Source organism: Microbacterium atlanticum, from assembly GCF_015277815.1.
Lineage (GTDB): Bacteria > Actinomycetota > Actinomycetes > Actinomycetales > Microbacteriaceae > Microbacterium > Microbacterium atlanticum.
Genome location: NZ_CP063813.1, coordinates 2,583,204 through 2,695,256, shown reverse-complemented (window position 1 = coordinate 2,695,256; position 112,053 = coordinate 2,583,204). Strand labels below are relative to the sequence as shown.

At 71.5% G+C, this 112,053-nt stretch carries 110 protein-coding genes, 1 tRNA gene and 1 pseudogene (1 of these 112 cut by a window edge); 72 read left to right on the top strand and 40 right to left on the bottom strand.

Features of this window, described 5'->3' with window-relative positions:
* The first annotated feature begins 193 nt into the window (after positions 1–193).
* The 5 genes from IR212_RS12380 to IR212_RS12360 all read left to right on the top strand — a co-directional run bounded on the left by IR212_RS12380 (position 194) and on the right by IR212_RS12360 (position 7,859).
* Positions 194–1,582 carry an MFS transporter gene (locus IR212_RS12380; RefSeq protein ID WP_194396201.1) on the top strand — a complete coding sequence of 463 codons (1,389 nt, stop codon included), beginning with the start codon at positions 194–196 and terminating at the stop codon, positions 1,580–1,582.
* Entirely contained in the window at positions 1,572–3,974 is a 2,403-nt protein-coding gene (locus IR212_RS12375; RefSeq protein ID WP_194396200.1) for a glycoside hydrolase family 3 N-terminal domain-containing protein, read from the top strand. Before IR212_RS12380 ends, IR212_RS12375 begins: the two co-directional genes overlap by 11 nt.
* Positions 3,975–4,630: 656 nt before the next feature.
* The gene (locus IR212_RS12370; RefSeq protein ID WP_194396199.1) at positions 4,631–5,440 is read left to right on the top strand and encodes an MBL fold metallo-hydrolase; all 810 of its coding nucleotides are present in this window, start codon (positions 4,631–4,633) and stop codon (positions 5,438–5,440) included.
* A 71-nt stretch (positions 5,441–5,511) separates the two neighbouring features.
* Positions 5,512–6,339, top strand: coding sequence for a zinc-ribbon domain-containing protein (locus IR212_RS12365; RefSeq protein WP_194396198.1), 828 nt, complete (start codon positions 5,512–5,514; stop codon positions 6,337–6,339).
* A gap of 149 nt (positions 6,340–6,488) precedes the next feature.
* Positions 6,489–7,859 carry an MFS transporter gene (locus IR212_RS12360; RefSeq protein ID WP_194396197.1) on the top strand — a complete coding sequence of 457 codons (1,371 nt, stop codon included), beginning with the start codon at positions 6,489–6,491 and terminating at the stop codon, positions 7,857–7,859.
* Positions 7,860–7,926: 67 nt separating this feature from the next.
* Here IR212_RS12360 and IR212_RS12355 read toward each other — a convergent pair whose 3' ends face one another.
* Positions 7,927–8,346 (bottom strand): hypothetical protein, encoded by a 420-nt coding sequence (locus tag IR212_RS12355; protein ID WP_194396196.1) that lies wholly within the window; start codon positions 8,344–8,346, stop codon positions 7,927–7,929.
* A gap of 4 nt (positions 8,347–8,350) precedes the next feature.
* Positions 8,351–9,103 (bottom strand): CDP-alcohol phosphatidyltransferase family protein, encoded by a 753-nt coding sequence (locus IR212_RS12350; protein WP_194396195.1) that lies wholly within the window; start codon positions 9,101–9,103, stop codon positions 8,351–8,353.
* A 128-nt stretch (positions 9,104–9,231) separates the two neighbouring features.
* Between IR212_RS12350 and IR212_RS12345 the strand changes: the two genes are divergently transcribed.
* From IR212_RS12345 to IR212_RS12315, 7 genes are read left to right on the top strand one after another with little or no spacing between them, the layout of a single operon-like run.
* Positions 9,232–10,152: a zinc-dependent alcohol dehydrogenase gene (locus IR212_RS12345; protein WP_228479296.1), complete on the top strand. Its 921-nt coding sequence runs from the start codon at positions 9,232–9,234 to the stop codon at positions 10,150–10,152.
* Entirely contained in the window at positions 10,149–10,544 is a 396-nt protein-coding gene (locus IR212_RS12340; RefSeq protein ID WP_194396193.1) for a 6-pyruvoyl trahydropterin synthase family protein, read from the top strand. The genes IR212_RS12345 and IR212_RS12340 overlap by 4 nt, the downstream gene beginning before the upstream one ends.
* Positions 10,541–11,554 (top strand): glycosyltransferase family 4 protein, encoded by a 1,014-nt coding sequence (locus tag IR212_RS12335; protein WP_194396192.1) that lies wholly within the window; start codon positions 10,541–10,543, stop codon positions 11,552–11,554. The genes IR212_RS12340 and IR212_RS12335 overlap by 4 nt, the downstream gene beginning before the upstream one ends.
* A complete protein-coding gene (locus IR212_RS12330; protein ID WP_194396191.1) occupies positions 11,551–12,372 on the top strand; it encodes an SAM-dependent methyltransferase in 822 nt (273 codons plus the stop codon). Before IR212_RS12335 ends, IR212_RS12330 begins: the two co-directional genes overlap by 4 nt.
* Positions 12,360–13,313: a lysylphosphatidylglycerol synthase domain-containing protein gene (locus tag IR212_RS12325; protein ID WP_194396190.1), complete on the top strand. Its 954-nt coding sequence runs from the start codon at positions 12,360–12,362 to the stop codon at positions 13,311–13,313. The genes IR212_RS12330 and IR212_RS12325 overlap by 13 nt, the downstream gene beginning before the upstream one ends.
* On the top strand, positions 13,310–14,077 hold the full coding sequence (locus IR212_RS12320; RefSeq protein ID WP_194396189.1) for a RibD family protein: 768 nt from the start codon (positions 13,310–13,312) through the stop codon (positions 14,075–14,077). The genes IR212_RS12325 and IR212_RS12320 overlap by 4 nt, the downstream gene beginning before the upstream one ends.
* 2 nt (positions 14,078–14,079) lie before the next feature.
* Positions 14,080–15,714, top strand: a complete 1,635-nt coding sequence (locus IR212_RS12315) for an alkaline phosphatase family protein (protein WP_194396188.1) — start codon at positions 14,080–14,082, stop codon at positions 15,712–15,714.
* Between the two features lie 132 nt (positions 15,715–15,846).
* Here IR212_RS12315 and IR212_RS17105 read toward each other — a convergent pair whose 3' ends face one another.
* Complete coding sequence (locus IR212_RS17105) at positions 15,847–16,002, bottom strand: hypothetical protein (RefSeq protein WP_228479295.1); 156 nt, start codon at positions 16,000–16,002, stop codon at positions 15,847–15,849.
* A 69-nt stretch (positions 16,003–16,071) separates the two neighbouring features.
* On the opposite strand from IR212_RS17105, the gene IR212_RS12310 reads away from it, so the two are divergent.
* The 6 genes from IR212_RS12310 to IR212_RS12285 all read left to right on the top strand — a co-directional run bounded on the left by IR212_RS12310 (position 16,072) and on the right by IR212_RS12285 (position 21,771).
* Positions 16,072–17,973, top strand: a complete 1,902-nt coding sequence (locus tag IR212_RS12310; RefSeq protein WP_228479294.1) for a heavy metal translocating P-type ATPase — start codon at positions 16,072–16,074, stop codon at positions 17,971–17,973.
* A 68-nt stretch (positions 17,974–18,041) separates the two neighbouring features.
* Positions 18,042–18,920, top strand: a complete 879-nt coding sequence (locus tag IR212_RS12305; protein WP_194396186.1) for a DUF2510 domain-containing protein — start codon at positions 18,042–18,044, stop codon at positions 18,918–18,920.
* Positions 18,917–19,744, top strand: a complete 828-nt coding sequence (locus IR212_RS12300) for a sulfite exporter TauE/SafE family protein (protein ID WP_194396185.1) — start codon at positions 18,917–18,919, stop codon at positions 19,742–19,744. Before IR212_RS12305 ends, IR212_RS12300 begins: the two co-directional genes overlap by 4 nt.
* A 9-nt stretch (positions 19,745–19,753) precedes the next feature.
* Complete coding sequence (locus IR212_RS12295) at positions 19,754–20,203, top strand: FAS1-like dehydratase domain-containing protein (RefSeq protein WP_194396184.1); 450 nt, start codon at positions 19,754–19,756, stop codon at positions 20,201–20,203.
* Positions 20,200–20,631: a MaoC/PaaZ C-terminal domain-containing protein gene (locus IR212_RS12290; RefSeq protein ID WP_194396183.1), complete on the top strand. Its 432-nt coding sequence runs from the start codon at positions 20,200–20,202 to the stop codon at positions 20,629–20,631. Before IR212_RS12295 ends, IR212_RS12290 begins: the two co-directional genes overlap by 4 nt.
* Positions 20,632–20,634: 3 nt before the next feature.
* The gene (locus tag IR212_RS12285; RefSeq protein WP_194396182.1) at positions 20,635–21,771 is read left to right on the top strand and encodes a UDP-N-acetylmuramate dehydrogenase; all 1,137 of its coding nucleotides are present in this window, start codon (positions 20,635–20,637) and stop codon (positions 21,769–21,771) included.
* A gap of 524 nt (positions 21,772–22,295) precedes the next feature.
* Here the strand turns inward: IR212_RS12285 and IR212_RS12280 are convergent.
* Complete coding sequence (locus IR212_RS12280) at positions 22,296–23,138, bottom strand: endonuclease domain-containing protein (protein WP_194396181.1); 843 nt, start codon at positions 23,136–23,138, stop codon at positions 22,296–22,298.
* Between the two features lie 818 nt (positions 23,139–23,956).
* The gene (locus IR212_RS12275; protein WP_194396180.1) at positions 23,957–25,159 is read right to left on the bottom strand and encodes a pyridoxal phosphate-dependent aminotransferase; all 1,203 of its coding nucleotides are present in this window, start codon (positions 25,157–25,159) and stop codon (positions 23,957–23,959) included.
* A 169-nt stretch (positions 25,160–25,328) separates the two neighbouring features.
* Here IR212_RS12275 and IR212_RS12270 point away from each other — a divergent pair, with 169 nt between their 5' ends.
* The 5 genes from IR212_RS12270 to IR212_RS12250 all read left to right on the top strand — a co-directional run bounded on the left by IR212_RS12270 (position 25,329) and on the right by IR212_RS12250 (position 29,425).
* A complete protein-coding gene (locus IR212_RS12270) occupies positions 25,329–25,673 on the top strand; it encodes a hypothetical protein (protein WP_194396179.1) in 345 nt (114 codons plus the stop codon).
* A gap of 176 nt (positions 25,674–25,849) precedes the next feature.
* Positions 25,850–26,731: an ABC transporter ATP-binding protein gene (locus IR212_RS12265; protein ID WP_194396178.1), complete on the top strand. Its 882-nt coding sequence runs from the start codon at positions 25,850–25,852 to the stop codon at positions 26,729–26,731.
* Positions 26,728–27,561: an ABC transporter permease gene (locus IR212_RS12260; RefSeq protein ID WP_194396177.1), complete on the top strand. Its 834-nt coding sequence runs from the start codon at positions 26,728–26,730 to the stop codon at positions 27,559–27,561. The genes IR212_RS12265 and IR212_RS12260 overlap by 4 nt, the downstream gene beginning before the upstream one ends.
* A 23-nt stretch (positions 27,562–27,584) precedes the next feature.
* Positions 27,585–28,796: a sensor histidine kinase gene (locus IR212_RS12255; RefSeq protein WP_194396176.1), complete on the top strand. Its 1,212-nt coding sequence runs from the start codon at positions 27,585–27,587 to the stop codon at positions 28,794–28,796.
* Complete coding sequence (locus tag IR212_RS12250; RefSeq protein ID WP_194396175.1) at positions 28,793–29,425, top strand: response regulator; 633 nt, start codon at positions 28,793–28,795, stop codon at positions 29,423–29,425. The genes IR212_RS12255 and IR212_RS12250 overlap by 4 nt, the downstream gene beginning before the upstream one ends.
* Positions 29,426–29,491: 66 nt before the next feature.
* Here IR212_RS12250 and IR212_RS12245 read toward each other — a convergent pair whose 3' ends face one another.
* On the bottom strand, positions 29,492–31,087 hold the full coding sequence (locus IR212_RS12245) for an isocitrate lyase (RefSeq protein WP_194396174.1): 1,596 nt from the start codon (positions 31,085–31,087) through the stop codon (positions 29,492–29,494).
* A 32-nt stretch (positions 31,088–31,119) separates the two neighbouring features.
* Entirely contained in the window at positions 31,120–32,784 is a 1,665-nt protein-coding gene (aceB, locus tag IR212_RS12240; RefSeq protein WP_420488601.1) for a malate synthase A, read from the bottom strand.
* 202 nt (positions 32,785–32,986) lie between these two features.
* On the opposite strand from aceB, the gene IR212_RS12235 reads away from it, so the two are divergent.
* Positions 32,987–34,465 carry a helix-turn-helix transcriptional regulator gene (locus IR212_RS12235; protein ID WP_228479293.1) on the top strand — a complete coding sequence of 493 codons (1,479 nt, stop codon included), beginning with the start codon at positions 32,987–32,989 and terminating at the stop codon, positions 34,463–34,465.
* 189 nt (positions 34,466–34,654) lie between these two features.
* On the opposite strand, the gene IR212_RS12230 is transcribed toward IR212_RS12235, so the two are convergent.
* Complete coding sequence (locus IR212_RS12230; protein WP_194396173.1) at positions 34,655–36,055, bottom strand: NAD(P)/FAD-dependent oxidoreductase; 1,401 nt, start codon at positions 36,053–36,055, stop codon at positions 34,655–34,657.
* A 443-nt stretch (positions 36,056–36,498) separates the two neighbouring features.
* Positions 36,499–38,031: a PucR family transcriptional regulator gene (locus IR212_RS12225; RefSeq protein ID WP_194396172.1), complete on the bottom strand. Its 1,533-nt coding sequence runs from the start codon at positions 38,029–38,031 to the stop codon at positions 36,499–36,501.
* A 91-nt stretch (positions 38,032–38,122) separates the two neighbouring features.
* Here IR212_RS12225 and gabT point away from each other — a divergent pair, with 91 nt between their 5' ends.
* From gabT to IR212_RS12200, 5 genes are all read left to right on the top strand, one after another.
* A complete protein-coding gene (gabT, locus tag IR212_RS12220) occupies positions 38,123–39,484 on the top strand; it encodes a 4-aminobutyrate--2-oxoglutarate transaminase (RefSeq protein ID WP_194396171.1) in 1,362 nt (453 codons plus the stop codon).
* 187 nt (positions 39,485–39,671) lie between these two features.
* Positions 39,672–41,051 (top strand): flavin monoamine oxidase family protein, encoded by a 1,380-nt coding sequence (locus tag IR212_RS12215; RefSeq protein ID WP_194396170.1) that lies wholly within the window; start codon positions 39,672–39,674, stop codon positions 41,049–41,051.
* Positions 41,048–41,962 carry a universal stress protein gene (locus IR212_RS12210; RefSeq protein ID WP_194396169.1) on the top strand — a complete coding sequence of 305 codons (915 nt, stop codon included), beginning with the start codon at positions 41,048–41,050 and terminating at the stop codon, positions 41,960–41,962. Before IR212_RS12215 ends, IR212_RS12210 begins: the two co-directional genes overlap by 4 nt.
* Positions 41,959–43,521, top strand: a complete 1,563-nt coding sequence (locus tag IR212_RS12205) for an APC family permease (RefSeq protein ID WP_194396168.1) — start codon at positions 41,959–41,961, stop codon at positions 43,519–43,521. Before IR212_RS12210 ends, IR212_RS12205 begins: the two co-directional genes overlap by 4 nt.
* Positions 43,522–43,561: 40 nt before the next feature.
* Positions 43,562–44,926 (top strand): NAD-dependent succinate-semialdehyde dehydrogenase, encoded by a 1,365-nt coding sequence (locus tag IR212_RS12200; RefSeq protein WP_194396167.1) that lies wholly within the window; start codon positions 43,562–43,564, stop codon positions 44,924–44,926.
* Positions 44,927–45,046: 120 nt separating this feature from the next.
* Here IR212_RS12200 and IR212_RS12195 read toward each other — a convergent pair whose 3' ends face one another.
* Positions 45,047–45,670 (bottom strand): hypothetical protein, encoded by a 624-nt coding sequence (locus tag IR212_RS12195; protein WP_194396166.1) that lies wholly within the window; start codon positions 45,668–45,670, stop codon positions 45,047–45,049.
* A gap of 64 nt (positions 45,671–45,734) precedes the next feature.
* On the opposite strand from IR212_RS12195, the gene IR212_RS12190 reads away from it, so the two are divergent.
* From IR212_RS12190 to IR212_RS12145, 10 genes are all read left to right on the top strand, one after another.
* Positions 45,735–46,172 carry a pyridoxamine 5'-phosphate oxidase family protein gene (locus tag IR212_RS12190; RefSeq protein WP_194396165.1) on the top strand — a complete coding sequence of 146 codons (438 nt, stop codon included), beginning with the start codon at positions 45,735–45,737 and terminating at the stop codon, positions 46,170–46,172.
* Positions 46,173–46,358: 186 nt separating this feature from the next.
* Positions 46,359–46,431 (top strand) — tRNA-Trp (locus IR212_RS12185).
* A gap of 105 nt (positions 46,432–46,536) precedes the next feature.
* Positions 46,537–46,809 carry a preprotein translocase subunit SecE gene (gene secE, locus IR212_RS12180; RefSeq protein WP_194398665.1) on the top strand — a complete coding sequence of 91 codons (273 nt, stop codon included), beginning with the start codon at positions 46,537–46,539 and terminating at the stop codon, positions 46,807–46,809.
* Positions 46,810–46,887: 78 nt separating this feature from the next.
* On the top strand, positions 46,888–48,009 hold the full coding sequence (nusG, locus tag IR212_RS12175) for a transcription termination/antitermination protein NusG (RefSeq protein WP_194396164.1): 1,122 nt from the start codon (positions 46,888–46,890) through the stop codon (positions 48,007–48,009).
* Between the two features lie 208 nt (positions 48,010–48,217).
* On the top strand, positions 48,218–48,649 hold the full coding sequence (rplK, locus tag IR212_RS12170; RefSeq protein WP_144806088.1) for a 50S ribosomal protein L11: 432 nt from the start codon (positions 48,218–48,220) through the stop codon (positions 48,647–48,649).
* Between the two features lie 14 nt (positions 48,650–48,663).
* Positions 48,664–49,356, top strand: coding sequence for a 50S ribosomal protein L1 (rplA, locus tag IR212_RS12165; RefSeq protein WP_194396163.1), 693 nt, complete (start codon positions 48,664–48,666; stop codon positions 49,354–49,356).
* Positions 49,357–49,500: 144 nt separating this feature from the next.
* On the top strand, positions 49,501–50,568 hold the full coding sequence (locus IR212_RS12160; protein ID WP_194396162.1) for an NAD(P)H-dependent flavin oxidoreductase: 1,068 nt from the start codon (positions 49,501–49,503) through the stop codon (positions 50,566–50,568).
* 108 nt (positions 50,569–50,676) lie between these two features.
* A complete protein-coding gene (locus tag IR212_RS12155; protein WP_194396161.1) occupies positions 50,677–51,480 on the top strand; it encodes an amino acid ABC transporter substrate-binding protein in 804 nt (267 codons plus the stop codon).
* Between the two features lie 69 nt (positions 51,481–51,549).
* Entirely contained in the window at positions 51,550–52,218 is a 669-nt protein-coding gene (locus IR212_RS12150) for an amino acid ABC transporter permease (protein ID WP_194396160.1), read from the top strand.
* On the top strand, positions 52,205–53,026 hold the full coding sequence (locus IR212_RS12145) for an amino acid ABC transporter ATP-binding protein (RefSeq protein ID WP_273542096.1): 822 nt from the start codon (positions 52,205–52,207) through the stop codon (positions 53,024–53,026). The genes IR212_RS12150 and IR212_RS12145 overlap by 14 nt, the downstream gene beginning before the upstream one ends.
* Before the next feature lie 7 nt (positions 53,027–53,033).
* On the opposite strand, the gene IR212_RS12140 is transcribed toward IR212_RS12145, so the two are convergent.
* A complete protein-coding gene (locus IR212_RS12140) occupies positions 53,034–53,309 on the bottom strand; it encodes an acylphosphatase (RefSeq protein WP_194396159.1) in 276 nt (91 codons plus the stop codon).
* A gap of 60 nt (positions 53,310–53,369) precedes the next feature.
* Here IR212_RS12140 and IR212_RS12135 point away from each other — a divergent pair, with 60 nt between their 5' ends.
* The gene (locus tag IR212_RS12135; protein ID WP_194396158.1) at positions 53,370–53,723 is read left to right on the top strand and encodes an iron chaperone; all 354 of its coding nucleotides are present in this window, start codon (positions 53,370–53,372) and stop codon (positions 53,721–53,723) included.
* A 35-nt stretch (positions 53,724–53,758) separates the two neighbouring features.
* On the opposite strand, the gene lysE is transcribed toward IR212_RS12135, so the two are convergent.
* Positions 53,759–54,517 carry an L-lysine exporter gene (gene lysE / locus IR212_RS12130; protein WP_194396157.1) on the bottom strand — a complete coding sequence of 253 codons (759 nt, stop codon included), beginning with the start codon at positions 54,515–54,517 and terminating at the stop codon, positions 53,759–53,761.
* Positions 54,518–54,531: 14 nt separating this feature from the next.
* Between lysE and IR212_RS12125 the strand changes: the two genes are divergently transcribed.
* Positions 54,532–55,425 (top strand): LysR family transcriptional regulator ArgP, encoded by an 894-nt coding sequence (locus IR212_RS12125; RefSeq protein WP_194396156.1) that lies wholly within the window; start codon positions 54,532–54,534, stop codon positions 55,423–55,425.
* A 2-nt stretch (positions 55,426–55,427) separates the two neighbouring features.
* Here IR212_RS12125 and IR212_RS12120 read toward each other — a convergent pair whose 3' ends face one another.
* From IR212_RS12120 to IR212_RS12110, 3 genes are all read right to left on the bottom strand, one after another.
* On the bottom strand, positions 55,428–56,453 hold the full coding sequence (locus IR212_RS12120) for an NADP-dependent oxidoreductase (protein WP_194396155.1): 1,026 nt from the start codon (positions 56,451–56,453) through the stop codon (positions 55,428–55,430).
* Positions 56,454–56,601: 148 nt separating this feature from the next.
* Positions 56,602–57,060 (bottom strand): MarR family winged helix-turn-helix transcriptional regulator, encoded by a 459-nt coding sequence (locus tag IR212_RS12115; RefSeq protein ID WP_194396154.1) that lies wholly within the window; start codon positions 57,058–57,060, stop codon positions 56,602–56,604.
* An 11-nt stretch (positions 57,061–57,071) separates the two neighbouring features.
* Entirely contained in the window at positions 57,072–58,805 is a 1,734-nt protein-coding gene (locus IR212_RS12110; RefSeq protein ID WP_194396153.1) for an MDR family MFS transporter, read from the bottom strand.
* Positions 58,806–59,038: 233 nt separating this feature from the next.
* Here IR212_RS12110 and IR212_RS12105 point away from each other — a divergent pair, with 233 nt between their 5' ends.
* On the top strand, positions 59,039–59,542 hold the full coding sequence (locus IR212_RS12105) for a 2'-5' RNA ligase family protein (protein ID WP_194396152.1): 504 nt from the start codon (positions 59,039–59,041) through the stop codon (positions 59,540–59,542).
* Positions 59,543–59,548: 6 nt separating this feature from the next.
* Here IR212_RS12105 and IR212_RS12100 read toward each other — a convergent pair whose 3' ends face one another.
* Positions 59,549–60,211: a YqaJ viral recombinase family protein gene (locus IR212_RS12100; protein WP_194396151.1), complete on the bottom strand. Its 663-nt coding sequence runs from the start codon at positions 60,209–60,211 to the stop codon at positions 59,549–59,551.
* A 264-nt stretch (positions 60,212–60,475) separates the two neighbouring features.
* Between IR212_RS12100 and IR212_RS12095 the strand changes: the two genes are divergently transcribed.
* The 4 genes from IR212_RS12095 to rplL all read left to right on the top strand — a co-directional run bounded on the left by IR212_RS12095 (position 60,476) and on the right by rplL (position 63,650).
* Complete coding sequence (locus tag IR212_RS12095) at positions 60,476–61,111, top strand: VOC family protein (RefSeq protein ID WP_194396150.1); 636 nt, start codon at positions 60,476–60,478, stop codon at positions 61,109–61,111.
* A 218-nt stretch (positions 61,112–61,329) separates the two neighbouring features.
* Positions 61,330–62,316, top strand: coding sequence for a hypothetical protein (locus IR212_RS12090; RefSeq protein ID WP_194396149.1), 987 nt, complete (start codon positions 61,330–61,332; stop codon positions 62,314–62,316).
* A 386-nt stretch (positions 62,317–62,702) separates the two neighbouring features.
* Positions 62,703–63,218 (top strand): 50S ribosomal protein L10, encoded by a 516-nt coding sequence (gene rplJ / locus IR212_RS12085; protein ID WP_194396148.1) that lies wholly within the window; start codon positions 62,703–62,705, stop codon positions 63,216–63,218.
* A 42-nt stretch (positions 63,219–63,260) separates the two neighbouring features.
* Positions 63,261–63,650, top strand: a complete 390-nt coding sequence (gene rplL, locus IR212_RS12080) for a 50S ribosomal protein L7/L12 (protein WP_141883983.1) — start codon at positions 63,261–63,263, stop codon at positions 63,648–63,650.
* Positions 63,651–63,714: 64 nt separating this feature from the next.
* Here rplL and IR212_RS12075 read toward each other — a convergent pair whose 3' ends face one another.
* Positions 63,715–64,764, bottom strand: a complete 1,050-nt coding sequence (locus tag IR212_RS12075; RefSeq protein ID WP_194396147.1) for a LacI family DNA-binding transcriptional regulator — start codon at positions 64,762–64,764, stop codon at positions 63,715–63,717.
* 240 nt (positions 64,765–65,004) lie between these two features.
* On the opposite strand from IR212_RS12075, the gene IR212_RS12070 reads away from it, so the two are divergent.
* The 3 genes from IR212_RS12070 to IR212_RS12060 all read left to right on the top strand — a co-directional run bounded on the left by IR212_RS12070 (position 65,005) and on the right by IR212_RS12060 (position 68,414).
* The gene (locus IR212_RS12070; protein WP_194396146.1) at positions 65,005–66,363 is read left to right on the top strand and encodes an ABC transporter substrate-binding protein; all 1,359 of its coding nucleotides are present in this window, start codon (positions 65,005–65,007) and stop codon (positions 66,361–66,363) included.
* Positions 66,364–66,465: 102 nt separating this feature from the next.
* Positions 66,466–67,434: a carbohydrate ABC transporter permease gene (locus tag IR212_RS12065; protein WP_194396145.1), complete on the top strand. Its 969-nt coding sequence runs from the start codon at positions 66,466–66,468 to the stop codon at positions 67,432–67,434.
* Positions 67,431–68,414, top strand: a complete 984-nt coding sequence (locus IR212_RS12060; RefSeq protein ID WP_194396144.1) for a carbohydrate ABC transporter permease — start codon at positions 67,431–67,433, stop codon at positions 68,412–68,414. The genes IR212_RS12065 and IR212_RS12060 overlap by 4 nt, the downstream gene beginning before the upstream one ends.
* Before the next feature lie 70 nt (positions 68,415–68,484).
* On the opposite strand, the gene IR212_RS12055 is transcribed toward IR212_RS12060, so the two are convergent.
* Positions 68,485–69,159, bottom strand: coding sequence for a DUF305 domain-containing protein (locus tag IR212_RS12055; RefSeq protein ID WP_194396143.1), 675 nt, complete (start codon positions 69,157–69,159; stop codon positions 68,485–68,487).
* 8 nt (positions 69,160–69,167) lie between these two features.
* A complete protein-coding gene (locus IR212_RS12050) occupies positions 69,168–69,878 on the bottom strand; it encodes a DUF3105 domain-containing protein (RefSeq protein WP_194396142.1) in 711 nt (236 codons plus the stop codon).
* Positions 69,879–70,229: 351 nt separating this feature from the next.
* Between IR212_RS12050 and IR212_RS12045 the strand changes: the two genes are divergently transcribed.
* From IR212_RS12045 to IR212_RS12020, 6 genes are all read left to right on the top strand, one after another.
* The gene (locus IR212_RS12045) at positions 70,230–71,624 is read left to right on the top strand and encodes a multidrug effflux MFS transporter (protein ID WP_194396141.1); all 1,395 of its coding nucleotides are present in this window, start codon (positions 70,230–70,232) and stop codon (positions 71,622–71,624) included.
* 109 nt (positions 71,625–71,733) lie between these two features.
* Entirely contained in the window at positions 71,734–72,402 is a 669-nt protein-coding gene (locus IR212_RS12040; RefSeq protein ID WP_194396140.1) for a phosphatase PAP2 family protein, read from the top strand.
* 4 nt (positions 72,403–72,406) lie between these two features.
* Complete coding sequence (locus tag IR212_RS12035) at positions 72,407–74,416, top strand: helicase HerA-like domain-containing protein (RefSeq protein ID WP_194396139.1); 2,010 nt, start codon at positions 72,407–72,409, stop codon at positions 74,414–74,416.
* 93 nt (positions 74,417–74,509) lie between these two features.
* On the top strand, positions 74,510–76,966 hold the full coding sequence (locus IR212_RS12030; RefSeq protein ID WP_194396138.1) for an FdhF/YdeP family oxidoreductase: 2,457 nt from the start codon (positions 74,510–74,512) through the stop codon (positions 76,964–76,966).
* A 26-nt stretch (positions 76,967–76,992) separates the two neighbouring features.
* On the top strand, positions 76,993–77,472 hold the full coding sequence (locus tag IR212_RS12025) for a MogA/MoaB family molybdenum cofactor biosynthesis protein (RefSeq protein ID WP_194396137.1): 480 nt from the start codon (positions 76,993–76,995) through the stop codon (positions 77,470–77,472).
* A complete protein-coding gene (locus tag IR212_RS12020) occupies positions 77,472–77,912 on the top strand; it encodes a molybdenum cofactor biosynthesis protein MoaE (protein ID WP_194396136.1) in 441 nt (146 codons plus the stop codon). The genes IR212_RS12025 and IR212_RS12020 overlap by 1 nt, the downstream gene beginning before the upstream one ends.
* A gap of 4 nt (positions 77,913–77,916) precedes the next feature.
* On the opposite strand, the gene IR212_RS12015 is transcribed toward IR212_RS12020, so the two are convergent.
* The 9 genes from IR212_RS12015 to IR212_RS11975 all read right to left on the bottom strand — a co-directional run bounded on the left by IR212_RS12015 (position 77,917) and on the right by IR212_RS11975 (position 83,724).
* Entirely contained in the window at positions 77,917–78,150 is a 234-nt protein-coding gene (locus tag IR212_RS12015) for a MoaD/ThiS family protein (RefSeq protein WP_194396135.1), read from the bottom strand.
* A complete protein-coding gene (locus tag IR212_RS12010; protein WP_194396134.1) occupies positions 78,150–78,419 on the bottom strand; it encodes a DUF6457 domain-containing protein in 270 nt (89 codons plus the stop codon). The genes IR212_RS12015 and IR212_RS12010 overlap by 1 nt, the downstream gene beginning before the upstream one ends.
* Positions 78,416–79,051: a molybdenum cofactor guanylyltransferase gene (mobA, locus tag IR212_RS12005; protein WP_194396133.1), complete on the bottom strand. Its 636-nt coding sequence runs from the start codon at positions 79,049–79,051 to the stop codon at positions 78,416–78,418. Before mobA ends, IR212_RS12010 begins: the two co-directional genes overlap by 4 nt.
* A 6-nt stretch (positions 79,052–79,057) precedes the next feature.
* Positions 79,058–79,552 carry a cyclic pyranopterin monophosphate synthase MoaC gene (gene moaC / locus IR212_RS12000; RefSeq protein ID WP_194396132.1) on the bottom strand — a complete coding sequence of 165 codons (495 nt, stop codon included), beginning with the start codon at positions 79,550–79,552 and terminating at the stop codon, positions 79,058–79,060.
* Positions 79,549–80,778: a molybdopterin molybdotransferase MoeA gene (locus tag IR212_RS11995; protein ID WP_194396131.1), complete on the bottom strand. Its 1,230-nt coding sequence runs from the start codon at positions 80,776–80,778 to the stop codon at positions 79,549–79,551. The genes moaC and IR212_RS11995 overlap by 4 nt, the downstream gene beginning before the upstream one ends.
* Entirely contained in the window at positions 80,775–81,959 is a 1,185-nt protein-coding gene (locus IR212_RS11990) for a ThiF family adenylyltransferase (protein WP_194396130.1), read from the bottom strand. Before IR212_RS11990 ends, IR212_RS11995 begins: the two co-directional genes overlap by 4 nt.
* A gap of 47 nt (positions 81,960–82,006) precedes the next feature.
* Entirely contained in the window at positions 82,007–83,206 is a 1,200-nt protein-coding gene (locus IR212_RS11985; RefSeq protein ID WP_194396129.1) for an NAD(P)/FAD-dependent oxidoreductase, read from the bottom strand.
* Between the two features lie 15 nt (positions 83,207–83,221).
* The gene (locus IR212_RS11980; protein ID WP_194396128.1) at positions 83,222–83,470 is read right to left on the bottom strand and encodes a hypothetical protein; all 249 of its coding nucleotides are present in this window, start codon (positions 83,468–83,470) and stop codon (positions 83,222–83,224) included.
* Between the two features lie 92 nt (positions 83,471–83,562).
* The gene (locus tag IR212_RS11975; protein ID WP_194396127.1) at positions 83,563–83,724 is read right to left on the bottom strand and encodes a hypothetical protein; all 162 of its coding nucleotides are present in this window, start codon (positions 83,722–83,724) and stop codon (positions 83,563–83,565) included.
* A gap of 177 nt (positions 83,725–83,901) precedes the next feature.
* Between IR212_RS11975 and IR212_RS11970 the strand changes: the two genes are divergently transcribed.
* The 6 genes from IR212_RS11970 to IR212_RS11945 all read left to right on the top strand — a co-directional run bounded on the left by IR212_RS11970 (position 83,902) and on the right by IR212_RS11945 (position 89,218).
* Positions 83,902–84,294 (top strand): TOBE domain-containing protein, encoded by a 393-nt coding sequence (locus tag IR212_RS11970; protein WP_194396126.1) that lies wholly within the window; start codon positions 83,902–83,904, stop codon positions 84,292–84,294.
* Position 84,295: 1 nt separating this feature from the next.
* Positions 84,296–85,093 (top strand): molybdate ABC transporter substrate-binding protein, encoded by a 798-nt coding sequence (gene modA / locus IR212_RS11965; RefSeq protein ID WP_194396125.1) that lies wholly within the window; start codon positions 84,296–84,298, stop codon positions 85,091–85,093.
* Complete coding sequence (locus IR212_RS11960; RefSeq protein ID WP_420488600.1) at positions 85,090–85,920, top strand: ABC transporter permease; 831 nt, start codon at positions 85,090–85,092, stop codon at positions 85,918–85,920. The genes modA and IR212_RS11960 overlap by 4 nt, the downstream gene beginning before the upstream one ends.
* The gene (locus IR212_RS11955) at positions 85,917–86,996 is read left to right on the top strand and encodes an ABC transporter ATP-binding protein (protein ID WP_228479292.1); all 1,080 of its coding nucleotides are present in this window, start codon (positions 85,917–85,919) and stop codon (positions 86,994–86,996) included. The genes IR212_RS11960 and IR212_RS11955 overlap by 4 nt, the downstream gene beginning before the upstream one ends.
* A gap of 9 nt (positions 86,997–87,005) precedes the next feature.
* Positions 87,006–87,617: a GNAT family N-acetyltransferase gene (locus IR212_RS11950; RefSeq protein WP_194396124.1), complete on the top strand. Its 612-nt coding sequence runs from the start codon at positions 87,006–87,008 to the stop codon at positions 87,615–87,617.
* A 65-nt stretch (positions 87,618–87,682) separates the two neighbouring features.
* Entirely contained in the window at positions 87,683–89,218 is a 1,536-nt protein-coding gene (locus IR212_RS11945; RefSeq protein ID WP_194396123.1) for an SDR family oxidoreductase, read from the top strand.
* On the opposite strand, the gene cydC is transcribed toward IR212_RS11945, so the two are convergent.
* The 4 genes from cydC to IR212_RS11925 form a co-directional block, all read right to left on the bottom strand.
* Positions 89,184–90,974: a thiol reductant ABC exporter subunit CydC gene (gene cydC / locus IR212_RS11940; protein ID WP_194396122.1), complete on the bottom strand. Its 1,791-nt coding sequence runs from the start codon at positions 90,972–90,974 to the stop codon at positions 89,184–89,186. The two genes, IR212_RS11945 and cydC, sit on opposite strands and share 35 nt — an antisense overlap.
* A complete protein-coding gene (gene cydD / locus IR212_RS11935; RefSeq protein ID WP_194396121.1) occupies positions 90,971–92,659 on the bottom strand; it encodes a thiol reductant ABC exporter subunit CydD in 1,689 nt (562 codons plus the stop codon). The genes cydC and cydD overlap by 4 nt, the downstream gene beginning before the upstream one ends.
* 105 nt (positions 92,660–92,764) lie before the next feature.
* Complete coding sequence (gene cydB, locus IR212_RS11930; protein WP_194396120.1) at positions 92,765–93,793, bottom strand: cytochrome d ubiquinol oxidase subunit II; 1,029 nt, start codon at positions 93,791–93,793, stop codon at positions 92,765–92,767.
* A gap of 18 nt (positions 93,794–93,811) precedes the next feature.
* On the bottom strand, positions 93,812–95,257 hold the full coding sequence (locus IR212_RS11925; RefSeq protein WP_194396119.1) for a cytochrome ubiquinol oxidase subunit I: 1,446 nt from the start codon (positions 95,255–95,257) through the stop codon (positions 93,812–93,814).
* 261 nt (positions 95,258–95,518) lie between these two features.
* Here IR212_RS11925 and moaA point away from each other — a divergent pair, with 261 nt between their 5' ends.
* Both moaA and fdhD read left to right on the top strand, forming a co-directional pair.
* On the top strand, positions 95,519–96,580 hold the full coding sequence (moaA, locus tag IR212_RS11920; RefSeq protein WP_194398661.1) for a GTP 3',8-cyclase MoaA: 1,062 nt from the start codon (positions 95,519–95,521) through the stop codon (positions 96,578–96,580).
* Position 96,581: 1 nt separating this feature from the next.
* Positions 96,582–97,511 (top strand): formate dehydrogenase accessory sulfurtransferase FdhD, encoded by a 930-nt coding sequence (gene fdhD, locus IR212_RS11915; RefSeq protein ID WP_194396118.1) that lies wholly within the window; start codon positions 96,582–96,584, stop codon positions 97,509–97,511.
* A gap of 3 nt (positions 97,512–97,514) precedes the next feature.
* Here fdhD and IR212_RS11910 read toward each other — a convergent pair whose 3' ends face one another.
* Both IR212_RS11910 and IR212_RS11905 read right to left on the bottom strand, forming a co-directional pair.
* Positions 97,515–98,123 carry an ArsR family transcriptional regulator gene (locus IR212_RS11910; RefSeq protein WP_194396117.1) on the bottom strand — a complete coding sequence of 203 codons (609 nt, stop codon included), beginning with the start codon at positions 98,121–98,123 and terminating at the stop codon, positions 97,515–97,517.
* A gap of 366 nt (positions 98,124–98,489) precedes the next feature.
* Positions 98,490–99,080, bottom strand: coding sequence for a Dps family protein (locus tag IR212_RS11905; RefSeq protein WP_194396116.1), 591 nt, complete (start codon positions 99,078–99,080; stop codon positions 98,490–98,492).
* A gap of 167 nt (positions 99,081–99,247) precedes the next feature.
* On the opposite strand from IR212_RS11905, the pseudogene IR212_RS17255 reads away from it, so the two are divergent.
* The 3 genes and pseudogenes from IR212_RS17255 to IR212_RS11895 form a co-directional block, all read left to right on the top strand.
* Positions 99,248–100,060, top strand: a pseudogene (locus IR212_RS17255) (amidase); the annotation flags it as partial.
* A 143-nt stretch (positions 100,061–100,203) separates the two neighbouring features.
* Positions 100,204–100,680 carry an amidase family protein gene (locus tag IR212_RS17250; protein WP_273542095.1) on the top strand — a complete coding sequence of 159 codons (477 nt, stop codon included), beginning with the start codon at positions 100,204–100,206 and terminating at the stop codon, positions 100,678–100,680.
* A gap of 19 nt (positions 100,681–100,699) precedes the next feature.
* A complete protein-coding gene (locus IR212_RS11895; RefSeq protein ID WP_194396115.1) occupies positions 100,700–101,629 on the top strand; it encodes an SDR family oxidoreductase in 930 nt (309 codons plus the stop codon).
* A gap of 28 nt (positions 101,630–101,657) precedes the next feature.
* Here IR212_RS11895 and IR212_RS11890 read toward each other — a convergent pair whose 3' ends face one another.
* Positions 101,658–101,858 (bottom strand): hypothetical protein, encoded by a 201-nt coding sequence (locus IR212_RS11890; RefSeq protein ID WP_194396114.1) that lies wholly within the window; start codon positions 101,856–101,858, stop codon positions 101,658–101,660.
* Between the two features lie 159 nt (positions 101,859–102,017).
* Here IR212_RS11890 and IR212_RS11885 point away from each other — a divergent pair, with 159 nt between their 5' ends.
* On the top strand, positions 102,018–102,767 hold the full coding sequence (locus tag IR212_RS11885) for a sulfurtransferase (protein ID WP_194396113.1): 750 nt from the start codon (positions 102,018–102,020) through the stop codon (positions 102,765–102,767).
* A 94-nt stretch (positions 102,768–102,861) separates the two neighbouring features.
* On the opposite strand, the gene IR212_RS11880 is transcribed toward IR212_RS11885, so the two are convergent.
* Genes IR212_RS11880 through IR212_RS11865 form a run of 4 tightly spaced genes read right to left on the bottom strand, consistent with a single transcriptional unit; the run spans position 102,862 to position 106,025 of the window.
* Entirely contained in the window at positions 102,862–103,776 is a 915-nt protein-coding gene (locus IR212_RS11880; RefSeq protein ID WP_194396112.1) for an ABC transporter substrate-binding protein, read from the bottom strand.
* Positions 103,777–103,801: 25 nt separating this feature from the next.
* A complete protein-coding gene (locus IR212_RS11875; protein ID WP_194396111.1) occupies positions 103,802–104,533 on the bottom strand; it encodes an ABC transporter permease in 732 nt (243 codons plus the stop codon).
* Complete coding sequence (locus tag IR212_RS11870) at positions 104,530–105,204, bottom strand: ABC transporter permease (RefSeq protein ID WP_194396110.1); 675 nt, start codon at positions 105,202–105,204, stop codon at positions 104,530–104,532. Before IR212_RS11870 ends, IR212_RS11875 begins: the two co-directional genes overlap by 4 nt.
* A complete protein-coding gene (locus IR212_RS11865) occupies positions 105,201–106,025 on the bottom strand; it encodes an ABC transporter ATP-binding protein (protein ID WP_194396109.1) in 825 nt (274 codons plus the stop codon). The genes IR212_RS11870 and IR212_RS11865 overlap by 4 nt, the downstream gene beginning before the upstream one ends.
* 138 nt (positions 106,026–106,163) lie before the next feature.
* Here IR212_RS11865 and IR212_RS11860 point away from each other — a divergent pair, with 138 nt between their 5' ends.
* Positions 106,164–107,594, top strand: coding sequence for a dihydrolipoyl dehydrogenase family protein (locus tag IR212_RS11860; protein ID WP_194396108.1), 1,431 nt, complete (start codon positions 106,164–106,166; stop codon positions 107,592–107,594).
* A gap of 39 nt (positions 107,595–107,633) precedes the next feature.
* Here the strand turns inward: IR212_RS11860 and IR212_RS11855 are convergent, their stop codons facing one another.
* On the bottom strand, positions 107,634–108,245 hold the full coding sequence (locus IR212_RS11855; RefSeq protein WP_194396107.1) for a flavodoxin family protein: 612 nt from the start codon (positions 108,243–108,245) through the stop codon (positions 107,634–107,636).
* Positions 108,246–108,375: 130 nt separating this feature from the next.
* On the opposite strand from IR212_RS11855, the gene IR212_RS11850 reads away from it, so the two are divergent.
* The 4 genes from IR212_RS11850 to IR212_RS11835 form a co-directional block, all read left to right on the top strand.
* The gene (locus tag IR212_RS11850) at positions 108,376–108,870 is read left to right on the top strand and encodes a DUF427 domain-containing protein (RefSeq protein ID WP_194396106.1); all 495 of its coding nucleotides are present in this window, start codon (positions 108,376–108,378) and stop codon (positions 108,868–108,870) included.
* Positions 108,871–109,006: 136 nt separating this feature from the next.
* Positions 109,007–109,576, top strand: a complete 570-nt coding sequence (locus tag IR212_RS11845; protein ID WP_194396105.1) for a PadR family transcriptional regulator — start codon at positions 109,007–109,009, stop codon at positions 109,574–109,576.
* A gap of 103 nt (positions 109,577–109,679) precedes the next feature.
* The gene (locus IR212_RS11840) at positions 109,680–111,380 is read left to right on the top strand and encodes an ABC1 kinase family protein (protein WP_194396104.1); all 1,701 of its coding nucleotides are present in this window, start codon (positions 109,680–109,682) and stop codon (positions 111,378–111,380) included.
* A 32-nt stretch (positions 111,381–111,412) separates the two neighbouring features.
* Positions 111,413–112,053: the 5' portion of a DUF1345 domain-containing protein gene (locus IR212_RS11835; RefSeq protein WP_194396103.1), read on the top strand. It continues 19 nt past the right edge of the window; 641 of the gene's 660 nt are visible here — the first part of the coding sequence; its start codon is at positions 111,413–111,415; its stop codon lies beyond the right edge, outside the window.

Sequence of the window (112,053 nt, the reverse complement as noted above, 5' to 3'; positions counted from 1 at the left end):
GAAGGGCGCGCGCGTGATCGATCTGGCACGGGCTGCACGACCGATGACCGACGACCGATGACCGATGCCTTGCATCGGGATCGACCCTCACATCGTGACTACCGGGTCCCCGCGGTGCAGACAACCGGGGACCCCTACCGTTGCGCAATAGTCCTCGCCGCTGATGGGAGAGAATGCACCGGCTCGTAGGCTGGTGGTCCCCACCGTTCGCGGCGTTGGTGCGCCTGGGACATCCGGCAGCGCGCAAGGGTCTGAGAAGGCACCACCCATGTCGCACGATAGTCGCGCCACGAAACGTGCAGCGAACCGACGGCTTCGGCACCATCGAGTCCTGCGCAGTAGGCCCAGGCATCCGGCCCCGCCGTTCCCGCGGCGTGGACTCCTGGCGCTCGCGGCGGCCATCTTCGTCTCGATGTCGACCGAGTTCTTGCCCGGTGGCCTGTTGCCGAACATCGCGGCGACGTTCGATCGTCCGGTCACCGACGTTGGGCAGCTGATCACCGTCTTCGCCGGGGCAGTCATCCTCACCGCGGCGCCACTCGCGGTGCTCACGCGGCGAGTACCGCGCAAGCCGCTCGCAATCGTCGCGCTCATCGGAATCGCAGCCGCGACGGGTCTTGCTGCCTTCGCGCCCACGTTCGAGGTGCTTCTCATCGCGCGGGTGTCAGGCGGTGTCGCGCACGGTCTGTTCTGGTCGGTGGCCGCGGCATACGCGGCCGATCTCGTGGCACCCTCGCAGCTCGGGAGAGCGACTGCGATCACCGCGGCAGGCGGTTCGGTCGCAGGCGTGCTCGGAGTCCCGCTCGGCAACGCGCTGGGTCAGGCGTTCGGCTGGCGAGTCGCCTTCGGAACCCTGGCCGCGGTCGCGGTGCTCGTGGTGCTTCTCGTGGTGCTCCTCCTTCCGGCCGTGGCGCCGAGTCGGGCACTCCCGCGCACGTCGTCAACGCGGAACCACTCGACGCCATCGGCGATCGGCGGCATCCTGCTCGTGTGCGCGATCATCCTGCTCGTCGTGATCGGGCAGACCACCTACGGCACCTACTCGGTGGTGTGGCTGAGCGATGTCGCCTCGATTCCTTCGGCGTCGATCCCGGCGTTCCTCTTCGGCACGGGCCTTGCGGCATTTGTCGCCGTATCTGGCATCGGGCGTATTGCAGACCGATCGCCGAATACCGCGCTCCTTCTCGGGATCGCGCTCGCAGCTGTTCTGAGCGCGCTGTTCCCGCTCTCAGCCGCCTGGGGTGTCGGTCCGCTGGTGATCGCGGCGCTCTTGCAAGCGATGGCCTTCGCTGTCGTCCCGATCCTGCTGCAGACCCGGATGATGCGAATCACTCCGCCGCAGCAGCGTTCGACGGCGGCGGCGCTCCAGACCACCGCTTTCAATGTCGCGATCGGTGGCGGCGCTGTGGTCGGCGCTCTCGTCGTCGGCGAGTGGGGACTCGAGGCACTGCCGTGGGTGGCGGCTCTGCTCACCGGCGCCGGATTGATCCTGTTGCTTCTCACGTCCCCATCAAGATCCTCGGATCCCGCATCCGATCCGCACCCTTCCTCGAGCCCCATGGAGGTTCCCGATGTCCCCTGATTCCGCACACCTCGACACCAGCCTCAGCGACACCGAGCGCGCCGACCTCCTCCTCGCCCAGATGACGGTGCGTGAGAAGGCGCACCAGCTTGTCTCGGTACCGCCGTGGTACCTGGTGCTGGCTGACGGCAGCGCCCCGACCGTGCGCGACGAGTGGCTGAACAAGGCACCTGGCCACATCTGCAACTTCGGCGTCGATGACCCCGCGACGATGGCTCGAATCGTCGGCGACCTGCAACATGCCGCGGTCCAGGGCACCCGGCTCGGCGTCCCTCTCCTCGTGCACATCGAAGCCCTGAACGGGCTGCTCGCCGGCGGGCACATGGTCTTCCCGACCTCGATCGGTCTCGCGGCGACCTGGAGCCCCGAGCTCGTGCAGGAGATGGCAGACACCATCCGCAAGCAGTTGCTCCGCGTCGGCGTACGCCAGGCGCTGTCGCCCAACATGGATGTTGCGCTGGACCCGCGCTGGGGTCGTGTGCATGAGACCTACGGTGAGGACCCCTATCTGGTCGCGGCGCTCAGCGTCGCGTACACCCGAGGTCTTCAGGGTGACGACCTACGTACCGGTGCGATCGCCACGGCGAAGCACTTCGTCGGCTACGGCCTGCCGACGGGCGGCATGAACCTCTCTTCCTACGAGGGCGGCCCTCGTCGCACTCGCGACCTCTTCGCCTATCCCTTTGAGGCGGCGATCCAGCTGGCCGGCCTGGCCTCGGTCATGAACTCCTATTCCGACGTCGATGGAGTCCCCGCTGCGGCGAACCCCGACGTGCTCACGACCCTGCTTCGCGACACCCTCGGCTTCGACGGGTTCGTCTCCAGCGACTACATGACCCTCGAGCACATCCACACTCGCCAGCGAGCCGCCGCCTCGCCGGCCGACGCTGGTCGCCTCACGATCGCCGCTGGACTCGACACCGAGTTCCCCTTCCCGTACGGCTACGGCGACGCGCTCGTCGGCGAGGTCGAAGCCGGACGCGTCGATATCGCCCACGTCGACCGCTCGGTCCGACGCATCCTCACCGCCAAGTTCCGTCTCGGGCTGTTCGAGAACCCGTACCCCGCGGAGCGCATCGAGATCGCCGAGGTGGCGTCTGAGGGGCGTGAGCTCTCGCGCGAACTTGCTCGCCGCTCGGTCGTGCTCGTCAAGAACGACGGGCTGCTCCCGCTCGCCGCCGATGCCCAAAGCGTTGCCATCATCGGGCCCCACGCGGATGCGGTGAAGCTGCAGTTCCCCACCTACAGCTACCCAGCGTTCCGCGACATGACTACCTTCATGTCGGGTGGGGGCATGGGCAACATGGTCGGGATCGACCCGGGCATGGCCGCCTGGAACAACAGCCTGTTCCCCTCGACGCCCATCGAAGACTTCGTCCGCGACCGGCTGGGCGCAACCTCGCTCGTCGACGAGATCGGCCGACACGCACCCATCACGCACGTCGCGACGGGCAGCACGCTCACGACCGACCTCGGCGCGGAAGCGATCGCCGAGGCGGTAGCGGCGGCTGAGGCCGCGGACGTCGTCGTGCTGGCGCTCGGCGGGGCGAGTCTGTGGTTCAACGGGGAACGCACGGAGGGTGAAGCGAGCGACTCGGCCGACATCTCGCTGCCCGCCGCGCAGGTGCACCTGGCGGAGGCCGTTGCCGCGACGGGCAAGCCGATCATCGCGGTGCTCGTTCAAGGCCGCGCGTACACACTGCCGCAGGTGGTCCAGGACGCTGCCGCGATCGTCGTGTCGTCGTACGGCGGGCCGTTCGGTCCGGCGGCCGTCGCCGACGTTCTGTTCGGGGAGGTGAATCCGAGCGGAAAACTGCCGTACAGCATCCCGCGTCACACCGGCCAGATCCCGGTCTACCATCACCAGCGGTCCGGTACCGGCTACCGCAACCCGCTGCCGCCCGACGTCGACCGCCACTACCTCGACATGCCGGCGACCCCGCTGTACACCTTCGGGCACGGCCTGAGCTACACAGAGTTCGAGCTGTCAGATCTGGTTGCGGATGCCGAGATGACAACCAGCGGATCAGCGCGGATCGCGGCGACCGTGCGCAACGCGGGCGACCGTGGCGGCGATACCGTCGTGCAGCTCTACGCACGTGTCAACACCGCCGGCGCGACCCGCCCGGCGCAGCAACTTGCGGGGTTCGCCCGGGTCTCGCTCGCGGCGGGGGAGTCTCGCCAAGTGACCTTCACGCTGGATGCTGCGCAACTGGGGTACACGGATATTGGAGGCGAGTTCGTCGTTGAGCCCTCGCCGGTGAACGTGTGGGTGAGCTTTGATGCCGAGTCGCGCCCCCTCGAGACCGTACTCGACGTCATTGGTCCCCGGCGCGCGCTGGCGAGCGCCGGAAGGACATTCTTGTCGGCGATCGCGGTGACCTCGAGCTGACTCGCAGGGGCGGCCCGATGCACCGAGGACTGCCGGCCTCTGGGATTCAGACGCTGGGATGGCCACCTGAACCGGCTGAGCCCGACCGCGAGTCCCGAGGCAACGATGAGTCCACGTCCCAGTCAGAACTGAAGATGGTTCAACGGCCCCGACCGGGATCCGGGTGATCGCGGGAGTTCTCCGCTGAGACAGGTCAGACTGATTGACCCGGATCGCCCTCGGCAGAATTGAAATCCCTCCGTCTCCGCTTCACACCCCGGGTGGTCGGCTACCCGCACGTGCCCACATCCTGCCCACCAACCGTCGGGATCGAGGCTGATTCGCATGGTTCGAGTGACCGCAGATTCCGCGGAATCCTGCGGGTTGCGGGTCCAAGCGGATCGGAAGAAAATCCCTGGTCAGTCCTCATAATCGTGAGGTCGCGGGTTCAAGCCCCGCTCCTGCTACCGATGAGAACCCCCGGATTTCCGGGGGTTCTGCCGTTCCCGCGCCCGGGGATGACGGAGACGGTCAGCTCGTCCTGGGTGCCCTCCACCACGCCGAAGGCGAAGTTCAGGGTGGAAGGAGCTCTCGCCCACGAGGTGGTGAAGGCCTGACCCGCGCGCGGGCGCGCGAGGAGTCGTCCGGTCACCCGCGCTCCGTGGGAGCATTCGAAGATGCTGCAGCCGATTGCCGACGGCGTGTTCGTACACGTCAGCGAGTTCATCCAGAGCAACTGCACCGTGGTGCAGGGGCGAAAGGGCGTGCTGCTGGTCGACCCCGGCATCACCGCCGGCGAGATGGCGTGCCTCGCGGCCGACCTCCGTGCACTCGGGCAGCCGGTCGTCGCGGGCTTCGCCACGCACCCCGACTGGGATCACGTGCTCTGGCACGACGAGTTCCGAGACGCGCCGCGTTACGGCACCGCCCGGTGCGCGGCATCCATCCGCGACCTGCTCGCACAGCCGGATTGGACGGATGCCATCGCGCAAGGCCTTCCGCCGGAGTACGCCGATGAGATCCCGATGACGCTGCTGGGTCTCATCGAAGGACTGCCGGACGGCGCACGGAGAGTCCCGTGGGACGGGCCGGAGGTGCGCGTCTTCGAGCACCGCGCCCACGCGCCCGGCCACGCCGCGCTTCTCATCGAAGGAAGCCGGGTGCTCGTGGCCGGCGACATGCTCAGCGACATCCTGATGCCCTTCCTCGATCTCGAAGCCGCCGATCCCCTCGGGGACTACCTCCACGCGCTCACGCTGTTCGCGGAGATCGCCGGCGACGTGGACGTCGTCGTGCCCGGCCACGGCGCGATCGGGACCGCGGACGATCTGCGGCAGCGCATCGCTGCCGACCGCGCCTATGTGACGGCGCTGCGCGACGGGACCGCGCTCGACGACGTCCGCATCGGCTCGTCCGCGCCGCTCGACTGGCTGCCGGATATCCACGAGTGGCAGGCTCAGCGGATCCGTGACAGGCGCCGGGCCTGACGGGGCGAGCGGCGCTACCCGCCCCGACGAGCCATCCCGCCGGTGTCGGAGGTTGCGGTTAAGGTCCGTGCATGGCGGAGCGCGTGGAGCTGTGGTGGGCGAGGCGCCAGTTCTCGAAGGACCGCGAGGTGCCCTACCCTGTGGGCACCTACCGCGCGGAGTGGGCGGCCTATCCCGCCCTGATCCGGCAGTACCACCCCGAACTCAACGCAGGCATCACCCTGACCCAGGTCCCGCCGGCAGCAGACGTGCTGCTGCTGTGGGAGTGTGAGGCCGGCCACCGGTTCGCGGCCACTCCCGACGAGCAGCGCTCGCGCCCGGGCCGCGAGCGGCGCAGGTCCGCGTGGTGCCCGGACTGCTCGGTCCTCGCCGACCCGCCGCGCATACGCGCGGCGCCTGCTCCCTGGCGCCCGGCGCGCACGAAGTCGAAGCGCTCGCTCTGCCCGAAGACACCCGACCTGCCGGTGGGGGAGCCGTTCTTCAGTCCCTGCGCGCCCAAGCCCGCGTCCGCGGCCGAAGGTCGCGTGCGCGCCGATGTCTTGTCGCGGCTCGCGGTCACGCGGGGCGCGAACGCGATCCGCGCCGCCCGCCCCTTCTTCGATCACCTCGAGGTGTGGCCCGATCTCCTCCTGCCCGAGCTGCGCGTGGCGATCGAGTACGACACGGTCGGCCGGCACGGACTCGAGCACGTGGGCAAGCGCGAGGACGCGGACCGCCGTAAAGACCGGGTGATCCGCGCCTCCGGCTGGGAGGTGGTGCGCATCCGCACGGGCAAGCTGCAGGCGATCGGGCCGCACGACCTCGAGCTGGCGACCTGGTCCGGGCGCAGCATCGACCGGCTCATCGACGCCTTGCGCGGCATCCGCGGTGCTCTCCTCGTCGACGCCTATCTCATCTGAACGGGGCTTCTCGGGCGATTTCGTGAACTTCCACGCATCTTCTCCGCGCGCGCTCGCACCCGCGCTTGAAACATGAATCGCCCGTCAGGTAGTGTCGCCCAGGCGGTCGTCCCCAGACCGCACAGCGCTCTACAAGGAGGTACCGCGCAATGTCCTCACCGAAGGCACCCGAGGCGACCGTGAAACAGTCGAGCCTCAGACGTGTCGTCACCGCATCGATGGCCGGCACCGTCGTGGAGTGGTACGAGTTCTTCCTCTACGCCACCGCCGCGACGCTCGTGTTCAACCTGATCATGTTCCCCCCGTCGGACGACCCCTACGCGCCGATCATCCAGGCGTTCGTCACCTACGCGGTCGGCTTCGTCGCCCGTCCTCTCGGTGGCATCGTGTTCGGCCACTTCGGCGACAAATACGGCCGCAAGAAGCTGCTGCAGGTCGCGATCATCCTCGTGGGAGTCGCGACGTTCCTGATGGGATGCCTCCCCACCTTCGCCCAGATCGGCTACTGGGCGCCCGCGCTGCTGGTGCTGCTGCGCTTCGCGCAGGGCTTCGCGGTGGGCGGCGAGTGGGGCGGCGGTGTGCTGCTCGTCGCGGAGCACTCGCCCAACCGCACGCGCGGCTTCTGGTCGTCATTCCCGCAGGCGGCAGTGCCGATCGGCAACCTCATCGCCACCGTCGTGCTGCTCGTGCTCAGCAGCACCCTCTCGCAGGAGGCGTTCCTCGCCTGGGGCTGGCGTGTCGGCTTCTGGCTGTCGGTGGTCATCGTCGCGATCGGGTACTACGTGCGCACCCGCGTCACCGACGCCCCGATCTTCCTCGAGGCGCAGCGGCAGGCCGAGGAGCAGAAGATCCAGCGCTACGGCGTCCTCGAGGTCATCAAGCGCTACCCGCGCGGTGTGATCACCGCCATGGGCCTGCGCTTCGCCGAGAACATCATGTACTACCTCGTGGTGACCTTCTCGATCGTCTACCTCCGCACCGCCCTCGAGATGGACGTCGCGCTGATCCTCAGCTGGCTGGTGATCGCGCACATCGTGCACATGATCGTGATCCCGGCGATCGGTGCGCTCGCCGACCGCATCGGGCGCAAGCCGGTGTACTTCATCGGCACGGTGCTCGCCGCCGCGTGGGGCTTCGTCGCGTTCCCCATGTTCGACACGCGCTCGCCCGGCGTCATCATCCTGGCGATCTGCCTCGGGCTCATGATCCATGCCTTCATGTACGCACCGCAGCCTGCCATCATGTCCGAGATGTTCCCGACTCGCATGCGGTACTCGGGCGTCTCGCTGGGATATCAGGTGACGTCGATCGTCGCCGGCTCGCTGGCGCCCATCATCGCCACGGCCCTGTTGTCGAGCACGGGCTCGTACGTCCCGGTCGCGCTCTACCTCGCCATCGCGGCGGGCGTCACGCTCATCGCCGTGATCTCGATGCGCGAGACGAAGGGTTCATCCCTGCACGATCTCGACCGCCTCGACGACGAGAGGATGGCCGCGGAGACGGTGCCGGCGCGCGCCTGATCACCCTGCCGCCGCGGGCCGGACCGCCCCGTCGCCGGCGACGGGGCGTTCCGGCGCGTGGGGCGGGCTACGCCGCTCGGCGCCGCGCCGGCTGCGCGATCGGCGCCGGCCGGAATACCAGGACCGTGGTCACGGCGAGGATCAGGATGCCGATCGACTCCACGATCACCGTCTCGGGAACCAGCGTGAAATTCCAGTCCTGCGTGATGCCGAACAGCCCGACGGTCAAGGCCAGGACGAGCGCCAGGAGAGTGGCGATCAGGAAGAGCAGGCTCAGTACGGTGGTGAGCTGAAGGAGCCGGCCGTGGAGGACGAGCATGCCGATCGCGAGCACCAGCCCCGCTACGAAGTTGAGGATGAACATCACGCCGAGGATGCCGCCGACGCCGTTCAGTGCGAGGTAGAGGTGGATCCCGCCGGCGGCGAGGAGCGCGATGGCGCTCAGGATGCGCATCACCCAGAGCATGCGCGAACTGGTCTCGGTCATGTTCCTACCCGCTCTCTTCCGGAGGCGGCGCGGTCGCGGCCTTCTCCAGAGACACGAGCTCACGGCGCGCGGGGTTCATCCGGAACAGCCAGATGACGTCCCGGCCGAACGACTCGAGCACCAGCGCCAGCGCCACCAGGGCGACGACGATGTTCGCCGCAGGCGGCAGCAGCTGCGACGCCACGATCGCCAGCGCGATCCCGCTGGCCGCCGTCACCACCTTGCGCCAGTACCTCGGCGGCAGCGTCGCACGCATCCAGGGAAGCATCCACCCCGCCCCCACGAACGCGTAGCGCAGAAGTCCGATCGTCAGCACCCACCACCCGACCAACGGCGCGTCGTACACGCTGAGCAGGAGGAGCAGAAAGGCGTCGACCTCCATGTCGAACCGCGCGCCCAGCTCGCTCTCGCTGCCGGTGCGGCGGGCGACGTAGCCGTCGACACCGTCGAGCACGAGCGCGAGCGCGACGATCGAGACGAAAAGGACGACGGATGCCTCGCCCCAGAACGACGCCACGACGAGAGCCGTCACGACGCCGACGAGCATCGACCGCGTGGCCGTGACGACGTTGGCCGCCCCGAACCGCTCCGTGCCGCGGCGACCCAGCGCCCGGGCGAGCAGCGACGTCGACACGATCAGGTACGCGCCGCCGGCAGCCCACGCCGCCGGCGGGAGCGGCACGATCAGACCGGCCGGGACGAGCAGCGCGCCGCCGCCGAGTGCCCACCACCAGGGGGTCCACTGAACTTTTCGCATCCGCCCCCCGTGTTCTCGACATGCCGGTCACCGGGAACACGACGACCATACCCGCCGCGGTTCACCGGGAGGAGCCGGACGCGACCGCCTGGTGGGCGATTGCTCCGGGCAGGGGAGAATTCCGGCCGGTGCGGCTGCCACCCCCGTCGGAGGGTGAGGCGTCGGTGCGGACGCTGTGGACCGGCCTCAGCCGCGGCACCGAGTCGCTCGTGGCGCGTGGAGCCGTCCCCGCCAGCGAGCACGACCGGATGCGCGCGCCGTTCCAGGAGGGCGATTTCCCCTTCCCCGTCAAGTACGGCTACCTCAGCGTCGGGCGCGTGGAGGACGGTCCGCCCGACCTCGCGGGGCGGACGGTGTTCGCGCTGTACCCGCATCAGTCGCGCTTCGTCGTCCCCGCTGCGGCGCTGACGGTGGTCCCCGACGGCGTGCCCGCGCGCCGTGCAGTACTCGCCGGCGCGATCGAGACGGCGGTCAACGTGCTGTGGGACGCACGCCCGCTCGTGGGCGACCGCGTCGTGATCGTCGGCGCAGGCATGATCGGGGGCGCGATCGCCCGCCTGGCACGCGGCATCCCGGGCGCCGATGTCACACTCGTCGACGTCGACGAGTCGAAGCGCGCCGTGGCCGACGCGCTGGGGGTCGGGTTCACCGCGGCCGAGCCTGCGGGCGACGGGGCGGACGTCGTGATCGAGGCCAGCGGCAGCGCCGAAGGACTGCAGGTGGCTCTGCGAGCGGCACCCACCGACGGCGAGGTGGTCGTGGCCAGCTGGTTCGGCGACCGGCCGGTGCCGCTGGAGCTCGGAGCCGACTTCCACTCCCGTCGCCTCGCCATCCGCGCCAGCCAGGTCGGCGCCGTCGCATCCAGCCGACGATCGCGGCGCACGACGCAAGACCGCCTAGCGCTCGCCGTGCGCCTGCTGCAAGACCCTGCCTTCGACGCGCTGCTGGGTGCAAGCTCATCGTGGAGGCAGTTGCCGGACGTCACGTCCGCGCTGGCGGACGGCACGGCCGGGCCGCTCTGTCACACCATCGATTGGAGTGCGGCATGAGCTTCAGCGTCACCGTCCGTGATCACCTCATGGTCGCGCACAGCCTGCGCGGGGAGGTGTTCGGTCCCGCGCAGCGCCTGCACGGTGCGACGTTCCTCGTCGACGCGACGTTCCGCGCCGCGGCGCTGGACGCCGACGGCGTCGTGGTCGACATCGGAAAGGCCGCCGACGCCGTGCGGGAGATCGTCGCGTCGCTCACCTACCGCAACCTCGACGACGAGCCCGACCTCGCGGGCGTCAACACCACGACCGAGCGTCTGTGCCAGATCATCGGCGACCGCCTCGCCCAGCTGGTGCGCGATGGCGCCTTCGGTGAGAACGGGCTCACCGGTGTCGCGGTGACGCTCCACGAGTCGCACGTGGCCTGGGCGTCGTACGAGGTGGCGTTGTGACCGCCCGACCCGGCGTCGTGTTCCTCGTCCCGGACGGGATCGACGATGCGGGCCGGGTCAGCGGCGGGAATGTCTACGACCGCCATGTGCGCGACGGCCTGCGCGCGCGGGGGTGGACGGTGACGATGGCGGAGGCATCCGACGGCGCGGGAGTGGCGTCCGCGCTGCGGGGCGTCACGGACGGCGCGCTCGTGCTCGTCGACGGGCTCGCCGCCGGGTGGGCGCCGGAAGAGGTCGACGCGTCGTCGCGGCGGCTGCGGCTCGTGCTGCTCATGCACATGTCGGCAGCGGCCTTCCCGGATGCCGACGACGAGGTCGTGGCCGCCGAGAGCCGCGCCGTCGCCTGTGCGCACCGCGTGATCGCGACCAGCCGCTGGACCGCCGAGCAGCTGGTGCGGCGGGGGCTCTCGACCCAGGACCGCATCACCGTCGCACCGCCCGGAGTCGTGGCGGCGGAGGTGAGCGCTCCCGACGACGACCGCCGCTTCCTGTGCGTCGGCGTCCTCGCGCCGCACAAGGGGCAGGACACACTGCTCGCCGCCCTCACCCGCCTGCGCGAGCCGGCGTGGTCGTGCACCCTGGTGGGTTCGGCCGAGCCGTACCCGGAGTTCGCCGCGCGCCTCGCGGACGAGGCGCGTGCGCTGGGCGGCCGGGTGGCCCTCACCGGCGTCCTCACGGGGGAGCGGCTCGACGAGCTGTACCGGCGCAGCGCCGTCCTCGTGGCCCCCTCCCGCGTCGAGAGCGCCGGGATGGCCGTCGGCGAGGCGCGCGGGCGCGGCCTGCCCGTCGTCGCGGCAGCGGCGGGCGGCATCCCCGAGACCGTTGCCGGCGGTGGCGCGATCCTGGTGCGCCCCGGCGACGCCGAAGAGCTGGCCGGCGCACTGGACTCCTGGATGGCCGACCCTCGGCTGCGCGCACGGTTGCGTCGTGAGGCGCTGGCAGCCCGGGAAAGGCAGCCGCGTTGGGACGACACGGTGACGCGCGTCACCGACGCGCTGGAGGCGGCATGAGCTCCATCTCGACGGCGACGGCGGAGTGGCTGGCGCTCCGCGCCGGAGCGGACGACCGGTCGCGGTCGACCGAGCTCGCGCGGGAACTGGCGCGGCTCGTCGGTCCGGGAGTCGTCGAGGTGCACGACCTCGGCGCAGGGACCGGCGCGATGGCGCGCTGGCTGGCGCCGAGACTCCCCGGCCCGCAGCACTGGACGATGCGCGACGGCGATCCCGGGATCCTGGCGCACGCCGATCTCCGTTCCGTCGGCGATCGCGAGGGCCGGCCCATCGAGACGGAGTGGGTGGTCGAGCATCTCGCCGAGCTGCCGCGCGACGCGTTCCACGGTGCGACGGTGGTCACGGCATCCGCTCTCCTGGACGTGATCACCGAGCAGGAGGCCGCGCACATCGTGGCAGCGTGCGTCGACGCGGGCGTCCCGGCGCTGTTCAGCCTCAGTGTGACCGGACACGCCGAGCTGCGTCCGCGGGCGGACGACGCGCTCGAAGGCGAGATCGGCGCCGCGTTCGCCGACCACCAGCGCCGCGACGCCGACGGCCGGCGCATGCTCGGCCCGGACGCGGTGCGCGTCGTCACCGAGCGGTTCGCTGCCGCCGGATGGCGGACCAGGACCGCGTCGACGCCCTGGCGGCTCGGCGAGGGGGACCGGGCGCTGGCCGCCGCGTGGCTCGACGGCTGGGTGGACGCGGCGGTCGAGCAGCGCCCCGAGCTCGCCGGGGCGGCCGACGACTTGCGCCGTCGGCGTCGTGCGCAGGCGGAGGCCGGCGATCTGCGGGTCGTCGTCGGGCATGAGGACCTGCTCGCATGGCCGGGCTGAGGGCGGTCTCGCCGCGCCTGCGTGCCCTCGCCGGCGCCGGGGCGGCGCTCGCCGTCGTCGCCGGCACCGTCGCCGTGGTCGGGTTCGGTCCCTTCGTGCAGGGCATCGTGGCAGTCACCCCCGCGATCATCGTCGTCGCCGTCGCTCTGGCGGCGGTCGCGACCGCGGCGGCGGCGTGGCGGTGGCGGATCGTTTCCGCGGGATTCGGCCTGTCGCTGGCGTGGGGGGAGGCGGTCGGCGCCTACTACCGATCCCAATTCCTCAACACCGTGCTTCCGGGGGGCGTCGTGGGAGACATCCATCGCGCCATCGCCCACGGCCGCAGCCGCGACAGCGTGGCGCTCGCCGCCCGAGCGGTGGCCGCCGAGCGCGTCGCGGGCCAGCTCGTGCAGTTCGTGCTCACGCTCGGCATCCTGCTGCCGCTCGGGCTCGCTTCCTCGCTGGCGCCGCTCGCGTGGGCAGGTGGTGCGATGCTCGTGCTCATCGCCGCCGCGGCGGCGGTCGTCGCCGCCCTGCCGTCCGGGCGCCGGCTCATCGCGAAGGAGTACCGGATGCTCCGCCCGCTGCTGACGCGTCCCCTCGCGCTCCTGGGCGTGGTGCTGGCATCCGCGGTCGTGGTCGCCGCGCACACGGCGGTGTTCGTGGTCGCGGGGCTGGCCGCCGGAGTCGACGGCGAGATCGCCGACCTGCTTCTGGTGGCCCTCGTGGTGCTCGCGGCGTCGGCGATCCCGGTGAACATCGGCGGCTGGGGACCTCGCGAAGCAGTGGCCGCCTCGGCGTTCGCCGTCATCGGGCTGGGCGCGGGAGCAGGCCTCGCCGTCTCGACCACGTTCGGGGTGCTGGCGATGGCGGCGGTGATCCCGGGAGCCGTCGTGCTGCTGGGCGACCGCTTCCGTTCCCCGGGCGGGAAGGGCATCATCGGGAGCGGGAGATCCGCATGAGCCAGCGACCGTACGTGACACTCAGCTGCGCGATGTCCATCGACGGATACCTCGACAGCGCGGAGCCGCGCCGGCTCGCCATGTCGAACGCATCCGACCTCGACCGGGTGGACGAAGTGCGCGCGCGGAGCGACGCGATCATGGTCGGCGCCTCGACGCTGCGCCGCGACGATCCGCGCCTGCTGGTCCGCGACACGGCGCGCCGCGCGCGCCGGCTGGCGCTCGGACTCCCCGAGTCGCCGATCAAAGTCACCGTCACCGCGAGCGGCGAACTGCCGGCCGATGCGGCGTTCTTCACGACGGGCGACGCGCCGCGCATCGTCTACTGCCCCGAGGAGCGGGCGGCGTCGCTCGGCGCGCGGCTGGGCACGCGGGCCACCGTCGTCGGGACGGGGCAGGACTGCGTCAGCATGACGGCCGTGCTCGACGATCTCGCCGCACGCGGTGTCGGCAGCCTCATGGTCGAGGGCGGGGGCAAGGTGCTCACCCAGTTCCTGACGGCAGACCTCGTCGACGAGTTCCACCTCGTCGTGGCCCCGTTCTTCGTCGGAGAGGACCGCGCGCCGCGCGCGGTCGGCACCGGCACGTTCCCGTGGACGGCATCACGCAGAGCCCGCCTGGCCGATACGTTCCGAATCGGCGACGTGGTGCTGCTGCGCTACGCGCTGTCGGACCGCTTCGGCGCCCTCGACGGCACCGACGCGGTGGACGCGGGCGTATCGCGCGACGCCGCTGTCCAGACGGTGCCCGCCGAGCGGCGCTGACGGTGCGACCGGCCGAGGTCTGGGGCGGTCCTCGCCGCCGTCGCGCGGCGACCGCGGCCGCGGTCGTCCTGCTGATCGCGCTGCCGCTTCTTCCCGGCGCCATCGCCACCGGCTCCATGCGCGGGCTGGTCGCCATCCCGGCGGAATCGCTGGTGATCCTGCTCCTGGTCGCGGTCGTCCCGTCCCGCAGGATCCGCGTCGTCCTGGCCGGCGTGTTCGGGGTCTTCGTCTGCCTCGCGGTCGTGCTGGCCGCCATCGACCGGGGGTACGACGCGGCTCTCGGGACGCGCTTCGTGCCGCTGGACTGGCCGCAGCTCGGCGACGCCTACGGGGTCCTCGCCGCCGCGATCGGCGCGCTGCCGGCGTCGGCCGTGGTGGCCGTCGCGCTTGCGCTGCTCATCGCGACCTCGTGGGCGCTCGCGTGGGCCGTGCTCCGGATCGACGTCGTCGTCCGAACCCGTCCTCAGCGCGGCCGCCGCACGCTCGCGGCGGTCACGGGAGCGTGGATCGTGGTGGCGTGGCCGGCCGTGGCGTTCGGGATGACGCAGCCCGTCGCCGCCGCGGCAGCGACGAGCTCCGTCGGCTCGGCGGTGTCGCGGTCGGTCGCGGCTCTGCAGGCTCGGGAGGCCGTCGCTCGCGAGATCGCCGACGACCCGTACGCCGATGTCGCCCCGACGGATCTGCTGTCCGCGCTGCGAGGCAAGCACGTCGTGGTCGCCTTCATCGAGAGCTACGGGCGGGTCGCGCTCGAGGGCGCCGGGTTCTCCGCGGGGGTGAACGAGACTCTCGACCGCGCCGAAGCCTCGCTGACCGCGCAGGGATACGTGGCGCGGAGCGCGTGGCTCACCTCCCCGACGTTCGGGGGAGTCAGCTGGCTGGCCCATGCGACGCTGCAGAGCGGCGTGTGGATCGATTCGCAGACCGCCTACAGCGAGGTTCTGGGCAGTGAGCGGCTCACGCTCAGCGCGGCGTTCGCCGACGCAGGCTGGCGGACGGTGGGCGTGGTTCCGTCGAACACCCAGCCGTGGCCGGCGGGCCGGGACTTCTATCGGTTCGACCAGATGTGGGATGCCACGAACCTCGGTTATCGAGGACCGTCGTTCGGCTACGCCCGCATCCCGGATCAGTACGTCTGGAAGCACCTTGCAGACCGTGAGCTCGCCGCGTCGCCGGCACCCGTCATGGCCGAGATCGACCTGGTGTCATCGCACACGCCGTGGGCACCGCTTCCGGAGCTCGTGCCGTGGCAGCAGGTCGGCGACGGCTCGATCTACCACGGGCAGCTGTCCGGCAGCGCTTCTGCGAATGAGGTGTGGGAGGACCCGGAGAGGGTGCAGCGGTACTACGGCCGGTCCATCGAGTACGCCCTCGACGCGATGTTCTCCTTCCTCGAGAACGTGGACGGTTCCAACCTCGTCGTCATCGCGCTCGGCGACCACCAGCCGGGACGGATCGTCGCCGGCCACGACGCCGGGCGTGACGTGCCGATCAGCATCATCTCCCAGGATCCCGCGGTGGCGGAGGCGATCGCCCAGTGGGATTGGGAGCCTGGGCTGCGTCCCACGCGGGAGTCGCCGGTGTGGCGGATGGACGCGGTCCGCGACCGCTTCTTCGCCGCCTTCGGCTCCGTGCCCTGAGCGCATCGCGGCCGATTCGGGCCAGGGAATAGCCTTCGAGGTCCTGCGTTGTCCTCAATACCCCATGGGGGTATAACAGATGCGATGGCTCGTGAGGAGAGACCCGTGAACGATCCGCAGCACAGTGCACAGTCAGGCGCTGTCGCCCACCGCCCCGCCGGTGACGGGGGCCGCCGGCTCGATCAGAACGAGCATGGTCATCACGGTGAGCACCACGATCACACCGATCACGCCGGCCAGGAGCACGGCGACGGCCACCGCGGGCACGCCGGGCATGGAGCCGACCACGTCGCCCGCTTCCGCCGGCTGTTCTGGGCGAACCTCATACTCGCGGTCCCGGTGGTCGCCTTCTCGCCCATGTTCGCGATGCTGCTCGGCTACCCCCTCCCGGACGCCGCCGTCGTCCCCTGGATCCCGCCGGTGCTCGGCACGGTGATGTTCTTCTGGGGCGGCGGGCCCTTCCTCACCGGGGCGGTCTCCGAGCTGCGCTCGCGCAGACCTGGGATGATGCTGCTGATCGGCCTCGCGATCACCGTCGCGTTCTTCGCGTCGTGGGGAGCGAGCCTCGGCCTGCTGCACCACGAGCTGGAGTTCTGGTGGGAGCTGGCGCTGCTCATCGTGATCATGCTCCTCGGCCATTGGATCGAGATGCGCTCGCTCGCGCAGACCACATCGGCGCTCGACTCGCTGGCCGCCCTCCTTCCCGACCAGGCCGAACGCGTGGAGGGGGACCGCGTGGTGACCGTCGCCCCCGGCGAGCTGCGCGTCGGCGACGTGGTCGTCGTCCGACCGGGCGGCAGCGTGCCGGCAGACGGGCGCATCGTCGACGGACGCGCCGACATGGACGAGTCGATGGTCACCGGCGAATCCCGGCCGGTCGCCCGCTCTGTCGACGATCACGTGACGGCCGGAACCGTCGCAACCGACTCCGGACTGCGCGTCGAGGTGACCGCGACCGGCGACCAGACCACGCTCGCCGGCATCCGACGGCTCGTCGCCGATGCCCAGAACTCGACGTCGCGCGCTCAGCGTCTCGCCGACCGCGCCGCGGGCTGGCTCTTCTGGTTCGCGCTGGGCGCCGCCGCCGTCACCGCCGTGGTGTGGACCGCGTTCGGGATGCCGGACCAGGCGGTCGTCCGCACGATCACGGTGCTGGTGATCGCCTGCCCTCACGCGCTCGGTCTCGCCATCCCGCTCGTCGTCGCGATCGCGACCGAGCGCGCCGCTCGGGGCGGCGTGCTGGTGAAGGACCGGCTGGCGCTGGAGAGCATGCGCACCATCGACGCCGTGCTCTTCGACAAGACCGGAACTCTGACCAAGGGCGAGCCCACCGTCGTCGATGTCGCACCGGTGACCGGCGTCGACGCCGACCGCGTGCTGGCGCTGGCCGCCTCGGCGGAGTTCGACAGCGAGCACCCGCTGGCGCGCGCCATCGTGCGCGCAGCTCGGGAGCGCCGCCTCACCCTCGCGCCCGCTTCGGCCTTCGAGTCCTCGCCCGCCGTCGGGGTGAGCGCCACCGTGGAAGGCCACCGCGTGCGCGTCGGCGGTCCGCGCCTCCTCGAGGAGATCGGCGGGACCGATGTGCCGGCCGCCGCGGCCTGGCGTGAGCGGGGCTCCATCGTGCTGCACGTGGTGCAGGACAGCGAGGTGGTCGGCGGTCTGGCGCTCGCGGACGAGATCCGTGCCGAGTCGCGCGAAGCCGTCGAGTCCCTCCACGCGCTGGGGGTCGAGGTCGTGATGATCACCGGGGACGCCGAGGCCGTGGCCCGCTCGGTCGCCGAAGACCTCGGCATCCGCCGCCTGTTCGCCGGCGTGCGACCCGAGGACAAGTCCGCCAAGGTCGCCGAGCTGCAGGCGGAGGGCCTCAAGGTCGCGATGGTCGGCGACGGCGTGAACGACGCTCCCGCGCTGGCTCGCGCCGACGTCGGCATCGCCATCGGCGCCGGCACCGACGTCGCGATCGCATCGGCGGGGGTCATCCTGGCCTCGAGCGACCCGCGCTCGGTGCTCTCGGTGATCGAGCTGTCGCGCGCCGGCTACCGCAAGATGACGCAGAACCTCTGGTGGGCGGCCGGTTACAACCTCGTCTCGGTGCCGCTCGCCGCCGGTGTGCTCGCCCCCGTCGGCTTCGTGCTGCCCATGTCGGTCGGGGCGATCCTGATGTCGCTGTCGACGGTGGTGGTCGCCCTCAACGCGCAGCTGCTGCGCCGCCTCGACCTCATCCCCGAGCACAGCGCTCGCGCTGCGCTCGGCCGCTGACGGCCGGCGAGGCGGCGGGGAGGCATCCGTCCCCGCCGCCTCGTCCGCCGCGGGGATAGGGTTTGTGCATGACCACGACTCCTCCCGGTTGGTACGACGACGGCCACGGCGCCCTGCGGTGGTGGGACGGGAGTCACTGGACCGAGCACGTCGCGCAGCCCGATCCGGAGCCGTCGGATGCCCCGACCGAGGCCGAGATCGTGGCCGCACAGCTCGGCTTCACCGACGACCTGGGCCGGTCGGAGAGCGGCCCCGCGGGAACCGAGCCCGCCGCCCTGACCCCGGCTGTCGCCGCCCCCGGCGCCGCCGCGCCCGCGGACGGCTCAGCCGTGGCATCCGTTCCCTCCCCGGCTCACCCGGCTGCGACCGCGGATTCGCCTGTCGCTGTGGAGACCCAGCCCCCGTATGCGGCGCCCTACGCGGGCGCGGCGCCCGCAGGAGGGGCGTTCACGGCCGCGACCGAGCCGCGGAAGTCACGCCTGTGGATCGTCTGGGTCGTGCTCGGCGTGGTGCTGCTCGGCATCGTGATCGCGGTCGCCGTCCTGATCCCGCTGCTGATGCTGTCGGCGTCGACGATGGGCAGTGCCGCGCAGTCCGACGACGAGCGGTCGGCCGTGGCCGCCGTCGAGCTCTTCGACGCCGCCTACCAGCAGGGCGACTGCGATGTGCTCGCGGAGGCGACGACGGAGCAGTTCCGGGCGGCCAACGGCTTCGACGACTGCGCCGCCTTCCAGGACCAGGCCGCCGCATTCAACGCCGCGCTCGACGAGTACAACGTCGAGGTGACGGACGTCGAGACCGTCCAGGACGAGATCCTCGTCACGACGACCGAGACGTTCTCGGAGATCGGCGAGGACGCCGCCGCCACGCCCGGATCGGCGGTGTACGAGTACACCGTCGTCCGATCCGGCGGCGCGTGGCTCGTCGACGACGTCGCCGAGGGATGAGCGCACCCGAGACGATCCGGCCGCCGCGCGACGCCCGCTTCGTCCTCACCTGCGTGGGGATCGGCCTGCTGGCCGGGGTTCTGTCGGGGCTGTTCGGCGTCGGAGGCGGCACCGTCATCGTGCCTTTCCTGGTGATGCTGCTGCGCTTCGACCAGCGCCTGGCAGCGGGCACGTCGCTGGCGGCGATCGTGCCGACGGCGACGGTGGGCGTCATCTCGTACGCGGTGCACGGCTCGGTGGCGTGGATCGCCGCGCTGCTCCTCGCCGCCGGGGCGGTCGTGGGCGCCCAGGTAGGCACGTGGCTGCTGCCCCGGCTGTCGCTCACCGTGCTGCGCTCGGCCTTCGTCGGGTTCCTGGTCGCGGTGATCGTGAGCCTCTTCGTGGTGATCCCCTCGCGCGACGCGGAGCTGGTCCTGACCTGGCTGACCGGTGCCGCGCTGGTCGTGCTGGGAGTTGTCACCGGCATCCTCTCGGGCCTCATCGGCGTCGGCGGCGGCATCATCGTCGTCCCCGCGCTGATGGTGCTGTTCGGCACGAGCGACCTCGTCGCCAAGGGCACGTCGCTGCTGATGATGATCCCGACCGCCGTGTCGGGCACCATCGGCAACGTCCGCCGCGTCAATGTCGACCTGGTGGCCGCGGCGATCATCGGAATCGCGGCGTGCACGACGACGGCCCTCGGGGCGTGGGCGGCGGTGCTGGTGGACCCCTTCGTGGCCAACGCGCTCTTCGCGGCCTACCTGGTGGTCATCGCCGTGCAGATGGGGATCCGGGCCTGGCGCGGGCGGACCCGCCCGGCCGGGGGGCGCAAGACCGCTCGGTAGGATGGCCTGGTGCCAGTGAACCCCGAGCTCGTCGCGCGTGACTTCCCGCCGACGACCCCCTACCTCGTGGGCCGCGAGAAGGTGCGCGAGTTCGCCCGCGCCGTGTTCGCCGACGACCCGCAGCACATCGACCTCTCCGCCGCGCAGGCCCTCGGTTACGCGGACGTGGTCGCCCCTCCCACCTTTGCGATCGTGGTCACCGACGCCACGCTCCAGCAGCTGCTGGGCGAGCCCGACTCCGGCATCGTGCTGCAGAACGTGCTGCACGCCGAGCAGAAGTTCCGTTACACCCGGCCGATCGTCGCCGGCGATGAGCTGACCGCGAAGCTCTCGGTCACCGGCATCCGTGCGATGGGCGCCGCGTCCATGGTCACGAGCGAGTCCGAGATCACGGATGCCGGCGGAGCCCACGTCGTGACGGCGACCTCCGTCCTGCTCGTGGGGGAGGGCGACCAGTGAGCGCCGCGTCCACCGGCTCCGGGCTCGGCGCGCTCGCCGTGGGCGACGTCGTCGCCGAGCGCACGGTGCATCTCACCCGTGAATCGCTCGTGCGCTATGCCGGGGCATCCGGAGATTTCAACCCCATCCACTACCGCGACGACGTCGCTGCCGCCGTCGGGCTGCCCGGAGTGCTCGCCCACGGCATGCTCACGATGGGACTCGCCGTCGGCACCGTCGAGTCCTGGCTCGGCGACACCGGTCGCATCCTCGAATACGGCGTGCGGTTCACCAAACCCGTCGTGGTCGACCCCGAGGCCGGCGCCGACGTCACCGTGGTCGCGAAGGTCGGGGCGGTGGACGAGGACTCCGCCCGCATCGACCTCACCGTGTCAGCCGCCGGCACCACGGTGCTGGTCAAGGCGCAGGTGCGCGTGCGGACCGCCTGACGCATGCCCGAAGTCACCCCAGTCCCGCTCTCGCGGCTCACGACGCTGCGCACCGGCGGCCTCCCCGCACGCATGATCGAGGCTCACACCGCCGCAGAGCTGGTCGACGCCCTGCGCGACGTCTGGTCGACCGGCGACGACTGGCTCGTGCTCGGGGGCGGATCCAACCTCTTCGTCGGCGACGGGCCGTTCGACGGCACCGTCGTGCGCGTGCTCACGAAGGGCATCGAACGGATGCCGTCGCCGCTGGCGGGCCGCGCTCGCCTCAAGGTGCAGGCGGGCCACGACTGGGACGACCTGGTCGCGTACGCGGTCGCGGCGGGCCTCGGCGGGATGGAGGCGATGTCGGGCATTCCCGGCACCGTCGGCGCCGCGCCGGTACAGAACATCGGTGCGTACGGCCAGGAGATCGTCCAGACGCTCAGCGAGGTCGAGCTCCTGGACGAGTCCAGCGGCGACGTCTCGACCGTGCCCGCATCGGAACTCGGCCTCGGCTTCCGGACGTCGGTGCTGAAGCACCACTACGGCTCGGTGCCCGCCCGCCGCGCCGTCATCCTGTCGGTCACGCTGGACCTGCCCGAGGTGGGCCACGGGGCACGGCGCATCGCCGGCGACCAGCTGCGGTCCGCGCTGCGCCTCGGGCCCGACGACGAGGTGACGCTCGCCTGGGTCCGCGACCGAATCCTCGAGACCCGCCGCAGCAAGGGCATGGTCCTCGACCCCGCGGACCCCGACACGTACAGCGCCGGGTCGTTCTTCCAGAACGCCGTGGTGTCGGCATCCTTCGCCCGCACGCTTCCCGAGGAGTGCCCGCGCTGGCCCGTGCACCCCGACCTCGACCCGGTGCTGGTCATCCCGCTCGAAGACTTCGACGGGCTCGTCCCCGCGCCTGCCGCCGTCGAGTCCGACGTGAAGGTGAGCGCGGGGTGGCTCATCGAGCACGCGGGCGTGCGCAAGGGGTTCAAGCTGCCCCGGTCTCGCGCCGGTCTGTCGACCAAGCACGCCCTGGCGCTCACCAACCGCGGCCAGGCGACCGCGGCGGAGCTGGCCGAGCTCGCCCGGTTCATCCAGGGTCGCGTCCAGTCCGAGTTCGGGCTGATCCTGCAGCCCGAGCCCGTGCTGCTCGGAGTGGAGCTGTAGGTCCACCGCGCCGCGGCTCTCGGGCGCGTTGCTCCCCGAGTCGCGGACCGCGCCGGGGCTCTCGGGCGCGTTGCTCCCTGAGTCGCCACCGCGCCGGGGCTCTCCGGCGCGTTGCTCCCCGAGTCGCCAACCGCGCCGGGGCTCTCCGGCGCGTTGCTCCCCGAGTCGCCAAAACACGCCGGGTGGCGGCATCCGGTGCGGCGTGTCTTGGCGACTCGGGGCCGGTAGCTGTGCCGTTCGGCTGGCCGTGGGGCAGCGAACTCAACCCTGAGTCGCCAAGACACGCCGGGTGGCGGCATCCCGTGCGGCGTGTCTTGGCGAGTCGGGGCGCGTAGGCGAGCCGTTCGGGGCCCTGGCCAGCCGACTCAACTCTGGGTCGCCAGGACACGCCGGGTGGCGGCATCCGGTGCGGCGTGTTTTGGCGACTCGCGGCGCCCGCGCGAGTCAGGGGTGAGGGGATGTCGCGCCCGCGCCGTCGAGCGCGGGTATCGCCCGGGGCCTCGGGGCGACGGCAGGGATGATCCTCAGGCGGCCGACAGGTACCGGCGAATGCGCGAGATCATCGCCGTGGGGTCGTCGAAGTCACGGGCTGTCACCACAGCGACGCGGTACCCCAGCGACTCGAGTTCGGCGCGTCTCCGCTGGTCGCGGCTCCACTGCGCGGGGGTGACGTGGTGCTCTCCGTCGTACTCGACCACGACGCCGGCAGCGCGGTACAGCATGTCGACGCGCGCGACGAACCGTTCGTGGTCGTAGATCTCCACATTCGTCTCGGGCATCGGCAGCCCCGCCAGCCGCAGGATGGCGCGGAGCTCCGATTCTCGCGGCGACTCGGATCCTGCTGAGCACAGTATCAGCGCGTCGGCACGCGCACGCGCACCGCGACCCGCTCCCGCTTCAGCGTGCACCTGGTGTAGTCCCGCGAGCGAGATGAAGGGCCGCCGTCGGGCGATGAGGTGGTCGGTGACGGCTACGAGCCGGGGAAGGGACATGAGCGCCGCGAGGTCCACCCAGGTTCGTGCGGGAGTCGTGACGCGGATGCCCCTCGCAACGCCGACATCGCCTGGCCGGAGCCGAAGAGCGCGACCGACGACGCCCGCGCGGCGGATCCTGTTCGCGGGCAGTGCGACGCCGATGACCGGCCGCTGAAGCGCCTGCCATTCCAGCGCGAGCGGAAGAGGCATCCCATGCAGCACCGCGGCGGTGGGACCGCACGCGAACGTGTGCGGCGGAAGAACTTCGAACAGTGCTGTCACTCGCTCGAGATCCGTGATCAGCCGCTGAGCCCGAACGCCGTGGAACGGTGCCGTCAGGCGCTTGGCCTGCAGCCGCCCCGAGGAGACGCCGAGGTTTCGTGCCTGCCGCACTGCGAACGCGCTTCCCAACTCGGCTGGCAACGGATGATGCACGACGCCATGGTGTCTCCCGTCCGCTCTCCTCGAGATCCACTCACGCAAGCTCGTGGAGTATCGCTCGCGTCGCGGCGCTGGGGAGGAGCCCAGCGGGCGCTCGCCCCGCCTTAACTCGCCCCTGCCTCCACTCGCCAAGACACTCCGGTTGGCGGCGAGCGAAGCGGCGTGTCCCGGCGACTGGAGTTGGCCAGGGCTTCCGCGCGCGCCTGCGCCCCGCGCCCGTGCGCACGCCCTGCGCCGCCGCGTGCCTCCGCGCTCCTCCCGGCCGCGAGTCGCCAAGACACTCCGGCGGCGGAAGCGAGCTCCGGCGTGTCTTGGCGAGTGGCGGGGGACGGACTTGCATGTTGGATGCCTCGGGGCCGAGGCATCCGCGCACCCGCGCATCCAACGCCCCCGCGCCCGCCCCGCGCTCGTCCCGGCCGCGAGTCGCCAAGACACGCCGGCGGCGGAATCGCGGCGCGGCGTGTCTTGGCGAGTGGCCGGTGGCGAGTGCCGAGTGCCGAGTGGCGAGTGGCGGGGGACGGACTTGCAGGGCGGATGCCTCGGGGCCGAGGCATCCGCGCACCCGCGCATCCAACGCGCCCGCGCCCGCCCCGCGCTCCTCCCGGCCGCGAGTCGCCAAGACACTCCGGCGGCGGAAGTGCGGCGGGGTCGCCAAGACACTCCGGCGGCGGAAGCGCGGCGCGGCGTGTCTTGGCGAGTCGCGAGTCGCGAGTCGCGAGTGGCCGGTGGCGAGTGCCGAGTGGCGAGTGGCGAGTGGCGGAGGACGCGAACTACGAGGCGAACAGGCGCTGCAGGCGCTGGACTCCTTCGAGCAGTGCCTCGTCGCCGAGGGCGTACGACAGGCGCAGGTAGCCGGAGGGGCCGAAGGCCTCGCCGGGCACGACGGCGACCTCCGCCTTCTCGAGGATGAGGTCGGCGAGCTCGAGCGAGGTCGTAGGGGTGACCCCGGCCCACTCGCGACCGAGGAGCCCGCGCACGTCGGGATACGCGTAGAACGCGCCCAGCGGGTTGGGCACGGTGACGCCGTCGATCTTCGACAGCTCCGACACGATGGCGCGGCGGCGGCGGTCGAAGGCGAGGCGCATCTGCTCGACCTCGCCCTGCGGGCCGGTGAGCGCGGCCAGCGCTGCGCGCTGCGCGACGTTGTTGACGTTCGAGCACAGGTGCGACTGCAGATTGCCGGCGATCTTGATGGCGTCCTTCGGGCCGACCATCCAGCCGACGCGCCAGCCGGTCATCGCGTACGTCTTCGCGACGCCGTTCACGAGGATCGTCTGGGCCGCGGCATCCGGAACCGCCTCCACGATCGAGATCGCCCGCGTGCCCTCGTACACGAGGTTCTGGTAGATCTCGTCGGAGACGATCCAGATGCCGTGCTCGACAGCCCACTCGCCGATCGCGGTGGTCTCCTCGGCGGTGTACACCGAGCCGGTGGGGTTCGACGGCGAGACGAAGACGAGAGCGGTCGTGCGGTCGGTGCGGGCCGCCTCCAGCTGCTCGACGGTGACCTTGTACTCCTGCTCGGCTCCGGCGAAGACCTCGACGGGAACGCCGTCGGCCAGTGCGATCGCCTCGGGGTAGGTCGTCCAGTACGGCGCGGGGAGGAGGACCTCGTCGCCGGGGTTGAGGACGGTCTGGAAGGCCTGGTAGACGGCCTGCTTGCCGCCGTTGGTGACGATGATCTGCGTCGGGTCGACGTCGAGGCCCGAGTCGTGCAGCGTCTTGGCGGCGATCGCCTCCCGCAGCACCGGCAGACCGGCGGCCGGGGTGTAGCGGAAGTTGGCGGGGTCGCGCAGCGATTCGGCCGCGGCATCCACGATGTACGACGGGGTCGAGAAGTCGGGTTCGCCCGCCGCATACGAGATGACGGGGCGTCCGGCGGCCTGCAGCGCCTTGGCCTTGGCGTCCACCTTCAGCGTGGCGGACTCGGCGATGGCGGAGAGCTTGCGGGAGAGCGGTGCGCGTTCGGTCACGCTTCGAGCGTAGTCCGCGCGGCGCGCCACTTCAGCCGGGCAGTGCGCACCGGGCGAGGGCGGGTGTGCGGGGGTGGTCTCGCCCCGCGACAGTGCGTCCGGAACGCCTCGGCGCCGGCATGCGGCGAGCCCTTTCCGCCTTCCGCGCGGCCGGGGTAGCCTGTGCCTCGTGGACGCCTGGATCTGGAGTGCGGTCGTGCTCGCCATCGTGCTGGTCGTCGCCGGCGGGATCGCGTGGTGGCTCGCGCACGGCTGCGTCCTGACCAGGATCGGCGCGGGCGGGGCCATCCTCGGCGGGGTGGTGTCTCTCATCGCGCTGGCCGTCCTCCTCGACATCGACACCGGGCTGCGCGTCGCCATGATCGTGACGGTGGCCTCGGGCGTCTGGCTGCTCGCGTGGGCGCTGGCCGGCGGCATCCGCGGGCAGCGGCTGCTCCACGCGGAAGAGCGGGCGGATGCCTCGGCCGACGGCATCCGCGCATCCTCAGTGTCGGGGCGCGCGCGCAGCGTCTGAACCCGCCGTCCGTCTGCACGCGGCGCCGGGAGTGGCGGCCGGGGGAGCGCCCGCGGCAGCCCGGTCGATCGAGCGCAGATGCGCGCCCGGTGGACGCGCGCCTCCACCGGATGGGGGATGCCTCCTCCTGCGGATGAGGGCTGGGAGCGCCCGGGCCCTGCGGCGAGGCTGAAGGCATGAGAACTCCAGCGGTGCAGGTGCGGAACCTGCAGAAGAGCTACGACGGCCGAGCCGTCGTCGACGACGTGAGCTTCGACATCGCGCGCGGTGAGACCTTCGCGCTGCTCGGCCCCAACGGCGCCGGCAAGTCGACGACCGTCGAGATCCTCGAGGGCTATCGGCGCCGCAGCGGCGGCGCGGTGAGCGTCCTGGGGATGGACCCCGAGCAGGGCGGGCTCGAGTGGAAGGCGCGCCTGGGCATCGTGCTCCAGACGTGCGGCCAGAGCGGCCTGCTCACGGTGCGCGAGCAGCTGCGGCAGTTCGCGGGCTTCTACCCGAACGCGCGAGACGTCGACGAGGTGATCTCCGCCGTCGGCCTCCAGGCGCAGGCGAAGATGCGCACGTCGAAGCTCTCGGGCGGACAGCAGCGCCGCGTCGACGTCGCGATGGGCATCATCGGGCGCCCCGAGCTGCTCTTCCTCGACGAGCCGACCACCGGCTTCGATCCCGAGGCCCGGCGCGAGTTCTGGGAGCTGATCCGAGGGCTCAAGGCCGACGGCACGACGATCCTGCTGACCACCCACTACCTCGACGAGGCAGCCCAGCTCGCCGACCGGGTGGCCGTGATCGCCGACGGCCGGCTGCGGGCGGTGGGCCCCGTCGAGACCTTCGGCGGACCGGAGGCCCGCGTGCCGCTCGTCCGGTGGCAGGAGCAGGGCGTCCTGCGGGAGGCGCGCGCGGCCGCGCCGCTCGCGTTCGTCGCCGAGCTCACCGAGCGACTGGGGTACGAGCCTGAGCAGCTCGAGATCGTCCGCCCCAGCCTGGAGGACATCTATCTGGAACTCGTTGCGAGCGCTGCCGGTGTCCCGGCGGCGGAGATGAAGGAGACGGTGCGATGAGCACGACGGCGATTCGGGTGCCGGGGATCGTTCCGACCGGCCTGTGGCGGGCGCAGTTCGAGCTGAAGCAGTACTTCCGCTCGGGCGACACGCTGTTCTTCACCTTCCTGTTCCCCGTGTTCATGCTGGGCCTGTTCAGCGTGGCGTTCGGCGGCGACGGCGACGTGCAGATGGCACCGGGGGTGCCGGCGGTGCCGATGGCGCAGCTCTACCTTCCGGGCATGATGGCCGCGGGGCTGCTGCTCTCGGGATTCCAGAACCTCGCGATCGACATCGCGCTGGAGCGGGCGGACGGCACGCTGAAGCGACTGGGAGGATCGCCCCTCTCCCCGGTGAGCTACTTCCTCGGCAAGATCGCGCAGGTGCTGGTCACCGGAGTCCTGCAGGCGGCGCTGCTGCTGGCGGTCGCCGGCCTCGCCCTCGGCGTGCCGCTGCCCACCGAGCCCACGCAGTGGCTCACCTTCGCGTGGGTGTTCGTGCTCGGCATCGCCACGTCGGCCCTCCTCGGCATCGCCCTGTCGACCGTGCCGCGCACCGCGAAGAGCGCGACCGCGGTCGTGATCCCCGTGGGGCTGGTCCTGCAGTTCATCTCGGGCGTGTACCTGATGTTCTGGCAGCTGCCGGAGTGGCTCCAGAACGTCGCGTCGCTCTTCCCCCTCAAGTGGATGGCACAGGGCATGCGCGCGGTGTTCCTGCCGGACGCGTACGCCACTCTGGAGCAGGGCGGCGAGTGGAACCTGGCGGGCGTCGCCGCGGCCCTGGGCATCTGGCTCGTGGTGGGGCTCATCATCTCCCTCGCCACCTTCCGGTGGATCCGTCGCAACGCGTAGCCTCGCACAGGGACAGGAGGACCATGCTCCGCAAGCGCTGGTGGGATGCCGCGGTCGTCGCCGGTTCGGCGGCGACCGCGGTCGCGCTCGCGTTCGGCCTCGTGCCGGTGGACGCGGTCGAGGCGACGGTCGCCTACGCGGCGATCGTCGCCTTCGTCCTGATGTACCTGATCATCGCGCGCCCCGTCATCGGCGAACCCCACTCGCCGCCCCGGTTCGTGTGGCTGCTCGTGGCGCTGGCGGTCATCCTCGTCGTCGGCACCGCGGCGACCGGATTCCTCGCGATCCTGCAGGCGCTCGCCTATCCCTTGGTGTGGGTGATCGGCGACACGCGCCGCAACGGCGTGATCGGGTCCGCCGTGATCGCCGTGGCGGTCCTGGCCGGCTACGTGATCGGCGGCGGGTCCACCACCGGCGCGGTGCTGGCGGGGCTCGCGTCGACGGGCTTCTCCTTCGCCTTCGCGACGGCGCTCGGGCTGTGGATCTCGGGGATCGCGGAGTACGGCGACGAGCGTGCCCGCCTGGTCGAGGAGCTCACCGCCGCCCAGGCCGAAGTTCGGGCCCTCAGCCACGAGCGCGGTGCCGCCGAGGAGCGGGAGCGACTGGCCCGCGACATCCACGACACACTCGCGCAGAGCCTTGCCGGTCTGGTGATCCTCGCCGAGCGGGCGGGCCGGCAGTCGCGGGAAGGAGCAGCGGATGCCGCCGCCTCGACCATGTCGACCGTCGAGCAGGTGGCCCGCGACGCGCTCGCCGAGGCGCGTGCCCTGGTTGCTCGCACGGCTGCCGTTCCCGACGAGCCGGCCCTCGGCGCGGCGATCGAGCGGCTGGCGGATCGCTTCCGGGCGCAGGCGGGAGCCGCGATCGACGTCGCCGTCGATGCCGCCGCCGAGGCGCTGGACCGGGATCGGCAGGTGGTGCTGCTGCGCTGCGTGCAGGAGGGTCTGTCCAACGTCGCCCGCCACGCGCAGGCGACGATCGTCTCGGTCACCGTGACCGGCGGCGACGGCGTGGCCACCCTGGAGATCGTCGACGACGGCCGCGGGTTCGACCCCTCCGAGTCCCGGGCGGGTTTCGGCATCGACGGCATGGGAGACCGCGTCGCGCTCGCCGGCGGCACGCTCGAGGTCGACTCCGCGCCGGGCGCGGGCACGACGGTGCGGGTCCGCCTCCCCCTGGGCGCGGACGGCACGCCGCGGCCGGGCGCGCACTCACCCGCGGAGGTCGCGCCGTGATCCGCCTGCTCATCGCCGATGACCACCCGGTGGTTCGCGCCGGCCTGGCCGGCCTGCTGTCGGACGAGCCCGGCTTCGACGTCGTGGCGGAGGCATCCGACGGCGATGAGGCGGTCCGCCTCGCGGCCGCCACGCACCCCGACGTCGTCCTGATGGACCTGCGGATGCCGCGCGTCGACGGCGTCGCGGCGACCGCGCGCATCGTCGGGGGAGAGGCGGGGAGCCCTCCGCCGCGCGTGCTGATCCTGACGACCTACGAATCCGACGACCAGATCCTCGCCGCGATCGAGGCGGGCGCCTCGGGCTACCTCCTCAAGGCGGCGCCGCAGGCCGAGATCGTCGCGGGCATCCGCTCGGTCGCCGCCGGGCAGTCTGCGCTGTCGCCGCAGGTCGCGGTGCGTCTCGTGGAGCGCATGCGCCGCCCCGAGCCCGACACCGTGCTCACCAGCCGGGAGCTCGACGTGCTGCGGCTCGTCGCGACCGGCCACAGCAACAAGCAGGTGGCTGTCGCGCTCGGAATCGGGGAGTCGACGGTGAAGACGCACCTGATCAAGGTCTTCGACAAGCTGGGGGTCGCCGATCGCACGCGTGCGGTGACACTGGCGATGGAGCGCGGCTTGCTGTCCTGACGCAGGATGTGAACACGACGGATGCCGCCGACCCATGTGGTCGGCAGCATCCGTCGTCTGCACTGCTCAGGAGAACTGGTTCATCGTGTTGTCCTTGCCGCCGGCCTTGAGGGCCGCGTCGCCGGCGAAGTACTCCTTGTGGTTGTCGCCGATGTCGCTCCCCGCCATGTTCTGGTGCTTCACCGTCGCGATGCCCTCGCGGATCTCGCGGCGCTGGACGCCCGCGACGTAGGCGAGCATGCCCTCGTCGCCGAAGTAGCCCTTCGCCAGGCTGTCGGTGGACAGCGCGGCCGTGTGATACGTCGGCAGGGTGATCAGGTGGTGGAAGATCCCGGCGCGCGCCGAGCCGTCGCGCTGGAAGGTGCGGATCTTCTCATCGGCCAGCCGCGCCAGCTCGGTGTCGTCGTACTCGACGCTCATCAGGTCGCCACGGTCGTAGGCCGACACATCCGTGCCCTCCGCAGCGAGCTGGTCGTACGCCTGCTGACGGAAGTTGAGCGTCCAGTTGAACGACGGGCTGTTGTTGTAGACGAGCTTCGCATCGGGGACGACCTCGCGGATGCGGTCCACCATGCCGGCGATCTGCTCGACGTGCGGCTTCTCGGTCTCGATCCACAGCAGGTCGGCGCCGTTCTGCAGCGACGTGATGCAGTCGAGCACGACGCGGTCCTCGCCGGTGCCCGGCCGGAACTGGTACAGGTTGCTGGCCAGCCGCTTCGGGCGCAGCAGCCTGCCGTCGCGCCGGATGACCACGTCGCCGTCGCTGAGCTCCGCCTCCGAGATCTCTTCGACGTCGAGGAACGCGTTGTACTGGTCGCCGAGGTCGCCCGGCCGGCTCGACACCGCGAGCTTCTGGGTGAGGCCCGCGCCGAGCGAGTCCGTGCGGGCGACGATGATGCCGTTGTCGATGCCGAGCTCGAGGAACGCGTACCGCACGGCGTTGATCTTGGCCAGGAAGTCCTCGTGGGGGACCGTGACCTTGCCGTCCTGGTGCCCGCACTGCTTCTCGTCCGACACCTGGTTCTCGATCTGGATGGCGCAGGCGCCGGCCTCGATCATCTTCTTGGCGAGGAGGTACGTCGCTTCGGGGTTTCCGAAGCCGGCGTCGATGTCGGCGATGATCGGTACCACGTGGGTCTCGTGGTTGTCGATCTGCGACTGGATGAATTCGACCGCCGTCTCGTCGCCGGCGCGACGCGCCTCGTCGAGCTGGGTGAACAGCAGGTCCAGCTCGCGGGCGTCGGCCTGTCGGAGGAACGTGTACAGCTCCTCGATGAGCGCCGGCACCGCGGTCTTCTCGTGCATGGACTGGTCCGGGAGCGGGCCGAACTCCGACCGCAGCGCCGCGACCATCCACCCCGACAGGTAGAGGTAGCGCTTGTTCGTCGACTTCAGGTGCTTCTTGATCGAGATGAGCTTCTGCTGGCCGATGAAGCCGTGCCAGACGCCGAGCGACTGCGTGTACGCCGATGAGTCGGCGTCGTACTCCGCCATGTCGCGGCGCATGATGTCGGCGGTGTACTGGGCGATGTCGAGCCCCGTGCGGAACCGGTTCTGGGCGCGCATGCGGGCGACATACTCGGGGTTGACGGACTCCCAGCCGGGGCCGTGCTGCTCCTTCAGGGCCTGGATCGCGTCGATGTCGTCTTGGTAGGTGGTCATGTCGTGTCCTTCTGTCGGGGCGGCTGGCCTGGTCACTGGGTCTCGACGAGGAAGCGCGAGTACGCGGGCAGGGTCAGGAACGCGGGGAAGTCCTGGCCGAGCGCGACGTCGCGGAAGATCTCCGCCGCGTCGTCGAAGCGGTCGCCGTCTCGGCGGTCCACCTCTCCGAGCACCTGGGCGATCAGTCCCTCGACGTGCTCACGCGTGATCGGAGTGCCGTCCTCGGTCGTGCGGTCCTGGTGGATCCACTGCCAGACCTGGGAGCGGGAGATCTCCGCGGTCGCGGCATCCTCCATGAGGTTGTCGATCGCGACGGCGCCGAGACCCCGCAGCCAGGCCTCGATGTAGCGGATCGCCACCGACACGTTGCCATGCACGCCCGCCGCCGTGATCGGACGGCCGATGTGGACGTCGATCAGATCGGATGCCGCCACCTGGACCTCGGGGCGCTGGCGGTCGAGCTGGTTCGGGCGCTCGCCCAGCACGGCGTCGAACTCGGCGCGGGCTACCGGGATGAGGTCGGGGTGCGCCACCCAGGTGCCGTCGAACCCGTCGCCGGCCTCGCGCTTCTTGTCAGCGGCCACCTTCTCGAACGCGCGCTCGGTGACCTCGGGGTCGCGGCGGTTGGGGATGAAGGCGCTCATGCCGCCGATCGCGAAGGCGCCGCGCTTGTGGCACGTCTGGACCAGCAGCTCGGTGTACGCCCGCATGAACGGGACCGTCATCGTGACCTCGCTGCGGTCGGGAAGCACGAAGCGCGCGCCGCGCCCGCGGTAGTTCTTGATGATCGAGAAGATGTAGTCCCAGCGGCCCGCGTTCAGGCCCGCGCAGTGGTCGCGCAGCTCGAACAGGATCTCCTCCATCTCGAAGGCGGCCGGCAGCGTCTCGATGAGCACGGTCGCGCGGATGGTCCCGTGCGGGATTCCGACGTAGCGCTCACTGAACGCGAAGACGTCGTCCCACAACTTGGCCTCTTCGCTCGACTCGAGCTTGGCGATGTAGAAGTAGGGGCCGCGGCCGTTCGCGATCAGCGCCTGGGCGTTGTGGAAGAAGTACAGCCCGAAGTCCACGAGCGACCCCGACGCGGCCATCGTGCGGCCGGTGCGGTCGGTGAAGCGAAGGTGCTGCTCGGGAAGGTGCCACCCGCGCGGTCGCATCACGATGGTCGGCGTCTCGGTCGCGGTCACCTCGTAGCGCTTGCCCTCCGGGCTGGTGAACGACAGCTCGCCGCGGATGGCGTCGCGCAGGCTCAGCTGGCCCTCGATGACGTTCCGCCAGGTCGGGCTGGTGGCGTCCTCCTGGTCGGCCAGCCACACCTTCGCACCGGAGTTCAGCGCGTTGATGGTCATCTTGGGGTCGGTCGGGCCGGTGATCTCGACGCGTCGGTCCTCGAGGCCGGGGCCGGCGCCGGCGACGCGCCAGTCGGGATCGTTGCGGATGTGAGCGGTGTCGTCGCGGAACTGCGGGTCGTGGCCGTTGCCGATCTCGAACCGGCGACGCATGCGGTCGGCCAGCCGGTCGTGCCGGCGGGCGCCGAAGCGGTGGTGCAGCTCGGTGAGGAACGCCAGCGCCTCGGCGGTGAGGATCTCGTCGTAGCGGGGCGCGAGCCGGCCGGCGATCTCGATCGAGGGCTGGTGGGTCTGGGTCGGGATGGGGCCGGTGCGCGTGCGCATCGGGGTGGCGGTCGCAGGAGTCATGTGCCTGCCTTCCTGTGTGAACGAGTGTGTGAGGGCGGAGCCTCGACCGGCGTGTGCGCCGGTGCGAGGCATCCGCTTGTCCGCGTCGTGCGTGGCTCGGCGGTGAGGCGTGAGACCACTATCCGGTGAAGTTCGGCGCCGCAACCGACCAATTCGGGTGTGAACTTTGCGCATTTTTCTGGTTTCGTGACAGACTCGCGGCATGACGACGACGCTGACCCCCGATCTGCGCGCAGAAGGCCCCGACGATGAGGAGGTGGACCCGCTCACCATCGGCCGTCGCATCCGGCAGCTGCGCACCGATCGCCGCATGACGCTCGAAGAGCTCGCCGCGGCGGTGGATCGCGCGCCGAGTCAGCTGTCGATGATCGAGAACGGCCGCCGCGAGCCGAAGCTCACGCTGCTGCAGGCGATCGCCCGGGCGCTGGGTTCATCCATCGAGGCGATCCTGGAGTCCGAGCCGCTCGATGAGCGCGCGACGCTCGAAATCTCGCTCGAGCGGGCGATGCGCGGCCAGACCTTCCAGGCGCTCGGCATCCCGCCCTTCCGCATCGGGAAGACCGTGCCCACCGAGGCGCTCAAGGCGATGCTCGCCCTGCAGGGCGAGATCGAGCGGCTGCGCGACGAGCGCGCAGCGACGCCGGAGGAGGCGCGGCGCGCGAACGTCGCGCTGCGGCGCCTCATGCGCACGCAGAACAACTACTTCCCCGAGCTGGAGGAGCAGGCCCGGGGCATCCTGGCGGCGGTCGACCATCCGGGCGGCCCCCTCACGCAGCGCACGGCGTCCGACATCGCCGCCCACCTGGGGTTCACGCTGCACTACGTGCCCGACCTGCCGCAGACGACGCGGTCCGTCGCCGACATCAAGAACGGCCGGCTGTACCTCTCCAGCAGGGTGACCGCGAAAGGCGACCCGCGCACCGCGCTGCTGCAGGCGCTGTCGAGCCGCATCCTCGGACACCGGGAGCCCACGTCGTACGCCGAGTTCCTCCGCCAGCGCGTCGAGACGAACTACCTCACCGGCGCGCTGCTCATCCCGGAGGCGCACGCCGTGCCGTTCCTCCAAGAGGCGAAGAAGGACCGCGCGATCTCGATCGAGGACCTGCGTGACGCCTACTCAGTGTCGTACGAGACCGCGGCGCACCGCTTCACGAACCTGGCGACCGTGCACCTGGGGATCCCGGTGCACTTCCTGAAGGTGCACGAGTCGGGCACCATCACGAAGGCCTATGAGAACGACGACGTGAACTTCCCGACCGACCGCCTCGGCGCGATCGAGGGGCAGATGTGCTGCCGCAGGTGGACGTCGCGGGTCGTCTTCGACGAGGACGACCACTTCAACCCGTACTACCAGTACACCGACACCGGCAACGGCACGTACTGGTGCACCGCCCGCGTCGAGCTCTCGAGCGAGGGTGCGCATTCGGTGTCGGTGGGGGTGCGGTTCGACGACACGAGGTGGTTCCTGGGCCGCGACACCCCCAACCGCGGAGTGTCGAAGCACTCCGTCGAGGTGTGCTGCCGCCGCGCCCCCGCCGAGCTCGAGGCGGCGTGGCGGGAGCAGTCGTGGCCGAACGTCCGCACCCCGCGCACGCTGCTGGCGACCCTGCCCACGGGGGCGTTCCCCGGAGTCGACACGACCGACGTCTACGAGTTCCTGCAGGCCCACGCGCCGCGCTGAGGTGCCGCGGCGGGTCGCGCGGTCGTGCGGCGGCGGGCCGCGCGTCGTGCGGCGCCGGGTCGCGCGGTCGGCCGCCGGCGAATACACGGGCTCGCGTCGAGCGTCCGGCTTGGTGGCGCTGGGAGGTCGTGCGCTCGCTGCCAGGCCGTGCGCTCGGCGAAGGCCGGCGCGCGCGGCCTCCCGCGGGTGTCAGCGGCCGGCGACGAGATCGGCGACGTGCGCCGGCCAGGCGGTGCGGGCAGAGGATCCGGATGCCTCGAACCGGTCGGCCGCGTGGTAGGCGGCGTAGATGGCGTGCACCGCCGTCCAGCGCAGCGGCTCCATCTCCCAGCGCCGCGCTCGGTGTCCTACCCACGGCAGGCGGGCGAGGTCGGTGTCGCGGCCGAGGACGAGATCGGCGAGGGTCCGCCCCGCGAGGTTCGTCGCCGTCACGCCGGTGCCGACGTAGCCGCCCGCCCATCCGAGGCCGGTGGCCCGGTCGTGCCCGACGGTCGACGCCCAGTCGCGCGGCACGCCGAGCACGCCGGCCCAGGCGTGCGCGATCGGCGTGGCCGAGGCATCCGGGAAGAAGTCCCGCAGCAGCCGCGTCAGTGACGCGATCGTACGCGCCTGCGTCGTGCCGTCGGTGTCGACCCGGGAGCCGTAGCGGTACGGCACACCTCGGCCTCCGAACGCGATGCGGTCGTCGGCGGTGCGCTGGGCGTACATGTAGACGTGGGCGAAGTCGCCGAGCGTTTCGCGGCCGGTCCATCCGACGTTGTCCCAGAACGACGACGGAAGCGGCTCCGTCACGATCATCGACGAGTTCATCGGCAGCCAGGTGCGGTGCTCGCCGCGCAGGTCGGCCGTGAACCCCTCGGTGGCCCGCAGCACGTGGTCGGCACGGACGACGCCTCGCTCGGTGACGGCCCGGCCGGGTGCGATCTCGCGCACGCGGGTCTGCTCGTGGATGGTCACGCCCATCCGCTCGACCGCCTCGGCGAGTCCGCGCACCAGCTTCGCCGGGTGGATCCGCGCGCAATGCGGGTGCCAGACGCCACCCACGGCGCTCGCGATGCGGATCTTCGACGCCGTCGCGGCGGCATCCAGCACCTCCACGTCCGTGTGCGGCCACGACTGCTCGTCGCGGACGGCCGCCTGCAGGCGCGCCAGCTGGGCAGGGGAGCGGGCGACGCCGAGCTCGCCGCCCTTGACCACGTCGGCTTCGATGTCCTCGCGAGCGGCGACGGCGACCACCTCATCGACGGTGTCGTTGAGCGCCCGCTGCTGCGCGATGGCCGCATCCCGGCCGTGGGTGCGGGCATAGCGGTCGCGCCCGCCCGTGACCGTGTTGGTGAGCCAGCCGCCGTTGCGACCGGAGGCTCCGAAGCCGGCGAAGCGCTGCTCGAGCACGACCACCCGCAGGTCGGGCTGCGCGCGCTTGAGGTAGTAGGCGGTCCACAGGCCGGTGTAGCCCGCGCCGACGATCGCGACGTCGGCCTCGAGATCGCCGGGAAGCGGCGCGCGCGCCGGCGGCGTCCCACCGAGGTCGCGCCACCACCACGACACCTCGCCGTTGCGGACCGGGTTCTCGGGCGTCGGCGCGCTCATGCCCTTCATCCTGCCCTGCAGACGCGACCTCGCCTTCGGCCGATCTGTCGGGAAGCACCTGCGCGCTCGGCCGAAGTCTCCCGCGGCCCACCCCCCGGCCCGCCCGGGCCACCCCCGCTCGCCCCCGCCCGCCCCCGTCGACTCGCCAGAACACGCCGGAGGCGCCCACGCCCGCCCGGCGTGTCTTGGCGAGTCGCGGGCCGGGCCCGCCCGCCCCCGTCCCCCCGCCCCGTCGACTCGCCAGAACACGCCGGAGGCGCCCGCGCCTGCCCGGCGTGTCTTGGCGAGTCGCGGGCCGGACCCGCTCGGCCCACCCTCGCCCGCCCGCCCCCGTCCCCCCGTCGACTCGCCAGAACACGCCGGAGCCGCCTACGCCTGCCCGGCGTGTCTTGGCGAGTCGCGGGGACGGGCAGACGAGGAGGGCCAGGAAAGAGGGGAAGCGCTCAGTCCTCCAGGGCGCGCAGCGCGGCCCACAGCTCGGCGCGCGTCGCGAATGACGACAGATCCCGCCCGAGCACCCGCTCGGCCAAGGCGAGCCGCGTCCGCACCGTGTGGCGGTGCACGCCGAGGGATCGAGCGGATGCCTCGTGCGAGCAGTCCTCGTCGAGCCACACCTGCAGCGTCTCGACGAGCCGCGTGCCCTGGGCGCCGTCGTGGTCGACGAGCGGTGCGAGCTCGGCGCGCGCGAGGGCCCGCGCCTCGTCGCCCAGCGCCGACAGCACGCCTGCGCGCGAGACGTCGGCGAACGCGGTGACCCCTGCCGTGCCGCGGTCACGGGCGACGCGGGCCTGACCGAGCGCCGCGGCGAAGCCGTCGTAGCCTGCCGGGTCCGACAGGCCCACGCGCACGTCGAAGCGGTCGACCAGCTCCGCCAGGCTCGAGCGGTCCTCCGCCGGCACGACGAGAACGAGCCCGTCGTCGCTGCGGCCGAAGAACAGCGCGCCGCGCTTCTCCTCCGCCCACAGCTCGAGCAGCTCAGCGATGCCGTCGACGCGCGCGGCCGCGGCATCCGTCACGCCCACCCGCACCGGCGCCGGCGGCAGCGGCCCCCACAGCTCTCGCGAAGTGCGCCGTGCGAGGCCCGGGTCGCCGGTCATCAGCGACTGCACCAGCCCGGCCCGCAGGGCCGAGCGTGCTCGGCCGAGGCCCTGCTGCTGCTCGAGCGCGAGCCCCGCCATCGCGATGACGGCGGTGACGACCACCCGGCCCTCCTGGTCGAGGTCGCCGGCGGCGATGGCGATGACGCCGCGGAGGTGCCCGCCGCGGCCCAGGGTCTGCAGCGTGAACGGAGTCTCGCCGATGCGCAGCGACGAGCCCGCGCGCGCCCCGCGATGAAGCACGCCGGTCACCTCCCGCTGCAGCGCGGCCGCGGTCTCGGCCCCGAGAGCGCCGGCCGGGTGCTCGCGCGACAGCTCGCCTGCCGCGTCGAACATCCCCACCCAGGTGTCCAGCTGCTTCGCCAGCTCCGCGACGGTCGCTCCCAGTCCGTCCGGCCGGAGCGCCGCGAGCGCGATCGCCCGCTGCGCGGCTAGCGCCCAGCTTCGCCGGGCATACGCCTCGGCCGCGATCGCCTCGGCGTTGGCCCGTGCCACGGCGATGAAGGGCGTGCGGTATGGGACCTCGAACAGCGGCATCCGCTCGTCCTGACATGCCTCCACGAGCGCCGCGGGGATGCCGGCGCGCGCGACCTCGGTGCCGAAGCCGAGGCCGACCACGCCGCGAGCGGCGAGCCGGCGCACGTACGCGCGATAGACGTCGGCGTTCTGGCCGTCATCGCCTTCGAGGGGGAACTGCGTCCCGGTGGTCAGCAGCACGAGTCCCTCGGAGAGGAACGGCGTGGGGTCGAGGAGGTCCGTGCTGTGCACCCACCGGATCGCACGGTCGAGCGCCGCCGGGTCGACCTCGTCGACGGCGAGCGAGAGCCGGAGGTCTCTACGGGCGAGCAGCGCGCGCAGCGTCGGAGCGTCGGCGTCCATGACGTCGAGTGTACGGCTCGTACAGCACAACGCCGAGAATGTACAGCCGGGAGGGTGCGACGGCGAAAGCGGCCGACATACGCTCCCCTCCATGAGCAGCGCAGCCGACACCCTCACCGAAACGCCCCTCGGCGGTCCCACCCTGCCGCAGGAGCGTCGCCTGGTGACGAGCATCCCCGGGCCCCGGTCGCAGGAGCTGCTGGACCGCAAGGCGGGCGCCGTCGCCGCGGGCGTGGGTCACACGGCCCCTGTGCACGCGGTCGCGGCCGGCGGCGGCGTCATCGTCGACGCTGACGGCAACTCGCTCATCGACCTGGGGTCGGGCATCGCAGTCACCACGATCGGCAACGCGCACCCGAAGGTGGTCGCGGCGGTGCAGGAGCAGGTCGCCCAGTTCACGCACACATGCTTCATGATCGCGCCGTACGACTCGTACGTATCGGTCGCCGAGGCGCTCAACCGCATCACGCCCGGCGACCACGCCAAGAAGAGCGCGCTGTTCAACTCGGGCGCCGAGGCGGTGGAGAACGCCGTCAAGATCGCCCGCAAGTACACCGGCAAGCCGGCCGTCGTCGCCTTCGACCACGGCTACCACGGCCGCACCAACCTCACGATGGCCCTCACGGCGAAGTCGATGCCCTACAAGCACGGCTTCGGCCCGTTCGCGTCGGAGATCTACCGCGCCCCGCTGTCCTACCCGTTCCGCGACGGCCTCAGCGGCCCGGAGGCGGCGAGGAAGGCCATCTCGCTCATCGAGAAGCAGGTGGGCGCCGACAACCTCGCCGCGGTGATCATCGAGCCGATCCAGGGCGAGGGCGGCTTCATCGTCCCGGCGGACGGGTTCCTCCCGGCCATCGTCGACTGGTGCCGCGCGAACGGCGTCGTCTTCATCGCCGACGAGATCCAGACCGGCTTCGCCCGCACCGGCCGCATGTTCGCCAGCGAGGTCTTCGGCATCGTCCCCGACCTGATCACGACCGCCAAGGGCATCGCCGGTGGCCTGCCGCTCGCCGCCGTCACCGGCCGCGCCGAGATCATGGACGCCTCGCACGCGGGCGGCCTCGGCGGCACCTACGGGGGGAACCCGATCGCCTGCGCGGCCGCGCTGGCGGCCATCGACGTCTTCGAGAACGACGGGATGCTCGAGCGCGCCGCCGAGATCCAGGAGATCCTCACGGGCCGCCTCACGCAGCTGCAGGCGACCGACCCGCGCGTCGGCGACGTGCGCGGGCACGGCGCGATGATCGCCGCCGAGTTCGTCGATCCCGCGACGGGCGAGCCGGATGCCGCGCTCACCGCCGCGGTCGCCAAGGCGTGCATCGCCCAAGGCGTCATCGTGCTCACCTGCGGCACCTACGGGAACGTGATCCGCTTCCTGCCGCCCCTGTCGATCACCGACGATCTGCTCCACGAGGGCCTCGACGTGGTCGCCGCGGCGCTCGCCGCTTCATGATCGCGGATGCCGCGGCCCGTGCGAACCCGCCGGGCCGAGGCATCCACCCCCGCCCTCCGTCTCCATCGCCCGAACCACCCCTTCTCGGCGAGACCACCCGTGATGGTCGCGCAGAACCGGGTGGATTCGGCGAGAAGAGGTGGTTTGGGCGACCAAGACGAATGACCCGACTGACGAAGGAGTCCGAATGACCGAGCTGAGCCGAGACGTCGTGATCGTCGGCGCCGGCGCCGCCGGCCTGACCGCCGCCAACGAGTTGAGGAAGGCGGGCCTGTCTGTCATCGTCCTCGAGGCGCGCGACCGCGTCGGAGGGCGGCTGTGGACCGACGTCGTCGACGGGGCGATGCTGGAGGTCGGCGGCCAGTGGGTCTCGCCCGATCAGGACGCCCTCAAGGAGACCCTGGCGGAGCTGGGGCTCGAGACGTACAGCCGCTATCGCGAGGGCGACTCGGTCTACATCGGCCGCGACGGCGAGCTCAAGCGCTTCACCGGCGAGATCTTCCCGGTCGGGCCCGAGACCGAGAGCGAGATCGTTCGCCTCATCGAGGTGCTCGACGGCATGGTCGCCGAGATCGACCCCGACAGGCCGTGGGAGCACCCCGATGCCGAGGAGCTCGACCGCGTCTCGTTCGAGGCGTGGCTGGAAGCCCAGACCGACGACCAGGAGGCGCGCGACAACATCGCGCTGTTCATCGCCGGCGCGATGCTGACCAAGCCCGCCTACGCGTTCTCGACGCTGCAGGCGCTGCTCATGGCCGCCAGCGCGGGCAGCTTCTCGCACCTGGTGGACGCCGACTTCATCCTCGACGAGCGCGTCGTCGGCGGACTGCAGCAGGTCCCGCTCCTGCTCGCCGAGCGTCTGGGCGACGACGTCCTGCTCGGCCAGCCGGTGAACGAGGTGCACTGGTCCGATCCGTCCACGGGCTCCGGGACCGGGGTGCGGGTCGTCACCGACCAGGGCCTCCACGTGCGCGCCCGCTTCGTCGTGCTCGCGCACGCTCCGATCCTGTACCCGTGGATCGAGTTCCAGCCGGCGCTTCCCCGCCTCAAGCAGCAGATGCACCAGCACATCTCGATGGGCTTCGTCATCAAGGTGCACGCCGTGTACGACCGCCCGTTCTGGCGGGAGCAGGGGCTGTCCGGCACCGCCTTCAGCCCGTACGAGATCTCGCACGAGGCGTACGACAACACCAACCACGGCGACGAGCGCGGCACGCTCGTCGGATTCGTCTCCGATCGCAACGCCGACGACCTGTTCCGGGTGTCGGCAGAGGAGCGCAGGAAGCGCATCCTCGAGTCGCTCTCGCACTATTACGGCCCGGAGGCGAAGGAACCGCTGGTCTACTTCGAGAGCGACTGGGGCGCCGAGGAGTGGACCCGCGGAGCGTACGCCGCGAGCTTCGACCTGGGCGGACTCGCGCGCTACGGCGCCGACCTGCGCACCCCGGTCGGCCCCATCCACTTCGCCTGCAGCGACATGGCCGGCGCCGGCTACCAGCACGTCGACGGCGCGATCCGCATGGGTCGCCTCGTCGCCGGCAACATCGTCGAGGCGGCCCGCCGATGAGCGCTCGGATCGTCGTCGGATACACCGCGACGGATGCGGGAGCCGACGCGCTCTCGCTCGGGGTGCGCCTGGCCAGGGCGACGGATGCCGCGCTCGACCTCGTCGTCGTGCTCCCCAGCGAGGAGCGCAGCGTCATCACGCCTCCCAACGCCTCGTACGACCGATACCTCGAGGAGCAGGCCGAGGCGTGGCTCGCCCAGGCCTCGGAGCGGGTCGTCGACGGCGTCGCGCACGAGACGCACGTGAGGCGGGCCGAGTCCTTCGCCGAAGGACTGCTCGACAGCGCGCACGAGTACGGCGCCTCGCTGATCGTGGTCGGCGCGGCCAACGGCGGGCTGCGCGGCCGCCACCGCCTGGGGACCGTGGCCAGCGAGCTCCTCCACTCCGCCGACGTCCCGGTGGCGCTCGCGCCGGAGGGCACCCGCCGCATCGATCCGACGTCCGGCGTCAGCCGCATCACCGCCGCGATCGGGCTGCGCCCGGGCGCCGACGTGCTGCTGGACGAGAGCATCGCTCTTGCCAAGGCGACCGGCGCCGAGCTGCGTCTGGTGTCGCTGGTCGCCCTCGACCTGCCCGCCGGCCTCGCCGGCAACGAATCGGCCGCACAGCACGCCGACGAGGTCTACGTGCACGTGCGCGCCGCGCTGCCGAAGGGCATCAAGGCCGATTCGGTGGTCGCGCTCGGCGACAGCATCGAAGACGCGGTGTCCCACCTGTCGTGGGAGCCCAGCGAGCTCGCCGTGGTCGGCTCCAGCCGCCTCGCGCAGCCGCGCCGGCTCTTCCTCGGCTCGACCGCGGCGAAGATGCTGCACGAGCTTCCCGTACCGATGATCGTGGTGCCCCGAACCCACGGCAGCCACAGCGCCGGCGCACCGTCGCGCCGCGGCGCCGAAGAAGGAGAACGCGCATGAGCGCAACCCAGCAGAGCGGGGCGTCGGCGCCGCTCGCCGCCGGCACCGACGCCGGCGGACTGTCCAAGAAGGGCCTCAGCGCCGGCGCGGTCGGCGTGATCGGCGCCGTGGTGATCGGCATCTCGACGATCGCGCCCGCCTACACGCTCACCGCGTCGCTCGGCCCGACCGTGGCCGAAGTGGGCACTCAGGTTCCCGCCATCATCCTCGTCGGCTTCATCCCCATGCTGCTCACGGCGTTCGGCTACCGCGAGCTCAACCGTGCGATGCCCGACTCGGGCACGTCGTTCACGTGGGGCGTCCGGGCGTTCGGCCCGTGGATCGGGTGGATGACCGGATGGGGCCTGGTCGCAGCCACCGTCATCGTGCTGTCGAACCTCGCCGGCATCGCGGTCGAATTCCTCTTCCTGCTGATCTCGCAGATCACGGGCAACCCCGACATCGCCGAGCTCGCGTTCAACCCCTTCATCAACGTCGCGGTCTGCCTGCTGTTCATGCTCGGGGCGACGCTGGTGTCGTACCGCGACATGCAGACGACGCAGAAGTTCCAGTACGTGCTCGTCGGCTTCCAGGTCGTCGTCCTGCTCCTGTTCGCCGTCGTCGCGATCGTCAAGGCGGTCGACGGTGAGGCCCCCGATCCCACGGCCTTCTCGTGGTCGTGGTTCAACCCCCTCGAGGTGCCGACGTTCAGCGCCTTCGCCGCGGGGCTGTCCCTCTCGATCTTCATCTTCTGGGGCTGGGACGTCGTCCTCACCATGAACGAGGAGACGAAGGACCCGGAGAAGACGCCCGGCCGCGCCGCGATGCTCACGGTGGTGATCGTCGTGACGCTCTACCTCCTGCTGTCGATCGGCCTCATCATGTTCGCCGGCGTCGGTGACGGCCCGCTGGGCCTCAGCAACGAGGACATCAGCGCGAACGTGTTCTTCGCGCTGTCCGATCCGGTGCTCGGTCCGCTCGCGTTCCTGGTGTCGCTGGCGGTGCTCTCCAGCTCGGCCGCCTCCCTGCAGTCCACCGCGGTCGGGCCGGCCAGGACCCTGCTGGCGATGGGCCACTACGGCGCGCTGCCGAGCGCCTTCGCCCGCGTCAGCCCGCGGTTCTTCACGCCGGGCTTCGCGACCATCGTCTCTGCGGTGGTGGCGTCGGTCTTCTACGCCGTGATGCGCGTGGTCAGCGAGAACGTGCTCACCGACACCATCCTCTCGCTCGGCATGATGATCTGCTTCTATTACGGGCTCACCGCGTTCGCGTGCGTCTGGTACTTCCGCAAGCAGTGGTTCGACTCCGTCCGCAGCTTCTTCTTCACCTTCCTGTTCCCGCTCGTGGGCGGCGGCATCCTCGCGGTGCTGTTCGTCACCACGCTCGTGGACTCCATGGACCCGGCCTACGGCAGCGGATCGAGCATCGGAGGCGTCGGGCTGGTGTTCATCCTGGGCGTGACGATCATCCTGGCGGGCGTGGTGATCATGATCTGGCAGGCGATCAAGCGTCCGGCGTTCTTCCGCGGTGAGACACTCGGTATCCACGCACCCGAAAGCCTTCGACGCGCCCGCCGCTGACGGGCAGACTGTCCCCAATCCATCCGATCGGAGAGGAAGCATGACCGACTACGCCGTCGTCAACCCGGCCACGGGGGAGACCCTGGCCACCTATCCCACCATCACCGACGAGGCCCTCGAGGCCGCGATCGCGCAAGCGGATGCCGCGTACCGCGCGTGGCGGGACCAGCCGGTCGCCGAGCGCGCGGCGCGCATCCGCCGCGTCGCCGAGCTCCACCGCGAACGCCGCGACGAGCTCGCCGCGATCATCGTGCGCGAGATGGGCAAGCCGCTGTCGGCCGCCGTGGCCGAGGTGGACTTCGCGGCCGACATCACGGAGTACTACGCCGACAACGCCGAGAAGATCACGGCCGACCAGCCCATCGACATCCTCGGCGAGGGCACCGCGGTGATCCGTCGCAGCCCGCTGGGCGTGCTCCTGGGCATCATGCCGTGGAACTTCCCGTACTACCAGGTCGCCCGCTTCGCGGCGCCCAACGTGGTGGTGGGCAACACGATCCTGCTCAAGCACGCGCCGCAGTGCCCCGAGTCCGCCGCCGCCATCGAGAAGATGTACGCGGATGCCGGACTCGGCGACGGCGTCTACACCAACGTGTACGCCACCAACGACCAGGCCGCGACGATCATCGCCGACCGCCGCGTCCAGGGCGTGTCGGTGACGGGCTCGGAGCGCGCCGGCTCGGCGGTCGCCGCGCTGGCCGGCCAGAACCTCAAGAAGGTGGCGCTCGAGCTCGGCGGATCCGACCCGTTCATCGTGCTGTCGACCGACGACCTCGACGCCACGGTCGCCGCGGCGGTGGAGGCACGCATGGACAACAACGGCCAGTCGTGCAACGCCCCCAAGCGCTTCATCGTGCAGGAGGGGCTGTACGACGCGTTCCTGGAGAAGTTCACCGAGGCGATGACGGCGTCGAAGATGGGCGATCCGTTCGCCGACGACACCGTCCTCGGTCCGCTGTCGTCCCTCGCGGCCGCCGAGCGCCTGCAGGAGCAGGTGGACCGCGCGGTGGCGCAGGGCGCGAAGCTCGTCGCCGGCGGCACGCGCGACGGCGCCTTCTACGAGCCGACGGTCCTCACCGGTGTCACGCCCGACATGGACGTGTACCGCGAAGAGCTGTTCGGACCGGCGGGGGTGGTCTACAAGGCCGCCGATGAGGACGAGGCGGTCAAGATCGCCAACGACACCAGCTTCGGCCTCGGCTCCTACGTCTACACGACCGATCCCGAGCAGGCCCAGCGCGTCGCCGACAAGATCGACGCCGGCATGGTCTACGTCAACATCGTGCTCGCCGACTCGCCGGAGCTGCCCTTCGGCGGCGTCAAGCGCTCCGGCACCGCGCGCGAGATGGGACTCCTGGCCGCCGACGAGTTCGTCAACAAGAAGCTCATCCGCGTCGCCGGCTGACGCGGCTTCATCGAGACAGGGGATCCGCGCCGAGACCTGGGACGCTGCCCGGTGCTTCGGCGCGGATCCCCTGTCTCGCGCCCGTGCGGGGCTCAGGGACTCGCGACAGCCCGAGGCGGCTCAGCCGCCCGCGAGCGCGGCTCGGGCCTCGGCGAGCGCCTCGTCGGCCCAGGCGACCTGCTGCGGCGTGCCCCAGCGGATCGCGGCATCCCGAGCCCGCTCGAACGCGGTCTCCGCCTCGCGGAACCGGCCGGCGTCGAACAGCCGCCACCCGGTGTTGTCGTGCAGCGACACGCGCCGGCGGAGGGTGCGGGGGTCGTCGACTCCGTCCAGCACCGTCAAGGCAGCGGCGGTCCACGCATCCGCCTGCTCGGGCTCGGCGATGGCGAGCATGTGCAGGGCGTCGACGTGGAGGAACGCCAGATCAGCACCGGATGCCGCGTCCGCCGCCGCGAGGAGGTACGCGGTCGCCCCCCCGGCGTCGCCTGCCGAGTTCCTCACCCGCCCGCGCTCCAGTGACGCCCGCGCCGCCACGGCGGCGCCCTCGATGTCGACGGCGTCGAGCACGGCGTCGGCCTCGTCGAACCGCCCCTGGAGACCCAGCGCCCGGGCCACCTGCGTCTCGAGCTCGGCGCGGGTCGCGGCATCCGGCTCGCTGTCGACGGCGGCGCGGAGCCGCGCCTCGGAGGCCGCCGGGTCCGAGAAGTCCCACAGCTCGTCGATCCGCGTCTGCGCGAGAAGCATGGCGGAAACGGTAGACCGACACGCGGGGGTGTCGCCCCGACGACGGAAGCGAAAGGATGGGGTCATGGCAGACACCAACGACCCCGTCGTCGCCCTCAGCGACGAGCAGTGCTGGGAGCGCCTGCGCAGCCAGGAGCTCGGCCGTCTCGTCACGCGCGTGGGCGATGTGCTGGACATCTTCCCGGTGAACTACGTCGTCGATGGCGAGAGCGTGCTGTTCCGCACCGCCCAGGGCAGCAAGCTGTTCGAGCTCACCGTCAACGACGAGGTGCTGTTCGAGGTCGACGATCACACCGATGCCGAGGCATGGAGCGTCATCGTGCGCGGACGGGCCCATCCACTCGACCGGTCGGCCGACGTCGAGCGCGCTGACGGGCTGGGCCTGAAGCCCTGGATCCCGACGCTGAAGTACACCTACGTCCGCGTCGAGGCGACGTCGATCTCAGGCCGCGCGTTCGAGCGCGGGCCCGAGCCCGACCGCTACGGCGTGCAGCAGTACTGAGGCCGTCGCGCCATGCCACCGACACGTCCACCCGGGGGCCGCGGTTCGCGGGGTCTGCGGGCATGCCGTACACTGGATGGTGCAGTTGAAGTCTGCATTCTTTCGCCGTGCCCGCCGGTCGGGCGCGGATCCTCAAGCCGTGGTGAGAGGGGAAGAGTGCGGGTTTCGCGGGACCTCCGGGTCTCTAGGGCGGTAGCTCAATTGGCAGAGCAGCGGTCTCCAAAACCGCAGGTTGCAGGTTCGATTCCTGTCCGCCCTGCGCGTCAGCGCAACACCGGTCCCCGGTCGTGGGCAACGCCCCGCGTTGATAAGAAAATGTGCGGCCGACCCGCGTCGGCCCACGGAAGGTAATCAGGTGGCATCGATGGTTCAGGACGAGCCGAAGGGCGAAGTCGTCCCCGCCGAGGGAACGACTGCGCCCCGCGAGAAGAAGCCCAACGTCTTCGCTCGTATCGCCCTGTTCGTGCGCCAGGTCTTCGCCGAGCTCCGCAAGGTCGTCACACCGACGCGCCAGGAGCTGCTGAAGTACACGGCGGTGGTGCTGGGCTTCGTCGTCGTGATGATGGCGATCGTCTACGGCCTGGACGTGCTGTTCGTGTGGATCACGTCCTACGTCTTCGGAGTGCCCGGCGCCTGACCTCGAGCGCCCCGGCTCGCCGGTGGATGACACGGGCGGCCGCAGGTCCGGCAGCGGACGGAACGGAAGTGAATTCACGTGACTGAAAGATATGTCGACGACGCCGATTGGGCGACCGCCGCAGAGCAGTCGTCGGAGGACGACGAAGCCCAGGAGGGCAACGTCCTGGCGGCAGAGGAGCGCTCGGTCGAACCCGCTGAGCGTCTCGCGATCCACATCGTCGACGACTCCGCAGAGGACGACGGCGACCTGGACGACATCGACATCGACGACCCGGAGGCTGATGCCATCGTGAACGACGCCCTCAACCTCGACGAGACGGCCGAGACCGAAGCCGCCGCCGAAGTGATCAACGACTCCATCGCGGAGGAGGTCGCCGAGCGCGAGGCCGAGGCGGCCGACGAGGTCACGCCCTACGACGGCCCCGACGTGAACGGCGACGAGGACGAGCCGGCGCTCGACGAGGACTTCGTGTCGGAGGTCGAGGCTGCCGAGTCGGTCGTCGACGAGGTCGAGGCATCCGTCTCCCCGGCCGATGCCGCCGAAGCCCCGGAGGTCGACGAGTCCGACGAGGACGAGGATCCGTACGAGGCGTTCCGCACCGAACTGCGCAGCCTCCCCGGCAAGTGGTACGTCATCCACTCCTACGCCGGCTTCGAGCGCAAGGTCAAGGCCAACATCGAGCAGCGCAAGTCGACGCTCGAGGTCGAGGAGGACATCTACCAGATCGAGGTCCCGATGGAGGACGTCGTCGAGATCAAGAACGGGCAGCGCAAGATGGTCACGCGCGTCCGGATCCCCGGCTACGTGCTCGTCCGCATGGAGCTCAACGAGGACACCTGGTCGGTCGTGCGCCACACGCCCGGCGTGACCGGCTTCGTCGGCAACGCCCACAACCCCACCCCGCTGCGCTTCGAGGAGGCCTTCAACATGCTGAAGAGCCTCGTCGAGGTCAAGGAGGTCGCCGGTGCGAAGGGCGGTGCGGCCAAGAAGGGCGGCGCCGCCGCGGCCCGCGCCATCCCCGCCGAGGTCGACTTCGAGGTGGGCGAGACCATCACCATCAAGGAGGGCTCGTTCGCGGGCCTGCCCGGCACGATCAGCGAGATCAAGCCCGAGAGCGGCAAGCTCACGGTCCTCGTCTCGCTCTTCGAGCGCGAGACCCCGGTCGAGCTGAGCTTCGACCAGGTCACGAAGCTGTAGCGAGTCGGATCAATGCGGCGAAGCCGCGTTGATGCGGGTCGGTGCAAGGTCGAGCAGCGAGGCACGAGCGCATCGAGACCGCGCACGTCTGCTAGACTCTGCAGGTTTGCGCGTGCGCTGAGCACGCGCGACAGACACCGCAGTCCGGAACGGCCGGATTCGCGGGAGAACAGGATGCCCCGGCATCCGTTCGACGAAAGGAAGAGGAATGGCACCGAAGAAGAAGGTGACCGGCCTGATCAAGCTTCAGATCAACGCCGGTGCCGCCAACCCGGCGCCGCCGATCGGCCCCGCGCTCGGTCAGCATGGCGTCAACATCATGGAGTTCTGCAAGGCGTACAACGCGGCGACCGAGTCGCAGCGCGGCAACGTCATCCCCGTGGAGATCACCGTCTACGAGGACCGCAGCTTCACGTTCATCCTGAAGACCCCGCCGGCCGCCGAGCTCATCAAGAAGGCCGCCGGTCTGCAGAAGGGCTCGGCCACGCCGCACACCACCAAGGTGGGCAAGCTCACCAAAGACCAGGTGCGACAGATCGCCGAGACCAAGCAGCCCGACCTGAACGCGAACGACCTCGAGGCCGCCTCGAAGATCATCGCCGGCACCGCCCGTTCGATGGGCATCACGGTCGAGGACTGAGGGGGAGAGTAACCATGGCAACCAAGTCCAAGGCCTTCCAGGCCGCTGCCGCCAAGATCGAGGCGGACAAGTTCTACACCCCGACCGAAGCCGTCGCCCTGGCGAAGGAGACCGGTTCGGCGAAGTTCGACTCGACCGTCGAGGTCGCACTCAAGCTCTCCGTCGACCCCCGCAAGGCGGACCAGATGGTGCGCGGCACCGTCATCCTCCCGCACGGCACCGGCAAGACCGCTCGCGTCATCGTGTTCGCCACCGGTCCGGCCGCTGAGGCCGCGATCGCCGCCGGCGCCGACGAGGTCGGCGGCGCCGAGCTCATCGAGAAGGTCGCCGGCGGATGGACCGCGTTCGACGCGGCCGTCGCCACGCCTGAGCTCATGGGCCAGGTCGGTCGCCTGGGCAAGGTGCTGGGCCCCCGCGGCCTCATGCCGAACCCCAAGACCGGCACGGTGACCCCGAACCCGGCCAAGGCCGTCGAGGAGATCAAGGGCGGAAAGATCGAGTTCCGCGTCGACAAGCACGCCAACGTGCACTTCGTCGTCGGCAAGGCGTCGTTCTCGGCCGACCAGCTCGACGAGAACCTCAAGGCCGCGCTCGAGGAGATCGTGCGCCTGAAGCCGTCGAGCTCGAAGGGCCGCTACATCCAGAAGGGCGCCGTGTCGACCACGTTCGGCCCCGGCATCCCGCTGGACGTCAACGCGCTCGTCTGACGCTGCGACAGTCGAAGGCCGCACCCCCTCCCGGGGTGCGGCCTTCGTCGTCGGTGGGGCCGGTCTCCCATCGCAGTTCGCACCCGACGGCAACCCCCGAAGCGCAGAGTGCGCGACTCGAACGGCCGGGAGTAGCGTCGAGTCATGGCCGCCACGCTCCAGGACCTGTTCGGCATCGACGCGCCCATCGTGCTCGGGCCGTTCGGCGGGCTCTCGTCCATCGAGCTCACCGCCGCGGTGAGTGACGCCGGCGGCCTGGGCTCGTACGGGCTGTACGGCTACTCCGCCGACCGGATCAGCGACACCATCGCCGCCCTCCGCTCCGCGACGCCCCGACCCTTCGCGGTCAACCTGTGGCTGCCGACGGGTGACGAGGTCACCCCGGGTGAGGTCGACCTCGGGCCGGCGATCGAGGGTGCGGCGCCGCTCTTCGACGAGCTGGGCCTGGCCCATCCCGCGCCGCCGGTCGAGTTCCTGCCCGACGTCGATGCGCAGCTGACGGCGGTGCTGGATGCCGCGCCCGCCGTGCTCAGCGTCGTCTTCGGCGTGCCCTCCGACCGGCTGGTGGCGGCCGCGCACAGCCGTGGCATCCGCCTCATCGGCACCGCCACCAGCGTCGCCGAAGCCGTCGCGCTGGAGGCGGCAGGAGTGGACGCGGTCGTCGCCACCGGCGCGGAGGCCGGAGGTCACCGGGTGTCGTTCCTGCGTCCGGCCGAGCAGTCGCTCGTGGGCACCTTCGCGCTCGTGCCGCAGGTGGTGGACGCGGTGGGGGTGCCGGTGATCGCTGCCGGCGGCATCGCCGACCGCCGCGGCGTGGCAGCGGCGTTCGCGCTGGGCGCCTCCGGGGCGCAGGTGGGCTCCGCCTTCCTGCGGACGCGCCAGTCCGCCGCGACCGCGGCCCACCGCAACGCGCTCGCGGCCGCGACCGACACCGGAACCGTGCTCACCCGGGCGATGAGCGGGCGCCTCGCACGCGGCATCCCGAACCGCGCCATGCGCGTCCTCGAGACCGCCGGCGTCATCGCTCCCTTCCCGGCGCAGAACTGGCTCACGGGGCAGTTCCGCGCGGAGGCGGGCCGACGGGGCGAGGGCGAGCTGGTGTCGCTCTGGGCCGGGCAGGCCGCCGCGCTCGCGCCGAGCGACGACGCGGACGAGGTGTTCGCCGAGCTCGTCGCCGGCGTTCCCGGGCACACCCGCGGCAATCCGGCGTAACGCGAGGAAATTCCCCGCCGTCGTGCGTGTTGTACTGGAAGACCCCAGGAGACGCGCACACACCCCGCGCGCTCCTTCGCACCGACACCCCACCAGGAACAGCACCCCATGTCACGCCGCCGTATCACCGCGCTCGCACTCACCGCCGCCGCCGCCCTCGCACTCACCGCCTGCAGCAGCGGCTCCGCAGCTCCCGCCGCCTCGGGCGAGGGCGACGACCTCGGTCTCGTGTCCGCGGGCACGCTCACCGTCGCCACCGAGGGCACCTACCGGCCCTTCAGCTACCACGACGAGTCGGGCGACCTCGTCGGCTTCGACGTCGAGATCGCCGAGGCCGTCGCCGACAAGCTCGGCCTCGAGATCCAGTTCGAGGAGACGCAGTGGGACGCGATCTTCGCCGGCCTCGACGCCGGGCGCTTCGACGTCATCGCCAATCAGGTGTCGATCAACCCGGAGCGCGAGGAGAAGTACCTCTTCAGCGCGCCGTACACCGTGTCGCCCGGCGTGATCGTCGTCCCGGAGGACGACGACTCCATCTCGAGCTTCGACGACCTCGCGGGCAAGACCACCGCGCAGTCGCTCACGAGCAACTGGTACGAGCTCGCCCAGTCCAGCGGCGCCACCGTCCAGGCCGTCGAGGGATGGGCGCAGGCCGTCGCGCTGCTGGAGCAGGGCCGCGTGGACGCCACCATCAACGACAGCCTCACCTTCCTCGACTACGAGAACACCGAAGGACCCACGGGGCTGAAGATCGCCGCCGAGACCGACGAACCGGGCCTCAGCGCCTTCGCGCTCACGCAGGACAAGGAGGCGCTCGTCGAGGCCATCGACGGCGCGCTCGCGGAGCTGCGCGAGGAGGGCGTGCTCGCCGACATCAGCGAGAAGTACTTCGGCGCCGACGTCACCGAGTAGTAGCCGCCGAGCCGCCGCTCGCCCTACCGTGGGCGGGCGGCGGCTCTCTGCCGCGCAGGAGGAGAGCCCATGGACGAAAGCATCTGGTCACTGCTCGTCGATTCGTTCTGGCCGCTGCTGCTGGCCGCGATCACCGGCACGATCCCGCTCGCCCTCGCCTCGTTCGCGCTCGGCATGGTGATCGCCGTGGCGGTCGCGCTGCTGCGGCTGTCGCGTAACCGCGTGCTGTCGAACATCGGGCGCTTCTACGTCTCGGTGATCCGCGGCACGCCGCTGCTCGTGCAGCTCTTCGTCATCTTCTACGGGATGCCGTCGGTCGGGGTCGTCATCGACCCGTGGCCGGCGGCGATCATCGCCTTCTCGCTCAACGTCGGCGGGTACGCCGCTGAGATCGTCCGAGCGGCGATCCTCTCCGTCCCGAAGGGGCAGTGGGAGGCCGCGCACACCGTCGGCTACTCGCAGACCCGCACCCTCACCAGGATCGTGCTGCCGCAGGCGGCCCGCGTCTCGGTGCCGCCCCTGTCGAACACCTTCATCTCGCTGGTCAAGGACACCTCGCTGGCGTCCACGATCCTGGTCACCGAGATGTTCCGCCAGGCGCAGCAGATCGCCGCGTTCTCGTTCGAGGTGCTCCCGATCTACCTCGAGGCGGCCCTCATCTACTGGCTGATCTGCCTGGTGCTCTCCACCGGACAGAGCGCGCTCGAACGGAGGCTCGACCGCTATGTCGCCCATTGACCCCTCGCACGACGACGCCCTCGCTCCACCTTCGCCGGCCGACGACCGGCCGCTGTTGACGGTCACCGGGCTGACGAAGAGCTTCGGCGACAATCGCGTCCTCGACGGCGTGGATCTCGAGGTGCGCCGCGGTGAGGTCGTCGTGCTCATCGGTCCGAGCGGCTCGGGCAAGACGACCGTGCTCCGGTCGCTCAACGGCCTCGAGACCCCAGAGGCCGGCACCGTGTCGTTCGCCGAAGGACCGAGGGTGGACTTCGCCCAGCCGGTGTCGAAAGCGGACCGCATCGCGCTGCGCGACCGTTCGGCCATGGTCTTCCAGCACCACAACCTCTTCCCCCATCGGACGGTGCTGCAGAACGTGATCGAGGGGCCGGTGTACGCGCACGGCGTGCCGAAGGCCGAGGCGGTCGCCCGCGCGGAGGCCCTGCTCGAGCGGGTGGGGCTGAGCGAGAAGCGCGACGCCTACCCGTTCGAGCTGTCCGGCGGTCAGCAGCAGCGCGTCGGGATCGTCCGCGCGCTCGCGCTGCAGCCCTCGCTGCTCCTCTTCGACGAGCCCACGAGCGCGCTGGACTCCGAGCTGGTCGGCGAGGTGCTGCTCGTGCTCAAGGAGCTCGCGGAAGAGGGATGGACGATGCTCATCGTCACCCACGAGCTGGCGTTCGCCCGTCAGGTCGCCGATGAGGTGCTGTTCTTCGACGGGGGCGTCGTCGTGGAACGCGGCGCGCCCAAGGAGCTGTTCACGGACCCCCGGCACGAGCGCACGCGGCGATTCGTCCATCGCCTGCTGCGCCCGTTCGAAGAGGAGTGACCGGCCGTCAGCCGGTCGGTCGCACCTCGAAGCCGCGCTCACCGGTGGGGGCGGCATCCGTCACCGTCGCCGACTCCACGAGCGAACCCGGGGGTCCCTCGGCCATCCACGCGAGCACCTCGTCGACCTGACCGGGAGTGCCCTCGACCTCGGCCTCGACGGAGCCGTCGTGCCGGTTGCGCACCCAGCCGGCGACACCCGCTTCGCGCGCGACCATGCGCAGGGTGTACCGGTAGCCCACGCCCTGCACCTCGCCGCGGACCGTCACGTGCACGCGTCTCATGCGTCCATCGTGCCCTGCCCGGGGGTGGAGCGGGGGAGGGGGCGATGCAAGGATGCCTGCATGGGAACGGTGGACGATCTGCTGGAGGAGCTCGACCGCGCCGACCGACCCTCGATCGAGCGGATCTACGCGATCGCCCGGGAGGAGGTGCCCGAGTCGGAGCAGGGCTCCGGCTACGGGATGCCGGCGCTGGTGTACCGCGGCAAGCCGCTGGTCTCGGTCATGCGCGCGAAGAAGCACATCGGTGTGTACCCCTTCAGTCCGGCCGCCGTCACCGCCGTCGCCGGCGCCCTCGCGGATCACCCGGGCATCGGCCTGGAGAAGGGCACGATCCGGTTCCAGCCGGAGCATCCGCTTCCGGATGAGGTGGTGCGGGCGATGGTCGTCGCCCGGAAGGAAGAGATCGACGGCTGACGCGGGCGTGACGACGCATCTTCGACGCGGACCGCTCAGTGCGGCAGCACGAGGCCCACGCCCAGTGCGATCATGACGACCGCGATCACGGCGTCCAGGATGCGCCACGCGCGCGGTGTCGAGAGCCAGCGGCCGAGCAGCCGCGCGCCGACGGCGAGACCGAAGAACCAGATCACGCTGGCGGCCATGGCGCCGGCGGCGAACAGCCAGCGCTGATCGCCGTGCGTGTTCGCGACTCCGCCGAGCAGGAACACCGTGTCGAGGTAGACGTGGGGGTTGAGCCACGTCAACGCGAGGCAGGTGAGAAGCACGACTCTCAGCCGCGTGCGGGGGGCGGCGGTCGTCGTGCGGGCGGAGACGGATGCCGGCGACTCGGCGCCTGATCCGGCGTCAGGGTCGCTCCCGGCCGACGGAGGGGTCGGGGTCGGGTCGGCGCCGCCCAGCGCACGGCCGGACGGACGCCATGCGCGCCGCGCCGCGAGCACGCCGTAGGTGACCAGGAACGTCGCGCCCGCCCACCGGACGACGTCGACCAGCCACGGCACAGCCTGAAGCACGAGACCGATTCCTGATACACCCAGCGCGATGAGGAGCGCGTCGGAGACGGCGCACACGGTCGCCACCGCCAGCACGTGCTCGCGGCGCATGCCTTGGCGGAGCACGAAGAGGTTCTGCGCGCCGATGGCGATGATGAGCGAGAAGCCGAGACCGAGGCCGGCGACGAGCGGGGAGAGCACGCTTCGACGGTACGAACCCGCCGACGTGTAGTCCAGCTCACGGTTCTTCAGTAGCATCAGCAGCACTTACGATGCGCATCCCGTTCGAACTGGCACAGACCCTGGCCGTCGTCGTCGACGAGGGCACGCTCGACGCCGCGGCCCGGCGCCTCCATCTGACGCCTTCCGCCGTCAGCCAGCGGGTGAAGGCGCTCGAGGAGCAGCTCGGCCGACTGCTGCTGGTGCGGTCGAAGCCCGCGCGGCCCACCGAGGCCGGACGGACGGTGATCCGCCTGGCTCGACAGACGACGCTGCTCGAGCACGATGCACTCGCCGAGCTCGGCGGGGATCCGGGTGACACGGCGCTCGCGAGCGTGCCCCTGGCGGTCAATGCCGACTCCCTGGCGACGTGGTTCCTCGAGCCGCTCGCCCGCCTCTCGCAGCGGCATCCGGTCGTCTTCGACCTGCACCGCGACGACCAGGACTTCACGGCCGGCCTGCTGGAGTCGGGGACGGTGATGGGCGCGGTGACCTCGCGAGCCGCGCCAGTGCCGGGCTGCCGCGCATCCGTGCTGGGCGCCATGCGGTACGAGGCCGTCGCCACGCCGACCTTCGCGGAACGCTGGCTGACCGGCGACCGCTCCGCTGCCCTCGCCGCAGCACCCGTGGTCGACTTCGACCGCCGCGACGACCTCCAGAACGAGTGGCTGACGGCACAAGGCGTCGACCCCGCACGCCCGCCGCGTCACTACGTTCCGGCGTCGAACGATTTCGCCACGGCGGTGCGACTCGGCCTCGGCTGGGCGATGCTGCCGCGCTTCCAGTCGCACGCCGCGCTCGACCGCGGCGAGCTCGTGCTGCTCGGCGGGCCGGGGGTGGACGTCGTCCTGCACTGGCAGCAGTGGAATCTCCGATCCCCGCTGCTGGACGCCATCGCCGAGGCGATCGTCGCCGAGGGTCGCCGGGTGCTCGCCCCCGTGCCGTGAGCTCAGCCGTCGCTCATGCGGAGGACGAGCTTGCCGCGGGTGTGCCCGGCCTCGATCGCGCGGTGCGCCGCGGCGGCCTCCGGCAGCTCGTACACCCGCTCGATGTAGACCTGCACCGCCCCGGAGTCCAGCAGGCGGGCGATCGTGGCTAGCGATCCGCCGTCGGGGATCACCTTATACGACGTCGCGCGGACGCCGACCGCAGCGGCCGCCGCGGCGTAGCCGGGCCACGAACCGGTCGGGACCAGGACGTAGAGGCCGCCCGGGCGCAGCGCCGCGAGCGAGCGCGTGCCGGTGTCGCCCGAGACGTTCCCGACCAGGTCGATCACGACGTCGACCTCGGCCACCACCTCCTCGAAGCGCGTGGTCGTGTAGTCGATGACGACGGCCGCCCCGAGCTCGCGGAGCCAGGAGGCGTTGCGGGCCGAGGTCGTCACCGTCACGTGCGCCCCGAAGTAGGCGGCGAACTGCACCGCGAAGTGCCCCACCCCGCCGCTGCCGGCGTGGATCAGCACCCGCTGCCCCTCGTGCGCATGGGCAGTCTCGACCACGAGCCCCCAGGCCGTCAGCGCCGCCAGCGGGACCCCCGCCGCCTCGACATGCGACAGTGAGGACGGCTTGCGCGCGACCGACAGCGTCGGGGCGACGACGTACTCGGCGTAGGCGCCGGGGGTGCGGGGGAAGGCCGCCATGCCGAACACCTCGGTGCCCGGCGGGAAGGGATGCGACTCGTACGGGCTCTTCACGACGATGCCGCTGAAGTCGTAGCCCAGCGTGGCGGGGAACGAGCCGATCGCGGCCGACACGCCGGCGCCCGAGCGCGTCTTGGCGTCGATGGGGTTCACGCCGGCTGCGACCACGCGCACGAGCAGTTCGCTGAGCACGGGGGAGGGGACGGGTACGGATGCCTCACGCAGCGCGTCGGGCGCGCCCGGCGCGTCCACGACCATCGCCCGCATGGCGTCCGGGGGTGCGGTCACCTCGGTGAGCGGGGCTTCGGGCGTCGATCGCAGCGGCCGGATCCTCATCGTCACTCCTTCCGCGGGCGTGCCGTCGTCGGCACGAGATTCCATCCCGGTGACACCAGTCAACCTCGCCCACGTCTCGCCCGTGTTACGCCGGTGCTAAGCCCAGCGGCAGGCCCGCCGGACGGGTGGGCGTCCGAATGCCCGCACGCTAGGGTGTCTCGCCCGCGGTGAGGGCGTGCAGCAGCCGCGTGAGGTTGCGGATGTCCTCCAGAGGCCATTCCTCGAGTGCGTCGACCAGGGCGCTCTCGTGCGGAGCGCGCGCCTCGGCGAGGCGCTCCAGCCCGAAGGCGGTCGGCGAGAGCTGGTGGGACCTGCCGTCATCGGGGTCGGGCGTGCGCTGTATGAGGCCCAGCTGCTCGAGCTCGCGCACGGTGCGGCTGATCTGTCCCTTGTCGGCCAGGAGGGTCTCGGCGAGTGCGGACGTCGTGATCCCCGGCCGTCGGACGATCGTGGTGAACACCTTGTACGCAGCGGGCAGCATGCCCGGGCTCAGCCGGTTCGCGTTCTCGCTGATGACACGGCGGAAGCGGCTGATCAGCTCTCCGAACTCCGCCTCGAGGGCGCGCACCGCCTCGGTGCGCGCCGCTCGGGTGTCTGGGGTGCTCATCGTGATCGACATTAGCGGCGGACGGATGCCTCGTCCGCCTGCGGGAGCGACCCCTCGGCGTCCCCGGCGGCGCCGGTGGCGGCATCCCCGTCCGCGCTCGCCGTGGCGGTGAGGGCGTTCATGCCGCCGGCTGTCGACACCGTGGCGAGGTCGGCCTCGCTCGCCTGCGCGCGTTCGCTCGTCGTCATGCGGGTGAGCGGCACGTTCGGCAGGAAGGCGATCGCGACGAGGCTCACCACGGCCAGTGGCACCGCGATGAGGAACGAGTGGGCGATCGCCTGGGCGTAGATGTCCTCGACGATCACGCGAACGGCCTCGGGGAGGGCTGACACCTGCGGGATGGTGCCCGACCGGAGCTGCTCTCCGACGGCGGCGCCCCTCGCCCCGAGCGGCGCGAGCGCAGCGAGGATGTCGTCCTTGCGCTGGATGAACAGGTCGGTCGCCGAGGCCGCGAGCACGGCACCCATCACCGACACGCCGATCGTGCCGCCGAGGCTGCGGAAGAAGGTCACGCCCGAGCTCGCGACGCCGATCTGGGTCGGCTTCGCGGTGTTCTGCACGATCAGCACGAGATTCTGCATCGTCATGCCGACGCCCGCGCCGAGCAGGAACATGTACAGCGAGACGAGTGCGAAGTTCGTGTCGTAGTGGATCGTCGACAGGAGGAACGATCCCGCGATCAGCAGCACGCCGCCCAGGATGAGGTACGGCTTCCAGAGCCCGTAACGGGTCACCAGTCCGCCGATCGCGATCGACGCGATCAGCAGCCCTCCGATCATCGGGATGGTCATCAGTCCCGCCTCGGTCGGGGTCGCGCCGCGGGCCAGCTGCATGTACTGGCTGAGGAACACCGACGTGCCGAACATGGCAATGCCGATGGAGATCGAGGCCACGACGGCCAGTGTGAAGGTGCGATCGCGGAACAGCGTCAGCGGCACCAGCGGCTCCGCCGAGCGCAGCTCGACGACGACGAAGAGCGCACCGGCCAGGAGGGCGCCGCCCACCATGAGAATCGTCTCGGTGCTCCACCAGTCGTCGTCCTTGCCGGCGCCCGTGATCCAGATCAGCAGCAGCGACACGGCCGCCGACAGGAGCACGATGCCGAGGTAGTCAATCCTCGCCTTCTGCTTCGGGCGGGCCGGCGGGTGCAGGGTGCGCTGCATGATGACGAGAGCGGCGACCGCGAACGGCAGGGCGATGAAGAAGTTCCAGCGCCAGGTGATCGTGTCGGTGATGAAGCCGCCCAGGAGTGGGCCGCCGACGGTGGCGACGGCCATGACCGCCCCGAACAGGCCCATGTAGCGGCCCCGCTCGCGAGGGCTGATGATGTCGGCCATGATGACCTGGCTGAGCGCGGCGAGGCCGCCCGCGCCGATGCCCTGCACCGCGCGGAAGGCGATGAGCGTCGCCGTGTCCTGCGCGAACCCGGCGGCCGCGGTGGCGAGCACGAACAGCACGATGGCGAGCTGGATGAGCAGCTTGCGGTTGAAGAGGTCGGCGAGCTTCCCCCAGACCGGGGTCGAGATCGCGGTGGTGAGCAGCGTCGCGGTGACGACCCACGTGAAGGCCGCCTGGTCGCCGCCGAGATCGTGGACGATGACCGGGAGCGAGGTCGACACCACGGTCGAGGCGAGCATCGACACGAACATGCCGAGGAGAAGGCCGGTGAGCGCCTGCAGCACCTGACGGTGGCGGCGCTTGTCTCCGGCGGCGACGGTACCCGTCGCGGGGTTGGTCGAAGTCATGGAGATCCTTGCGTGCAACGTGGCGGCGCATCGCGGCCGCGCGTGGCCGTCACTCTGCGTACACGTGAATAGTTGATGTGAATCAACTATAGCAATGTCGTTGATCTCGATCAACTAAACGCCGGACACGGCTGGATCCGACTGCGCTCGTCGGCAGCGGCATCCGTCCCCGCGCTTGCGGTGGTACCGGCGGGCACGGAGCCCGCGCGTGGCATAGGCACGAGGATGAGAACGTGTTCAGCGTCGAATTGCTGCCGGACGAGCAGGTGGACCGCACGGTGCGCGAGGACTGGGATCGGCTCCTCGCGGCCGATCTGCCGAGCTCGGGGCGCAACCCCGCGCCGAGCAACCGGCCGCACATCACGCTGGCCGTGCGGGATGCGCTCGAGCCGTCCGCGTTCGCCGCCGTCGCCGACATGCTCCCGGTCGCGGTGGAGCTCGGCGGCGTCGTGCTGCTCGGACACAAGAACCGGTACGTGCTGGCGCGCCACGTCGTGGTCAGCGCGCCGCTGCTGGCGATCCACCGGGCGGTCGCGGAGCTCGCGGGAAGACCCGAGCCGCACTACTCGAACACCGGCATCGACCGGTGGACTCCCCACATGACCCTGGCCCGAGGGCTCACCGCCGAGCGGCTCGCGACCGCGATGCGCCACATCACGGCTCCGCACATCGTGGGCCAGGCGGTGGGATTGCGGGTGTGGGATGCCTCCACCCGCCTCATCACGACCCTTCGCTGAGGCGACTCAGTCGGCGAGGGCGAGCGCGCGGAACGGCTCGCGGGGCGAAGCCGCGCGGTGCGGCATCCGCTCATCGCTGCGCCGCGAGCGCATCGTGCGCAGGTAGAGCTCGTCGATGAGCGCGGTCGCCAGGCGCACGAGCTTGGCGATCTCGGTTTCGTCCCGGTCGACCCAGGCACAGCGCGGCTCGTCGTCGACCGGCACGAAGCCGTCGTGCTGCTCCCACGCGACGAGCGTGCGCTCGGCGCCGAGCACGTGCTGCTGCCACCACACTTGGCGCAGGTACGAGCGGGGGATGCTGCGCCACGCCTTGTTCGTCGTCTTGATCTCGGCGAGCATGATGCGCCCCGCCCCGTCGACGGCGATGCCGTCGGGGGTGGCCAGGTGGCGCTTCTCGACCACGGCGTGGAAGAGGGCCGACGACGGACGGATGCCGTGCGTGGCAGCCACCCACGCGGCGATCTCCGGCTCGCGGGCGCGCCCGTGCGCGGTGTAGGCGTTGCCCGAGAACCCCGAGCCCATGAGCTTCGCGTCGGCCGCGCGGCCGATGGCCTTCTCGGAGGTCAGCGTCGCGACATCGGTCGCGGTGATCCCGCGGGACCGCGCGCGCACCCAGGCGACCCGGTCGCGGGAGTCCGCGACGATGCGGGCGGCGAGCTCGGGTGTCACGGATCAACCGTACGCCGCCGCTTCGACATCCGCCGCCGCGACACCCTGCCCCGAGTGCCACCGCATGTGCCCCGGCGCCCCCGGGATGCGCCCCGAGTGCACGGCCTGCAGCCGAGCGCACGGCCTGCCGGCGGCGATGAGCCGTGCTCTCGTTGCGGAGCCGTGCACTCGGTGCGCCGGCCCAGGGGTCGGGAGGAGGGGGCGCCGGATCGGGCGGGCGCCGAAGGGGTTGCGCGAGAGTCCTGGAGTGGCATCGTCGGGGGCATGGACACCATCACCAGCGCCGAGTTCCGAGCCTTCCCCGGAGTCGAGGACTGGCATCCGCGGGTGACCGGCGCGTTCGCCTTGTTCCGCACCGGCAGCTTCGAGGTGGGCGCGCAGCTGTTCGCCGCGATCGCCGAACTGGCCGAGGCATCCGACCACCATCCCGACGTCGATGTGCGCTACTCCGCGGTGCGCGTGCGCCTGTTCACGCACTCGGCGGGCGGGCTGACCGCCAAGGATGCCGAATTGGCCGCCCGCATCTCGGAGGCGGCGCGGGAGCTCGACCTCGCCGCCGAGACCGACCGGATGCAGGATCTGATGCTGGCCGTCGCCACGCCGGACCCGTCGGCGGTCCTGCCGTTCTGGAAGGCGGTGACAGGGTTTCGCGAGGTGCGCGACGGCGTCTTGTTCGATCGCGACGGGCGCGGGCCGCTGATCTGGTTCCAGCCCGTCACGCGTCCGATCCGCGGGCGATCGCACCTCGACGTCAACGCGCCCCGCGACGTCATCGAGAAGCGCCTCGCGGCGGCGCTCGCGGCCGGCGGCACGATCGCCGACGACTCCCACGCGCCGGAGTGGTGGACCCTGGCAGACGCGGACGGCCACAAGGTCGACCTCTGCCCCTGGCGGTTTTGACTCCTCCGCGCGAGCGCGCGAGCGCACGACCTGCCGACGAGAGCACGACGTACCGATGGCGGCAGCCCGTGCGCTCGGGCGCACGTCGTGCACTCACGCGCGGAAAGCCGGCGGGCCCGTGGGTGGCGCGCCTCCTCCACAGGAGAAGGTGCCGGCGAGTCCTCCGCAGATGCGAGGCATCCGCGCACGGAAGCCGGCGGCGGAACACACAATCGCACATGCCCCGTCGTCTTGCCTCCCTCGCCGAACTGGGCCCGGCCGTCCGGTCGCGTCGCGCGCTGGTCGACGAGGGATGGACGGACCGCGGCATCCGCGACGCTGTCGGCGCGAGGCGGCTTCGCCTCGTCCGCCGGGGGTGGTTCATCGAGTCCGACGAGTACGACGCGCTCTGGCCGGAGGCGCAGCATCTCGCGCACGTGCTGGCGGTCATGCGGGACAGCAGCGGGTCGGGGGTCGTCTCGCACGAGTCGGCCGCCGTGGTGTGGGGCCTTCCGCTGTACCGGCTCCGGCCCGCCCGCGTGCACCTGACGACGACGCCCGGCGCGCGGATCTCGAGCGGTGCGGACGTCTTCCGCCATGTCGCGCCGCTGCCCGCGGAAGACGTCGTCCTCCGCGAGGGACTCCGCGTGACCTCGCTGGCGCGCACGGTCTTCGACGTCGCGCGGACGCTCCCGGTCGAGCCGGCGCTCGTGATCGCAGACGCGGCGGAGAGGGCGATGGCGGCGCGCGGACGGGAGTGGGATCTGGATGCGGTCGAGTCGTGGCGGCGGGCATGGGAGACGCGAACGGATGCCGCGACCGGCGCCCGCGGCATCCGGCACGCTCGTCGCATCGGCGACTTCGCCGACGGTCGCTCGGAGTCGCCGGGTGAGAGCGTGAGCAGGCTGCAGATCGCGCGGCTCGGCTTCCGTCGCCCGGCGCTGCAGGTGCCGGTGCCTGGACCCGACGGGCGGGACTTCTTCCTGGACTTCCGGTTCACCGAGTGCGGTGCGTTCGGTGAGTTCGACGGCAAAGGGAAGTACGTCGACGAGGCGCTGCGACGCGGGCTCTCCATGGAGGCGATCCTGCTGCGCGAGAAGATGCGCGAGGACTGGGTACGGGGAACAACCCAGAGCGGCTTCGCGCGCTGGGGCGACGAGCACATCGGAACCGCCCGGGCGCTCGGCATGCGGCTCGATGCCTTCGGCATCCGGCCGCTCGGCTGACCGTGGCCTGCGAGTGCACGACCTCGCGTCGAACGCACGCCTGACGGCGGCCGCCAAGCCGTTCCCTCGACAACAAGCCGTGCGCTCGGGAGATGAGCGTCCCGGCGCGACAGAGACGGACGCGATCGGCCCGATTTGGCGGAGGGCGGGGCATCGCTTACCCTTGAGTGAGCCGAAGACCGCCGGTCATCGACGTGCGCGAAAGCGTGCGAGATCGAAGCACTGCAGATGCAGGGGCCCGCGCAGGTGTCACGAACGATTCTCCGGGATCATGCTCCGTGCGCTTGCGCCGGAGCTTTTTTCATTGCGTGACGAGATCAGGTGAGCGGATGCCTCCGGCCGGCGCCCCGCCACCGCGGAGCGTCTCGTACACACAAGGAGTGGCCATGGCGCAGAAGGAAGCATCGGTCGCCGAGCTCACGAAGCACTTCGAGGACTCGACCGCCGTTCTGCTGACCGAGTACCGCGGTCTGACGGTTGCGCAGCTCAAGGAGCTGCGCAACAGCATCCGTCAGGACGCGGAGTACGCCGTGGTGAAGAACACGCTGACCAAGATCGCCGCGAACAACGCGGGGATCACGTCGCTGGACGACGACCTCAAGGGTCCGTCTGCCGTGGCGTTCGTGCACGGTGACCCGGTCGCCGTCGCGAAGGGTCTGCGCGCCTTCGCCAAGGCACACCCTCTTCTCGTGATCAAGGGCGGCTTCTTCGACGGAAACCCCCTGAGCGCGGACGAGGTCAACAAGCTCGCCGACCTCGAGAGCCGTGAAGTCCTGCTGGCGAAGCTCGCCGGCGCGATGAAGGCCTCGATGACCAAGGCGGCCTACGTCTTCAACGCACTGCCGTCGAAGGCCGTTCGCACGGTCGACGCACTGCGCGAGAAGCAGGAGTCCGCGGCCTGAACCGGCCCCGGCTAAGCAAAACCCCAATCAAGGAGAATCATCATGGCAAAGCTCAGCACTGAGGAGCTGCTCGACGCGTTCAAGGAGCTCACGCTCATCGAGCTCAGCGAGTTCGTCAAGGCGTTCGAGGAGACCTTCGACGTCACCGCCGCCGCCCCCGTGGCCGTGGCCGCTGCCGGCGCTCCCGCCGGTGGTGCCCCCGCCGAGGAGGCCGAGGAGAAGGACTCGTTCGACGTCATCCTCGAGGCCGCCGGCGACAAGAAGATCCAGGTCATCAAGGTCGTCCGCGAGCTCACCTCGCTCGGCCTCGGTGAGGCGAAGGCCGTCGTCGACGGTGCTCCGAAGGCCGTCCTCGAGGGCGCCAACAAGGAGACCGCCGAGAAGGCTCAGGCCGCCCTTCAGGAGGCCGGCGCGACGGTTACCCTCAAGTAATCTCGCCTTTCGCGAAGCGAAGGCCCCGGATGCTCGGCATTCGGGGCCTTCGTCGTCCGCGGGGTCAGGTGCTCCCGAGCGGATGCACGCCGATGACCGCCGATGCCTCGTCGTCGACGGGGGCGGTGGAGTTGCGCACGACGAGCGGTGCGGACTCGCGCAGCCGGTGGGTGGGCGCGCCGGGGTCGTCGAGCTGCCACATCAGCAGCTGCACGGCCGCGCGCCCCTGCTGGTGCGGCCGCTGCTGCAGCGTCGTGAGCGAGAACATCTCGGCGTAGGCGTGGTCGTCGATGCCCACGACGCTGAGCCGCTCCGGGACGCGGATGCCGAGCCGGCGGGCGGCGATGATCGCGCCGACAGCGACCTCGTCGCAGACCCCGACGACCGCGGTCGGGCGGGTGCGCCGGTCGCCGAGCAGCTCGACCGCGGCGCTGTAGCCGCCGGGCAGCGTGACTTCGGAGTGGATGTGTCGCGCATGGGCGTCGAGGCCCGCGTCGCGCATCGCCGCCCGGTAGCCCTTCAGTCGCCGGCCGTCGCCGAAGCTCGTCCGTCGCCCGTCGGGGTCGCCGCCGAGGAAGGCGATCTCGCGGTGTCCGAGTCCGATGAGGTGATCGGTGGCGATGCGGCCCGCCGCCCGGTCGTCGATCGTCACGGCGTTCGTGCCGATGTCGTACCCGCCCACGGCGACGACGGGCTTGCCGAAGGCCACCAGGCGCTCGAGCTCGTGAGCGCTCGGCTCGAGCCCCACCGCGATCAGGCCGTCGAACCGCTTGCGCGCCAGGAAGTGCTCGAACATGTCGCGACGCGCCGACGACTCGGGCGGCGCTCCGTACAGCGCGAGGTCGTACCGCCGTTCGAGGAGGGCATCCTGGATGCCCTCGAGGACCTGAGCGAAGAACCAGCGGTCCAGCGAGGGCATGACCACGCCCACGGTCTGCGTGCGACCGGTCACGAGACTCACCGCGCTGGTGGTCGGCACGTACCCGAGCGCGGTGGCGGCATCCCGCACCCGCGCACGCGTGGCCTCCGAGACGTAGCCCGATCCGGTCAGTGCCCGTGAGGCCGTCGACTTCGAGACGCCCGCCACCCGGGCGACGTCCGCAATGCCCGCCATCGGGTCCTCCTCGTACTCCGGCGACGCCGCCGACAGTGCAAAATCTGGAACCGGTTCCAGGGGTCATTGTGCCGTGGGCCGAGCACCGCCACCAGCCCGGCCGCTGGACTTTACCGAGTTGTGACCCGGATCGATTGTGCGTGCCGTGCGCGATCCCCTAGCGTGAGCATGGAATCGGTTCCCGAACACCACGACGCGGAGTCCGAGGCTGGACGCTCCGCGGCTCGACGAGGAGGACGAATGAGGATTCGCAGACGCGGTCGCGCGATCGCGATGGCAGCAGGCGTCGGCATTGCCGCGCTGGCGCTGGCAGGCTGCACCGGAGACATAGAGGAGGGCGGCGGCGGCGACGCCGACTGCTCGGACTATGAGCAGTACGGCACGTTCGAGGACGCCAATGTCACGATCGGCGGCACGATCCTCGATCTCGAGGCCGATCGGCTCGTGGAGTCGTGGAGCGACTTCGCCAGCTGCACCGGCATCAACATCGACTACCAGGGCTCGAGCGAGTTCGAGGCGCAGATCGCCGTGCTCGCCGAGGGCGGCAACGCGCCGGATATCGGCATCGTGCCCCAGCCCGGCCTACTGCAGCGGCTGGCCGCCGGCGGCTGGCTGGTGCCGGCGTCGCAGCCGGTGATCGACAACATCGACGAGTTCTGGGACCCGATCTGGAAGGAGTACGCGACCGTCGACGGCACCGTCTGGGCCGCGCCCCTCATGGCCAGCATCAAGGGGTACGTCTGGTACTCGCCGTCGGAGTTCGAGGAGAACGGCTGGGAGATCCCGACGACGCTCGACGAGCTGACCGAGCTCTCCGAGACGATCGCCGCCGAGTCCGGGCACAAGCCGTGGTGCGTGGGCCTGGAGTCCGGCGAGGCGACGGGCTGGCCGGGCACGGACTGGATCGAGGACTTCGTCCTGCGCCAGGCCGGTCCCGAGTTCTACGACCAGTGGGTCACCCACGAGGTCCCGTTCAACTCTCCCGAGGTGATCGAGGCGTTCGACTCAGTCGGTGAGTACCTCAAGAACGAGGACATGGTCAACGGCGGCATCGGAGACGTCTCGACCCAGATCAGCGAGGCGTTCCAGACCGCCGGTCTGCCGATCCTCGACGGCGAGTGCTCGCTGCACCACCAGGCGTCGTTCTACGAGACATTCTGGAACCCCGAGGGCGGCGACGAGAACACCGTGGCCCCCGACGGCACGGTGTACGCGTTCCTGCTCCCGCCGGTCAGCGCCGACGACCCGCAGGCCGTCACCGGCGGCGGCGAGTTCCCGGTGGCGTTCCGCGACGCCGAAGAGGTGGAGGCCGTGCGCGCCTACCTCTCCAGCGACCTGTGGGCCAACAACCGCGTGAGCCTCGGCGGCGTCATCAGCGCCAACAAGGGGCTCGACCCGAGCGTGGCTTCCAGCCCGCTGCTCGAGCAGTCCATCGAGATCCTGCAGAGCGAGGACACCGAGTTCCGCTTCGACGGCTCGGACCTCATGCCGGGAGCGGTCGGTGCGGCCTCCTTCTGGCAGGGCATCGTGGAATGGGTGGGCGGAGCGAGCACCCAGACCGTGGTCGACGAGATCGAGGCCAGCTGGCCCGCCAGCTGACCCACGTGCGACCGGGGCGGGCGCTGCCCGCCCCGGTCGCACCGGTTCTCACCCCCGCGCTCCTCGGCGCGCTTTTCGCAACGAAGCAAGAGAGGCGTATCGATGACAACTGGCGATCTGATCGGCAAGATCCTCCAGGTGGTCATGGGTCTGGTGGTCTTCGCCGCCATCATCGGGATCCTGATCTTCCTGATGGGGCGCGGACCCAAGAAGGGCCGTGACTACTGGCAGCTCACGTGGTTCCTGCTGCCGGCCGTCGTCCTCCTGGCCATCGGGCTGGTGTGGCCCGCCATCCGCACCACCGGCCTGGCGTTCCTCGACAGCTCGGGCAACTTCACGTGGGCCAACTTCGTGTGGATGTTCACGCAGCCCGCCGCCATCCGCACCCTCATCAACACCGTCGTGTGGGTGCTTCTGGTGCCCACCTTCTCCACGATGCTCGGGCTCGCGTACGCCGTGTGGATCGACAAGTCCCGCGGGGAGAAGTACTACAAGGCGCTGGTGTTCATGCCGATGGCGATCTCGTTCGTCGGCGCCGGCATCATCTGGCGGTTCGTCTACGAGTACCGCGCCGAGGGCCGAGAGCAGATCGGCCTGCTCAACGCACTCGTCGTCGCCTTCGGGGGCGATCCGGTGCAGTGGATGCAGACCGACCCGATCAACACCGTTCTCCTCATCGTGGTCATGATCTGGATCCAGACCGGCTTCGCGATGGTGGTGCTGAGTGCCGCCATCAAGGGCATCCCGACGGAGCAGATCGAGGCCGCGCAGCTGGACGGCACGAACCCGTGGCAGCGGTTCACGAACGTCACGGTGCCGGGAATCCGCGGTTCGCTGGTCGTCGTCCTGACGACGATCTCGATCGCGACCTTGAAGGTGTTCGACATCGTCCGCACCATGACCGGCGGTAACTTCAACACCAGCGTCGTGGCCAACGAGATGTACGTGCAGGCGTTCCGGGCGAGCGAGGTCGGCAGGGGGTCGGCACTGGCCGTCATCCTGTTCGTGCTCGTGCTGCCGATCGTCATCTACAACGTCAACGTGCTCCGCAAGCAGAGGGAGATCCGATGAGCAGCGTCGCCCCCGTCGACCTTCCGATCGAAGGCGGCCCGGACGCCTACCGCGAAGCCGCCGCAGACACCCGTCCGGCCGCTCGCGCGAAGAAGCGCCTCACCTCTCCGGTAGCGACGGTCGCCGCGCTGATCATCGCGGTGCTGTGGACGATCCCGACGTTCGGGCTCTTCATCTCGTCGTTCCGGCCGGCCGAGCTGATCCAGACGACCGGCTGGTGGACGATCTTCCAGAACCCGGGCTTCACGCTGGACAACTACCGCGATGTGCTCTTCTCGCCCTCGCAGTCGTCGCCGCAGCTGGGGGCCTACTTCGTCAACTCGCTGGCGATCGCGATCCCTGCGACGATCTTCCCGATCGTGTTCGCGTCGATGGCGGCGTACGCGTTCGCGTGGATGAAGTTCCGGTTCTCGAACTGGCTCTTCATCTTCATCTTCGCGCTGCAGATCGTGCCCATCCAGATGGCGCTGGTGCCGCTGCTGCAGACCTTCGCGATCTGGCTCCGTCCCGGCCAGGAGTGGCTGCACGACGTGATACCGATCATCCCGGTGCAGAACTACCTGCCCCTGTGGATCGCGCACACGATCTTCGCGCTGCCGCTGACGATCTTCCTGCTGCACAACTTCATCTCGGAGATCCCGGGGGAGGTCATCGAGGCGGCTCGTGTCGACGGCGCCAGCCACAGCCAGACCTTCTTCCGGGTGGTGCTGCCGCTGGCGACGCCGGCGATCGCGTCGGTGGCGATCTTCCAGTTCCTCTGGGTGTGGAACGACCTGCTCGTCGCCCTCATCTTCTCGGGAGGGACGCAGGACGTGGCGCCGCTCACGCAGCGCTTGGCCGAGATGGTCGGCTCCCGCGGTCAGGACTGGCAGCGCCTCACGGCCGGCGCGTTCGTGTCGCTGGTCGTGCCACTGGTGGTGTTCTTCTCGCTTCAGCGGTTCTTCGTCAGGGGCCTGCTGGCAGGAAGCACGAAGGGCTGAGCCGGATCACGGATGCCGCGGGCCGGCGCAGAGCGCATGCCCGCGGCATCCGGCTGTCCGCTGTCGTGGGTCAGGCGCTGCAGCCGAGGCGCTGCTGGATCGACCGCATGGCGTCGATCTCGGACGTCTGGCCGGACTGGATCGCCTCGGCGACCTGCAGCGCGCGCGGATCGCTGCCGAGCTCCAGCAGCGCCTCGGCCATGGGGATCGCGCCTTCGTGATGGCGGATCATCAGCTCGAGGAAGAGGCAGTCGGCTTCCTGACCGCTCGCCGCCTCGAGCGCGGCGAGCTCCTCGGCGGAGGCCATCCCCATCGCCGCGTGCGCCTCGTCCTCGCTCATCGCCTCGCCCGCCGTCGAGCCGTGGGCGTGGTCGACCGATGAGGCCTCCATCCACTGCATCGTGGGTCCGCCGGTCTGCGGGAGACCCCACTGCACCAGCCAGTCGTACATCTCGCCGCGCTGGCCGGCCTGACCGGTCGCGATGTCGTACGAGAGCACGCGCAGCTCGTCGTCCTCCGTCTTGCGATAGATCTCCATCGCCATCTGGATCGCCTGCGCGTGGTGGACCTGCATGTCCCGCGAGAAGCCGGCCTCGGGGGAGGCGGTGCCGGGGGCGGCGGCGCTCTGGGCGACGCCGAACGTCGAGAACCGCCCGACGGCGAATCCGAGCGCGCCGATCAGGACGAGCGCGACGACGATGACGAACCAGCGGCGGGACGGCCCGGCCGGGACGTCGTCCGACACGTCGAGGCCTACTTCTTGCCGGGCGCGTCGTACGCGCCGGTGCACGCGGCGTTCGGCTCGGGAGCGTTGGTGCTGCGCCAGTAGGCCCGGATGAACTGCTCGATGCGCTCGTCGTCGGCCTCGTCGACCTTGAGCTGCGCGTTCCACGCGCTCACCGCGATCGGGGAGTCCATGCCCTCATAGGGAGACAGCACGGTGTACGTGGAGGGCAGCTGCGCCTCGAGCGCCGCGATGTCGTCGTCCGAGACCTGAGCCGGGTCGTAGGTGACCCAGACCGCGCCGTGTTCGAGGGAGTGGACGGCGTTCTCGTTCGGCACCGGCTGCGTGTACACGCCGCAGTTCAGCCAGATCGCGTTGTGATCGCCGCCGGCCGGAGGCGTCTGCTCGTAGTCGACCGCCGTGTCGACATGGCTCGCCGTGTTCTCGAACGTCTCGAGGCCCTCGATGCCGCTGCCGTCGCTGTCGCCCCTGTCGTACGACGGCGCGGGGGCGGGCGCGAAGACGATCGACGCCACGATGGCCGCCACCACCAGCACGGCGGCCGTAGCGCCGACGATCCACCACACGAGCTTGCTGCGGCGACGCTTCGCGAGCTGGCGCTGGTACTCCGCGAGCTTCTCCTGCCGCTTCTGCTCGCGCTGCTGCTTGACGGTGAGGTCGATCTGCGCCTGCGTCGCGGGATTGCCGCTCTTGCGCCTGTCGGCGGGGGACGGGGTCATTGCTCTGATCTCTGCCAATCGATGAACAGGGGTCGGGGGCGCCCGGCTCACGCCGCTGAGCGAGAAGACGACGGGTCGTGCTCATCCTATGCGAGCGCATGTGTCACGCCCTGGGAAGGCGCCGACAGCGCCGGCCATGCCCGCGCAGCGGGAGAGCGCTTGCGGGTGCCCCGGCGTCGTCCGGTAGCATGGGATCTCGAATCGATTCGACCTCGATGGTCCGCGGGTGCAGCAGATCGGCATCCGCGTAAGCGATTCGACCCCTTCTCCTCCCCTTCGCCGCACGCTCTTGCGGGCGGCGACTCTGCCGTCCGCCCGACCACGGACGATCCGCCACGAAACGAAACGCTGTTGCTCGACACCGCCACCATCCCCGTCCACAACCCCGAAGACCGCACCGTCGCCGACCACCGCCTCGACGACGGCCGCAGCCAGGCCGCCACGCCGCCGAAGCCGCATGCGACATCGACGGGCGCCATCCGCACACTCGGCAGCAACCCGGCGACCGCGCCGATCGTCCTGCACCCCGGCGACTCCATCCCGCACCGGCGCCGAGTGCTCTACATCGTCCTGCTGGGCGCGCTGACGGCGCTCGGCCCGTTCACGATCGACCTGTATCTGCCGGCCTTCCCCGTGCTCGAGGCGGACTTCGACACCACAGCGGCGGCCATCCAGCTCACCCTGACGGGGACGATGGTCGGATTCGCGCTCGGCCAGCTCATCGTGGGCCCGCTCAGCGACAAGGTGGGCCGGCGGGTGCCGCTGCTCTCGGTGACCGCCGTCCACGTCCTCGCCAGCACCGCCGCCGCGCTCGCGCCGACACTCGAGCTGCTCTCGGTCGCGCGGGTGCTCCAGGGTGCGGGCGCCGCCGCGGGCGGCGTGGTCGCGGCGGCCATCGTGCGCGACCTGTTCGGCGGCAGGCGGCTGGTCGTGATGCTCTCACGGTTGGCGCTGGTCACCGGGGTGGCGCCGGTGCTCGCGCCGCTGGTCGGATCGGCCCTGCTCGCCGTCATGCCGTGGCGCGGCATCTTCGTCGTGCTCGCCGTCTACGGCGCGGTGATGCTCGTCTCGGCGGTGGTCTACCTGCCCGAGACGCTCCCGCCCGCGCGCCGGCACGAGAAGGGCGCGACGACGGTGTGGCAGCGCTACCGCAGCGTGTTCCGAGACCGTGTCTTCATCGGCGTGCTGATCATCGGCGGCATGACGTTCTCGGGACTGTTCTCGTATCTGTCGAGCTCGTCGTTCCTGTTCCAGCAGGAGTACGGCTTCAACGCCCAGCAGTACGGTCTGCTGTTCGCGGCCAACTCGCTCGGCGTGGTCGTGGGCGTGCAGACGGCGTCGCGCCTGGCCGCCCGCTTCGGTCCGCAGTGGGTCATGGCCTGGTCGACCGCCGTGCTCGTCGTCGCGGCATCCGCCATCGTCGTCACCGACCAGCTCGGCCTCGGCCTCTGGGGCACCATCGTGCCGCTCTTCGCGTTCATGACCGCGTGCGGGTTCACATTCCCGTGCGTGCAGGTGCTCGCGCTGGATCGGCACGGCAGGGCGGCGGGCACGGCGCAGTCGATCATCGGCGCCACCAACTTCGGCGTCGCCGGGGTCATCTCGCCGCTCGTCGGCTGGCTGGCCCGCGACGCCGGCATCACGGCGACCACGATGGCATCGGTCATGGTCGGATGCGCCGTGATCGGCGTGCTCGCCCTGTGGCTGATCGTGCGCCCGCGGACGGTGGAGCGGCTCGCCCCGTGACCCCGCACGGGCGCCGATAGCTGCGGCCCGGGGCACGGCACCATAGCATTCCGGGCTCGAACAGGGCGAGAGGGTGACTGCGGCCGCGCCGCCCCGGCAGAATGGGGCGATGACGACGTCGGCGCAGCGGCGGGTCGCGGTACCGGTGGTCGCCTACCTCGTGGTGGGCGGCAGTCTCGTGGTGCTGTCGTGCCTGCTCGGATGGTGGGTCTTCAGCACGGGCGACGAGCCGTTCGCGATCGACCTCTGGTGGAACGCGCTCGTGGCCGACGCGTTCAACCCGGTCGTCAGTGCGTTCGCGCACTTCATGGACTGGGTCGGCGGCGGGTGGGTCGCAGTGCTGGTGGTGCCGCTGGGCGGCGCTCTCGTGCTCGTGCTGCTGCGGCGACCGTGGGCGGCGGCGTTCTTCCTCGCCGCCGAGGCGGTGTCGGCGGGCGGTGTGCAGGTGCTCAAGCACCTGTTCGGCAGGGTCCGTCCGGAGGACATCGTCGTCGTCGCCGACTACGGGTCGTACCCGTCAGGGCACGTGGCCAACGCGGCGACCATCGCCGTCGCGGCGTGGGTGGTCTTCCCCCGCGTCTGGGTTTCCCTGGTCGGTGCCGGGTGGGTCGTCCTGATGGCGTTCAGCCGCACGTACCTCCACGCCCATTGGCTGAGCGACACCGTCGGCGGCGCGATGATCGGAGCCGGGACGGCGCTGATGGTGGCCGCCGCGTTCGCCGTCCCGATGGCGAAGGAATGGTCGGATGCCGGGGCGAAACGCGCGTCGCTAGGCTGAGCGCATGACCGCCGCCGACGCGCCCGAATCGCCCGCGACCGCATCGTCCGCGACCGACCCGGCCGTCGTCGCCGCCGAGGCGGAGCTCGCCCGCCTGCGGGCGGAGGCCGAGGCGGCCGAGGCGCAGTTGCAGGCGGCGCAGGCCAGAGCTGCGCTCGCCGCCGCGGAGGCAGCTGCCGCGAAGGCGCGCGTCGCCGGCGGCGCTGCGCAGGCGCCCGCCCCGGCAGTGCCACCTGATCCGGCCGAGGAGCCGTCCGAACCTCTGGCGCCCGCGGAGGCGCCCGTCAAGACCGAGGTGCCGGAGGCGCAGGCGGATTCGCCCACGGCGGCCGCGGAAGAGTCGGCTCCCGTGCCGTCGGGGTCGCCCGGGCCGGACGCGCGGCCCTCCGGCCCGCTCGAGGCCGAGGACGTCGCGAAGGTCACCGCCGGCTACCGGTTCGAGGGTGCCACCCTCGACCTCGGGGCGCTGGTCAACGGCGACCCGATGCCCGACGCGCAGATCCGGATCCCGCTCGCGATGATGAACCGGCACGGGCTCGTCGCCGGCGCGACCGGTACCGGCAAGACCCGCACTCTGCAGGGTCTCGCCGAGCAGCTCGCCGCCAAGGGCGTGCCGGTGTTCGCCGCCGACATCAAGGGCGACCTGTCGGGCGTGGCGACGCCCGGCGAGCCCAGCGAGAAGCTCACCGCGCGCACCCGCGGGATCGGGCAGGACTGGAAGCCCGAGGCATCCGTCACCGAGTACTTCGCGCTGGGAGGCATCGGCAAGGGGGTCCCTGTACGCGCGACGGTGTCGGGGTTCGGGCCGCTGCTGCTGAGCAAGGTGCTGGGGCTCAACCCGACGCAGGAGTCGAGTCTGGGGCTGGTGTTCCACTATGCCGACGCGAACGGCCTGGCGCTGGTGGACCTGTCCGACCTGCGAGCCGTGCTCACGCACCTCACGAGCGACGAGGGCAAGGGGGAGCTGAAGGAGCTCGGCGGGCTGTCGGCGGCGACAGCCGGGGTCATCCTGCGCGAGCTGATCACGTTCGCGGATGCCGGAGCCGACGTGTTCTTCGGCGAGCCCGAGTTCGAGGTGGCCGATTTCCTCCGCACGGCACCCGACGGACGGGGGATCATCAGCCTGCTCGAGGTTCCCGGCGTCATCGACAAGCCCGAGCTCTTCTCGACCTTCCTGATGTACCTGCTGGCCGAGCTGTTCGAGATGCTCCCCGAGGTGGGGGATGCCGACAAGCCGAAGCTGGTCTTCTTCTTCGACGAGGCGCACCTGCTGTTCCGTGATGCGTCGAAGGACTTCCTGGCGGCGATCGTGCAGACGGTGCGGCTCATCCGCTCGAAGGGCGTCGGCGTGTTCTTCGTGACGCAGACGCCCAAGGACGTTCCCTCCGATGTGCTGGCCCAGCTCGGGTCACGCGTGCAGCACGCGCTTCGTGCGTTCACGCCCGACGACGCCAAGGCGCTCCGTGCGACCGTGGGCACGTATCCGACCTCGGGCTACGACCTCGAGCGGGTGCTGCAGGAACTCGGCACGGGTGAGGCGATCGTCACCGTGATGAGCGAGAAGGGCGCGCCGACGCCGGTGGCGTGGACGCGGCTGCGGGCGCCACAGGGCCTCATGTCGCCCACACCGGACCCGGCCATCGAAGCCGCGGTGAAGGCATCGCCGCTTCTGGCGAAGTACGGCACCGCGATCGACCGGGAGTCCGCGCGCGAGATCCTCACCGCCAAGATGCGCGCCGCCGAGGAGGCCGCAGCGGCCGAGGAGGCCGCGCTGGCCAAGGCGAAGGCCGATGCCGAGTACGCCAAGCAGAAGGCGGCGATGGACAAGCAGCAGGCCGCGGCCGAGAAGAAGGCGCAGCGGGAGTACGAGCGGCTGCTCAAGAAGACCGCCGGCACCACGCGCACCTCGCGGTCGTCGTCGAAGTCCCCGCTCGAGCAGATCCTGAACTCCAAGTCCACCGAGGCGATCCTCGGCGGCGTGATTCGCGGGATGTTCGGCACCGGGCGGCGCTGACGCCGCGCGCGCACGCCGAGGGTCGCCCAACCGCGGGAGTGGCGGGAGTGCGCGGATGCCGCCACCCGAGCCGGGGAGGCATAGCCTGGAGGTATGGCGACGAAGCCCCCGACCGCTGACATCGACGAGTCCCGCGTGCACGTGACGCGACCGAAGAAGGTCGCTGTGGGCGTGCCGGCGGTGCTGCACGCCCTCGAGATGGCCAACGAGCAGATGGGCGTGACCCGCTCGGTGCAGACCCTGCTGCAGGTGAACCAGAAGGACGGCTTCGACTGCCCCGGCTGCGCCTGGCCGGAGGAGGACCGGCGTCACGTCGCGGAGTTCTGCGAGAACGGCGCCAAGGCGGTCGCCGAGGAGGCGACGCTGCGACGCGTCGAGCCGGAGTTCTTCGCCTCTCACTCGCTCGACGAGCTGCGCGCGCACGACGACTGGTGGCTCGGGCAGCAGGGGCGCTTGACGCATCCGATGATGCTCGACGAGGGAGCCTCCCACTATCGGCCGATCTCGTGGGACGACGCGCTGCGCCTCATCGCCGACGAGCTCCGGTCCCTCGACGACCCGGACGAGGCCGTGTTCTACACGTCAGGCCGCACCTCCAACGAGGCGGCGTTCCTGTACCAGCTGCTCGTGCGCGGGATCGGGACCAACAATCTCCCCGACTGCTCGAACATGTGCCATGAGTCCAGCGGGTCGGCCCTCACCGAGACCATCGGCATCGGCAAGGGCACGGTGTCGATCGAGGACATCCACGAGGCCGACCTGCTCATCGTCGCCGGCCAGAACCCCGGCACGAACCACCCGCGCATGCTGTCGGCGCTCGAGAAGGCCAAGCAGCGCGGGGCCACCATCATCGCGGTGAATCCGCTGCCCGAGGCAGGCCTCATGCGCTTCGAGAACCCGCAGACCGTGCGCGGGGTCGCCTTCGGCGGCACGAAGCTCGCCGACGAGTTCGTGCAGATCCGCCTCGGCGGCGACCAGGCGCTCTTCCAGGCGATCGGCAAGCACCTCCTGGAGGCCGAGGCTGCGGAGGGCGGGGTTCTGGACGCGGAGTTCATCGCGACGCACACGAGCGGCTTCGAGGCCTACCGTCAGGCGATGACGGATGCCCCGTGGCGCGAGTTCGTCGCCGCCACCGGGCTTCCCGAGAAGGCGTTGCGACGCGTGGGCGAGGCGGTGCGGGCTTCGAAGGCCACCATCGTCTGCTGGGCGATGGGGCTGACGCAGCACAAGCACTCGGTGCCGATGCTGCGCGACGTGGTGAACATGCTGCTGCTGCAGGGGAACATCGGCCGCGCGGGAGCCGGCGTCTGCCCCGTGCGCGGTCACTCCAACGTGCAGGGCGACCGCACCGTCGGCATCTACGAGAAGCCGTCCGCCGCCTTCCTCGACGCCCTCGACCGCGAGTTCGGCTTCGCGGCTCCTCGCGAGCACGGCTACGACACCGTCGAGGCGATCCGGGCGATGCGCGACGGCCGCGTGCGGTTCTTCATGGGCATGGGCGGCAATTTCGTCTCGGCCACTCCCGACACCGCCGTCGTCGAGGCGGGCATGGCGCGCGTCGGCCTCACGGTGCAGGTGTCGACCAAGCTCAACCGCTCTCACGTCGTGACCGGGCGGCGGGCGCTCATCCTGCCGACGCTCGGCCGCACCGACCGCGACCGCCGCGGCGGCCGCGAGCAGCGGGTCACCGTCGAGGACTCCATGGGCGCGGTGCACGCCTCGCGCGGGCGGCTGGCGCCGCCGTCCGAGGAGCTGCTCAGCGAGGTCGCCATCGTGTCCCGCCTGAGCGCGCTCGTCTTCGGGACCTCCGCCGGAGCATCCGGCGCACGCCCCGACGCCCCCGCGGCGCCGCCGGCGGGCGGCGGCGCCACGCGGCACGACCGCGGCTACCCCGAACGCTCGCCGCGCGAAGAGGCCCGCACCGATGGACCGGACCCGGCCGGTGTGGGGCATCCGTCCAACGTCCCGCTCGCGGACTGGGCCGCCCTCGAAGCCGACTACGCGCTGATCCGCTCGCACATCGCGCGGGTCATCCCCGGCTTCGAGGACTACGAGGAGCGCATCGACAAGGGTCGCACCCTGCACCTGCCCAACGGTCCGCGCGACGCCCGCCGGTTCGCGACCGCCGACGGCAAAGCCCGCTTCACGGTCAACCCGCTCGTGTACCCGGTGATCCCGCGCGGACGACTGCTGCTGCAGACGCTGCGCTCGCACGATCAGTACAACACGACGATCTACGGCAAGGACGACCGGTATCGCGGAATCCGCGGCGGGCGCCGAGTGGTGCTGGTCAACGAGAAGGACATCGTGGCGCTCGGGTTCGCCGAGGACGACATCGTCGACCTGGTCTCGGAGTGGACGCGGCCGGACGGCACGGTCGAGGAGCGCAGGGCGGAGGAGTTCCGCATCGTCGCCTACCGCACGCCGCGGGGCAACGCCGCCGCCTACTACCCCGAGACGAACGTCCTCGTGCCGCTCGACTCGGTCGCCGACGTCTCGGGGACCCCGACGTCCAAGTCCGTCGTCGTGCGCCTCGAGGCCCGCCCCTGACCGGGGCGCGACCCTAGGCTGGAGCCATGACCCGCGCCGCCGTCCTCACGTTCTCCGACCGATCGGCCGTCGGCGCGCGTGCTGACGAGAGCGGGCCCGTCGCGGTCGCGGCGCTGCGGGAGGCCGGATTCACGTGCGACGACGCCGTCGTCGTGCCCGACGGCGCCGACAACGTCGAACGCGCGCTCAACGCGGAGATCGTCGCCGGCGTGAAGCTGGTGGTCACGACCGGCGGCACGGGCGTCTCGCCGCGCGATCAGACGCCCGAGGGCACGGCCCGCGTGGTGACGCGGGAGATCCCCGGAATCGCCGAGGAGCTGCGCCGCCGCGGCGCGGCCGAGAAGCCCGCCGGCATGCTGTCACGCGGCATCGCCGGAGCCGTCGACCCGCACGGGGCACTCGTGGTGAACCTTCCCGGGTCACCGGCGGCCGTGGCATCCGGCATGCCCGTCGTGCTGTCCGTGGCCCGTCACGTGCTGGACCAGCTCACCGGTGGCGATCACTGATGCCCGTCTCGACGCACGCCGTGCGGGTGGCGGCGATCAGCGCCCGGCCCCTCGACCTCGACGCGCACCTGCGGGCGATCGACGACCCGCGCATGGGAGCGGTGACGACGTTCGTCGGCCGGGTCCGCGATCATGATCCGGATGCCGCCACCGCCGTCGTCGCCCTCGAGTACTCCGCGCACCCCGACGCCGAGTCCGCGCTCCACGACCTCGCCGCTGCGGCGGTCGGACCGACGGAGGCGCTGGTCGCGGTGTCGCACCGTGTCGGGACGCTCGGGATCGGGGACGCCGCGGTGGTGATCGCGGTCGCCTCGGCGCACCGGGCCACTGCCTTCGAGGTGTGCCGCACGCTCATCGAGACCATCAAGACCGACCTTCCGGTGTGGAAGAAGCAGGTCGAGTCCGACGGCACCGCCACCTGGCTCGGCCTCGGCGGCTGACCGGTCAGCCGCCGGCGAACGGCGGCAGCACGTCGACGAGGTCGTCGGCGCCGAGGGACGTCGCGTCGTCGACGCGGGAGCCTCCCACGAGCACCGCGCAGCGGGGGAGGATCCCGCCGAGCCCGGGGAACTGCTCCGACACCGCTCGACGCAGCTCGCCGAGCGTCGCCTCCGAGCGCCGCTCGCTGTCGAGGCCCGTCGCCTCCCGCGCTGCGGCGAAGTACCGGACGACGGCCACTACTGCTCCCAGCTGTTCGCCAGCGCGGTGACGGCGGCCAGCGCCGCACGCACCTCGTCGGGGTCGGAGCCTGCCCGCCCCGCCGCGAGGCCCGCGACGAACGCGCCGAGCGGAGCGGCCGGGCGCGCGACGCCGTTCGCGACGTCGCGCGCGAGGTCGAGCACCGCGCCGACCGGGACGTCGGCCTGGCTCAGGCCGAACCGCTCGCGCAGCGCCGCCGCCCAGTCGTCGAGGGCTTCGGGCGGGAGAGTGCGGGACTGCTCGCTCATGACGGCTCCATCCGGTCGTGCGCCGCGCGGTCGGCTCGCGCGCGTGCCTCCTCCAGATCCTGCCACGTGTCGACGTCGCGGGTGAGGTCGTCCGGTGCCGCGACGACCGCGATCGCCAGCTCCGCGACCAGCGACCGCAGCGGCTGGTCGCGTCCGCGGTCGGGCAGAGCGGATGCCGCGTGCCGCAGCGCCCCCGTGCGGTAGACGCCGGTCAGCCACTGGGGCCTGCTGGACCCGTCGCCGAGGCAGAGGCCGTCGGTGTCGGTGGGGAGGAGCATCATGTCGCCCATGAGCCGGCGCACCGCGGGCCGGGCGGACGGGAGGTCGCATGCGAGCAGGAGCGTCCATTCCGGGCCGGTCTCCGCCGGCCACGAGTCGAGGGCTGCGACCACCGCGGCGGCCGGACCCCCGAACGGCGGGTCCTCTCGCACCCAGGTCACCGGCAGGGCCTCGTCGAGGACCGGCGCCACGACCGTGATCGGCCGGGCCGAGGCATCCGTCGCCGCCGTCACCGCGCTCACGAGCAGCGTGCGACCGCCGACCTCGAACAGCGGCTTCTGCGCACCGTCGAGGCGGGTCGCACGACCGCCCGCGAGCAGGATCGCGCCGAGACGAGGCGATGTGGGGGGCATCGCCGATCAGCGCTCGTCCGGCCGATGCCAGTCGCCGCTCTTGCCGCCCGTCTTCGCGACGATGCGCACGTCCTGGATCGACGTCGCCTTGTCGAGGCCCTTCACCATGTCGACGATCGCGAGCGCGGCGACCGTGACAGCGGTGAGCGCCTCCATCTCGACGCCGGTGCGGTCGGCGGTGCGGACCGTCGCCTCGATCGCGACGCCGTCGTCGTGGATCGCGAGGTCCACAGCCGCGCCGTGGACGCCGATGACGTGGGCGAGGGGGAGCAGCTCGGGGGTGCGCTTGGCGGCCTGGATGCCGGAGATGCGGGCGACCGCGAGCACGTCGCCCTTGGGCACCGAACCGTCTCGCAGAGCGGCGACCACCGGGGGTGCGCAGCGCACGAACCCCCGGGCCGTCGCCGACCGGACCGTCGGGTGCTTCAGCGTCACGTCGACCATGCGGGCATGACCCGCGGCGTCGAGGTGCGTGAACGCCGGCTGCTCGTGCGTGCTCATGAGATCAGCATGACATCGACGTGATCGCCGGCGGCGACGGCCTCCGTCTCGGCCGGGACGATCGCGTAGGCCTCGGCGCGGCCGAGCCCTCCGGCCAGGTGGGACCCGCCGGTCGTGGCGGGCACCGCGCGCCACGCCTCCGGGTGTGATCGGTCGATCCTCACGGGAAGGTACTGGCGCCGCGCCGGCGGGGTGCGCCACCCCGTCGCCGCCCGAAGCCGGATCACCGGACGGCCGAGCCCGGTGCGACCCTGCAGGCGCAGCAGCGCCGGGCGTACGAAGACCTCGAACGACACGGCGGCGCTGACAGGGTTGCCCGGCAGCCCGAACAGCAGCGTGCCCGAGTCCAGGCGGCCGAAGCCCTGCGGCTTGCCCGGCTGCATCGCGACCTTCGAGAAGGCCATCCGCTCGCCCAGCGTGGTCTTCACCACCTCGTACGCGCCGGCGCTCACGCCGCCGGAGAAGATGACGACGTCCGCGCGGCTGCCGGTCACCTCGCCGAGCACCGCCTCCAGCCCGCCGCCCTCGTCCGGCACCGAGGCACGTCGCACCACCTCGGCCCCGGCCTCGGCCGCGAGGGCCGCGAGGAGGAAGCTGTTGGACTCCGGGATCTGTCCGCGGCGCAGCGGGGATCCGGGTTCGACGAGCTCGCTGCCGGTCGAGATCACGGCGACGCGGGGGCGCCGCGAGACGGCGACCTCGGCGACGCCGGCCGCGGCAGCCGCTGCGACCTGAAGCGGACCCAGCCGGATGCCGGCGGGGAGCACCTCGTCGCCGACCCGCGCGTCCTCGCCGGCGCGGCGGATGTGGACGCCGGGCGACCGGGGACCGCGGACGACGGTGACCTCGCCCAGCGAATCGGCCAGCCCGCCCACCGTGTCCTCGAACGGCACGATCGCGTCGGCATCGGCCGGGACCGGCGATCCCGTCATGATGCGCGCCGCCTCGCCGGGCCCGAGCGGGGGATCGGCGTCGGTGCCGGCGGGCAGGTCGGCGACGACCCGGAGCGTCACCGGCGCGGCGGCGGTGTCGCGCACCTCCGCGAAGCGCACGGCGAAGCCGTCCATGGCCGAGTTGTCGAAGACGGGGATGTCGATGGTCGCTCGCACCGGCTCGCGAAGCGTGCGACCGTCGGCTGCGGCGAGCGGCACGCGCTCGGTCTCGAGCGGGTCGGCGGCCGCCAGCACGTCGGAGAGGTGCTCCTCGACGGTGCGCAGGCCGCTCACGCGCGCACCGCCGGGACGGCAGTCCCGCGCGCCCACGCCTCGATGCCGCCGGCGAGGACGGATGCCTCGACCCCGGCGCCGCGCAGGGCCGCCGCCGCGCGATGCGCGCGCGCCCCCACCTGGCACACGACGACCACGCGCTGCGCGCCGATCCCGGCGGGCTCGGCCAGCAGGTCGGCGAGCGGACGCAGCACGGACCCGGGGATCACGCCGTGAGCCGTCTCGAACGGCTCCCGCACGTCGACGAGGACGGCACCCTCCCGCTGCGCCGCGAGGGTCTGCGCCGGCGTGAGCTGCGGGATCGCGCCGGCGGGTGCCGGCGTGGCGGGGACGGGCGACGCGGTGGGGCCGCGGTCGCGCGCCGGGGAGCCGGGCGCGACGACCACCGGAGAATCCGCGGCGGGCGCGGCGGACGCCACCGCCCGCAGCGGCACCTCGTCGGTCCGCGCGCGCAGGGCGTCGATCACGAGCACGCGGCCGAGCAGCGGCTCTCCGACGCCGGTGATGAGCTTGATGGCCTCGGTTGCCAGGATCGACCCGACCTGCAGGCACAGAGCCCCCAGCACGCCGACCTGAGCGCAGGTCGGCGCCTCGCGCGCGGCGTCCGGCGGGTACAGGTCGATGAGCCGCACCGGGTCCGCGCCGGCCGGTGGCGCCGACCAGAACACCGTCGCCTGGGCGTGGAACTCCTGGACCACTCCCCACACCAGCGGCACGCCGAGCTCCTCGCACGCGGCGGCGACGGTCTCGCGCGTCTGGAACGTGTCGGTGCCGTCGATCACGACGTGCGCGCCGGCGAGCAGGTCGCGCGCGTTGTCGGGCGTGAGCCGCGCCGGAAGCGGGTGGACGACCGTCGTGGGGGAGAGGTCGCCGGCGATCCGCACCGCGGAATCCACCTTCGCCGCCCCGACGTCGCGCACGCGGTGCATCAGCTGCCGCTGCAGGTTGGATGCCTCGACCACGTCGTCGTCGATGACGGTGAGGGTGCCGACCCCGGCGGCGGCGAGTGCCAGCACCACGGGCGAGCCGAGGCCGCCCGCGCCCACCACGGCGACGTGGGCGGCGGCGAGACGGCGCTGCGCGACATCGCCGAAACCGGAGAGCACGCGGTGACGTGCGGTGCGCGTGCGCTCCGCGTCCGAGAGCTCGGCGACCGGCTCGACCAGCGGGGGAAAGGCCATGTCGACAGGCTACGCCGGGTGGCGCGTCGGGGAGCGCGGCCCGGGCGTCAGACCCGTCCGGTGAGGATGAGGTTCCAGTACACCCACGGCAGCACGTGCCGGTCGAAGACCCACGACAGCCTGCTCTCGCGGTACATCCGCTTGGCGAAGGGGATGGTCGGCTTCTGCTTGCCCTCATCGTCGAACTCGGCCCACACCACGGTGGATCGGGAGACGGTGAACGGGCACACCGCATAGCCGTCGTACCGTGACGTGGGCTCCTTGTCCCGCAGCACCCTCGACAGATTCTTCGCGAGCACCCAGGTCTGCTTGCGCAGAGCGCCGCCGCACTTCGAGTTCGTGGTGGCGGCGGCATCCCCCAGCGCCCAAACGTTCGGGAAGCGGGGATGACGCAGCGTCTGCGGGTCTACCTCGACGAAACCGCCGGACGATCCCGCCGCCGAGAGCTCCGAGGCTTTGAGCCAGTCCGGTGCGGACTGTGGCGGCTCCACGTTCAGCACGTCGTACCGGAGGTGCTCCGGTCCGTCCGGCCCGCCGAGCACCACCTGCTGCGTGTCCGGCTCGACCCGCAGCAGCACGCTGCGCGTGCGCAGCTCGATGCCGTACTCGTCGATCTTGCGCTGGAGCTCCTCGTCGAACGGAGGAAGGTACGCGGTCTCGGTCGGCACGACCATCACCACGCGGATGGCATCCAGCACGCCGGTCGCCCGCCAGTAGTCGCAGGCCTGGTACATCGGCTTCTGCGCCGCGCCCGCGCACGAGGCGGGGCCGTCCGGCTGCGTGAAGACGACCGTCCCCCCGGTGACGTCCCGGAGCAGCCGCGACGCCTTCTGCGCGAGCTCGAACTCGTAGTGGGATGCCGCCGCCGGCGTCTGCATCGCCTCCGCGAGCCCGGGGATCCGGTTCCAGTCCAGCTGGATGCCGGGGCAGACGATGAGGTGGTCGTAGGTGAGGCGCTCGCCGCTCTCGAGGATGACGGCGTCGGACGTCGGCTGCACGGTGGCGACGGCATCCTGGATCCACCGCACCCCGTTCGGGATCACATCCCGCTGCGGGCGCACGGTGATGCTCGCGGGTGCGGTGCCTCCGGCCACGTGCGAGAACAGCGGCTTGTACAGGTGCTGCTCGCGCGGCTCGATGACCGCGACATCCTTGACGCCCTGCCGCCGCAGCCGCGCGGCGACCGAGATGCCGCCGTTGCCGCCGCCGATCACGAGCACCTGGTGGTGCGTCTGCTGGTCCGACATGCTGGGCTCCTCGTGTCAGCCGGGTTCGCCGGTGCGGAACTCGCCGTTCGCGATCGCGTCGGCGTAGGTGCGCAGGTCGGGCCCCGGTTCGTAGTCGATGAAGCGGTCCTTGAGCAGGGCGTTCACGCGCGCGAACGCCGCATCGGACGAGACGTCGCCGTCGCTGCGGGCGACCTCGAGCACCGCTTCGCGCAGCACCCGGTCGGCGTCCTGGAGGATCTTCGCCCTCGCGGGCTCGTTCCATGCCACCTCTGTGATGTCCATGGCGTCGAGGCTAGGCCCGGCGCCGGATCGCGAGAGGGGGCTTGTGCTGGCGGTGCTCGGCCCTCATGATGCCGGGCGTGCGCCGAGCCGCGTCACGCCTGCTCGTCCTCTTCCGGCTCGAACGTCGACGGCTCGCCGGTGTGGCCGGCGGCGACGCCGTCGGGTTCAGCGGGGATCGTCCCGTCCTGTCCGAGTCCGCCGGGCTTCGGGGTGCCTTCGTCGTCTGCCTTCGCCGCGTGAGTGTCCGGGTCCATCGCCCGCTCCTTCCGTCGTGGCAGCACGGTACGCCTGCGGGCGAGCGGGGGGACCCCGGTTGACAACCGTCGGCCGCCTCCTCCCTCGGTGACGGTGCACCGTGCTTCCCGGGTTTCTCCCGCATCTGCGGAGATCGATGGCCGGAATATTCCGCGCGTGCGGTGTACCGTGAATGGGTGAGCGCGTTCAGGATCGCCGAAGCCGCGCGTCTGCTCGGCGTGAGCGACGACACCGTCCGGCGATGGGTGGATGCCGGAGTCCTGCCGACGACCGGCGCATCTCCCCTCGCCATCCCCGGCGACGCCCTCGCGGCGCATGCCGTCGCACTCGCCGAATCCCCGCACGATCCCGCCGACGTGCTCTCCAGCGCCCGCAACCGCTTCACCGGGCTCGTCACGCGCGTCCAGATCGACGGGGTCATGGCCCAGGTCGACATCCAGTCCGGTCCGCACCGCGTCGTCTCCCTCATGTCGTCCGAAGCGGTCCGCGAGCTCGGCCTCGAGCCGGGATCCCTTGCGGTCGCGGTCGTGAAGGCGACCACGGTGATCGTCGAGACGCCGAAAGCCTGACGTGCGCCGTCCGATCCTCCTCGGCGTGACCGCCGGCGTCGCAGCCCTCGCGCTCGGCCTCGCCGGCTGCGCGCCCGCGGTAGCGGGCGACCCGCGTGGCGGCGGCGCCGATCCCGGGTCGAGGCTGTCCGGAAGCCTCACCGTCTTCGCCGCGGCCTCGCTCAGCGCGGCGTTCGACGAGCTGGCGACGGTCTTCGAGGAGCGGCATCCGTCCGTCGACGTCCGCCCGATCACCTACGACGGCTCCTCCACGCTGGCGACCCAGATCATCGAGGGCGCGCCCGTCGACGTCTTCGCCGCGGCCGATGAGGGCACCATGCGCAGGGTCGTCGACGAGGGTCTCGCCGACGCCCCCGTGGTCTTCGCGACGAACACCCTGGTCCTGGTGGTCCCGGCGCGAGGCGGTGCGGGCGTGGAGAGCCTCGACGATCTCGCCGAACCCGACGTGACCGTGGTGCTCTGCGCACCCGAGGTGCCGTGCGGCGCGGCGTCTGCCACCCTGCTCGCCGGCGCGGGAGTCACGGCGAGCGTCGACAGCTACGAGCAGAACGTCGCCGCCGTGCTCGCGAAGGTGGGGGCCGGTGAGGCGGACGCCGGCCTCGTGTACGTGACGGATGCCGCCACGACGGCGGCCGTCGAGGCGATACCGGTGACCGGAGCCGACCGGGTGGTGAACCGCTACCCGATCGCGGCGCTCGCCGAGTCCGGCAACATGCCGGCGGCGGAGGCCTTCGTCGGCCTCGTGCGCGGCCCGGAGGGACGGTCGGTGCTCGTCGCGCTCGGCTTCGGGGCGCCGTGACCGTCGAACGGCCCGCGGGCCGCGTGGACACCCAGCGCGTCGGCTTCGTCCCCCGCGTGCTCGCGGTGCCGGCGGCCGTGGGGCTCGCGCTGCTGGTGCTGCCGCTCGGCGCCCTCGTGCTCCGGGTGGAATGGTCGACGCTGTGGAGCGACGTCACGTCGCCCCAGGCGCTCTCGGCGCTGGGCCTGTCGCTGGGGACCGGAGCCGTCGCGACCGCCGCGTGCGTGGTGCTCGGCGTGCCGCTCGCACTGCTCATCGCCCGCAGCACGGTGCGCACCGCGGCGGTGCTCCGGGCCCTCGTGACCATTCCCCTGGTGCTGCCTCCGATGGTCGGGGGCGTGGCGATGCTGTTCCTCTTCGGGCGGACCAGCTGGCTGGGCGGGCTGCTGGCGGAGTGGGGCATCGGGATCCCGTTCACCACGACCGCCGTCGTGCTCGCGCAGACCTTCGTCGCCCTGCCTTTCCTGGTGCTCGCGCTGGAGGGGTCGCTGCGGGCGACGGGGACAGGTTTCGAGGAGGCTGCCGCTGGGCTCGGGGCCGGACGCTGGACCATCCTCGCGCGCATCACGCTTCCCCTCGCGGCCCCCGGTCTCGTCGCAGGCATCGTGCTGTGCTTCGCCCGCGCGATCGGGGAGTTCGGCGCGACGGCGCTGTTCGCGGGCAATGCCCCGGGGGTCACGCAGACGATGCCGCTGGCGATCTACACGGCGTTCAACGGCGCCGGCGTCTCCCAAGGCACGGCGGTGGCCCTCTCGCTCCTGCTGCTGGTGACCGCGATCGGCGTGCTGCTGCTCGTGCGGGCGTGGCGGGCGGAGGCGCCGCGGTGAGCAGGTCCTCGGACGCAGCGGCCGGCCTGTCGGCGCGTGTGGCGGTGCGGCGCGGTGCTTTCGTCCTGGACGCGGCGCTGCAGGTCCCGGCGGGAGGCGTGGTGGCGCTCATGGGCCCCAGCGGCGCCGGCAAGTCCACGCTCCTGCGTGTCGTGGCAGGGCTGGCCCCCTTCGACGAAGGACACGTGTCGCTCGGGCCACGCACGCTGGACGACGGGCCCGGTCGCCGCACGCCGCCGGCCGGGCGGGGCGTGGTGCTGCTCGGCCAGGACCCGCGCCTGTTCCCTCACCTGAGCGCGCGCGACAACATCGCGTTCGGGCTCCGCGTCCACGGCGCGGGCAAGGACGCCGCGTCGCGCACCGCGGCGGACTGGCTGCGGCGCGTCGGGCTGGACGGCGTCGGCGACCGGCGTCCCGCACAGCTCTCCGGAGGTCAGCAGCAGCGGGTGGCGCTGGCCCGCGCCCTCGCCACTGCGCCGGCGGCGCTCCTGCTCGACGAGCCGCTGACCTCGCTCGACACCGAGACCGCCGGCGATGTGCGGGCGCTCCTGCATCACGAGCTCGCCCGCACGCGCACCACCGCCGTGGTCGCGACGCACGACGCGGTGGACGCCGTCGCGCTCGCCGGGGGCTTGGTCGTGCTCGAAGGAGGGCGCGTGACGCAGGCCGGGCCGGTGCGCGAGGTGCTTGCGGATCCGGCGACCCGGTTCGTGGCGGCGGTGGGCGGCTGGAACCGCGTGGTGGGGACGACGGATGCCGCCACCTGGCGCGCCGCCGGCCTCACGCTGCCGCGGCCCGGCGCGTCTGGCGCATCGACGGCGACGGCGGCGGTGTTCCGGCCGGGCGGCGTGCGCATCGTGGCGGGGCCGCCCGCGAGACCGGGGGAGTGGGCGGCGCGCGTCGTCCGGCTCGAGCAGACGCCCGCCGGTGTGCGGGTGCGCACCGCCGAGCCCGATGTCGCGGTGGACGTCGTCGCCGAGCACGCCACGGGGCTCGGCGTCGGCGACACGGTGACGCTGCGCGTGCACCCCGACGACGTCCGCTTCGTCGACCTTGTGGCCGGCCGGGTCTCCTAGACTCGGCCGATGAGCCGCATCCGTCCCTTCCGCGCCGGCGACGAACCCGCGCTGGCCGAGGTGTGTCTGAAGACGGCGGATGCCGGCGGCGACGCGACCGGTCTCCTCGAGGACGACGATCTGTGGGCCGAGATCTTCGTGCTGCCGTACGTCGCCCGTCATCCGGAGTTCGCGTTCGTGGTCGAGGCGGACGACGGCCGCGTCGTCGGCTACGTCGTGGGGGCGCCGGATTCCGCCGCGTTCGAGCAGTGGTTCGCCACGGACTGGTGGCCCCGGCACGCTGCGCGCTGGCCGCGACCGGAGGGGGATCCGCAACCGGTCAGCGTCTCACGCCAGGACGGGATCGTGCGCTACGCGTACGCCCGCCGCGGCGGGAGCCAGCCGTTCGGCGACGAGCACCCCGCGCACCTGCACATCGACCTGCTCCCCGAAGCCCAGGGTCAGGGGCTCGGCCGACAGCTCATCGAGACCCTCGAGCGGGCGCTGCGCGAGGCAGGCGTCCCGGGGCTGCACCTCGTCGCGTCCGCCGACAACGTCGGCGCGGTCGCGTTCTACCCGCGTGTCGGGTTCGACGCGCTCCCGTCCCCTGAGGGCGTCCGCGTCTTCGCCAAGCGGCTCTGACTACGCCGCCGAGGGCCCGCCGTCAAGACGCGCGAGCGGCCGGCAGGGGAGCGTAGCCTGCCGGTGTGGAGGATGTCTCGGCGCCCACCGGCCGTGAGCCGGCGCTCGCGGCCGCCGCGCGCGCCGACGGCTCGCCGCCCCGCGCCCTCGTGCTGGGCGCGACAGGCTACATCGGCGGCCGCCTCGTGCCGCGACTGCTCGCCGCGGGCTACGACGTACGCGTGCTGGTGCGCGACCCGGTGCGGGCTGCCGCCTTCCCGTGGGGCGATCGCGTCGAGGTGGTCCGCGGCGACGCCACGGACGAGGCATCCGTCGCCGACGCCGTGCGAGACGTCGACGTGCTCTACTACCTCGTCCACTCGATGTCGGGCGGAAAGGACTTCCGCGACGCCGACCGCCGCGCCGCGGAGACGGTCGCGCGGGCGGCGGCGAAGGCGCACGTCGGACGGATCGTGTACCTCGGGGGACTGCATCCCGAGGGCGTCCCCCTCTCGCCGCACCTGCGATCGCGTGTCGAGGTCGGCCGGATGTTCCTCGACAGCGGTGTGCCCACGCTGGTGCTGCAGGCGGGCGTCGTCATCGGGTCGGGCTCGGCCTCGTTCGAGATGGTGCGCCACCTCACCGAGGTGCTGCCGTACATGCCCGCGCCGAAGTGGGTGCGCAACCGCATCCAGCCGATCGCCGTGCGGGACGTGCTGCACTATCTTCTCGGGGCGGCGCGCGTGCCCGCGGACGTGAACCGGGCCGTCGACATCGGCGGCCCCGACGTGCTGCGCTACGGCCAGATGATGAACGGCTACGCCGTCGAGGCGGGCCTGCGGCAGCGCCCGATCGCCGCCCTCCCGGTGCTGACCCCGCGCCTCGCGTCGCACTGGGTCAACCTCGTCACCCCGATCCCGCGCTCCATCGCGCGGCCGCTCGTGGAGTCTCTGCAGAACGAGTGCATCATGAAGGACCACGACGTCGATGCGCTCATCCCGCCGCCGGCAGACGGACTCATGCCGTACCGCACCGCGGTGCGGCTGGCGCTGCGCCGCGTGGAGGCCGACGCCATCGAGACGAGCTGGCAGGACTCCGAGGTGATGGGCGCGCCGAGCGACCCGCTGCCCAACGACCCGGACTGGGCGGGCCGCGTCGTCTTCACCGACGTGCGCTCCACGCACACCTCGGCGTCGCCAGACGCGCTGTGGCGCGTGATCGTCGGGATCGGCGGCGAGAACGGCTGGTACTCCTCACCGGTGCTGTGGGCGATCCGCGGCTGGATGGATCGCCTCGTCGGCGGGATCGGGCTGGCCCGGGGTCGTCGCAGCCGGGACCGCCTGGCCGTGGGCGATGCGCTGGACTTCTGGCGTGTCGAGGCGCTGGAGCCGGGACGGATGCTGCGCCTCCGGGCCGAGATGAAGGTCCCGGGCCTGGCCTGGCTCGAGCTGCGCGCGTCGGCCGACGAGGGTGGGTCGCGGTACGACCAGCGCGCGGTGTTCTTCCCGCGCGGGCTCGCGGGACGCCTCTACTGGCTGGCGGTCCTGCCGTTCCACGGCTTCATCTTCGCCGGGATGGCGCGGCGCATCACGGCGACGGCCGAGTCCCTCCCGAGCGCGTGACCGGGGGCCCCGTCGCGTCGTTTCGACCGAGGCGGGGTGTTCCGCGCGTGCGGGACGCGTCGATTGGGTCGAAAGGCATCGACTCGATGTGAGACGGCTCGCCGAGACGCCCTTCGTCGATGCGGATCACCCGGTCCACGAGCCCCTCGGGGACGGCGACGTGCGAGATGAGCACGAGGGACTGATCCTCGCCCACCGCCGTCAGCAGGTCCACGAGCAGCCGATCGGAGGCCTCGGGGTCGACGCCCGCCGTCGGCTCGTCGAGCACCAGCACCGGGAAACCGCGCAGCAGGGCGCGGGCCAGCGCGATGCGCTGCGCCTGGCCGCCCGACACCAGCGCGCCGCGCTCGCCGACGCGCGCGCCGAGCCCGCCCCGCTCGCGCAGCCATGGTCCGAGTCCCACGCGCTCGAGCACCGCCTCGAGCTCCGCGTCGGTCGCGGTGTCGCGGGCGAAGAGCAGATTCTGGCGGATGTCCTCGTCGAAGAGCATCGGATGCTGCTCGCACAGGCCGACGGTGAGCCGAACGTCGTCCGGCGACAGGTCGTGCACCGATTCCCCGCCGATCTCGTAGCCGCCGTCGGTCTCGAGGAACCGCACCAGGGCGTGCGCGAGCGTGCTCTTGCCCGCGCCGCTCGACCCGAGCACGAGGATCCGTTCTCCCGGCCGGATGTCCAGCTCCACGTCCTCGAGGGCGGCCCGCGTCGCGCCGGGCCAGCGGACGCTCGCGCCGCGCAGGCGCAGGCCTCCTCGCAGCTCCGGTGCGCGACCGGTGGGGGCGACCGACTCCGGGGCGAGCTCGGGCGGCGCGGTCGGGAGCGCGTCCGCGATGCGGCCCGCGGCCGCCCGCACCTGGCGCCACGCCGCCGATGCCAGCGCGACGGCGCCGAACACCTCGAAGACCGCCAGGGGGACGAGGACGGCCACCGCGAGCGACGGGCCGTCGAGTGCTCCGGATGCCGCCGCCGGCGCCGTCACGAGCACGGCGGCGATCGACGCGGCGCCGGCCAGCAGCGACACGAGCGCTCCCGTGCCGGCCTGGGCGCCGGCGCGCCGCACGACCGCGCGGCGCAGCGCGGCGTCGGCGCGCGCGATGCGGGCACGGCTGCGCTGCTCCGCTCCGTACGCCGCGAGCACGTCCAGGCTCGACAGGTGGTCGAGTATGGCGTCGGCGAGGTCTGCCCGCAGCGGGGCGATCGTGCGCTCGGCGCGGGCACCGGCCGCCCAGCCCCACAGCGTGGCGACGGCGCCGGCCGACGCGAGGCAGGCCAGCAGGGTCAGCGCGGCCGGCCACCACACGAGGGCGACGAGCACGACCGCGCCCAGCGCGACGAGCATCGACGACACCAGTGGCTGCACCACCCGCAGCGGCAGATCCTGGAGCTCGTCCACGTCGTCGACGAGCGCGCCGAGGACGGAGCCGCGCCGCGTCCGGGTGAGCCCGTCGGGGGCCAGGGGCACGAGGCGCCGCACCAGGTCCGCGCGCGTCGACGACAGCTGACCCAGCGCCGCGTCATGCCCGGTGAGTCGCTCCAGATAGCGGAACACGGCACGGGAGATGGCGAAGAATCGCACACCCACGACGGCGAACGACAGGTACAGCACGGGCGGCTGCTCACTCGCCCGCACGATGAGCCACGCGCTGACGGCGAGCAGCGCGACGGCGGATGCCTCCGACGCGAAGCCCGCCGCGAGGGTCCACCAGAACCGCCGCGCCGGCGGCATCGCGCCCCGCAGCACCGCGCCGGCGGTGGTCATGCGGGCACCTCGCTCGGCTCGAGCCGCACCACGGCGTCCGCGATCCCTCGAGCCGACGTGCGGTGGGACACCAGCAGCACCGTCGCCCCGTCGTCGGCGAGTCGGCGCAGGCCGCGCCACAGCCGCTCCTCGGTGTCGGGATCCAGCGCCGCGCTCGGCTCGTCGAGCGCGATCACCGGTGCGGCGCCGCGCAGGTGGCGGTAGAACGCCCGGGCGACGGCCACCCGCTGCGCCTGGCCTCCCGAGAGTCCTGCGCCCTGCACGCCCAGCTCGGACGCCGGATCCAGCGCGCCGGCGCAGGCGAGGTCGAGGGCGCGGCGGACGACGGCCGCGTCGGGGGTGTCGTCGCCGAGCGCCACGTTGTCGCCGATCGTCCCGGCCAGAAGGCCGGGACGCTGCCCTGCCCACGCCAGCCACTCCGACGATGCGAGCGTCCGGAGGTCCGTGCCCCGCCACGTCGCCTCGCCGTCGAACGCGGCGACGCCGCGGAGGGCGGCGAGCAGGCTCGACTTGCCGGCGCCGCTCGGGCCCTCGATCAGGGTGACGGATCCCGCAGCGGCGACGAGATCGACGGGCGGCAGCATCCGCTCTCCGCGCCGCACGCGCACGCCCGCGAGGCGGAGGACGGGGGAAGCGTCGGTCGCGGGTGGGACTGCGGCCGGGGTGGATGAGACCGGTTCACGCACCGCCCGCGTGGTGCGCGCTGCGTCGAGCACGTCGAAGACGTCGTCGGTGGCGGCGACGCCCTCGGCGGCGGCGTGGAACTGGACACCCACCTGGCGCAGCGGCAGGTAGGCCTCCGGCGCCAGCAGCAGCACGAAGAGGCCCAGGGCGAGGGTGAGGGCGCCGTCGATGAGGCGGAAGCCGATCGAGACCGCGACGATGGCCACCGAAATCGAGGCCAGGAACTCCAGCGCGAAGCCCGACAGGAACGACACCCGCAGCACCCGCATGGTCTCGCGGCGGTAGTCGTCGGTGACGCGCTGGACGGATGCCGCGGCGCGGTGCTGCCGCCCGAACACCTTGAGGGTCGCGAGACCTTGCACGGTGTCCGCGAAGCGCACCGCGAGGCGCTGGAGGGTGCGCCACTGCCGCTGCTGCACGCTGCGCGTCGCGAGGCCGATGAGAACCATGAAGACCGGGATGAGGGGGAGGGTCAGGAGCACCGTGAGCCCCGAGATCCAGTCCGCCCACCACATCGCCGCGATGATCAAGGGCGTCGCGACGACGGTCTGCACGAGTTGCGGCAGATAGCGGCCGAAGTAGGCCTCGAGCGCGTCCAGCCCGCGTCCGGCGATCACCGCGAGGGCCGCCGAGTTGCGCGTCGCCAGCCATTCCGCTCCGAGCACCCCGACCGCCTCGACCACGGCCGTCCGCAGCTGCGTCTGCACGCGCGCCGCCGCCCGCGCGGCGACGGACTCGCGTGCCCACAGCAGCAGCGCGCGCGCCACGACGACGGCCGCGAGCGCGCTGAGGGTGGGGGCGAGGGCGGCCGGAGGCATCCCGTCGATCGCCGCCGTCACCGCGCGGGTGAGAAGCCAGGCGAACGCGACGATCACGGCTGTCTGGCAGAGGGCGATCGCGGCGACGGCGGCGAAGAACCACCGTGAGGCGCGCGCGTACCTCAGCAGCCGCGGGTCGACGGGCTTGCCGCCGGCGCGACGCGGGGCATCCGTCTCACTCATTGCGCTTCGACCCTACCGATCCCGCTCCACCGTGCTTCGAGGGGCGCACGTCCCCGCCGCGACCTGACGGCAGCTGCGACTCGCGCGATTCGAACGCGGGATCGGTCAGTGTGCCACCGCCGCCGCCTCGATGCGAGAGCGGGTGATGCGCTTGCGGAAGATCCAGTACGTCCATCCCTGATATGCCAGCACGAGCGGCAGGAAGATGAGCGCGGCCCACGACATGATCGTCAGGGTGTAGTCGGTGCTCGAGGCGTTCTCGATGGTGAGCGAGCCGGCGGCATCCGTCGTCGAGGGCATCGCGTACGGGAACAGCGCGAACCACACCGCCAGCACCGCCCCCACGATCGTGAACGCGCCGAAGCCGAACGCCCACCCCTCGCGCCCGCGCGCGTTGGAGAGCCACGAGGCGATCAGCAGCACGGCGGCGACCGTCGCCAGGGCGGTCGTGACGACCGCGAAGTCGCGGTCCTCGCCGAAGGCCAGCAGGACCGTCCACGCCAGGAAGACCGCCGCGACGACGATCGTGAGGAGGCCCGCGCGGCCCGCCAGCCGCCGCGCGTCCGCGGCGACCTGGCCGTCGGTCTTGAGGGCGACGAAGTACACGCCGTGCGTGAAGAAGAGCAGCAGCGTCGTCAGGCCGCCGAGGAGCCCGTACGGGTTGAGGAGCGTCAGCAGCGATCCGGTGAACTCGTGGGCAGCGTCCAGCGGCACGCCCTGCACGATGTTCGCCACGGCCACACCCCAGAGGAACGCCGGCACCGCCGAGCCGATGACGATCATCCGGTCGAAGCCGGCCTTCCATCGCAGCGAGTCGCGCTGGTGGCGGTACTCGAACGAGACCCCGCGGAGGATCAGCGCGAGCAGGATCAGCAGGAGGGCGAGGTAGAAGCCGCTGAACAGCGTCGCGTACCACTCCGGGAACGCCGCAAACAGGCACGCCCCGGCGACGATGACCCAGGTCTCGTTGAGGTCCCACACCGGGCCGATGGTGTTGATGACCTGACGGCGGCTGACATCGTCCTTGCCGAGGAACGGCAGCGACATGCCCACGCCGAAGTCGAAGCCGTCGAGCACGAAGTAGCCGACGAAGAGGAATCCGACGATCCAGAACCAGAGGTAGGCGAGATCCATGACGTTGCTCCGGGGCTCCTAGTAGACCGTCGTCGGGGTGTCTTCGACCGCCAGGGTGCGCGGGTCGGGTGCATCCGGACCGGGGAGGGGCTCGGGGCCCTTCTTCGCGGTCTTCATGATGAGCCCGACCTCCACGATCGCCAGCGCGGCGTAGATGAGGGTGAACGCGGTGAGCGAGATGAGCACCGTCCAGCCGGGCACCGAGGGCGAGACGCCGTCCTCGGTGAGCATGAGGCCGAACACGATCCAGGGCTGCCGGCCCATCTCGGTGAAGACCCAGCCGACGAGGATCGCGAACAGCGACGCGGGCCACGCCCAGATGGCGAGCTTCCACGCCCATGCCGGCACCTCGCGCCTGGCCTTCTTGCGCGTCAGCCACAGCCCGACGACCGCGGTCAGCGCCGCGATGCCGCCGAGGCCGATCATCCAGCGGAACGACCAGTAGGTGACCCAGAGGATGGGCGCGAAGCTGCCGTCGACCCGGTCGGCGAACTCGGGGAAGAGCTCCGTCGTGTACTGCATGTTCAAGTCGTTGATGCCCTCGACGCAGCCGTCCAGGGAGTGCGTCGACAGCAGCGCGAGGAGGTACGGCACGCGGATGGAGAACAGTTCGGTCGACCCGTCCGGAGTCCCGAGTGTGAACACCGAGAACGAGGCATCCGCCCCGCACGCAGCGTCGAACATGGCCTCGGCGGCCGCCATCTTCATCGGCTGCGTGGCGACCATCACCAAACTCAGCTGGTCGCCCGAGATCGCGACGCCGCCGAAGGCCACGATCATGCCCCATAGCCCGTACTTGAGCGCCGACCGCATCATCTCGACGTTCTGCTTGCGCAGGAGGTGCCAGGCCGAGATCGAGATGATCACGCCCGCGGTCATCATGAAGGCCGCGAACAGCGTGTGCGGGAGCGCCGCGAGCGCCACCGGATTGGAGAGGACCGCGAAGAAGTCGATCATCTCGGCGCGTGAACCGTCATCGGCCATGCGGAAGCCGACGGGATTCTGCATGAAGGCGTTGGCGGCGAGGATGAAGTAGGCCGAGAACCAGGCGCCGATCGTCGCGATCCAGATGCTCGCCAGGTGCAGGGCCCGAGGCAGCTTGTCCCAGCCGAAGATCCACAGGCCGATGAAGGTCGCCTCGAAGAAGAACGCCATGAGGCCCTCGAAGGCCAGCGGAGCGCCGAAGACGTCGCCGACGAACCGCGAGTACGCCGACCAGTTCATGCCGAACTGGAACTCCTGCACGATGCCCGTGACGACGCCCATCGCGAAGTTGATGAGGAAGATCTTCCCGAAGAAGCGCGTGAGGTGGAGCCACTTCACATCTCCGGTGCGGAACCATGCGGTCTGGAAGATCGCGACGGTCAGCGCCATGCCGAGCGTCAGGGGCACGAAGAGGAAGTGGTACAGCGTCGTGAGGCCGAACTGCCAGCGCGCCAGCAGGAGAGGGTCCAGCAGATCCACGATGCGTTCTCCGATCGCTCAGAACGTGGTCTGACCACAGTAGCATGTGGTCAGACCACACGGGCGTCACTCCCCGCAGAGTGCCCGTCACGACTCAGCGTCGCAGAGACGCGAGCACCGGCACGGCTCGCGCGCCGTGAATAATGCGCGTACCGCGGGCGCCGGGGTCGCACAACGCGGCTACCCTCGAACCATGGCGAGTCGGGCGAGGCGAACGGAGTCGTGCGCGTGAGCGCGATCCCCGTCACGATCGGACGACGGATGCCGCTGCCCTCGGCATCCGCGCTCGCCGCTGCCGAGCCGGTCGGGCTGGGCGCACCGCTGGTCGACACCCACGGGCGCGTGCACCGGGACCTGCGGATCTCGCTCACGGACCGGTGCTCGCTGCGCTGCACCTACTGCATGCCCGAGCAGGGCAACGAGTGGCTCGCGAAGACGAGCATCCTCACGCTCGACGAGATAGAGCGCATCGCGCGGGTGGCCGCCGCCGACGGCATCACGACGTTCCGCCTCACCGGCGGCGAGCCGCTGCTGCGGACCGACATCGTCGAGGTGGTCCGGCGCCTCGCCGCGATCACCGGCCCTTCCGGCGACCGTGTCGAGATCGCGATGACGACGAACGGCATCCGCCTCCCTGACCTGCTTCCGGCGCTGGTGGATGCAGGCCTGCAGCGTCTGAACGTCTCGGTCGACACCCTCCGCCGCGACCGCTTCCGCGCACTCACCCGGCGTGACCGCCTCGACGACGTGCTGGCGGGAATCGCCGCCGCCGAGGCATCCGGCCTTCGTCCCCTCAAGCTCAACGCCGTGGCGATGCGCGACGTCAACGACGACGAGCTGGTGGACCTCGTGGAGTTCGCGATGCGCCACGACGCGCAGATGCGCTTCATCGAGCAGATGCCGCTGGACGCCGGCCACACCTGGGACCGCTCGCGCATGGTCACTCAGGACGAGATCCTCGACGCCCTCTCGGCGCGGTGGGCGCTCACCCCCGTGCCCGGACGCGGCGGCGCCCCTGCCGCGCGCTGGCTGATCGACGGCGGGCCGCACTCGGTGGGCGTCATCGCCTCGGTCACCGCCCCCTTCTGCGGCGACTGCGACCGGCTGCGCCTGACCGCCGACGGCCAGCTGCGCAACTGCCTGTTCTCCACGACCGAGTACGACCTGCTGCCGGTCCTGCGCGCCTCCTCGGCCGATGACGCCGTCGATGCCCGGATCGACGGGATGCTGCGCTCCTGCGTGCGCGGGAAGATGCCGGGGCACGCCATCAACGACCCGTCGTTCCTGCAGCCCGCGCGCGGCATGAACGCGATCGGCGGCTGACGTGGGGCGCTTGAGCACCCGGACCCCGGTGACCCGGATCGCGCTGGGCGCCGGCGGCGCCGCGGTCCGGCGCCGGGCGGACACCGTGGTCGTCGAGGAGCCCCTCGAGATCCGCATCGGCGGCGAGCCGCTGACCGTCACGATGCGCACGCCCGGGCATGATCTCGAGCTCGCCGCCGGCTTCCTCGTCTCGGAGGGCGTCATCGGGCAGGGGCGCGACATCCGGTCTGCGATCCACTGCGGCGGTCCGGGCACCGGAACCGTGCCCCCGCCCGCCGCCGTAGCGCCGCCCCTTAACATCGGGCCGGCCGTCGCCGGCACGGCCGCGGCGAGCGAGAACACCTACAACGTCCTCGACATCGCGCTCGCGCCTGGCGTGGCGCCGCCCGTCACCGACATCGCGCGGAACTTCTACACCACCAGTTCGTGCGGCGTGTGCGGTACGGCCTCGATCGAGGCGATCGAGAAGTCGTCCCGGTACGACGTGGCGACGGATGCCGCCTCCGTGCACGCCGCGACCGTGGCAGCGCTCCCGGACGCGCTGCGGGCGGGGCAGGCGGTGTTCGAGAAGACCGGAGGCCTGCACGCCGCCGCCCTCTTCGACGCGACGACGGGTGAGCTCCTGGTGCTGCGCGAGGACGTGGGGCGCCACAACGCCGTCGACAAGGTCGTCGGGTGGGCGCTCCTGGAGGACCGCCTTCCGCTCGAGGGCTCGGTGCTGCAGGTGTCGGGACGGGCCAGCTTCGAGCTGGTTCAGAAGGCGGTGATGGCAGGCATCCCGATCCTGTCCGCCGTGTCGGCTCCGTCGTCGCTCGCCGTCGAGCTGGCCGCCGCCTCCGGGCTCACACTCGTGGGGTTCGTCCGCGGCTCGTCCATGAACGTGTACTCCCGACCGGACCGGATGGTCGTTCCGGACGCGGCGCCGGCCTGACCCTCAGGCGCCGGACGCGGCGAGCTGCACGACGCACCGCGTCGGGTCGCATGAGGGCGCGATCCCCCCGACGCGCAGCGGTCCGCCGGCCTGGGCGAGCACGCTGTCCATGAGGCCGACGTGCACGCCGCACAGCACGCCGCGGTGCGCGGCGGAGGCCGCGTGCGGGCAGGGCGTGAGGTCGACCGTCAGCGCGCGCTCGTCGACGAGGGGGTCGAAGCCCGCGTCGCCCAGGTCCTCCACGAGTGCGTCCAGCTGGTGCAGGGCTTCGGTGCCGAGGTCGGCACCGGAGTCCTCCCCGTACACGCGGCGGAGGAGGTCACCGCGGCGCGCGGCCTCCTCGGCCCGGCGGATCGCCACCGGACTCGACGCCTGCTCCGCGCCCGTCGCCGCCGAGTACAGCACGCGCGGGCGACCGCGCGTGGTGCGCCGTTCGGTCTCGGCGATCACGTAGCCGGCGTCCATCAGCCGCTGCACGTGCTCGCGGACGGTGTTGGCGTGCAGCCCGGTCGCCTCGACCAGCTCGGCGACGGCGCGCCGGGGGCGCTCCTGCAGCAGCCGCATGATCTCGACGCGCGAATAGCTCGAGATCGCGCTGTATCCGCCGGCCATGCCCCCATCTTCCCAGGCTTCCGCCGGCGCCCCCTCCGCGCGCGGCGGACGCCCGGACGCCCGTCAGCCGAGGCGGCCGAAGGTCAGCTCCATCTCCGCCATCTCCATCTCCGCCGTCGCCGCAATGAGGGCGCGCAGCTCCGCGTCGGCTCCCGGGGAGAACTCCTCCGGGCGCTCGGGCGCGATCTCGATGGGCGCGCCTTCGGGTGCCTGCTCGGTCGCGTCGACCTGTTCCGCCCGATCACTGACCCCGTAGCCCGAGGCGGCCGCCGGCAGTGCACTGCGTCGCCACCGCCGCCGGATGAGCCCGGAAACGGCGCTGCCCGCCGGTCTGGGGACGGGCGGGCAGCGTCAGGGCGCCTGGGATCACCGCTGCGGGGTGCGGTTCTCCGCGCTCACCATCCACGAGAGCTGCTCCACCCGCTCGAGGATGGCGTGCAGGATGTCGGCACTCGTGGGGTCTTCGTCGTCGACGTCGTCGTGGACATCGCGGCACGTCGAGGCCACGGCATCCAACCGCTCCGTCATCAGGTCGACGACCTCGGTCGTCGCGATCTCGCCCTGTGGGAACTCCGGCAGGGTGGTGGTCTGCGCGACCTCGTCGCTGCGCCCGTCGGGAAGGGCGTGCAGTGAGCGCATGCGCTCCGCGACGGTGTCGGCGAAATCACGGGCCGCCTCGATGATCTCGTCGAGCTGCAGGTGGGTGTCGCGGAAGTTGCGGCCCACGACGTTCCAGTGCGCCTGCTTGCCCTGCAGGGAGAGCTCGATGAGGTCCACGAGCACCTTCTGCAGGTTCTCGCTGAGCGACTCGGAGGCGGTGAAGCCGCGCTCGGCGTTCTGCTCGGGCGTGAGCTCGGCGCCGGCTCCGCCACGCGCCGTCCGGCGCTTGCTGCGGGCGGCCCCGGAGGAGGTCGTGCTGGTCTTGTCCGTGCTCTTCTTCGCGGTCGTGGTCGCCACTGTCGCTCCGTTTCGTGATCGCCTCTCGCGGGGGACCGGCCGAGTGGGATCCCCGCCGCGCTGGATGCTTCCTCGACGGTAGCCACCGGTCGCCACGCACACCCGGGGATTGCTCTTCGCGTGGCGGCGTGCTAGCAGTGGCGCGTCACCGCCGGTGGCGTGGTGGGATGGAGCCGATGACTTCGCCTGTCCTGCCTTCCGCCGCCGACATCGCTGGTGCCGTGCGCCGCGGCGAGACCACCGCGGTGGCCGTCATCGAGCGGCATCTGCGAGTCATCGCGCGCCGCAACCCCGACCTCAACGCTCTCACTGTCGTCTTCACCGAGCAGGCCAGGGCGACAGCCGCGGAGGTTGATGCCGCGGTCTCGGGACGCCGTGATCCCGGCCCGCTCGCGGGAGTGCCCTTCTCGGTGAAGGAGAACATCGACCTGACCTGGTCGGCGACCACGAACGGCTGGCGCGGCCACGCCGCCGCCGTGCCGCCGCGCGACGCTGCGGTCGTCCGGCGGCTGCGTGCCGCCGGAGCCGTTCCCGTCGGGCGCGGCAACATGCCGGACTTCGGCATGCGGTGGGACACCGACAACGACCTGTTCGGTCGCACGGTCAACCCGTGGAACCCCGGGCGCAGCGTCGGCGGCTCCAGCGGCGGCGACGCCGTCGCCGTGGCGACCGGCATGAGCGCGATCGCGCTCGGAAACGACTTCGGCGGCTCGCTGCGCATCCCTGCGTATGCGACGGGGGCCGTCGGGATGCGCCCGTCGCGCGGGCGCGTTCCACGGGCCGCCGTCCAGGGCCGCCCGGTCGCGCTGACGCTGCAGGAGTTCTCGGTCAACGGTCCGCTGGCCCGCCGGGTCGACGACGTCGCGCTTGCGCTCGGTGTCATGAGCGGGTGGGATGCCGACGACCCGGTGTCGGTCGACGCTCCGCTCGTGCGCGCCGACGCCGTTCCGCGCCGCGTCGGGGTGGTTCGCCGGCCCGGGGGCATCCCGGTCGACCCCGACGTCGCGGTCGGCATCGAACGCGCCGCTGAGGCACTCGCGCCTCCGGGTGGGAGACGGTCGAGCTCGACCCGCCCCTGCTCGAGGAGGCCGCCGTCGTCTGGCGTCGGCTGTCGTGCACCGACATGCTCATCTCGCTCGACCCGGCCGAGCTCGGCCTCCCCCTCGGACGCTCGGCGACACGCTTCCTCCGCGACAGCACCGCGGCGGCGGTGCCCTACGAGACGGCGCGGGAGTACGCCGACGCCTGGGCTCGGCGCGCCGTGATCGCGGCGGAATGGCGGCGCCTGCAGGTCGACGTGCCCCTCATCCTCGGGCCGGTCTCGACCACGCGGATGCGCGAGCCGGACTACGACCTCGGCGGCCCGGCCGCCGCCGACGACGCCTGGCGGGCCCTGTGGCTCACGGTGGCGGCCAACTTCCTGGGGCTGCCGGCGATCGCGCTCCCCACCGGAATGGGCGGCGACGGCATGCCGGCCGGCGTGCAGCTCATCGGCCCGCCGCACGGCGAGGAGGTGGTCCTCGCCGCGGCGCGGGCGGTGGAGGCCGGCGTGAGTCCGGTGGGCGTCGTATCAGCGGCATCCGTCGTCTCTCCCGACTGATGAGCCGAGTGGAGAACCCATGACACCCGCCCCTCCCGCGCCCGTCGCGCTGCCCGATCTGCGCGGGCGCACGGCGCTGATCACCGGGGCGAGTGACGGCGTCGGGGTCGAGATCGCCCGCGGTCTCGCCGCGGCAGGTGCCGACCTCGTGCTCCCGGTGCGCAGCCGCCCGAAGGGTGAGCGCGCGGTGGCGCAGCTGCGCGCCTCGGCGCCGGGCGGACGTATCGAGCTGCGTGATCTGGACCTCGCCCGGCTGGACTCCGTGGCAGCGCTCGCCGCCGACCTCGCCTCCGAGCGCGCGCCGCTGGACATCGTCGTGCTCAACGCCGGCATCGTGCTTCTCGGTGACCGTCGCCGTCGCGAGAGCGCCGACGGGTTCGAGCTGCACTTCCAGACGAACTTCCTCGGGCACTTCGCGCTCACCACCGCGCTTCTGCCGTTGCTGCGTGCACGCGCGGCGCGGGTCGTGGTGCAGCTCAGCCTGGCCGCGGGTGCGGCCCGGGTCGCGTGGGGCGACCTCCAGAGCGAGCGCCGGTACGCACCGCTGCGCGCCTATGCGGCCTCCAAGGTCGCGCTTGGGCTCTTCGGCTACGAGCTGGCACGCCGCACCTCCGGGGACCACGGGCCGCTCACCGTGCACCTCAGTCACCCGGGGATCGTCCCCGGCACCGGGATCGCCCCTGCGCTGCGCGAGCGTGCCCGAGACGGCCGTGCGGCGGCCCTGGCAGAGCGCTGGGGCAACACGCCGGCCGCGGCCGCGCAGCCGGCTCTGCTGGCGGCGGTGACGGATGCTGCGCCCCCGTGCTTCTTCGGGCCCGCGGGTCCGTTCCACCTCGGTGGTCCCGCCGCCTCTCAGCGGCCGTACCGCCGCCTCGCCGATCCGATCGCCGGATCGCGTCTCTGGACCGTCGCCGAGGGACTGCTCACCGGGCGCGCGCCCGCGTCCTGACGGCCGCCGCGCCGCGCGCAAGCACGGGTCAGGGGAACGGCGTCTCCGGCGTCTGCGGCAACGTCGGCTCGGCCGGGTTCGGGGCAAGCGGCTCGTCGGGCCACGGTGCCGGCGGCTCGGTGGGCCGGCCGGGCGACGGGTCGGCGCGCTCCGGTGCCGGCGGGCCGGGCGGCGCCTCTCCGGGGGGAACCTGACCCGGCATGGGCTCGGGGACGGTGGGGTCGCTCATGTCGCTCCTCGGCTCGAAGGGCGGTTGTCACCGCTGTCGTCCTCCCACCCTCGTTCGCGCGCCCGCCCCGAGGGAGGGTCTTGACCGCACCGCGTCGGCGGAGTACCCCGGCCGCGTCAGGGGCGCGGAGCGAACGGGGTGCGTCCGTAGGCTGGAGGTGTGGCATCCGTTCTCAACACCTCGGCGTACCTGTTCACGCGCATCGCCGAGCCCGGCGCCCTGCGGCCGGCGCTGCGCGACCGCGCCGTCGCCGCCGGGCTGAGAGGCACGATCCTGCTGGCGGAGGAGGGCATCAACCTCTTCCTCGCGGGCGATCCCGGCGACGTGCGTGACTTCGTCGGGCACCTGCGGGCCGACCCCCGATTCGCGCGACTGGGTGTCAAGGAGAGCTGGTCCGACGAGCAGCCCTTCGCGAAGATGATCGTCAAGGTCAAGCGCGAGATCATCCGGATGAACCACCCGACGATCCGGCCCGGCGCCGAGCGCGCCCCCGCGGTGGCGCCGGAGACGCTGCGCCGCTGGCTGGACGAAGGGCGCGACGACGCGGGGCGTGAGGTGGTGCTGCTCGACACGAGGAACGCCTTCGAGGTCGACTACGGCGCGTTCGACGGCGCGCTCGACTGGCGCCTCGAGCGGTTCACGCAGTTCCCGGATGCCGCGGCCGTGGCTGCGTCCGAGCTCATGGGCAAGACGGTCGTCAGCTACTGCACCGGCGGCATCCGCTGTGAGAAGGCCGCGCTGTACCTGCGGGAGGCGGGCGTCCAGGCGTATCAGCTCGACGGCGGCATCCTGGGCTACTTCGAGCGCGTGGGCGGGGCCCATTGGAGCGGGGACTGCTTCGTGTTCGACGGGCGCGAAGCCCTCACCCCCGATCTGCGGCCGCGGATGACCGCGACGGCGTCGGGATGACGAGGATCACCGCGCGCTGAGCTGCGCCCGCGGCCGGGCGCGCCGCGGTACGCGAGAAGAGCCGGGGACCGCCCGGCCCTTCTCGCGTCTCGGATCAGTCGAGCCCGTTCTCGGCGAGCCAGGCCGCCGCGATGTCGTCGGAGGACATCTGGTCGACGGTCGACTGCACGTTGAGCGCGACCAGGCCCTCGGGGGTGAGGGCGGCGCTGACCGCGTTGATGACGTCGGCGATCTCGTCGGCGAGGTCGGCGCTCACGACCGGGACGACGTTCGAGGCGAGGAACAGGCCCTCGGGATCTTCGAGCGTGACGAGGTTCTGCGTCTCGATGAGCGGATCGGCGCTGTAGACGTTCGCGACCTGGATGTTGCCGGCGACGAGCTCGTCCACGGTGGTGTCACCGGTCGCCTGGAACGCGACGGTCACGCCGTAGACCTCCTCGAGACCCGACGGACCGTACGGGCGCTCCTCCAGCTCCGGCGCGCCGCCGAGCACGAGTCCGTCGATGCCGGCGAGGTCGGCGATCGAGACGAGATCGTTCTCCTCGGCGAACGCCGCGGTGACGTTGTACGAGTCCTGGTCGGTCGCGGACGACTGGTCGAGCACGGTGATGCCCTCGGGCAGCGCCTCCTGCAGCGCGGCGTAGACGTCGTCCGAGGTCGTGGCGGTGGTGTCGGCGTCGAAGAACTGCAGCAGGTTGCCGGTGTACTCGGGGAACAGGTCGATCGACCCGTCCTCGATCGAGGGCATGTAGGCGTCCCGCTGGCCGATGTTGAAGTTGCGCTCGACCTCGAAGCCCGCGCCCTCGAGCGCCTGCGCGTAGATCTCGGCGATGATCTCGTTCGAGTAGTACGCCTGCGAGCCGACGACGATCGGGCCCGACGTGCCGGTCTCGTCGGCGGTGCCGTCGTCGCCCGTGAGGGGATCGCCTGAGGCGCAGCCGGCCAGCGCGAGGGCGGCGATCGCCGTCGCGCTGAGGGCGAGCGTCAGGCGGGTGCGTGCTGTGGACATGTGGGACCTCCGGTTGTGGTGAGGGTCAGGCGGGCGTGCTCGCGACGGTTCGCGTGCGCGTCCCGGGGGATCGCTGGGGGGACTGGAGTCGTGCGGTGACACCGCGCGGCACGACGAGGCGCTGCAGCACGGCGAAGGCGCCGTCGAGCGCCAGCGCGAGGACGATGACGACGATCGAGGCGCCGAGGATCTGGGGGAAGTCCCGCAGCGGGATGCCCTGGATGATGTAGTAGCCCAGGCCGCCGAGGCCCACGTAGGCGGCGATCGTCACGGTGGCGACGACTTGAAGCGTCGCGATGCGGAGGCCGCCGATGAGCAGCGGCAGTCCGAGCGGCACCTCGATCTTCCAGAGGACCTGCCATGGCGTCATGCCCATCGCGCGACCGGCGTCGATCACCGTGCGGTCGATCGCCTCGAAGCCGGCGTACGCCCCCGCCAGGATCGACGGGATCGCCAGCAGCACGAAGGCCGTGACGGCGGCCTCGGTCTTGAGGGAGACGCCGAGAACGAGGTAGAGCAGGACGATGAGGCCGAGCGAGGGCAGTGCGCGGGCGGCGCCCGACAAGAACACCGCGAACTCCCGGCCGCGGCCGGTGTGGCCGATGGTCCACCCCGCGGGGATCGCGATGACGGCTGCGATGAGCACGGACCCGAACGTGAAGGCGAGATGCTGCGCGATCGCGGTGGGCAGCGGCAGGCCGTTCGGCCACTGGTCGGGCGAGAAGATCCAGGCGAACGCCTCGAGGAAGTAGTTCACACCGTCACCGCCTGCAGAGCGCGCTGGGCACGGGTCGGCCGGCGCCGGTTCCAGGGCATGAGCAGCCTGCCCGCGACGACGAGCAGCAGGTCGATGAGCACCGCGATCACGACCACGGCCACGACGCCGGCGAGCACCTCGGGGATGATGCGTCGCTGGGACCCGTTGGTGAACAGGTAGCCGAGGTTCTGCACGCCGATGAGGATGCCGATGGTGGCCAGCGAGATGGTGGATGACGCCGTCACCCGGAGCCCTGCCAGCAGCACGGGTCCGGCGAGCGGGAAGTCCACGGTCCAGAAGCGCCGCCACGTGCCGAACCCCACGGCGACGGCGGCTTCGCGCGTGACCGGGTCGACCGATGCCAGCCCGTCGGTGACCGAGCGCGTCATGATGGCGACCGCGTAGATCGTGAGCGCGACGACGAGGTTGGCCTCGGAGAGGAGCGGGATGCCGAACGCGGCCGCGAGGACGGCGAACAGGCCCAGCGACGGGATGGTGTAGAGCAGGCCGACCGTGGCCAGCGTGGGCCCGCGAACCGCGGTGTACCGGAACGCCGCCCAGCCGATCGGCACCGAGATGACGAATCCGAGCACGATCGCGATCAGGCTCTGCCTCAGGTGATCGAGCGACAGGCCCCAGATGAGGTCGAGGTTGTCGAGCACCCAGGTCACAGCGCGTCCTCCACCAGCACCCCCTGCGTGCGGCCGGACTCGTCGACCACGACCGCACCGCGGGGCGTCTCTTTGCGGCGCAGCGCCCTGGCGCCCTTCTCCACCCCGATGAAGCTCGCCACGAAGTCGCTCGCCGGGTTCTCGATGATCTCGTCGGGGGTGCCGACCTGGGCGATGTGGGCGCCTTCCTGCAGGATGACGACCTGATCGCCGAGCAGGAACGCCTCGTCGATGTCGTGCGTCACGAACACGATCGTCTTGTCGAGCTCGCGCTGCAGCCGCAGCGTCTCGGTCTGCAGCTCCTTGCGCACGATCGGGTCGACGGCCCCGAAGGGCTCGTCCATCAGCAGGATGTTCGGGTCGACCGCGAGGCCGCGGGCCACGCCGACGCGCTGCTGCTGCCCGCCCGACAGCTGGCTCGGGTACCGCTCCGCCAGCGCCCGGTCGAGCCCCACGACATCCATCAGCTCGAGCGCCCGCCCGCGCGCCGTCCTGCGCGCGACGCCGCTGAGCACGGGCACCGTCGCGATGTTGTCGATCACCGTGAAGTGGGGGAGAAGGCCCGCGTTCTGCAGCACATAGCCGATGCCGCGCCGCAGCTTCACCGGGTCGCGGCGCGCAATCGGCTCGTCGTCGATGGCGATCACGCCGCTCGTCGGTTCGACGAGCCGGTTGATCATGCGCAGCAGCGTGGTCTTGCCGCTCCCGGAGGAGCCGACGAGGACCGTGATCCGGTGCGCGGGGATGAGCAGGCTGAAGTCGTCGACGGCGAGGGTGCCGTCGGCGAAGCGCTTGGAAACCGCGCGGAATTCGATCGCCATGCTGTCCTTTCGGCGGAGTCCAGAAAACCACACCCCGCCGACATCCGGCGCGATGATGCCGGATCTTGACCTTTTCGACCCGGCTGTGCTGCGCGGGCGATAACCCCCGTCCGGTCGCTCGGGACTACCGTGAGGCGCATGACTGCTCGGGAGTACGACCTCATCGTCATCGGCGCGGGACCGGTCGGAGAGAACGTGGCCGACCGCGCGACGCAGGGGGGCCTGTCGGTGGCGGTGGTCGAGAGCGAGCTGGTCGGCGGGGAGTGCTCGTTCTGGGCGTGCATCCCGTCCAAGGCGCTGCTGCGCCCGGCGGCGGCGCTGCGGGCCGCCCGCGGCGTGAGCGGCGCGGCGGAGGCCGTCACCGGCTCGGTCGACGTGGCGGCGACGCTGCGCCGGCGCGATGCGCTGGTGCACGACTGGGACGACACCTCACAGGTCGAGTGGCTCCAGTCGGCCGGCATCGACCTGGTGCGCGGGCACGGTCGCCTGAGCGGCGAGCGCAAGGTCACCGTCGCCGGGGGCGACGGCACCGAGACCGTTCTGTCGGCGCGCCACGCCGTCGCGGTGTGCACGGGCTCGGCGGCGCTGCTGCCCGACATCCCCGGCCTGCGCGAGGTGCGCCCGTGGACGAGCCGGGAGGCGACCGGCGTGCAGCGGGTCCCCGCCTCCCTCGCGATCCTCGGCGGCGGCGTGGTCGGCGCGGAGATGGCGACGCTCTTCACCTCCCTCGGCGCGGCCGTGACGGTGATCGCCCGGTCCGGCCTGCTGCGGGGCCTGGAGCCGTTCGCCGGTGAGGCGGTGGCGCAGGCGCTGACGGATGCCGGTGCCGACGTGCGCGCGGGCGTCGAGGTCGAGCGTGCGAGCCGCGATGCGGACGGTGTCATCCTCGTGCTCTCGGACGGCTCCGACGTGCGTGCCGCCGAGGTGCTGGTCGCCACCGGGCGGGTGCCACGGACCGGCGACGTGGGGATCGAGACCGCCGGGCTGACGCCCGGAGACTGGCTGGACACCGACGACAGCCTCCGCGTGCGCGGGGTGGACTGGCTGTACGGCGTCGGGGACGTGAACCATCGCGCCCTCCTCACCCACCAGGGCAAGTACCAGGCCCGTGCGGCGGGCGACGTGATCGCCGCCCGCGCGGCAGGTCGCGTGCCCGACGACGCGCCGTGGGGCGGCCATATGGCCACGGCAGATCATGCGGCCGTCCCGCAGGTCGTCTTCAGCGACCCCGAGGTGGCGGCGGTGGGGCTCACCGAGGAACGCGCGCGGGCGGCGGGACTCCGCATCCGCGTCATCGATCAGGATCTGGCGCAGCTGGCAGGTGCCAGCGAGCACGCCGACGACTACCGTGGGCGCGCTCGCGTCGTCATCGACGAGGACCGCCGCGTCATCGTCGGAGCGACCTTCGTGGGCCAGGACGTGGCCGAGATGCTCCAGGCCGCGACGATCGCCGTGGTGGGCGAGGTGCCCATCGACCGGCTGTGGCACGCCGTGCCCGCGTACCCCACGATCAGCGAGGTGTGGCTGCGCTGGCTGGAGGCATACGGCCGCGACACCGCGACCGGGTGACGTCCGAGCGGCAACGAGGGCGCCGCGGAGGCGCCGTGCTCACTCCGACGGCGGCGCAGGGTACGGCCGCTCCCGGAGCAGCGTCGCGAGGTGCGCGGCGTTGCGCGCCAGCGTCGCCGTCGCCGAGGCGACCTTCTCCGGCGTCTCGGGCAGGTCCTTGTAGTCCGTCGTGTGCATGGCCTCGCCGTTCCAGTAGACGCCGCCCTGCGACGGGATGCTGTAGCCGACGTCACCCAGCGCCTGGTACAGGTCGGCGGTGATCTTGTGCGCGCCGTCCTCGTTTCCGAGGACCACGGTGACCGCGACCTTGCCGGCGAGGATCACCCGCCCCGCGTCGTCCGTCTCGGAGAGCTCGTTGTCGAGGCGTTCGAGCACCCGCTGCGCGACGCTGGACATGTGCCCCATCCACGTCGGCGTGGCGAACACCAGGATGTCGCTGGCGAGGACCTTCTCGCGGAGCGACGGCCACTGATCCCCGTCACCCATGTCGGCCTCCACGCCCGGCTTCACATCGAAGTCGACGACGCGGATCTGCTCGCCCGAGACGTCGTGCTCGGCCAGCGCGTCGAGCACCTGACGGGTGAGCAGCTCGCAGCTGGATTCGCCGGGAGAGGGCTTGAGGGTGCAGTTGAGGGCGAGTGCGCGCAGCATGGACGGGTCCTTTCGTCGCTTCGCACCCTACGAAGGCTTCGATTCGACCGCGAGGGGTTGACAGTGCGGCGGATCGGCCCTCCCACCCTCCGGGCCGGGTTAACCTGACCGCACTGCAGAGGAGGCGCCCATGAAGCCCGAGCGCGACCCCGTCGGCCCAGGACAGGAGTCGGTGTGGGACTATCCGAGACCGCCGCGCGCGGAACGGGTCGCCCGGCAAGTGCGGATCGACCTCGGGGGCGAGGTGATCGTCGACACCCACGACATCGTGCGAGTCCTCGAGACGAGTCACCCGCCCGTCTACTACCTGCCGATCGCCGCCTTCGCCCCCGGCGCGCTGACGCCGGGGGAGGGCTCGTCGTTCTGCGAGTTCAAGGGCGGGGCACGCTACTTCGACGTCCGGGGCGGAGGCGAGACCCGGCCGCGCGCCGCGTGGACCTATCCGCGCCCGGCGGCGGGGTACGAGCAGCTTGCCGACCGGGTGGCGGTGTACGCGCGCGACATGGATCGCTGCACGGTCGACGGCGTCGAGGTCGTGCCGCAGCCTGGTCGTTTCTACGGCGGCTGGATCACCCCCGACATCGTCGGGCCCTTCAAGGGGGCTCCCGGTTCGCTGGGGTGGTGATGGTTCCCCGCCCTCGGTGCGGGGTCGAGGGCGTTCGTCGCCCGATCGCACAGCGAACGCCCAGCTCCACACCTTGTTCAGCGATATATCGGTATGTATCGTCAGGCTATCGGCAGACGCTCGTGAGGAGACGGCGATGAGTGCTTCATTCCCCAATTTCGGTTCCCGTCCCGGAGGTCAGGGTCAGGGCGGTGGACTGCCCAGCAGCCTCTGGGACGCGATGGACCAGCTGCGCGATGCCTTCGAGAAGGGGTTCTCGCCGCGCGTCGCGAAGGGTGACGTCCGCGCCGCGGTGCTTGCCGTCCTTGCGGAGAAGCCCATGCACGGCTACCAGATCATCCAGGAGATCGAGACCCGCAGCGACGGCGCGTGGAAGCCCAGCCCCGGCTCGGTGTATCCGACGCTCCAGCTGCTCGCCGACGAGGGGCTGGTGGCTGCGGAGGAGTCCAACGGCAAGAAGACCTACTCGCTGACGGAGGCCGGTCGTGCCGAGGCGTCGTCTTCGGCCGGCGACAGGTCGGCGCCGTGGGAGTCCTTCACCGCTCGCGACACGGGTCGCACGTCGGCGCTTCCCAAGGCGGGCGCCAAGCTCGCTCAGGCGGCGGCACAGGTCGGCCGCAGCGGCACGCCGCAGCAGGTCGCCCAGGCCGTCGAGGTCCTGGACGAGGCGCGGCGTAAGCTCTACTCGATCCTGGCCCAGGACTGACCGCCCGCGGCGTGCGCACCGACGCCGGCCCGAGCCCGCGGGTTCGACGGGGCGTGCGATCCCGGGCGATCGGGATCGCAGGCACCGCGATCTAGGAGATTCGATGGCCGACGTCGGGAACACGCGCGCCCGCTACCGCAGGATCCTGCGGTTCGCCGGACGTTACATGGTCCAGGCGTGGTGGTACGAGCGGTTCCTGCCGCGGCTCGGCCTGGGCGCGCTCGCCGCCCGTGGGCGCGCCCGGCGCCTGCAGAACATCGCGCGCCGGTTCCATGTCCTGGCCGTGCAGTACGGCGGCCTCATGATCAAGGTCGGCCAGTTCCTCTCATCGCGGCTGGACGTCCTTCCCCCCGAGATCACGAAGGAGCTCGAGGGCCTTCAGGACGAGGTGCCGCCCGTCGCCTTCCCCGCCATCCGCGCGCTCGCCGAGGCCGAGCTGGGCCTGCCGCTGGAGCGGGCCTTCGCGTGGGTCGACGAGACGCCGGTCGCGGCGGCATCCCTCGGGCAGGCGCATCGCGCCCGCCTGACGAGTGAGGACGCCGCCCAGGCGGGATCCGGCGACGTCGTCGTGAAGGTGCAGCGGCCGGGCATCGAGGCGATCGTCGACGTCGATCTCGCGGCGCTGCGTCGCGTGGCGGCGTGGCTCGACCGGGTGCAGGTCGTGCGCGACCACGTCGACCTGCCGGCGCTGCTGGAGGAGTTCGCCCACACCAGCCGGGAGGAGATCGACTACCTCCACGAGGCGCAGAACGCGGAGCGGTTCGCTGCGGACTTCGCCGGCGACGCGCGCGTCGCCGTGCCCGATGTCGCGTGGGAGCGGACCACGCGGCGCGTGCTGACGCTGCAGGACGTCACCGCCATCAAGATCAACGACGTCGACGGGCTTCGTGCCGCCGGCATCGACCCCGCCCGGGTGGCCGTCGAGTTCGCGAACGTCATGTTCGATCAGCTGTTCTCGCACGGCTTCTTCCACGCCGATCCGCATCCGGGGAACATCTTCGTCACCCCCCTTCCGCGTACCGACGGCGGCTCGGGTCAGCGGTTCACCCTCACCTTCATCGACTTCGGGATGATGGGTGAGGTCCCCGACCGGCTGCGTCACGGGCTGCAGCAGCTCATCATCGCGGTCGCGTCCCGCAACAGCGCGAAGATGATCGAGAGCATCCGCGACGTCGGCGTCCTCCTCCCCTCCGCCGACACCGGCGAGCTGGAGCGCGCGATGACCGCGCTGTTCGCCCGCTTCGGCGGCATGGGCTTCGCCGAGCTGCAGAAGGTCGACCCGCGGGAGTTCCAGGCCTTCGCCACGGAGTTCGGCGACGTCGTGCGATCGCTGCCGTTCCAGCTGCCCGAGAACTTCCTGCTCATCATCCGGGCCGTCTCGCTCACCAGCGGGATGTGCAGCTCGCTCGACCCGGCGTTCAACGTCTGGGATGCCGTCGAGCCGTACGCCGATCGCCTCATCCGCGACGAGCGCGGCAACGCGGTTCAGGCCGTCGCCCGTGAGACGGCCGCCACCGCGGTGGTGATGGCGCGACTGCCCCGACGGCTCGACGACGTGATCACGCGCGTGGAGAACGGGCGTCTCGTCGCCGATGCGCCCAAACTCGACCAGCGGCTGCGACGCCTGGAGCGCATGGGACGACGCGCGATCTCGGCCGTGCTCTTCGCCGCCCTGCTGATCAGCGGTGCGGTGCTGCGCGCCGAGGACCTGTTCGTGGGAACGGTGTTGATGATCGGGTCGGTGATTCCGCTGCTGCACACGCTGTTCGCCGGCTTCGCCGGGCGCCCGGGGCGCGGCGACTGAGGCCACCCGCTACGGTGGCACCGAGGATCGCTTTGGGGGGCCTGGTGGTGGGAGCGGTGGTGCTGCGGGTCGCGGACCTGCTGGTGCAGCTCGCCCTCATCGGCGTCGGCCTCGCGATCCTCCTCGCGGAGGATCCGGATCACACCGTGGACGCGTTGGCGCTGTGGTGTCTCATCGGCGGCGTGTACTGGCTGGCGTCCGTGATCGCGGTGGCGATCAGCGTGCGCCGGTCCGAGATCGCGGCGCCCCGGTGGCTCGGGCGGCTCGACCTGCACCCCGCGGTCGCCGTCGTCAGCGTCGTGGCGACGTTCCTGGCGAGCACCGTGGGGCTCGTCGCGGCGACCGAGATCCTCATTCTCCGCGACGATCCGAACTGGGCCGGCTGGGTCGAGCCGGTGGCGATCTCGGCGATGCTGCTGTCGTGGGCGCTGTACCACTGGGGGTTCGCCCGCATCTACCACCGGCGCTACCGGATCGCGAAGCCCCCGCCGCTGGTCTTCCCGGGGACGGCGGCGCCGCGGATCGCCGACTTCGTCTACTTCTCGTTCACGAACGCGACGAACTTCTCCGTCTCGGACGTGCAGGTCATGACGACGCGGATGCGCTGGACGGTGGTCTGGCACACGGTGACGAGCTTCTTCCTGAACGCGCTGATCATCGTCCTCGCCTTCAG

Bases quoted from the DNA above. Each gene is read 5' to 3' on its own strand.
- IR212_RS12305 (WP_194396186.1), top strand. From the start codon at position 18,042: ATGACCACGACTCCTCCCGGTTGGTACGACGACGGCCACGGCGCCCTG.
- IR212_RS12235 (WP_228479293.1), top strand. From the start codon at position 32,987: ATGACGACGACGCTGACCCCCGATCTGCGCGCAGAAGGCCCCGACGAT.
- IR212_RS12040 (WP_194396140.1), top strand. From the start codon at position 71,734: ATGACGACGTCGGCGCAGCGGCGGGTCGCGGTACCGGTGGTCGCCTAC.
- IR212_RS11910 (WP_194396117.1), bottom strand. From the start codon at position 98,123: ATGGCCGGCGGATACAGCGCGATCTCGAGCTATTCGCGCGTCGAGATC.
- IR212_RS11865 (WP_194396109.1), bottom strand. From the start codon at position 106,025: ATGGCGATCGAATTCCGCGCGGTTTCCAAGCGCTTCGCCGACGGCACC.
- IR212_RS12125 (WP_194396156.1), top strand. From the start codon at position 54,532: ATGCGCATCCCGTTCGAACTGGCACAGACCCTGGCCGTCGTCGTCGAC.
- IR212_RS12330 (WP_194396191.1), top strand. From the start codon at position 11,551: ATGAGCTCCATCTCGACGGCGACGGCGGAGTGGCTGGCGCTCCGCGCC.
- IR212_RS12120 (WP_194396155.1), bottom strand. From the start codon at position 56,453: ATGAGGATCCGGCCGCTGCGATCGACGCCCGAAGCCCCGCTCACCGAG.
- cydC (WP_194396122.1), bottom strand. From the start codon at position 90,974: ATGACCACCGCCGGCGCGGTGCTGCGGGGCGCGATGCCGCCGGCGCGG.
- IR212_RS12075 (WP_194396147.1), bottom strand. From the start codon at position 64,764: ATGGCGGGCATTGCGGACGTCGCCCGGGTGGCGGGCGTCTCGAAGTCG.
- IR212_RS12255 (WP_194396176.1), top strand. From the start codon at position 27,585: ATGCTCCGCAAGCGCTGGTGGGATGCCGCGGTCGTCGCCGGTTCGGCG.
- moaA (WP_194398661.1), top strand. From the start codon at position 95,519: ATGCCGCTGCCCTCGGCATCCGCGCTCGCCGCTGCCGAGCCGGTCGGG.
- IR212_RS11845 (WP_194396105.1), top strand. From the start codon at position 109,007: ATGAGTGCTTCATTCCCCAATTTCGGTTCCCGTCCCGGAGGTCAGGGT.
- IR212_RS11855 (WP_194396107.1), bottom strand. From the start codon at position 108,245: ATGCTGCGCGCACTCGCCCTCAACTGCACCCTCAAGCCCTCTCCCGGC.
- rplL (WP_141883983.1), top strand. From the start codon at position 63,261: ATGGCAAAGCTCAGCACTGAGGAGCTGCTCGACGCGTTCAAGGAGCTC.
- secE (WP_194398665.1), top strand. From the start codon at position 46,537: ATGGTTCAGGACGAGCCGAAGGGCGAAGTCGTCCCCGCCGAGGGAACG.
- IR212_RS12205 (WP_194396168.1), top strand. From the start codon at position 41,959: ATGAGCGCAACCCAGCAGAGCGGGGCGTCGGCGCCGCTCGCCGCCGGC.
- IR212_RS12360 (WP_194396197.1), top strand. From the start codon at position 6,489: ATGTCCTCACCGAAGGCACCCGAGGCGACCGTGAAACAGTCGAGCCTC.
- rplA (WP_194396163.1), top strand. From the start codon at position 48,664: ATGGCAACCAAGTCCAAGGCCTTCCAGGCCGCTGCCGCCAAGATCGAG.
- IR212_RS11840 (WP_194396104.1), top strand. From the start codon at position 109,680: ATGGCCGACGTCGGGAACACGCGCGCCCGCTACCGCAGGATCCTGCGG.
- IR212_RS11850 (WP_194396106.1), top strand. From the start codon at position 108,376: ATGAAGCCCGAGCGCGACCCCGTCGGCCCAGGACAGGAGTCGGTGTGG.
- IR212_RS12370 (WP_194396199.1), top strand. From the start codon at position 4,631: ATGCTGCAGCCGATTGCCGACGGCGTGTTCGTACACGTCAGCGAGTTC.
- IR212_RS12310 (WP_228479294.1), top strand. From the start codon at position 16,072: ATGTTCGCGATGCTGCTCGGCTACCCCCTCCCGGACGCCGCCGTCGTC.
- IR212_RS12150 (WP_194396160.1), top strand. From the start codon at position 51,550: ATGGACGAAAGCATCTGGTCACTGCTCGTCGATTCGTTCTGGCCGCTG.
- IR212_RS12020 (WP_194396136.1), top strand. From the start codon at position 77,472: ATGCCCGTCTCGACGCACGCCGTGCGGGTGGCGGCGATCAGCGCCCGG.
- IR212_RS12145 (WP_273542096.1), top strand. From the start codon at position 52,205: ATGTCGCCCATTGACCCCTCGCACGACGACGCCCTCGCTCCACCTTCG.
- IR212_RS12155 (WP_194396161.1), top strand. From the start codon at position 50,677: ATGTCACGCCGCCGTATCACCGCGCTCGCACTCACCGCCGCCGCCGCC.
- aceB (WP_420488601.1), bottom strand. From the start codon at position 32,784: ATGACTCCTGCGACCGCCACCCCGATGCGCACGCGCACCGGCCCCATC.
- rplJ (WP_194396148.1), top strand. From the start codon at position 62,703: ATGGCGCAGAAGGAAGCATCGGTCGCCGAGCTCACGAAGCACTTCGAG.
- rplK (WP_144806088.1), top strand. From the start codon at position 48,218: ATGGCACCGAAGAAGAAGGTGACCGGCCTGATCAAGCTTCAGATCAAC.
- IR212_RS11980 (WP_194396128.1), bottom strand. From the start codon at position 83,470: ATGGACATCACAGAGGTGGCATGGAACGAGCCCGCGAGGGCGAAGATC.
- mobA (WP_194396133.1), bottom strand. From the start codon at position 79,051: ATGCCCCCCACATCGCCTCGTCTCGGCGCGATCCTGCTCGCGGGCGGT.
- IR212_RS12135 (WP_194396158.1), top strand. From the start codon at position 53,370: ATGGGAACGGTGGACGATCTGCTGGAGGAGCTCGACCGCGCCGACCGA.
- IR212_RS12195 (WP_194396166.1), bottom strand. From the start codon at position 45,670: ATGCTTCTCGCGCAGACGCGGATCGACGAGCTGTGGGACTTCTCGGAC.
- IR212_RS11990 (WP_194396130.1), bottom strand. From the start codon at position 81,959: ATGGCCTTTCCCCCGCTGGTCGAGCCGGTCGCCGAGCTCTCGGACGCG.
- moaC (WP_194396132.1), bottom strand. From the start codon at position 79,552: ATGAGCACGCACGAGCAGCCGGCGTTCACGCACCTCGACGCCGCGGGT.
- IR212_RS12030 (WP_194396138.1), top strand. From the start codon at position 74,510: ATGGCGACGAAGCCCCCGACCGCTGACATCGACGAGTCCCGCGTGCAC.
- IR212_RS12010 (WP_194396134.1), bottom strand. From the start codon at position 78,419: ATGAGCGAGCAGTCCCGCACTCTCCCGCCCGAAGCCCTCGACGACTGG.
- IR212_RS12140 (WP_194396159.1), bottom strand. From the start codon at position 53,309: ATGAGACGCGTGCACGTGACGGTCCGCGGCGAGGTGCAGGGCGTGGGC.
- IR212_RS12245 (WP_194396174.1), bottom strand. From the start codon at position 31,087: ATGACCACCTACCAAGACGACATCGACGCGATCCAGGCCCTGAAGGAG.
- IR212_RS12320 (WP_194396189.1), top strand. From the start codon at position 13,310: ATGAGCCAGCGACCGTACGTGACACTCAGCTGCGCGATGTCCATCGAC.
- IR212_RS12265 (WP_194396178.1), top strand. From the start codon at position 25,850: ATGAGAACTCCAGCGGTGCAGGTGCGGAACCTGCAGAAGAGCTACGAC.
- IR212_RS12215 (WP_194396170.1), top strand. From the start codon at position 39,672: ATGACCGAGCTGAGCCGAGACGTCGTGATCGTCGGCGCCGGCGCCGCC.
- IR212_RS12230 (WP_194396173.1), bottom strand. From the start codon at position 36,055: ATGAGCGCGCCGACGCCCGAGAACCCGGTCCGCAACGGCGAGGTGTCG.
- IR212_RS12285 (WP_194396182.1), top strand. From the start codon at position 20,635: ATGCCCGAAGTCACCCCAGTCCCGCTCTCGCGGCTCACGACGCTGCGC.
- lysE (WP_194396157.1), bottom strand. From the start codon at position 54,517: ATGCTACTGAAGAACCGTGAGCTGGACTACACGTCGGCGGGTTCGTAC.
- IR212_RS12110 (WP_194396153.1), bottom strand. From the start codon at position 58,805: ATGACTTCGACCAACCCCGCGACGGGTACCGTCGCCGCCGGAGACAAG.
- IR212_RS12160 (WP_194396162.1), top strand. From the start codon at position 49,501: ATGGCCGCCACGCTCCAGGACCTGTTCGGCATCGACGCGCCCATCGTG.
- IR212_RS12225 (WP_194396172.1), bottom strand. From the start codon at position 38,031: ATGGACGCCGACGCTCCGACGCTGCGCGCGCTGCTCGCCCGTAGAGAC.
- IR212_RS12340 (WP_194396193.1), top strand. From the start codon at position 10,149: ATGAGCTTCAGCGTCACCGTCCGTGATCACCTCATGGTCGCGCACAGC.
- IR212_RS12035 (WP_194396139.1), top strand. From the start codon at position 72,407: ATGACCGCCGCCGACGCGCCCGAATCGCCCGCGACCGCATCGTCCGCG.
- IR212_RS11975 (WP_194396127.1), bottom strand. From the start codon at position 83,724: ATGGACCCGGACACTCACGCGGCGAAGGCAGACGACGAAGGCACCCCG.
- IR212_RS12050 (WP_194396142.1), bottom strand. From the start codon at position 69,878: ATGACCCCGTCCCCCGCCGACAGGCGCAAGAGCGGCAATCCCGCGACG.
- IR212_RS12090 (WP_194396149.1), top strand. From the start codon at position 61,330: ATGCCCCGTCGTCTTGCCTCCCTCGCCGAACTGGGCCCGGCCGTCCGG.
- cydD (WP_194396121.1), bottom strand. From the start codon at position 92,659: ATGAGTGAGACGGATGCCCCGCGTCGCGCCGGCGGCAAGCCCGTCGAC.
- IR212_RS12200 (WP_194396167.1), top strand. From the start codon at position 43,562: ATGACCGACTACGCCGTCGTCAACCCGGCCACGGGGGAGACCCTGGCC.
- IR212_RS11880 (WP_194396112.1), bottom strand. From the start codon at position 103,776: ATGTCCACAGCACGCACCCGCCTGACGCTCGCCCTCAGCGCGACGGCG.
- IR212_RS12260 (WP_194396177.1), top strand. From the start codon at position 26,728: ATGAGCACGACGGCGATTCGGGTGCCGGGGATCGTTCCGACCGGCCTG.
- IR212_RS12060 (WP_194396144.1), top strand. From the start codon at position 67,431: ATGAGCAGCGTCGCCCCCGTCGACCTTCCGATCGAAGGCGGCCCGGAC.
- IR212_RS11895 (WP_194396115.1), top strand. From the start codon at position 100,700: ATGACACCCGCCCCTCCCGCGCCCGTCGCGCTGCCCGATCTGCGCGGG.
- cydB (WP_194396120.1), bottom strand. From the start codon at position 93,793: ATGGATCTCGCCTACCTCTGGTTCTGGATCGTCGGATTCCTCTTCGTC.
- IR212_RS12365 (WP_194396198.1), top strand. From the start codon at position 5,512: ATGGCGGAGCGCGTGGAGCTGTGGTGGGCGAGGCGCCAGTTCTCGAAG.
- IR212_RS17250 (WP_273542095.1), top strand. From the start codon at position 100,204: ATGCTCATCTCGCTCGACCCGGCCGAGCTCGGCCTCCCCCTCGGACGC.
- IR212_RS12300 (WP_194396185.1), top strand. From the start codon at position 18,917: ATGAGCGCACCCGAGACGATCCGGCCGCCGCGCGACGCCCGCTTCGTC.
- IR212_RS12070 (WP_194396146.1), top strand. From the start codon at position 65,005: ATGAGGATTCGCAGACGCGGTCGCGCGATCGCGATGGCAGCAGGCGTC.
- IR212_RS12325 (WP_194396190.1), top strand. From the start codon at position 12,360: ATGGCCGGGCTGAGGGCGGTCTCGCCGCGCCTGCGTGCCCTCGCCGGC.
- IR212_RS12190 (WP_194396165.1), top strand. From the start codon at position 45,735: ATGGCAGACACCAACGACCCCGTCGTCGCCCTCAGCGACGAGCAGTGC.
- IR212_RS12065 (WP_194396145.1), top strand. From the start codon at position 66,466: ATGACAACTGGCGATCTGATCGGCAAGATCCTCCAGGTGGTCATGGGT.
- gabT (WP_194396171.1), top strand. From the start codon at position 38,123: ATGAGCAGCGCAGCCGACACCCTCACCGAAACGCCCCTCGGCGGTCCC.
- IR212_RS11950 (WP_194396124.1), top strand. From the start codon at position 87,006: ATGAGCCGCATCCGTCCCTTCCGCGCCGGCGACGAACCCGCGCTGGCC.
- IR212_RS12025 (WP_194396137.1), top strand. From the start codon at position 76,993: ATGACCCGCGCCGCCGTCCTCACGTTCTCCGACCGATCGGCCGTCGGC.
- IR212_RS11890 (WP_194396114.1), bottom strand. From the start codon at position 101,858: ATGAGCGACCCCACCGTCCCCGAGCCCATGCCGGGTCAGGTTCCCCCC.
- IR212_RS12350 (WP_194396195.1), bottom strand. From the start codon at position 9,103: ATGCGAAAAGTTCAGTGGACCCCCTGGTGGTGGGCACTCGGCGGCGGC.
- IR212_RS12210 (WP_194396169.1), top strand. From the start codon at position 41,048: ATGAGCGCTCGGATCGTCGTCGGATACACCGCGACGGATGCGGGAGCC.
- IR212_RS11860 (WP_194396108.1), top strand. From the start codon at position 106,164: ATGACTGCTCGGGAGTACGACCTCATCGTCATCGGCGCGGGACCGGTC.
- IR212_RS12375 (WP_194396200.1), top strand. From the start codon at position 1,572: ATGTCCCCTGATTCCGCACACCTCGACACCAGCCTCAGCGACACCGAG.
- IR212_RS12115 (WP_194396154.1), bottom strand. From the start codon at position 57,060: ATGAGCACCCCAGACACCCGAGCGGCGCGCACCGAGGCGGTGCGCGCC.
- IR212_RS12095 (WP_194396150.1), top strand. From the start codon at position 60,476: ATGGACACCATCACCAGCGCCGAGTTCCGAGCCTTCCCCGGAGTCGAG.
- IR212_RS11985 (WP_194396129.1), bottom strand. From the start codon at position 83,206: ATGTCGGACCAGCAGACGCACCACCAGGTGCTCGTGATCGGCGGCGGC.
- IR212_RS12355 (WP_194396196.1), bottom strand. From the start codon at position 8,346: ATGACCGAGACCAGTTCGCGCATGCTCTGGGTGATGCGCATCCTGAGC.